The organism is Nostoc sp. CALU 546 (genome assembly GCF_048836525.1).
The window spans coordinates 14,117-129,459 of record NZ_JAWJTF010000001.1 but is presented as its reverse complement, the minus strand read 5'-3'; the positions used below and the strand labels follow the sequence as shown (position 1 = coordinate 129,459).

The 115,343-nt window shown below is 41.2% G+C and carries 107 protein-coding genes, 1 tRNA gene and 3 pseudogenes (1 of these 111 cut by a window edge); 45 read left to right on the top strand and 66 right to left on the bottom strand.

The window, feature by feature from the left end:
* Positions 1 to 222, bottom strand: the start of a protein-coding gene (locus RRG12_RS00615; protein ID WP_069071550.1) for a hypothetical protein. It extends 441 nt beyond the left edge of the window; only the first 222 of its 663 coding nucleotides appear in the window; it begins with the start codon at positions 220 to 222; its stop codon lies off the left edge, out of view.
* Positions 223 to 793: 571 nt separating this feature from the next.
* Complete coding sequence (locus RRG12_RS00610; protein ID WP_420757980.1) at positions 794 to 1,621, bottom strand: ABC transporter permease; 828 nt, start codon at positions 1,619 to 1,621, stop codon at positions 794 to 796.
* Between the two features lie 648 nt (positions 1,622 to 2,269).
* Between RRG12_RS00610 and RRG12_RS00605 the strand changes: the two genes are divergently transcribed.
* Positions 2,270 to 2,809, top strand: coding sequence for a DUF3172 domain-containing protein (locus tag RRG12_RS00605; RefSeq protein WP_069071548.1), 540 nt, complete (start codon positions 2,270 to 2,272; stop codon positions 2,807 to 2,809).
* 163 nt (positions 2,810 to 2,972) lie between these two features.
* Here RRG12_RS00605 and RRG12_RS00600 read toward each other — a convergent pair whose 3' ends face one another.
* From RRG12_RS00600 to RRG12_RS00560, 9 genes are all read right to left on the bottom strand, one after another.
* On the bottom strand, positions 2,973 to 3,794 hold the full coding sequence (locus RRG12_RS00600; RefSeq protein WP_069071547.1) for an AMIN domain-containing protein: 822 nt from the start codon (positions 3,792 to 3,794) through the stop codon (positions 2,973 to 2,975).
* Positions 3,795 to 3,884: 90 nt separating this feature from the next.
* Complete coding sequence (locus RRG12_RS00595) at positions 3,885 to 4,364, bottom strand: hypothetical protein (RefSeq protein WP_069071546.1); 480 nt, start codon at positions 4,362 to 4,364, stop codon at positions 3,885 to 3,887.
* A gap of 90 nt (positions 4,365 to 4,454) precedes the next feature.
* Positions 4,455 to 6,662 (bottom strand): cation:proton antiporter, encoded by a 2,208-nt coding sequence (locus tag RRG12_RS00590; protein ID WP_420757979.1) that lies wholly within the window; start codon positions 6,660 to 6,662, stop codon positions 4,455 to 4,457.
* Positions 6,663 to 6,988: 326 nt separating this feature from the next.
* Positions 6,989 to 8,278, bottom strand: a complete 1,290-nt coding sequence (locus RRG12_RS00585; protein ID WP_069071544.1) for a cation:proton antiporter — start codon at positions 8,276 to 8,278, stop codon at positions 6,989 to 6,991.
* 544 nt (positions 8,279 to 8,822) lie between these two features.
* Positions 8,823 to 9,257, bottom strand: coding sequence for a hypothetical protein (locus tag RRG12_RS00580; protein ID WP_420757978.1), 435 nt, complete (start codon positions 9,255 to 9,257; stop codon positions 8,823 to 8,825).
* A gap of 178 nt (positions 9,258 to 9,435) precedes the next feature.
* On the bottom strand, positions 9,436 to 10,203 hold the full coding sequence (locus RRG12_RS00575; RefSeq protein ID WP_420757977.1) for a GDSL-type esterase/lipase family protein: 768 nt from the start codon (positions 10,201 to 10,203) through the stop codon (positions 9,436 to 9,438).
* A 71-nt stretch (positions 10,204 to 10,274) separates the two neighbouring features.
* Positions 10,275 to 10,694, bottom strand: a complete 420-nt coding sequence (locus RRG12_RS00570; protein WP_420757976.1) for a DUF2358 domain-containing protein — start codon at positions 10,692 to 10,694, stop codon at positions 10,275 to 10,277.
* 12 nt (positions 10,695 to 10,706) lie between these two features.
* A complete protein-coding gene (locus RRG12_RS00565) occupies positions 10,707 to 11,861 on the bottom strand; it encodes a glycoside hydrolase family 10 protein (protein ID WP_420757975.1) in 1,155 nt (384 codons plus the stop codon).
* A gap of 33 nt (positions 11,862 to 11,894) precedes the next feature.
* On the bottom strand, positions 11,895 to 12,713 hold the full coding sequence (locus RRG12_RS00560; RefSeq protein WP_420757974.1) for a DUF1206 domain-containing protein: 819 nt from the start codon (positions 12,711 to 12,713) through the stop codon (positions 11,895 to 11,897).
* Positions 12,714 to 12,920: 207 nt separating this feature from the next.
* Between RRG12_RS00560 and RRG12_RS00555 the strand changes: the two genes are divergently transcribed.
* Entirely contained in the window at positions 12,921 to 13,793 is an 873-nt protein-coding gene (locus RRG12_RS00555) for an alpha/beta fold hydrolase (protein WP_420757973.1), read from the top strand.
* 283 nt (positions 13,794 to 14,076) lie between these two features.
* Positions 14,077 to 14,532: a pentapeptide repeat-containing protein gene (locus RRG12_RS00550; protein ID WP_420757972.1), complete on the top strand. Its 456-nt coding sequence runs from the start codon at positions 14,077 to 14,079 to the stop codon at positions 14,530 to 14,532.
* Positions 14,533 to 15,042: 510 nt separating this feature from the next.
* Here RRG12_RS00550 and metK read toward each other — a convergent pair.
* Positions 15,043 to 16,317, bottom strand: coding sequence for a methionine adenosyltransferase (gene metK, locus RRG12_RS00545; RefSeq protein WP_069071537.1), 1,275 nt, complete (start codon positions 16,315 to 16,317; stop codon positions 15,043 to 15,045).
* Between the two features lie 263 nt (positions 16,318 to 16,580).
* Entirely contained in the window at positions 16,581 to 17,585 is a 1,005-nt protein-coding gene (locus RRG12_RS00540; RefSeq protein ID WP_012409283.1) for a phosphoribulokinase, read from the bottom strand.
* A gap of 1,207 nt (positions 17,586 to 18,792) precedes the next feature.
* On the opposite strand from RRG12_RS00540, the gene petH reads away from it, so the two are divergent.
* The 7 genes and pseudogenes from petH to RRG12_RS00505 all read left to right on the top strand — a co-directional run bounded on the left by petH (position 18,793) and on the right by RRG12_RS00505 (position 26,819).
* Positions 18,793 to 20,139, top strand: coding sequence for a ferredoxin--NADP reductase (gene petH / locus RRG12_RS00535; RefSeq protein ID WP_069071536.1), 1,347 nt, complete (start codon positions 18,793 to 18,795; stop codon positions 20,137 to 20,139).
* 278 nt (positions 20,140 to 20,417) lie between these two features.
* Positions 20,418 to 21,704 carry a homoserine dehydrogenase gene (locus tag RRG12_RS00530; RefSeq protein ID WP_420758043.1) on the top strand — a complete coding sequence of 429 codons (1,287 nt, stop codon included), beginning with the start codon at positions 20,418 to 20,420 and terminating at the stop codon, positions 21,702 to 21,704.
* Between the two features lie 141 nt (positions 21,705 to 21,845).
* Entirely contained in the window at positions 21,846 to 22,568 is a 723-nt protein-coding gene (locus RRG12_RS00525) for a Uma2 family endonuclease (protein WP_420757971.1), read from the top strand.
* A 250-nt stretch (positions 22,569 to 22,818) separates the two neighbouring features.
* Complete coding sequence (locus RRG12_RS00520) at positions 22,819 to 23,925, top strand: DUF262 domain-containing protein (protein ID WP_420757970.1); 1,107 nt, start codon at positions 22,819 to 22,821, stop codon at positions 23,923 to 23,925.
* Entirely contained in the window at positions 23,922 to 25,043 is a 1,122-nt protein-coding gene (locus tag RRG12_RS00515; protein WP_420757969.1) for an AAA family ATPase, read from the top strand. The genes RRG12_RS00520 and RRG12_RS00515 overlap by 4 nt, the downstream gene beginning before the upstream one ends.
* A gap of 3 nt (positions 25,044 to 25,046) precedes the next feature.
* Complete coding sequence (locus tag RRG12_RS00510) at positions 25,047 to 26,036, top strand: hypothetical protein (protein WP_420757968.1); 990 nt, start codon at positions 25,047 to 25,049, stop codon at positions 26,034 to 26,036.
* A gap of 81 nt (positions 26,037 to 26,117) precedes the next feature.
* Positions 26,118 to 26,819: pseudogene (locus tag RRG12_RS00505) on the top strand (Uma2 family endonuclease).
* 88 nt (positions 26,820 to 26,907) lie between these two features.
* On the opposite strand, the gene RRG12_RS00500 reads toward RRG12_RS00505, so the two are convergent.
* The 7 genes from RRG12_RS00500 to RRG12_RS00470 all read right to left on the bottom strand — a co-directional run bounded on the left by RRG12_RS00500 (position 26,908) and on the right by RRG12_RS00470 (position 32,853).
* Positions 26,908 to 27,510 carry a hypothetical protein gene (locus tag RRG12_RS00500; protein ID WP_420757967.1) on the bottom strand — a complete coding sequence of 201 codons (603 nt, stop codon included), beginning with the start codon at positions 27,508 to 27,510 and terminating at the stop codon, positions 26,908 to 26,910.
* Between the two features lie 45 nt (positions 27,511 to 27,555).
* Positions 27,556 to 28,581, bottom strand: coding sequence for a glucokinase (locus RRG12_RS00495; protein WP_420757966.1), 1,026 nt, complete (start codon positions 28,579 to 28,581; stop codon positions 27,556 to 27,558).
* Positions 28,582 to 28,665: 84 nt separating this feature from the next.
* Positions 28,666 to 29,313: a histidine phosphatase family protein gene (locus RRG12_RS00490; protein ID WP_069071524.1), complete on the bottom strand. Its 648-nt coding sequence runs from the start codon at positions 29,311 to 29,313 to the stop codon at positions 28,666 to 28,668.
* A 242-nt stretch (positions 29,314 to 29,555) separates the two neighbouring features.
* Positions 29,556 to 30,695: an endonuclease NucS domain-containing protein gene (locus tag RRG12_RS00485; protein WP_420757965.1), complete on the bottom strand. Its 1,140-nt coding sequence runs from the start codon at positions 30,693 to 30,695 to the stop codon at positions 29,556 to 29,558.
* Between the two features lie 80 nt (positions 30,696 to 30,775).
* Positions 30,776 to 31,339, bottom strand: a complete 564-nt coding sequence (locus RRG12_RS00480; RefSeq protein ID WP_420757964.1) for a Uma2 family endonuclease — start codon at positions 31,337 to 31,339, stop codon at positions 30,776 to 30,778.
* Positions 31,340 to 31,440: 101 nt separating this feature from the next.
* The gene (locus tag RRG12_RS00475; protein ID WP_420757963.1) at positions 31,441 to 31,686 is read right to left on the bottom strand and encodes a type II toxin-antitoxin system Phd/YefM family antitoxin; all 246 of its coding nucleotides are present in this window, start codon (positions 31,684 to 31,686) and stop codon (positions 31,441 to 31,443) included.
* A 435-nt stretch (positions 31,687 to 32,121) separates the two neighbouring features.
* On the bottom strand, positions 32,122 to 32,853 hold the full coding sequence (locus RRG12_RS00470) for an ABC transporter ATP-binding protein (protein WP_420757962.1): 732 nt from the start codon (positions 32,851 to 32,853) through the stop codon (positions 32,122 to 32,124).
* 241 nt (positions 32,854 to 33,094) lie between these two features.
* Between RRG12_RS00470 and RRG12_RS00465 the strand changes: the two genes are divergently transcribed.
* Positions 33,095 to 34,276 (top strand): class I SAM-dependent methyltransferase, encoded by a 1,182-nt coding sequence (locus RRG12_RS00465; RefSeq protein ID WP_069071519.1) that lies wholly within the window; start codon positions 33,095 to 33,097, stop codon positions 34,274 to 34,276.
* A 287-nt stretch (positions 34,277 to 34,563) separates the two neighbouring features.
* Here the strand turns inward: RRG12_RS00465 and bioB are convergent, their stop codons facing one another.
* The gene (gene bioB, locus RRG12_RS00460) at positions 34,564 to 35,571 is read right to left on the bottom strand and encodes a biotin synthase BioB (RefSeq protein ID WP_420758042.1); all 1,008 of its coding nucleotides are present in this window, start codon (positions 35,569 to 35,571) and stop codon (positions 34,564 to 34,566) included.
* Positions 35,572 to 36,006: 435 nt separating this feature from the next.
* Positions 36,007 to 36,330 (bottom strand): ArsR/SmtB family transcription factor, encoded by a 324-nt coding sequence (locus RRG12_RS00455; RefSeq protein ID WP_069071518.1) that lies wholly within the window; start codon positions 36,328 to 36,330, stop codon positions 36,007 to 36,009.
* A gap of 123 nt (positions 36,331 to 36,453) precedes the next feature.
* Here RRG12_RS00455 and RRG12_RS00450 point away from each other — a divergent pair, with 123 nt between their 5' ends.
* Positions 36,454 to 37,263: a metallophosphoesterase family protein gene (locus RRG12_RS00450; RefSeq protein WP_420757961.1), complete on the top strand. Its 810-nt coding sequence runs from the start codon at positions 36,454 to 36,456 to the stop codon at positions 37,261 to 37,263.
* Positions 37,264 to 37,309: 46 nt separating this feature from the next.
* On the opposite strand, the gene RRG12_RS00445 is transcribed toward RRG12_RS00450, so the two are convergent.
* The 8 genes from RRG12_RS00445 to RRG12_RS00410 form a co-directional block, all read right to left on the bottom strand.
* The gene (locus RRG12_RS00445) at positions 37,310 to 37,582 is read right to left on the bottom strand and encodes a type II toxin-antitoxin system VapC family toxin (protein ID WP_420757960.1); all 273 of its coding nucleotides are present in this window, start codon (positions 37,580 to 37,582) and stop codon (positions 37,310 to 37,312) included.
* A gap of 118 nt (positions 37,583 to 37,700) precedes the next feature.
* Positions 37,701 to 37,985, bottom strand: a complete 285-nt coding sequence (locus tag RRG12_RS00440) for a hypothetical protein (protein WP_069071515.1) — start codon at positions 37,983 to 37,985, stop codon at positions 37,701 to 37,703.
* Positions 37,986 to 38,070: 85 nt separating this feature from the next.
* Positions 38,071 to 39,303, bottom strand: a complete 1,233-nt coding sequence (locus RRG12_RS00435; RefSeq protein WP_420757959.1) for an aspartate aminotransferase — start codon at positions 39,301 to 39,303, stop codon at positions 38,071 to 38,073.
* Complete coding sequence (locus RRG12_RS00430; protein WP_420757958.1) at positions 39,300 to 40,490, bottom strand: iron-containing alcohol dehydrogenase family protein; 1,191 nt, start codon at positions 40,488 to 40,490, stop codon at positions 39,300 to 39,302. The genes RRG12_RS00435 and RRG12_RS00430 overlap by 4 nt, the downstream gene beginning before the upstream one ends.
* A 720-nt stretch (positions 40,491 to 41,210) precedes the next feature.
* Positions 41,211 to 41,732, bottom strand: coding sequence for a Ycf51 family protein (locus RRG12_RS00425; protein ID WP_069071512.1), 522 nt, complete (start codon positions 41,730 to 41,732; stop codon positions 41,211 to 41,213).
* Positions 41,733 to 42,072: 340 nt separating this feature from the next.
* A complete protein-coding gene (locus tag RRG12_RS00420) occupies positions 42,073 to 42,462 on the bottom strand; it encodes a hypothetical protein (protein WP_069071511.1) in 390 nt (129 codons plus the stop codon).
* Between the two features lie 621 nt (positions 42,463 to 43,083).
* Entirely contained in the window at positions 43,084 to 44,466 is a 1,383-nt protein-coding gene (locus RRG12_RS00415; protein WP_420757957.1) for an O-antigen ligase family protein, read from the bottom strand.
* On the bottom strand, positions 44,448 to 45,290 hold the full coding sequence (locus RRG12_RS00410; protein ID WP_069071509.1) for a YaaW family protein: 843 nt from the start codon (positions 45,288 to 45,290) through the stop codon (positions 44,448 to 44,450). The genes RRG12_RS00415 and RRG12_RS00410 overlap by 19 nt, the downstream gene beginning before the upstream one ends.
* Positions 45,291 to 45,418: 128 nt before the next feature.
* Between RRG12_RS00410 and RRG12_RS00405 the strand changes: the two genes are divergently transcribed.
* The 4 genes from RRG12_RS00405 (at position 45,419) to RRG12_RS00390 (ending at position 49,592) form a co-directional block, all read left to right on the top strand.
* Entirely contained in the window at positions 45,419 to 46,483 is a 1,065-nt protein-coding gene (locus RRG12_RS00405) for an NAD(P)/FAD-dependent oxidoreductase (protein WP_420757956.1), read from the top strand.
* A 531-nt stretch (positions 46,484 to 47,014) separates the two neighbouring features.
* Positions 47,015 to 47,392, top strand: a complete 378-nt coding sequence (locus tag RRG12_RS00400) for a hypothetical protein (protein WP_176727050.1) — start codon at positions 47,015 to 47,017, stop codon at positions 47,390 to 47,392.
* A gap of 259 nt (positions 47,393 to 47,651) precedes the next feature.
* Complete coding sequence (locus RRG12_RS00395; RefSeq protein WP_420757955.1) at positions 47,652 to 48,512, top strand: SIMPL domain-containing protein; 861 nt, start codon at positions 47,652 to 47,654, stop codon at positions 48,510 to 48,512.
* A gap of 309 nt (positions 48,513 to 48,821) precedes the next feature.
* A complete protein-coding gene (locus RRG12_RS00390; protein ID WP_335153321.1) occupies positions 48,822 to 49,592 on the top strand; it encodes a lecithin retinol acyltransferase family protein in 771 nt (256 codons plus the stop codon).
* Positions 49,593 to 49,675: 83 nt separating this feature from the next.
* Here RRG12_RS00390 and RRG12_RS00385 read toward each other — a convergent pair whose 3' ends face one another.
* Both RRG12_RS00385 and RRG12_RS00380 read right to left on the bottom strand, forming a co-directional pair.
* Entirely contained in the window at positions 49,676 to 50,038 is a 363-nt protein-coding gene (locus RRG12_RS00385; protein ID WP_420757954.1) for a type II toxin-antitoxin system PemK/MazF family toxin, read from the bottom strand.
* Complete coding sequence (locus RRG12_RS00380) at positions 50,028 to 50,246, bottom strand: hypothetical protein (RefSeq protein ID WP_069071504.1); 219 nt, start codon at positions 50,244 to 50,246, stop codon at positions 50,028 to 50,030. The genes RRG12_RS00385 and RRG12_RS00380 overlap by 11 nt, the downstream gene beginning before the upstream one ends.
* Before the next feature lie 703 nt (positions 50,247 to 50,949).
* Between RRG12_RS00380 and RRG12_RS00375 the strand changes: the two genes are divergently transcribed.
* Both RRG12_RS00375 and RRG12_RS00370 read left to right on the top strand, forming a co-directional pair.
* Positions 50,950 to 51,351 carry a VOC family protein gene (locus RRG12_RS00375; protein ID WP_420757953.1) on the top strand — a complete coding sequence of 134 codons (402 nt, stop codon included), beginning with the start codon at positions 50,950 to 50,952 and terminating at the stop codon, positions 51,349 to 51,351.
* A gap of 271 nt (positions 51,352 to 51,622) precedes the next feature.
* Complete coding sequence (locus RRG12_RS00370; protein ID WP_069071502.1) at positions 51,623 to 52,528, top strand: bestrophin family protein; 906 nt, start codon at positions 51,623 to 51,625, stop codon at positions 52,526 to 52,528.
* A gap of 19 nt (positions 52,529 to 52,547) precedes the next feature.
* Here the strand turns inward: RRG12_RS00370 and RRG12_RS00365 are convergent, their stop codons facing one another.
* From RRG12_RS00365 to RRG12_RS00355, 3 genes are all read right to left on the bottom strand, one after another.
* On the bottom strand, positions 52,548 to 53,591 hold the full coding sequence (locus RRG12_RS00365; RefSeq protein WP_420757952.1) for an XcyI family restriction endonuclease: 1,044 nt from the start codon (positions 53,589 to 53,591) through the stop codon (positions 52,548 to 52,550).
* A 5-nt stretch (positions 53,592 to 53,596) separates the two neighbouring features.
* Entirely contained in the window at positions 53,597 to 55,045 is a 1,449-nt protein-coding gene (locus RRG12_RS00360) for a site-specific DNA-methyltransferase (RefSeq protein ID WP_420757951.1), read from the bottom strand.
* Positions 55,046 to 55,169: 124 nt separating this feature from the next.
* Positions 55,170 to 56,018, bottom strand: a complete 849-nt coding sequence (locus RRG12_RS00355) for a M28 family peptidase (RefSeq protein ID WP_420757950.1) — start codon at positions 56,016 to 56,018, stop codon at positions 55,170 to 55,172.
* 316 nt (positions 56,019 to 56,334) lie between these two features.
* Between RRG12_RS00355 and dnaK the strand changes: the two genes are divergently transcribed.
* Complete coding sequence (gene dnaK, locus RRG12_RS00350) at positions 56,335 to 58,431, top strand: molecular chaperone DnaK (protein ID WP_069071498.1); 2,097 nt, start codon at positions 56,335 to 56,337, stop codon at positions 58,429 to 58,431.
* Positions 58,432 to 58,658: 227 nt separating this feature from the next.
* Positions 58,659 to 59,657 carry a DnaJ C-terminal domain-containing protein gene (locus RRG12_RS00345; protein WP_420757949.1) on the top strand — a complete coding sequence of 333 codons (999 nt, stop codon included), beginning with the start codon at positions 58,659 to 58,661 and terminating at the stop codon, positions 59,655 to 59,657.
* Positions 59,658 to 59,885: 228 nt separating this feature from the next.
* Here the strand turns inward: RRG12_RS00345 and RRG12_RS00340 are convergent, their stop codons facing one another.
* A complete protein-coding gene (locus RRG12_RS00340) occupies positions 59,886 to 60,125 on the bottom strand; it encodes a type II toxin-antitoxin system RelE/ParE family toxin (RefSeq protein WP_420757948.1) in 240 nt (79 codons plus the stop codon).
* Positions 60,122 to 60,481, bottom strand: coding sequence for a type II toxin-antitoxin system Phd/YefM family antitoxin (locus RRG12_RS00335; protein WP_069071495.1), 360 nt, complete (start codon positions 60,479 to 60,481; stop codon positions 60,122 to 60,124). The genes RRG12_RS00340 and RRG12_RS00335 overlap by 4 nt, the downstream gene beginning before the upstream one ends.
* Before the next feature lie 158 nt (positions 60,482 to 60,639).
* Here RRG12_RS00335 and RRG12_RS00330 point away from each other — a divergent pair, with 158 nt between their 5' ends.
* Together RRG12_RS00330 and RRG12_RS00325 are read left to right on the top strand one after the other, a co-directional pair.
* Entirely contained in the window at positions 60,640 to 61,155 is a 516-nt protein-coding gene (locus RRG12_RS00330) for a J domain-containing protein (RefSeq protein WP_420758041.1), read from the top strand.
* A gap of 56 nt (positions 61,156 to 61,211) precedes the next feature.
* Entirely contained in the window at positions 61,212 to 61,484 is a 273-nt protein-coding gene (locus RRG12_RS00325; RefSeq protein ID WP_069071493.1) for a DUF3143 domain-containing protein, read from the top strand.
* A gap of 306 nt (positions 61,485 to 61,790) precedes the next feature.
* Here the strand turns inward: RRG12_RS00325 and RRG12_RS00320 are convergent.
* Positions 61,791 to 62,366 (bottom strand): annotated as a pseudogene (locus RRG12_RS00320) (N-acetylmuramoyl-L-alanine amidase family protein); the annotation flags it as partial.
* A gap of 233 nt (positions 62,367 to 62,599) precedes the next feature.
* On the opposite strand from RRG12_RS00320, the gene RRG12_RS00315 reads away from it, so the two are divergent.
* Both RRG12_RS00315 and RRG12_RS00310 read left to right on the top strand, forming a co-directional pair.
* Positions 62,600 to 62,872 carry a ribbon-helix-helix domain-containing protein gene (locus RRG12_RS00315; RefSeq protein ID WP_420757947.1) on the top strand — a complete coding sequence of 91 codons (273 nt, stop codon included), beginning with the start codon at positions 62,600 to 62,602 and terminating at the stop codon, positions 62,870 to 62,872.
* Positions 62,869 to 63,177, top strand: coding sequence for a type II toxin-antitoxin system RelE/ParE family toxin (locus RRG12_RS00310; protein WP_420757946.1), 309 nt, complete (start codon positions 62,869 to 62,871; stop codon positions 63,175 to 63,177). The genes RRG12_RS00315 and RRG12_RS00310 overlap by 4 nt, the downstream gene beginning before the upstream one ends.
* A 1-nt stretch (position 63,178) precedes the next feature.
* Here the strand turns inward: RRG12_RS00310 and RRG12_RS00305 are convergent, their stop codons facing one another.
* From RRG12_RS00305 to lysA, 3 genes are all read right to left on the bottom strand, one after another.
* On the bottom strand, positions 63,179 to 63,928 hold the full coding sequence (locus RRG12_RS00305) for an isoprenyl transferase (protein WP_069071491.1): 750 nt from the start codon (positions 63,926 to 63,928) through the stop codon (positions 63,179 to 63,181).
* Entirely contained in the window at positions 63,925 to 64,848 is a 924-nt protein-coding gene (cdaA, locus tag RRG12_RS00300) for a diadenylate cyclase CdaA (RefSeq protein WP_420757945.1), read from the bottom strand. Before cdaA ends, RRG12_RS00305 begins: the two co-directional genes overlap by 4 nt.
* Positions 64,849 to 64,953: 105 nt before the next feature.
* Positions 64,954 to 66,363, bottom strand: coding sequence for a diaminopimelate decarboxylase (gene lysA, locus RRG12_RS00295; protein ID WP_420757944.1), 1,410 nt, complete (start codon positions 66,361 to 66,363; stop codon positions 64,954 to 64,956).
* A gap of 92 nt (positions 66,364 to 66,455) precedes the next feature.
* Here lysA and rimI point away from each other — a divergent pair, with 92 nt between their 5' ends.
* Positions 66,456 to 67,007: a ribosomal protein S18-alanine N-acetyltransferase gene (gene rimI, locus RRG12_RS00290; protein WP_420757943.1), complete on the top strand. Its 552-nt coding sequence runs from the start codon at positions 66,456 to 66,458 to the stop codon at positions 67,005 to 67,007.
* Between the two features lie 446 nt (positions 67,008 to 67,453).
* Complete coding sequence (locus RRG12_RS00285) at positions 67,454 to 69,922, top strand: ATP-dependent Clp protease ATP-binding subunit (protein ID WP_069071487.1); 2,469 nt, start codon at positions 67,454 to 67,456, stop codon at positions 69,920 to 69,922.
* A gap of 95 nt (positions 69,923 to 70,017) precedes the next feature.
* Here RRG12_RS00285 and RRG12_RS00280 read toward each other — a convergent pair whose 3' ends face one another.
* Together RRG12_RS00280 and RRG12_RS00275 are read right to left on the bottom strand one after the other, a co-directional pair.
* Entirely contained in the window at positions 70,018 to 71,037 is a 1,020-nt protein-coding gene (locus RRG12_RS00280) for an ATP-binding protein (RefSeq protein ID WP_420757942.1), read from the bottom strand.
* A 3-nt stretch (positions 71,038 to 71,040) separates the two neighbouring features.
* Positions 71,041 to 71,406 (bottom strand): helix-turn-helix domain-containing protein, encoded by a 366-nt coding sequence (locus RRG12_RS00275; protein ID WP_420757941.1) that lies wholly within the window; start codon positions 71,404 to 71,406, stop codon positions 71,041 to 71,043.
* Between the two features lie 298 nt (positions 71,407 to 71,704).
* Here RRG12_RS00275 and RRG12_RS00270 point away from each other — a divergent pair, with 298 nt between their 5' ends.
* Positions 71,705 to 72,046 carry a DUF6972 family protein gene (locus RRG12_RS00270; protein WP_420758040.1) on the top strand — a complete coding sequence of 114 codons (342 nt, stop codon included), beginning with the start codon at positions 71,705 to 71,707 and terminating at the stop codon, positions 72,044 to 72,046.
* Positions 71,994 to 72,263 (top strand): hypothetical protein, encoded by a 270-nt coding sequence (locus RRG12_RS00265; RefSeq protein ID WP_420757940.1) that lies wholly within the window; start codon positions 71,994 to 71,996, stop codon positions 72,261 to 72,263. Before RRG12_RS00270 ends, RRG12_RS00265 begins: the two co-directional genes overlap by 53 nt.
* A gap of 134 nt (positions 72,264 to 72,397) precedes the next feature.
* On the opposite strand, the gene RRG12_RS00260 is transcribed toward RRG12_RS00265, so the two are convergent.
* The 4 genes from RRG12_RS00260 to RRG12_RS00245 form a co-directional block, all read right to left on the bottom strand.
* On the bottom strand, positions 72,398 to 72,964 hold the full coding sequence (locus RRG12_RS00260) for a hypothetical protein (protein WP_420757939.1): 567 nt from the start codon (positions 72,962 to 72,964) through the stop codon (positions 72,398 to 72,400).
* 325 nt (positions 72,965 to 73,289) lie between these two features.
* Complete coding sequence (locus tag RRG12_RS00255; RefSeq protein ID WP_420757938.1) at positions 73,290 to 75,221, bottom strand: DMT family transporter; 1,932 nt, start codon at positions 75,219 to 75,221, stop codon at positions 73,290 to 73,292.
* A gap of 119 nt (positions 75,222 to 75,340) precedes the next feature.
* A complete protein-coding gene (locus tag RRG12_RS00250; protein ID WP_420757937.1) occupies positions 75,341 to 76,648 on the bottom strand; it encodes a mannosyltransferase in 1,308 nt (435 codons plus the stop codon).
* Between the two features lie 275 nt (positions 76,649 to 76,923).
* On the bottom strand, positions 76,924 to 78,231 hold the full coding sequence (locus RRG12_RS00245; RefSeq protein WP_420757936.1) for a mannosyltransferase family protein: 1,308 nt from the start codon (positions 78,229 to 78,231) through the stop codon (positions 76,924 to 76,926).
* Between the two features lie 422 nt (positions 78,232 to 78,653).
* Between RRG12_RS00245 and dxr the strand changes: the two genes are divergently transcribed.
* Positions 78,654 to 79,850 carry a 1-deoxy-D-xylulose-5-phosphate reductoisomerase gene (gene dxr, locus RRG12_RS00240; protein ID WP_420757935.1) on the top strand — a complete coding sequence of 399 codons (1,197 nt, stop codon included), beginning with the start codon at positions 78,654 to 78,656 and terminating at the stop codon, positions 79,848 to 79,850.
* A 155-nt stretch (positions 79,851 to 80,005) separates the two neighbouring features.
* On the opposite strand, the gene RRG12_RS00235 is transcribed toward dxr, so the two are convergent.
* Positions 80,006 to 80,419 carry a hypothetical protein gene (locus tag RRG12_RS00235; RefSeq protein ID WP_069074030.1) on the bottom strand — a complete coding sequence of 138 codons (414 nt, stop codon included), beginning with the start codon at positions 80,417 to 80,419 and terminating at the stop codon, positions 80,006 to 80,008.
* Between the two features lie 341 nt (positions 80,420 to 80,760).
* Between RRG12_RS00235 and RRG12_RS00230 the strand changes: the two genes are divergently transcribed.
* The gene (locus tag RRG12_RS00230) at positions 80,761 to 80,958 is read left to right on the top strand and encodes a hypothetical protein (RefSeq protein WP_069074031.1); all 198 of its coding nucleotides are present in this window, start codon (positions 80,761 to 80,763) and stop codon (positions 80,956 to 80,958) included.
* 77 nt (positions 80,959 to 81,035) lie between these two features.
* Here the strand turns inward: RRG12_RS00230 and RRG12_RS00225 are convergent, their stop codons facing one another.
* Complete coding sequence (locus RRG12_RS00225) at positions 81,036 to 81,536, bottom strand: acyl-CoA thioesterase (protein WP_069074032.1); 501 nt, start codon at positions 81,534 to 81,536, stop codon at positions 81,036 to 81,038.
* A 116-nt stretch (positions 81,537 to 81,652) separates the two neighbouring features.
* Here RRG12_RS00225 and RRG12_RS00220 point away from each other — a divergent pair, with 116 nt between their 5' ends.
* On the top strand, positions 81,653 to 83,722 hold the full coding sequence (locus RRG12_RS00220; RefSeq protein WP_420757934.1) for a CHAT domain-containing protein: 2,070 nt from the start codon (positions 81,653 to 81,655) through the stop codon (positions 83,720 to 83,722).
* 238 nt (positions 83,723 to 83,960) lie between these two features.
* On the opposite strand, the gene RRG12_RS00215 is transcribed toward RRG12_RS00220, so the two are convergent.
* The 4 genes from RRG12_RS00215 to RRG12_RS00200 all read right to left on the bottom strand — a co-directional run bounded on the left by RRG12_RS00215 (position 83,961) and on the right by RRG12_RS00200 (position 89,890).
* On the bottom strand, positions 83,961 to 84,305 hold the full coding sequence (locus RRG12_RS00215) for a DUF1815 family protein (protein ID WP_069074034.1): 345 nt from the start codon (positions 84,303 to 84,305) through the stop codon (positions 83,961 to 83,963).
* Positions 84,306 to 85,716: 1,411 nt separating this feature from the next.
* Positions 85,717 to 85,944: a DUF2839 domain-containing protein gene (locus tag RRG12_RS00210; RefSeq protein ID WP_420757933.1), complete on the bottom strand. Its 228-nt coding sequence runs from the start codon at positions 85,942 to 85,944 to the stop codon at positions 85,717 to 85,719.
* Between the two features lie 53 nt (positions 85,945 to 85,997).
* Complete coding sequence (locus RRG12_RS00205) at positions 85,998 to 87,572, bottom strand: group II intron reverse transcriptase/maturase (RefSeq protein ID WP_420757932.1); 1,575 nt, start codon at positions 87,570 to 87,572, stop codon at positions 85,998 to 86,000.
* Between the two features lie 758 nt (positions 87,573 to 88,330).
* Complete coding sequence (locus tag RRG12_RS00200; RefSeq protein WP_420757931.1) at positions 88,331 to 89,890, bottom strand: helicase C-terminal domain-containing protein; 1,560 nt, start codon at positions 89,888 to 89,890, stop codon at positions 88,331 to 88,333.
* Between the two features lie 173 nt (positions 89,891 to 90,063).
* On the opposite strand from RRG12_RS00200, the gene RRG12_RS00195 reads away from it, so the two are divergent.
* Positions 90,064 to 91,026, top strand: a complete 963-nt coding sequence (locus tag RRG12_RS00195) for a M48 family metallopeptidase (protein WP_420757930.1) — start codon at positions 90,064 to 90,066, stop codon at positions 91,024 to 91,026.
* Positions 91,027 to 91,308: 282 nt separating this feature from the next.
* On the opposite strand, the pseudogene RRG12_RS00190 reads toward RRG12_RS00195, so the two are convergent.
* A pseudogene (locus tag RRG12_RS00190) lies at positions 91,309 to 91,761 on the bottom strand (type II CAAX prenyl endopeptidase Rce1 family protein); the annotation flags it as partial.
* Between the two features lie 374 nt (positions 91,762 to 92,135).
* Positions 92,136 to 92,573 carry an AbrB family transcriptional regulator gene (locus tag RRG12_RS00185; protein ID WP_069074038.1) on the bottom strand — a complete coding sequence of 146 codons (438 nt, stop codon included), beginning with the start codon at positions 92,571 to 92,573 and terminating at the stop codon, positions 92,136 to 92,138.
* A gap of 147 nt (positions 92,574 to 92,720) precedes the next feature.
* Here RRG12_RS00185 and RRG12_RS00180 point away from each other — a divergent pair, with 147 nt between their 5' ends.
* Complete coding sequence (locus RRG12_RS00180; protein ID WP_176727181.1) at positions 92,721 to 92,897, top strand: hypothetical protein; 177 nt, start codon at positions 92,721 to 92,723, stop codon at positions 92,895 to 92,897.
* A 1,146-nt stretch (positions 92,898 to 94,043) separates the two neighbouring features.
* Complete coding sequence (locus RRG12_RS00175) at positions 94,044 to 95,051, top strand: succinate dehydrogenase/fumarate reductase iron-sulfur subunit (protein ID WP_176727183.1); 1,008 nt, start codon at positions 94,044 to 94,046, stop codon at positions 95,049 to 95,051.
* A gap of 42 nt (positions 95,052 to 95,093) precedes the next feature.
* Here RRG12_RS00175 and RRG12_RS00170 read toward each other — a convergent pair whose 3' ends face one another.
* The 4 genes from RRG12_RS00170 to psbX form a co-directional block, all read right to left on the bottom strand.
* Entirely contained in the window at positions 95,094 to 95,618 is a 525-nt protein-coding gene (locus RRG12_RS00170) for a TolB family protein (protein WP_069074040.1), read from the bottom strand.
* A gap of 84 nt (positions 95,619 to 95,702) precedes the next feature.
* Positions 95,703 to 96,263 carry a TolB family protein gene (locus RRG12_RS00165; RefSeq protein WP_420757929.1) on the bottom strand — a complete coding sequence of 187 codons (561 nt, stop codon included), beginning with the start codon at positions 96,261 to 96,263 and terminating at the stop codon, positions 95,703 to 95,705.
* Between the two features lie 47 nt (positions 96,264 to 96,310).
* Positions 96,311 to 97,228 carry a Ycf66 family protein gene (locus RRG12_RS00160; RefSeq protein ID WP_420757928.1) on the bottom strand — a complete coding sequence of 306 codons (918 nt, stop codon included), beginning with the start codon at positions 97,226 to 97,228 and terminating at the stop codon, positions 96,311 to 96,313.
* A 248-nt stretch (positions 97,229 to 97,476) separates the two neighbouring features.
* On the bottom strand, positions 97,477 to 97,596 hold the full coding sequence (psbX, locus tag RRG12_RS00155) for a photosystem II reaction center X protein (protein WP_094330563.1): 120 nt from the start codon (positions 97,594 to 97,596) through the stop codon (positions 97,477 to 97,479).
* Between the two features lie 402 nt (positions 97,597 to 97,998).
* Here psbX and RRG12_RS00150 point away from each other — a divergent pair, with 402 nt between their 5' ends.
* On the top strand, positions 97,999 to 98,292 hold the full coding sequence (locus RRG12_RS00150) for a YggT family protein (RefSeq protein ID WP_069074044.1): 294 nt from the start codon (positions 97,999 to 98,001) through the stop codon (positions 98,290 to 98,292).
* 78 nt (positions 98,293 to 98,370) lie between these two features.
* On the opposite strand, the gene accC is transcribed toward RRG12_RS00150, so the two are convergent.
* Positions 98,371 to 99,714 (bottom strand): acetyl-CoA carboxylase biotin carboxylase subunit, encoded by a 1,344-nt coding sequence (accC, locus tag RRG12_RS00145; protein ID WP_069074045.1) that lies wholly within the window; start codon positions 99,712 to 99,714, stop codon positions 98,371 to 98,373.
* A gap of 389 nt (positions 99,715 to 100,103) precedes the next feature.
* On the opposite strand from accC, the gene RRG12_RS00140 reads away from it, so the two are divergent.
* The 7 genes from RRG12_RS00140 to RRG12_RS00110 all read left to right on the top strand — a co-directional run bounded on the left by RRG12_RS00140 (position 100,104) and on the right by RRG12_RS00110 (position 106,220).
* Positions 100,104 to 100,184 (top strand) — tRNA-Leu (locus tag RRG12_RS00140).
* A gap of 438 nt (positions 100,185 to 100,622) precedes the next feature.
* Positions 100,623 to 101,252, top strand: coding sequence for a chorismate lyase (locus tag RRG12_RS00135; RefSeq protein ID WP_069074046.1), 630 nt, complete (start codon positions 100,623 to 100,625; stop codon positions 101,250 to 101,252).
* Positions 101,253 to 101,691: 439 nt separating this feature from the next.
* Positions 101,692 to 103,437 (top strand): DUF3352 domain-containing protein, encoded by a 1,746-nt coding sequence (locus tag RRG12_RS00130; protein ID WP_069074048.1) that lies wholly within the window; start codon positions 101,692 to 101,694, stop codon positions 103,435 to 103,437.
* Between the two features lie 256 nt (positions 103,438 to 103,693).
* Positions 103,694 to 104,755, top strand: a complete 1,062-nt coding sequence (gene ccsB, locus RRG12_RS00125) for a c-type cytochrome biogenesis protein CcsB (RefSeq protein ID WP_069074049.1) — start codon at positions 103,694 to 103,696, stop codon at positions 104,753 to 104,755.
* 222 nt (positions 104,756 to 104,977) lie between these two features.
* Positions 104,978 to 105,286, top strand: a complete 309-nt coding sequence (locus RRG12_RS00120) for a KGK domain-containing protein (protein ID WP_322638021.1) — start codon at positions 104,978 to 104,980, stop codon at positions 105,284 to 105,286.
* 236 nt (positions 105,287 to 105,522) lie between these two features.
* Positions 105,523 to 105,801 (top strand): DUF2281 domain-containing protein, encoded by a 279-nt coding sequence (locus tag RRG12_RS00115; RefSeq protein WP_420757927.1) that lies wholly within the window; start codon positions 105,523 to 105,525, stop codon positions 105,799 to 105,801.
* Positions 105,798 to 106,220, top strand: coding sequence for a type II toxin-antitoxin system VapC family toxin (locus tag RRG12_RS00110; protein ID WP_420757926.1), 423 nt, complete (start codon positions 105,798 to 105,800; stop codon positions 106,218 to 106,220). Before RRG12_RS00115 ends, RRG12_RS00110 begins: the two co-directional genes overlap by 4 nt.
* A 634-nt stretch (positions 106,221 to 106,854) precedes the next feature.
* Here the strand turns inward: RRG12_RS00110 and RRG12_RS00105 are convergent.
* The 3 genes from RRG12_RS00105 to RRG12_RS00095 form a co-directional block, all read right to left on the bottom strand.
* Positions 106,855 to 107,934 (bottom strand): tetratricopeptide repeat protein, encoded by a 1,080-nt coding sequence (locus RRG12_RS00105; protein WP_420757925.1) that lies wholly within the window; start codon positions 107,932 to 107,934, stop codon positions 106,855 to 106,857.
* A 280-nt stretch (positions 107,935 to 108,214) separates the two neighbouring features.
* Entirely contained in the window at positions 108,215 to 110,152 is a 1,938-nt protein-coding gene (locus tag RRG12_RS00100) for a CHAT domain-containing protein (protein WP_420757924.1), read from the bottom strand.
* Position 110,153: 1 nt separating this feature from the next.
* Positions 110,154 to 110,480: a hypothetical protein gene (locus RRG12_RS00095; RefSeq protein WP_420757923.1), complete on the bottom strand. Its 327-nt coding sequence runs from the start codon at positions 110,478 to 110,480 to the stop codon at positions 110,154 to 110,156.
* A gap of 203 nt (positions 110,481 to 110,683) precedes the next feature.
* Between RRG12_RS00095 and RRG12_RS00090 the strand changes: the two genes are divergently transcribed.
* On the top strand, positions 110,684 to 111,268 hold the full coding sequence (locus tag RRG12_RS00090; protein ID WP_420757922.1) for an Npun_F5749 family FMN-dependent PPOX-type flavoprotein: 585 nt from the start codon (positions 110,684 to 110,686) through the stop codon (positions 111,266 to 111,268).
* A gap of 95 nt (positions 111,269 to 111,363) precedes the next feature.
* On the opposite strand, the gene cysE is transcribed toward RRG12_RS00090, so the two are convergent.
* From cysE to RRG12_RS00075, 3 genes are all read right to left on the bottom strand, one after another.
* On the bottom strand, positions 111,364 to 112,128 hold the full coding sequence (gene cysE, locus RRG12_RS00085; RefSeq protein ID WP_420757921.1) for a serine O-acetyltransferase: 765 nt from the start codon (positions 112,126 to 112,128) through the stop codon (positions 111,364 to 111,366).
* Between the two features lie 145 nt (positions 112,129 to 112,273).
* Complete coding sequence (locus RRG12_RS00080; RefSeq protein ID WP_420757920.1) at positions 112,274 to 112,765, bottom strand: hypothetical protein; 492 nt, start codon at positions 112,763 to 112,765, stop codon at positions 112,274 to 112,276.
* A gap of 289 nt (positions 112,766 to 113,054) precedes the next feature.
* Positions 113,055 to 113,975 (bottom strand): AraC family transcriptional regulator, encoded by a 921-nt coding sequence (locus RRG12_RS00075; RefSeq protein ID WP_420757919.1) that lies wholly within the window; start codon positions 113,973 to 113,975, stop codon positions 113,055 to 113,057.
* Positions 113,976 to 114,113: 138 nt separating this feature from the next.
* Here RRG12_RS00075 and RRG12_RS00070 point away from each other — a divergent pair, with 138 nt between their 5' ends.
* Positions 114,114 to 114,320, top strand: coding sequence for a hypothetical protein (locus RRG12_RS00070; RefSeq protein WP_420757918.1), 207 nt, complete (start codon positions 114,114 to 114,116; stop codon positions 114,318 to 114,320).
* 48 nt (positions 114,321 to 114,368) lie between these two features.
* Complete coding sequence (locus RRG12_RS00065; protein ID WP_322676152.1) at positions 114,369 to 115,115, top strand: SDR family oxidoreductase; 747 nt, start codon at positions 114,369 to 114,371, stop codon at positions 115,113 to 115,115.
* Positions 115,116 to 115,343: the final 228 nt, after the last annotated feature.

Here is a 115,343-nt window from a genome sequence, read left to right as displayed (position 1 = left end):
TATTAAATTGTTAGCTCTATCTGGGACACCATATTCTATTCTTTCTCCTGGTAGAATATCTGGCCCAAGGGTTCTTGGTTCTCTCGTTTTGAATATGTCTTCATTCACAGTCGTCACGATGGGTTCTACAAAAATGACGGCTCTTGCTGGTGTCCAAGATAAAAGACTAATTCCTGCTGCTCCTAAAACAGATAAGGCTATTTTGGTTGCAATTGTAGTCATATTTGTGTCCTTTTCATATTGGTTAAGAGAATGCTATACCGCATGGGTTAAATCAAACAGCAAAAACTCACTTTTCAACTGCTATCTATCTGCTAGATAAATAGTGGTTAATGTGTGCTTGCTCACTGAGTTGATATCTACTCATAGGTTGATTTATAAAGCAATTCTTGTAATGCTTTATCACGATAACTAGTAATTTCACGCAATCTTTATAAAAAATCTAAATTAGAACTGATGCGTTGACATATTAGACAATATGTGAATCATAAAATTATCTTTACTTCTATTGAAGAAGAATTCAGAATTCAGAATTCAGGAGTCAGAATTCAGGAGTCAGAATTCAGGAGTCAGAATAAAGACGCGACGCTCGTTCGCCCTTGGCGTCTCCCCTTGGGAGAAGACTCGCTAACGCTGCGCTATCGCGGCTTCGCTTACAGTCAGGGATTCAGACCGACGCAGAAATTGTTGCACCACCAAATTTTCTTGTTTTGTGGGAGTGCAAAAACGCCGATTATTCAGACGCAGTATTCGAGCGTCATTACGAATTACGAATTACGAATTACGAATTATTCTAATCCTGTTGGTGAGCGAATTTATAACCGCCCCAGAGAGAAAGAGCGATCGCAATTACCAGCAAAATCGGTATGCTGTACCAAGGAAACTGGGACAAGGGTAAATGAGCCGCTGCACGCAGTCCGATGCTGGCGTAGGTCAACGGTAACAGGTAAACTACAACCTTGAGGGCAGCTGGTAATGTCGCAGGGTCAAAGAAAGTCGCTCCTAAGAATGACATAGGGATAATTATAAAGTTGTTGTAGAGTCCAACTGATTCGAGCGATCGCACACTCAACCCCACAATCACCCCTAACCCAGCAAATACCGAACAATTCAGCACTACCAACAGTAGAAATAGTGGGTTGAGAAAATTCCAGTTTCCAGTCAACAGCAACGCTACCAAAATCACCGAACCGGAAGTCATCAACCCCCGCACGACTCCCGCCAGCATTTTACCTATGTGCAGCGCTAAAGGGTGTATAGGAGTTAACAACAATTCCTCGAAGGTTTTGCTAAATAGTCTGTCTCCACAAATTGAAAATGTCGTTCCACCAAAGCTAATCGTCATCGATGATAGCGCCACCATTCCCGGTAATATGAATTCCAAATAATTGTCATAATTACCACTAATCCCTGAGCCGGGTTTGATGGAACTACCCAAACCCAAGCCAAAAGCTAAAATATATATCAGTGGAGATATTAATCCTGATGCAGCAACTTGTACAATTCTCACACGTAAATCTAACCAATCTCCCCAGAAAATAGTCAGACTATCAGCTAAGAAGATTTGAAGTTGCGAAGTTTTGAACCTCTTGCCCGAAAGTAGCGCTCTTTGAGATGTCACGTGCTTTCAATTACTTATCAAAATTTCATTAAGTGTTAATTTACATTGTTTTACACATCAATTACTAGGGGTAACAAAAATATCTCATCCTAAAAATTGAAAAGTAACAACAAAAGCTAGATAATCTAAGCATTCTGACTGTTTTAATAGTGAAAATTGAATTAAGACCATCTGATAATCATCAAAAATGTGCTATCATAATCCATCAATACAAGAAGTTAAAAATTAATTAACAAGTCAAACAAAACTCATAACTAACAACAATTGGTTAACAATCAAACTAAATAAAAATACTAACCAATTATTCCAGATAGAAGCAACAAGACATAAAGTTGAACTTCTGTCCAGATATTATGTGAAGTCGGCAAGAATAAATTTAGCTATTTTAAAATAATGTAAAATTAATAATATTGGGAGGAAGCCCAAAGAGTGATATTTGGAATCTCCCACTGATTTAAAGTATTGAATACAGTGCTGGGAGGATATCAAGGCCACTAAGTTATCTAGATAAATTCATATTTTTCTCAGTTACCGTGAACGTAGCACAGAAAATCACAGACAATTGCATTAAAGACTAGGCATACTGAAAAGAGGGAGCAAACTTTAAACCACTCCCTGCCAAATAGGCGTGAAGGTGATTAAGCAACAATGAGACGTAAACCCACTGGTAGATCGACTACTACTTCTAAACCCTCTATTTTCCAATCCCCTATGTTTAACCTCTTCACCATCGCCATTATGGGAGGGGTGTTGATTTTGGGAATTGGGATTGGCATTGCTTTTAGTTCTACAACCACGTTGGCGCCATCAAATGTGGCTTCCCGTGAATTCATTGACACCAAAGCACCAAACCCTGAGATTTGTGTGCAGTACGGAGCCAGCGCGATGGTGATGGACGCTAGACTGTTCGTCACTCTCAACCCCTTCAATGTCTATGTTGCCCAGCCGAGTATGCGTCCTGGATGCGTAATCCGGCAAAATAACTGGGCGCTTTTAGAGCAACGTAAGCTGGTAACTAACGATCAGGTAAGAGATTGCAAAAATCGCTTGAATACCTTTGGTTTCACAGGTAACTTGGACAGTGACAAACCTGATATTAGGTGTATATATCAGAATGAAGCTGCTCAAAACTTCTTCACGGCTCAACCAGGAGCAGTTGGAACACCTCAAGAAACGGACAGATTTTAGATTTGGGCATTGGGTATGGGGCATTGGGCATTGGGCATTGGGCATTGAAAAGAGGCAGAGGGGCAGGGAGCAAAGGAGAAAGAGGTAATTTTTTATTCTCCCCCTTGCCCCCTGCACCCTGCTCCCCTGCTTCTTCCTTGTCCCCCTCAGTTCCCCCTGCTTCCTATCTATTTTTAGGAAGGGGTTGACCAAACTCGATCACCTGGACATCGGGAACATTGGGGACTGTTGGAACTGGAAATTCCGACATACCGAAAGGAGGAATGCTATTCAAATTACCGGGTTGATTTGGGAAAGAAGGAGGGGGAAGAATCAAACCAGGTTGTTGAGAGGATGTATTCGGAGTTAGGGGAGGTACGGTTACAAAAGGCTGTCCTAAATTATTAGTAATTGTTGAGGGCAGTTCATTGGATGGAGGGGGTACTGTCAGTAAGGGTGGTTGTGCGTTAGTAGTACTTATCGGTAGGTTAGTAGGAAGTTGAGGTAGTTTCTTGGGTGAAGGTGGGGAGTTTGCTGGTTTCACTACAGCAGTTTTACCAGAAATAACTGGACGTAATACCCAGCGAGTGGAGTTTTTTGGGGAAACGGGTTGCAGTTGTACTTGTTTGGGATTAAAAGCTGTGCCCGATGCTAAATCTAGGACAATGCGGGTGTCGTTCTCATTCAATTGAGAAACGCGAATGCTTTTTATTGATCCAGAATAATTTTGTTGCGTGGTAACGTTACCCAACTTAGTATTTGGTAAATCTACAACAAGGCGAGGAGGTTGGGCTAAGTAGAAATAACGGGGAGTTGTGCCTGCCGAGAGGGTGATTTCGAGTTGCTGTGTTTTGGTAGAAAAACGCCATTTATTTAGCTTTGCCACTGGTGTAGCAGCTGTAGTGAAAGTTTCGAGGGCGATCGCTGCACAAAAGCCTAATAGACTGATGCTAAATAGCTGCTTGCGCCATTGGCAAAATTGCCTAGTCTTTAGTCCCTGATCCATTCTTTTTATCTGCTCCATAAAGCCCATACAATGCGCTCACATTGCTGTTTACTTCGCCCTTCCAATAACTATCCCCACTCCCCAATTCAATTAGCTGTTTTGGGGCACAGCGGTAAATTTCAGAGTTTTGGGAATGCCATTTATAGTTAATTGACCTGTCATATTACCTTTATCTACCAATTGCATTTGAATGGTGACTGAGTTCAGAGGATCATTTTGGGGGTAAGGAATATTACAAAGGATTGATTTGCCAACTTTCCCAGATAGATTTAATTGTTGGTTTTTCAAAATGCCTGCCAGAGAGTGCTTTTCATCAGTATTGGCGCTAGCGTTTGCCGATAAGACAGAGGCATTTAAGTAAATACCCGACTGTTGAATGTTTAACGTCAGGGTATCCGATTTTTCACAGTTAGGCAAATTCTCAGCCAGCGTTAGACGATACCTGCCGTTAACTAGAGGAGGAGCCTTGAGATTGTTTTCTCCATAAATGGTTACAGTTTTAAACAACAGTAGCACTGAACTTATTGCTACTCCGTAAAAAGCTAAAGATTTGAAGTTGAAATGATTCATGTGTTGGAGTGGGGAGTGGGGGAGCAGAGGAGCAAGGGAGAAGAGTTTTCCCTTCTGCCTCTTTTCAAGCCCTCTCTTGTGCCGACTGGGTTACCACAGCGCTGGCTCCTCTTGATTACTAACTTCAGGAAGCATGGAAGTTAGATGAGCGGTGACTTGACTGTAGCGGCGGGTAATTAGCAGGGAGGAACGGCATTGGATGGCTAGTTGATCTGTATATCTTCCCAAGGTTTGACGCTCAATGCCCCAAGTGCGGCTGGTGCCAGCAATTGTCAGGTCTACACTTTTTGAGGCTTCGATTAAGGCTTGGATTGGCTCTGGGGACTGGACAATTTTGATTTCAATGCGATCGCGTACACTTTTCGGTAATTGCTCGATCATCGTGTCGAGTTCGTAACTCAATTTATCTTTGAGGCGATTTTCGGGTAAAACGTGTAAAACCTGCAACATACAAGTTTCATGATTGATGAGCAGTCTGAGCGCAAGTATAAGCGCCAAATCATCATGGATATTTGCAGAATAGGGGACTAACAAACTTTCTAAGCGATCGCTTCCCCGGTCTACAAATACTGCCACATCAACTGGTGCAGTGGTGAGAATTTGACCGACTTTTCCACCTAAACGATTGCTACTAAAGGCTGGACGATGCCATCCCACGAGAATTAAATCAACTTGGTCTAGTGCGGCAATTTGTGATGTTTCCCGTGCGACATTGCTAGATGTGCGAACGATGGGATGCACATAAGAGCGTGTTTCTAGCGGTTCGAGAGTATTTATCAATTCATCTAGTTGTTGGCGACGCTGGGCGATTAATCGGTCTGCTTCATCTGGGGTACTTTCAAAGGCATAATCTTCTTCAAATTCAATCAGGCTAAGAGGGTTAACAATGGCGGGATGTCGGTAGTTAAGAGCGATGCTGACTGCCAACTGTACCAGCCCTTTTTGGGTACTCGGATTAGCCACTGGCACTAAAATTCGGTAGGGATGAAGATAACTTACACTTCCAGCGGTGACATATGTATCTATATCGTCATCGTCTGTTTCTGCTTCCAACTCCGGTTCCATGACATCTAACCTGATCAGCTTCTTCGGGTATGTCCATTCCAGCAGTGGCGAGGTCATGAATGTAGTTACCAATGCCATAATTACCAGCATGGTAAATATTAAGGGGGAAATTACCCCTAACTCTAGACCAATGTTTAGCACTATTAGTTCAGTTAAGCCGCGAGTATTCATTAACCAACCGAGTGCCGAGGCTTCTCGTTTACTAATGCCACTGACACGAGCTGCTACATAAGTGCCAAAATATTTGCCTGCGATCGCCACTCCTAAAACCAACGCACACAACAGCCACAATTTTGGACGGTTGAGCAAGCCAATATCCGTCCGTAAGCCACTGTAGGCAAAAAATATTGGCAGCAAGAATATCAGGACAAAATCTTCGGTTTTTACTGCCAATTCCCGCACTAAATCTTCATTTTTGGGCATGGCTACTCCCAGTAAAAATGCCCCAAAAATTAAGTGAATACCAATTAGTTCGGTGATTAGTGCCGACGCAACCACGCCCATATAAATCCCAGCTAGCCACAATTGGCTGAGGCGTCCCGCACGAAGGTAGTGTTTGACAAGACCTTGGAGAAACCAACGTCCCAGCGTCAACATCAAGCCGATGTAAATTATGCTGGCGATAATTGTGGGTATAGCACCAGCAAAGTTACCAGTCCGAGCAACTGCGATCGCTACTGCTAAGAGACACCAAGCTGTCACATCATCCACCGCTGCACAAGTTAACGCTAAGGTTCCTAAACGCGTTCCTTGTAAATTGTTTTCAGTAATAATTCGCGCCAACACTGGAAAAGCAGTAATTGACATTACCGCCCCCAAAAACAACGCGAAGGCAGTGAAGGATACGCTTGCATTGGAAACTAGGGGATAAATTATTACTGCTAGCAATGTTCCTAGAGAAAACGGCACCAAAATACTCACATGAGAAGTCAAAACAGCCACGTCTAGCTGACTATTGAGGTATTTAGGATTTAGTTCTAACCCAATCAGAAACATGAAAAATATTAGTCCCACCTGAGACAAAACATTTAGGAAAGGAAAAGTCTCTGGTGGAAACAAGGTAACTGCTACGTGGGGAGCAATTAAACCAAATAAAGATGGGCCGAGCATAATTCCGGCGACAATCTCACCAATTACCAGCGGTTGCTTAATAGAACGGAATGCTAATCCTACTAGCCTTGAAAGTCCAATAACAATCAGCACCTCAACCAGAACGAGAATAACTATGTGCATGGTTTCCTCACAATTAACTATCTGGTTTCTATCAGATGATTCTTTAAAAGACTGGAAAATGTCAAGTTCGTTAGATCAAACCAAGAGTAATTTGTGTTTTGTTGTTATGTCAATTGCTGTTACGATGCAGTAGTAGGCAGGAAACAAGAATTATGATGATTTTCGCAGCTAAATCTCTAATTATCGGCATTAAAAAAATTAAGTAATAGTTAGTCAGTTTGTAGTAGCGCTTAAACGCAACTACAAACAAAATAGCGGTGATAATGAAGTTGAAAGCAGATAATTTTACCCAAATACTAGGTAACTAATTTTATATTTGAATCTGCTTAAGCGGAAGATTTATCATAGCTTGTATTATGTAACAAAAAAGCAACGAGCGGTGATGCCATCAGGGTAGTAATGACTGCCATAATCACCATAATCGTGAATAAAGTGGGGGTAATTATCCCTTGCTCCAGACCAATATTGAGGATGATTAATTCCATCAAACCACGAGCATTCATCAGAGCGCCGATAGTTGCTGATTCCCGCCAATTTTCGCCAGCCAATTTTGCAGCCAACATACAAGCAATGCCTTTACCGAGAATTGCGATCGCAATAATTAAGAACGTAATTCCCCACAAAGTCGGTGTATTTACCAGTCCAATTTGAGTGTTCAATCCAGAGAAAACGAAAAATATCGGTAACAGAAAAGAAGTAGTGATAAACTCTGTATATTGGCGAATTTGTTGGGCAAATTCCCCGCGTGGTGTCACCGCTCCCAGCACAAAAGCACCAAATATTGCATAGATGCCTGTGACATCGGTAAACCACGCACAAAACATCAAAATTATTAACATCAAGGTCAGAGTTTGTCTGTTCACACCTGCATCACGTTTTGTCATGCGTGTGAATGCTCTCAGTAGAGGTTGTCCGACAAAAATTGCAAATAGCACGTAGCAAATGCCACCACCAATTGCTAATATGGCAATACTCAGAGAATTTTTCACGCTAGCAAGGACGATCGCTAGCAAACACCAAGCAACTGCATCATCTACTGATGCTGCACCTAAAGCCAAAGTCCCAAACCGGGTTTGTGCAAGACCGCGTTCGTAAAGAATGCGAGCTAACATCGGAAAAGCCGTAATTGTCATCGACGCACCTAGATACAATGCGGCTGACCAAGCTGTAACTTTTGGTTGAAAGAAATTGCCATTGTGATAAAACCAAAAAGATGCGATCGCTCCTAAAATAAAAGGAGTGATAATTCCAGCCGCAGATAGCAAGCTTGCACTTTTGATATGATGTTTTAAGAGTTTGGTGTTGAACTCTAAACCAATCAAAAACATATAAATTGCCAACCCAATTTGGCTGATAGCATATAAAATCGACATCGATGGATTGGGTATCTTGTCTCCTAAAGCTGTGATGATGGGAAGCTTAGGAAACAGCCATTGCTGAAAATCTGGTGCAATCAATCCTAAAAGAGATGGCCCTAGCATTACACCTGCAATCATTTCGCAAACAACATCAGTTTGACCAAGATAGCGGCGTCCTAAAATCGTAACAATGCGACAAGTGACTAAAATAACAGTGAGTTGCAGAAATAGCTGAATAACCAGATCAAAATTTGACATTGCACCTCTTTAATTTGCGTCTCTGCATTGAACAATCTCTCTAGACTCCAAAACTTGTCCTTTTTTTCTCATTAATACATCAACAAAAGTCCCAATTTTGGAACAGAAGATAGCTGTTTTTAATTTGATGAGATACAAGAAGCAATGCGTTGCTTTGGTTTCCAAAGTTGTAGTAATTGTCATGTTGTTTTTAAGAACACACACAACTGTACGTCAATACAACATATTGCATCCAAACTAAAACCGCCATATATGATTTTTTATGATTTGTTAAATTGCGATTTATAAACTTTTTCATCTATTTGAACCACAATCTGATGCAATACTGCTCGGATAAGTATTTTGAACTCGGAATTGGGTTTTGGGAAAAGGTTAAAGGGTAAAGGTTAAAGGTTTTTTCTTTCCCCTTTCCCCTTACCCTTTTCCCCAAAACCCGACAGGTATTGCAATCTGATGTAGAGACGCACATATATATGTCCCTACACTATGGGTTACCTGAAATTGCTATAATTTATGATTAAATTAGTTTCGAGTATCTAATTTATTACAACCATTCTCCACCCCGGAAACGCCAATGGGGGAAGATAATTCGCATTAAGCTTTGGGAAGTAATAAACACTGTTAACCACACGATGCTATAGTGCAGTAAAAAAGCTCCTGGCGACAGTTCCTCTTTCGGTAAAGGTATTGGTAAAAAGCCAAGCAGCTTGACTCCACAAAACACAAATACTAATTCCCATATACCAGCTAAGAGTTGATAAACTGCGGGCCAATCTCTATCCCAGCGTGATTTTTGCAGATAGTCATAAAGCACATCCCAACCTATGCCAAAGATGGCGACATAAGCAAGTATCCAAAAATAAACCGAGTTAGCACCAGGGCCAATCCAACCCATTACAAAAGGCAAAGATACAAGTACACCTACAGTTGCAAGTAATAATAATCGAGTTTGCCAGCGACCAAATAAAGTTGGTGTCATAGGAGTGCTGAGTTGGGAGTTGGGAGTTGGGAGTAATAAAAAAGAGAGAAGTTGGAGTTTTTATAAATGGATGTTAGATTGGCTTTCATTAAAAATTTCGGAAGATTGTGGTGCTTTTGCCATGATGGCAAATATGAGAATCTGGACTAGCCTCAAAGCACCAACACATCTATTATTATTAGGATGGTTTCAGGTGATAATCAAATTGAGAATGGTGAACTGCGTTGGCAAAACCCACTTTTCGAGTAGCGTCTCGTAGAGAAGGCATGGCATCCCAATTTATTACATCCTCTAACAAAGCTTGATAACCTATTGTATTGGGATGAAGTCCATCTTCACTCAAGCGTTTGAGCCGCCAAGTTTCACCACGTTCCATCCATTGCTCAAAAATATCTAAATAGGGAATCTGCCGTTTTGTACAAGCAATTCGAGTTGCTTCTTTGTAACGGTACTGGTCGGCATGATTATAGTAAAAACAATCTAAAAATGGCATCTTGGCTTCATTCACTGGCACCATGCCCACAAATAACACAGGACAGAGTTGCTGTGCTAAATCTAGCAGAGAAGCAATTTCCTTTTCAAACAATGTAAAATCTGTGTAACTTCGACCATCGGGACGCGCCAACCGCGCTGAGTCATTCACGCCTACTGATAAAATAATCAAGTCGGGAACACGATTTCGCAGTTCACCCCGGTGGCGAAATTCAACTTCTAGCCTTTGTGCTACTTGTTGCGTGCGATCGCCTCTTACCCCTAAATTATAAAGAATATGACCATCACTATCCGGCAACATCCACCACCGCCGTAGTTGCTCAATCCAGCCTCCTTTTTCCGGATCACCGAATCCATAAATTAAGCTGTCCCCCAGTGCGACAATCTTCATAGGCTGAAAGTGATTTGGTGGTGCGGACAGCTGCATTGAGGAAGAAGCTAGAAATGTGTGCATTTAACAACTATATTTTATATTTTTACAAGATTCTATACATTTCTATACCATAAATGGCTATCCTATAGGTTTTATCCCCTTTGCCAAAACTGCCGTAAAATCTCCCCTGGTTTTCTATCCCAAGTGTCTACATGCTCATATATCAAATTGTCTTGGTTGAATTTATACGTTGAGTACCCATTAAAAAGCAAACCAGCTTTCCAAGGAACCCGCAACACTCCCCGCACTGTCCACTTTGCTAAAATCGTGTCTTCGGCTGACTGATAAACCTCATGGACATCAAAGTAAATTTGGGTAAAAAATAGCCGAGCGTGAAATCGCAAAGTCCAAAATATAATCCGATAGTTAAATTTGTATTTGAATGTATTCACCGGATCTTTAAAATAGATATCCTGTGTATAAATTTGATATGAAATATCTTTTTCAAAAAGTGTCGGTAAATCCTCTTTTAAAGTCTTAATTACATGTTCCACCGAAAATTGAGATTCCACGCGCCTTTTCCCTTAAAAAATCTTTTTTAACACCCTTTGCAACCCTGGCCAAATAGAAGATGTTTTCTTGTGACTCACACCACCCGCACTCAAATCTGACAGAGTGGGAAATGATGCAGATTTAGCATAAGGCCCATTTCGCAAAACTTTAGCTAGGGTATTATTATTTTCGCGCAAACCCTCGTAAAAAAAGAATACCTCTCCTTGAATGCCAAGTTGGCGATTGTATTCAATTGCCTGCACCAGATATTCTGGACTAATGCAGTAAGAGCCAAGCTTCATCAATATTCCCGGTGCTAACTTCGGCAGTGTCGCATCTGTGAACTGCTGGTTTACTAGTTTATCAGCGATCGCAGAATAACTCCTAAAGTCACGACGATAAATCTGCGGCTGAATCATATCAACTATTCCCCGTTTCAGCCATGCGGGTGAGTCTTGCAGATATTCCTGGAATGCCCAATCATAGATATTAGGTGCGATCGCTACTAGCAAGTTAGGATTCACTGCTTTCACTTCCTGGTAGAGACGCGCCAAGAAGTTAGTCAGAATATCTGCACGCCACTGTAACCATTGCCTATCCTTGGGATTTTGTGGCGGATTGCAATTAAATTGTTGGCGATAGCGGGTGACAGTTCCCTTATCATAGCCACCTTCAGAGGGTAATGCAGGAAAGTGATCGTCACCTTGAACACCATCGACATCGTAATTATTCGTAACTTCTAGCACCAAGTTCAATAAAAATTCCTGCACTTGAGGGTCGAGTGCATTCAACCACTCAAAGCCATTTTTCTTCAGTAAGTTACCATTACAATCACGCGCAGACCATTCCGGTTTTTTCTGTAAAAGTAAACCACCATTCAAATTGTAAGAACTGGCAAAGCCATATTCAAACCAAGGAATAACTTTCAACCCAACTCGCCGCGCCTCAATCACTATCTCTTCTAAGGGGTCACGACCTACAGATAGCGGGTCAATTTCGACTCCAAAAGTCTGCCGCATTGTTTGACTAGGATACAAAGTTACTGCCTTGTTCCAAACAACTGGAAACACCACATTAAATCCCGTCTCAGCCAGGAAATCCATCGCCTTGGCAATGCGTTCTTTTGACCTGAGAACTTTACTATCAGTAGTGGTCAGCCAGATACCACGAGTTTCGATTATTGCCATTTCTATAAATTAAAATTCTCGCTACTGCACCATCTAAACATTGACTACCCGACGATACCGCGCTTGTATTATTGTGTAAATTCCATAGGCAACCAAACCTAACGCCACAATACCCAAAAGCCATGCTCCATTCGGCTGTTGCGCTAGCGTCTGTAATACTTCATCCAAACCTTCGGCAGTAGCGGCGTTCGACTGTCTTGCTGCTTCGATTAAAAACCAACCGATAATACAAAATACTATACCCCGTGCCGCTAAACCAAATCTGGCAATCCTCATTACCCATTGGGCTTCTGTGTTGCTTAACTCAGTTAAATTGAGTTCTTTACGAAATTTGCCACTAAAAGCTTGATAAAACTGATAGAAACCTAGAGCAATTACAAATGCCCCCGCAGTTCCAACTAACCATTGACCAAAGGGTTGAGAAAGCAAACGTGCTGTCGAATCTTCAGTAGAATCACTACTATTTTTAGCGCTGCCTGTACCCATAACGATTTTCACAGCACTTAAGGCTAAACTTGCATAAATCAAGCCATTAACTGCGTAACCAATTCGCACTGCCAAACCTTTGGCATCATTACCTTTATTTTCTGGGTCTTTAATCGCCTGTACAAAACGCCAGATTACGTATCCAATCAAGCCAATTGCAACTAAAGCCAGCAAAAATTTACCAAATGGCTGGTTGACAATTGTTTGGAGAGCGCCTTGAGTATCAGTTGTTTTACCACCCGTGCCAAAAGCCACCTGTGCCGCCAGTAGTCCAACTATACCGTAAACGACTCCCTTGGAAACATAGCCAAATCGTCCCAGTCGCTCAACCCATAATGAAGCATGGTTTGTCAACTGTTTTTTCATGGTAGTTGGGGAAAATTATTATATCTACTTTTACCAAATTTTACCCATGATTCACATCTATCTCAAGACAAATTATCTAATATTTTTGCCAAAAATCACTATCGTAATACTGTCTTTTAATAGATGTCAGACTGCTAAACATAATATTAAACTTATTAATTGTAATATTATCATTTAGTGTCTTTTAATGCTGAATTTGGATTAATCATGTCTCTAATAGAAAGTTCTTGGAAACACGAATATATAACTAGCAATGGGGTAAAACTACACTACATTACCCAAGGTGAAGGCCCTTTAATGTTGATGCTGCACGGATTTCCTGAATTTTGGTACTCTTGGCGGCATCAAATACCAGAGTTTGCCCAAGATTTTAAAGTCGTCGCCATTGATTTACGTGGCTACAACGATAGTGATAAACCAAATGAGCAATCAGCTTATGTAATGGATGATTTTATCAAAGATGTTCAGGGAGTAATTAAAGGATTAGGATACCAAAAATGTGTTTTAGTTGGACATGATTGGGGTGGTGCGATCGCTTGGAATTTTGCATACACTCACCCCGAAATGGTAGAGCAATTAATTATTCTTAACCTGCCTCATCCTGCCAAATTTAGTCAAGGCTTACGCACTCTCCAACAGTTGCAGCGTAGTTACTACATCTTCCTCTTCCAACTACCGTGGATACCAGAAGTATTCTTACAATCTTCAGACTACCAAGCAATTGAAACAATTTTTAAAGGTACAGCAGTTAACAAGAGTGCTTTTACTAAAGCGGATATTGACGCATATAAAGATGCTGCTGCCAAACGCGGTGCCATTACAGCAATGTTGAACTACTACCGCAATGTTTTTCAACAGAGAATTCTAAATCCAAACTGGGGTGTTTTGGAAGTACCAACACTGATGATTTGGGGAGAAAATGACACCGCACTTGGCAAGGAACTAACCTACGACACCGCAGCCTATGTCAGGGATTTTCAAATTAAGTACATTCCCAATTGTGGTCATTGGGTACAGCAAGAACAGCCTGAATTGGTTAATCAGTATATGCGAGAATTTCTATCTGAAGACTTAAGCTAAATTATATAATTTGTCGAGTATAAATACTTATCAAATCAGCTTTATGACGAATTGTACAAGCTTTTAAAAAGATTTAATAGTGATTTAATACTGGCAATTTTTGCCGAATTATCGGCTAAAAATCACCAAAATCAGAATCAATGGCATTTGTGACATTATTTTTATTCTTGTTTCATATCACAACTAAGTTATCAGGAGATAGATTGACCTTACGAAATTTAGTGAGATAATAGAATTGTGAGGGACAGAACGGACGCAACTTGATTATTTAAGGGGGAAAATTATGAAACTCCAGCTATTAGCGGCCATGGCCTTAGCAACTCCCCTATTTTTCACTAGCTCGGTTAGAGCCGAGAATCCGCAGGACTTACAAAAGCTGCTTTCAACTGGGGAATGTATCCAGTGTGATCTATCAGGAGCTAACCTCAGTGGCGCTCATCTAATTGGTGCTGACTTGAGAGGCTCGAAGCTCCAAGGAGCCAACCTTGTAGGAGCTAACCTCGAAGGTGCTGATTTAACTGGTGCAAACTTGGCAGGTGCTAATCTAACATCCGCTTATGTAACCAATGTGAATTTAAAGCAAACAAATCTTAACGGAGTAAATTTTACTCGCGCTACGATTCACGATTCTAATGTATATAAAGCATCAATGAATGATCTCAATCTCACTGATGCCGAAATATTTAACACTGGAATCGGTGTTGGTGGAGAAGATGCCGAAATTCCCGATTGGGACTAGGTTCAACTAAGTTGGCAGGTTAAAATAAACACAACATAGGTTTTGGCGGGTTTTAAATCTGAGTAACTGGTTTTTTGCCGGCATTAATCCCTAAAATCTGCCTCTACAAAAATATTAAGATAAATGAAACCCCTCTGCCTTGTAATCATTTTCTTATGACGAAGGCGGAGGGGGTTTCTTATTGGAATTTAAGATTGAGTCGATATCCACTTAAAAAAGTACAATATATTCTGAAAAGCTCTCCTAAAACTCAATACAGTTCAGTTAAGGCTAAAAACTAAAACTGGCGTAGCGACTGTCTTAAAAGTCAAGCGATCGTTGTATCTTAGAAGAAGTGGTAGATTGTCCTAAAACTAGCTTTCAGGATTCTTGTTGGAAGAATTGGCTTTTTGAAAGACTCGAAACGCGAATGAATATTCAGGCGAATAGCAAAAATGAGGGTATGCATAACTTATCAAGTTGCCTATACCCTCACGTAGATAAACTCAGTTTTTGCAGTAGCGTATAAGTCTAGGTTAGTGCCTGAGCAACTGCTGCCGAAAGTGACTCATTTGCTGCTTGCTTCAACAATTCGGCTTTATCGGTCTGTTCCCAAGGCAAGTCTAAATCAGCCCGCCCAAAATGACCGTAAGCCGCGACGTCCTGATAAAAACGTCCGCCTCGTTCACTTGGTAAGTTGCGTAAGTTGAAGGTATGGATAATCCCCGCCGGACGCAGTTCAAAGTGCTGATTGATTAATTCTAGTAAGATTTCTTCATCCACTTTGCCAGTGCCAAAGGTATCAACTAGGATACTTGTTGGTCGCGCTACGCCAATCGCATAAGATAGCTGGATTTCAACTTTTTCTGCCAACCCGGCGGCGACAATATTTTTCGCCACATAACGAGCTGCATAAGCAGCAGAACGGTCTACTTTCGTGGGGTCTTTGCCGGAAAAAGCGCCGCCACCATGTCGTGAATAACCACCGTAGGTATCAACGATTATTTTCCGTCCTGTCAGACCAGAATCTCCCTGAGGGCCACCAACGACAAATTTGCCGGTGGGGTTGACTAAAAAACGTGTTTCCTGATTAGGTTTAACGTCAATGTCGCCAAAAACAGGTTCAACCACTGCTGACCAGAGGTCTTGTTTAATTTTGGCTTGTACAGCCGCCTCATCCGTTATTTCCCCAATACTGGCTGTATGCTGGGTTGAAATCAGGATAGTATCAATACCTACGGGGCGTCCGTCTTCGTAGACTACAGTTACTTGGGTTTTGCCGTCAGGACGCAGGTATGACAATTCACCTGTTTTGCGGACTGCTGCCAATCGGCGAGCAATGCGGTGAGCAAGACTGATGGGTAAGGGCATCAGTTCTGGTGTTTCGTTGCTGGCAAAGCCAAACATTATACCTTGATCGCCCGCACCAATTTTATCGAATAGTTCATCACTATCTTGCTGACGGGTTTCTTGGGCGGTGTTAACGCCTTGGGCAATATCGGGTGATTGTTCGTCTAAAGCTAGCAAAACACTGGTGCTGTTAGCAGAAAAGCCATTGTCGGCATTGGTATAACCAATTTCGGCAATTTTTTTGCGGGCGAGATTGACGAAATTTACGTTGGCTTTGGTGGTTATTTCACCAGTGATTAGCACTAAACCAGTATTAACTACTACTTCAGCGGCAACACGGCTGCTGGGGTCTTGTGTCAGTAGGGCATCCAGAATGGTATCAGAAATCTGATCGCAGATTTTATCTGGATGACCTTCGGTGACTGACTCGGAGGTAAATAAATATCGACGAGACAAAGGAAATTCCTCCTAACTTGAGTTTTTTAGCTGACTAAATGTGGTATCTAGATCAACTAGCTAATTTATGAAATGATAACAATATTTATACTTCACTAGTTAGTATCTGATTGATATTGATAAAAACCGCTAATTATAAGGTAAGTATCTGTAAATAAGATAAATGTATGCTAATTATTTTCTGGGAAAAATGTATTTAATAACACAAAAAAATGGGGACACCCGGAAGCGCCCCCACAAGCTTTGACACAAACACTGCTGCTTTAAACCTGAACCGCTAACTTTGCTTCTGTAGCTGTCAACCGTTCATAGGCAGCACGCATCTTCAAACCTGTAAGCACTTGGAAGAAACCAGTACCATTGTTGGAACCTGGATACTCACGGTGCTGGAGTAACAAGTGAGTCAATTCACCCTGATATTTTGTGGATGTATTGCTGAGATGGGTTTCGATGTAAATTACTTCTTCCAAGTTATCAAATTGACCATCTACTTCTAGTACTGAGACATAGCGTCCGTAGTAAACATCAGATCCGTAGTATAGTTGCATACCAGGATAAGAACAGGTCAATTTGCGTCCACAGGGAGTCCAATTAATTGTTGACCCTTCATCAAATAGGTAGGTTGGATCAAAGCCTTCCTTACCTTCCCGCTGGAGCATACGTACCCTTAAGACTCTACGCTCCGTATCGTTTTTGATCAAGTTCGTAGGTAACACTTGGAGAACCACATCGGCAAATTCTCTTTGTGGTTCGATAAACTTTTCAAAGTCAGGTTTGCGGGAATTGATTTGCGCTAAAACATCTTCGTAGCGATGACCGCGTTCAGCCATATCTCGCTGGATTTTCCAGGCAATTTTGACCTCATCGCTAATGTCAAAATAAACACTGAAGTCGATTAGCGAGCGCACCCGCTCATCATATAAAGGATGCAGCCCTTCAACAACTATAATGTGATTCGGCTCTACCCGCTCTGGCGGGTCAATCAAGCCAGTTTCATGGTTGTAAATCGGCTTATCAATCGCTTGACCACTTTTGAGCGTTTTAATTTGCTCATACATCAGATCAAAATTGTTCGCCCTGGGGTCTAGTGCCGTTATCCCGGTTTCTTTGCGCTGTTTGCGATCCAGGGAGTGATAATCATCTAAACAGATGACTGTCATTAAGTCTTCACCAAACAAATCTATCAAACGACGCAAAAACGTAGATTTACCGCACCCAGAGTCTCCGGCTACTCCAATCAGTACCACGCGTTCAGGCTTACTTGTCATAAATCTCCTCTAAAATACTAAAGTTGTGTCAATATTTTTTCACACAGCAGATTCTGAAGCTAGGAGTTTACCCCTTTGGTTTATCCTGCGTTCTTGCTACCTAGCACATCTATAAGACACCAAGCGGGTAGGCAACAAAGTAATTAAGTTGCTACTCGTCGGACTAGCCTGAATGTTGGTGCCGGTAAGTATTTAATCCTAGTGGTATATTTGATTTTAACAGAAGGGGGTATCCCATACAAGATTGCTGTCAAGAAGAATTAGCGTGGATCATCAATCATTTTTTTGTTGATTTAGTTGTTAATTTAAAAATGGGGATCAACGCCGCTCATGAGTGTTGCACTTTTCTCATTCTGCTACTTGTGACTCTATATAATCAAGTCTATAAGGTATAATTTGCTGTTGTAGCGAATTTTTTGACTTTCCTAAATTGTAATTCCCGTTCGACAATGCTTAAGATATTCAAAGCAAAAATCTATCCAAGGAATGAGCCAACAACTTGCATTGGTCAAATTATTCGCTGTAAATTTATGGATATGCTCAAATAGAAGCGTTGGCGTTATGGCAAAGCACTGAATAAAGGTTGACAGATTTTTCACATCAAGTGAAACTAATTACATCTGCTTAAATTACGATTCTCTCTGTCGTTATGTTTGTAGCTGAATTTGTCCCAGTTATGTAATTTTGAAAGACAAGCCACAAATATGGCTAACAATATTTTCGGAGGGCAGTAGATTTTGAGAAACAAAATCAATCGGCAGAAAACTTTCCGGGATTGATATTCTCTAATTTAATACATTGAAGTAGACAAGCAAAATGGCAATTTTTAGAGGTACACTGAGCGGTAGCTTCCACCAATCAAAGTAGTCCTCCAATCAATATCTGCTACTGTCAGTTGCTTGTTGGGTAGTAAGGCAAAAAGCTATATCCCTGTTCTGGGTGGTAGTTAACAAAAAAAAGATTAAATTGACTCATTATTAACATTCTCCCAATAACTTATCCTTTACCTTAGAAGGTGAACAGGTGTGTTTTTTGCTGTGCCTGCATGTCTTTGGTGAGTGTACTTAGCAAGGCATTAATTTAATGATGCCTTTTTCTCAGAGAGCCAGTTTTGTGAAACGAAAATCCGGTAAACTAAAGCTGGCATGGGATGAGAATAGTTTTTTTTTGAAAAACGGTTAAGTAAATTATCGGAGTGGTAGAACGAATGTACAATCAAGGTGCTGTTGAGGGTGCTGCCAACACAGAATTAGGTAGCCGCATCTTCCTTTATGAAGTGGTGGGTTTGCGTCAGAGCGAAGAAACTGATCAAACTAACTACCCAATTCGGAAAAGTGGCAGTGTGTTCATCAGAGTGCCTTACAACCGCATGAATCAAGAAATGCGACGTATCACTCGTCTAGGCGGCACAATTGTTAGCATCCACCCTGCAACTGCGCTACAGCCAGTTAATGGTAAAGCCTCATTTGAAAATGCTACAAGCGAAGTCAGCGAGTTAGCGACATCTGGGGAAACTGCTGACAGTGAAGGGAATGGTAAAGCCACACCTGTAAAAGCTGATAGTGAAGTCAAAGGCTTCGCTAAAACACCAGCTGAAGAACAGCTCAAGAACAAGGACAAGAAAGGCAACACCATGACTCAAGCGAAAGCCAAAAAAGACCACGGTGACGTTCCTGTTAACACTTACCGGCCCAATGCTCCGTTTATTGGTAAGGTAGTATCTAATGAACCACTAGTCAAAGAAGGTGGTATTGGTATTGTTCAACACCTCAAATTTGACATTTCCGCAGGTGATTTGAAATATATAGAAGGTCAAAGTATTGGGATTATTCCCCCAGGATTAGACAAGAACGGCAAGCCGGAAAAACTTAGACTCTATTCCATCGCTTCAACTCGTCATGGCGATGATGTGGATGATAAGACAGTATCACTGTGCGTCCGCCAGTTGGAGTACAAGCACCCAGAAACAGGCGAAACAGTGTATGGTGTTTGCTCTACCCACCTGTGTTTCCTCAAGCCAGGGGAAGAGGTAAAAATTACGGGGCCTGTGGGTAAGGAAATGTTGTTACCCAATGATCCTGATGCTAATGTCATCATGATGGCAACCGGAACAGGTATTGCTCCCATGCGAGCTTATCTGTGGCGTCAGTTTAAAGATGCAGAAAGAGCAGCCAACCCAGATTACCAATTTAAAGGATTCTCTTGGCTAATATTTGGTGTGCCGACAACTCCAAACCTTTTATATAAGGAAGAACTGGAAGAAATTCAACAAAAATATCCTGAGAACTTCCGCCTCACTCCTGCCATCAGTCGGGAACAAAAAAATCCCCAAGGCGGTAGAATGTATATCCAAGACCGCGTAGCAGAACATGCTGATGAATTGTGGCAATTGATTAAAAATGAAAAAACCCACACCTACATCTGCGGTTTGCGAGGTATGGAAGAAGGTATTGATGCAGCCTTAACAACTGCTGCTGCGAAAGAAGGCGTAACCTGGAGTGATTACCAGAAGCAACTCAAGAAAGCTCATCGCTGGCACGTAGAAACCTATTAAGTTAGTCATTAGTCATTGGCCATTAGTCATTAGTTTTAGACAAAGGACGAAGGACAAAGGACAAATGACAAAGGAAGCAGGATAATCAGTAGGTAGGGCAAACGCTCTACCTACAATTGTTTTGTTATGAATATTGTAAATAGCTGAAGCAAGAGTTCTCAGTTCTGAAGAGTAGAGTACTAAATAATACTTGTTACTACTCAGCACTCAGCACTCAGCACGGGCTAAACGCCCCGCTACCGCTAACAGCACTAAAAAATAAATTGGGTGCAAAATTTGTGGGTGTGAAACTAGGAATACTGGGATTAGGCACCGTGGGAACGGGAACAGTGCAGTTGTTGCAAGATAGCGCTGGGCGTCACCCATTGTTGCAAGAGATAGAAATTTATCGGGTGGGAGTGCGATCGCTAGATAAACCCCGTGCAGTAGAATTGTCTACGGAAGTATTAACCACAGATTTAGATTCTATTGTCAACGACCCAGCGGTAGATATAGTTGTCGAGGTGATGGGCGGACTGGAGCCGGCGCGATCGCTAATTCTCAAAGCTTTAAGTAATGGTAAGCATGTAGTCACCGCCAATAAAGCAGCGATCGCCCGCTTTGGGGCGGAAATTTTCACAACTGCCAATCAAGCAGGCGTATACGTCATGCTAGAAGCCGCTGTGGGTGGTGGGATTCCGGTGATTCAACCCTTAAAGCAGTCTTTAAGTGTTAACCGCATTCACACTGTAACGGGCATCGTTAACGGTACAACGAACTACATCCTGACGCGGATGCAAACAGAAGGTAGCAACTTCAGCGATGTTTTAGCTGACGCGCAACGTTTGGGTTATGCTGAGGCTGACCCTACAGCTGATGTTGATGGCTTAGACGCAGGTGATAAAATTGCGATCCTCGCATCATTAGGCTTTGGTGGACGCATCAACTTACAAGATGTTTATACTGAGGGGATTCGGCAAGTGAGCAAAACAGATATTGCTTACGCCGAAAAATTGGGATTTGTGATTAAATTGTTAGCGATCGCTAAACGTGATACTCCCTCATCTCCCCTTTCCGTCAGAGTTCATCCTACCCTAGTGCCCAAAGCCCATCCTTTGGCTAGCATCAACGGCGTTTACAACGCCATTCTTGTTGAAGGAGAACCAATTGGACAGGTGATGTTTTTTGGCCCTGGTGCTGGTGCTGGTGCAACCGCCAGTGCTGTAACATCAGATATTTTAAATTTAGTTGCTGTCCTCAAAACCAATACAGCAGTTGCAAATCCCTTATTAGCTTGTGGACATCAGGAATACTGTCAAATTGCGCCGATGGCAGAACTGATAACTCGGTTTTACGCGCGTTTCCTCACCAATGACCAACCTGGAGTTATCGGTAAATTGGGAACTTGCTTTGGCAATTATGGCGTTAGCTTAGAGTCAATTGTCCAAACTGGCTTTCAAGGGGAACTTGCAGAGATTGTGGTTGTTACCCATGATGTGCGAGAAGGCAATTTTAGGCAAGCTTTGGCAGAAATTCGGGATTTGTCAGCGATTGAAAGCATTCCCAGCTTACTGCGTGTACTTTGAGATTAGTCGGGAGTGAAGCTCGTCAACTTGCTTTGCTCCAATTTTTAATTACCCCAAAGGATTCTTAGCTGCGAGTAAAACTTGGTTAAGTACGCAAGCTAAACTAAAAAATAAACTTCACCCCAGCGCGAGGCTAGACCTATGACCTCTGCAACCGATCCATCCACCGCCCTCACTCCTTTCCCCGATCATACGCAGCTACCAGAGTCTAATGGTACTTTCGTGAAAAATTGGCAAGAGCATCCCCAAAGCATTTTACTCACTGACTCGATTACACCTATCCTTAAACAATTACATCCTGAAGGTCAATATTGTATAGGTCAGGACTTAGGTATTTACTGGCGGTTGACAGATCCGCCAGAACGAGGCGCAGAAGCACCAGATTGGTTTTATGTAGGAAATGTACCGCCTTTGCTCGATGGACAAACGCGGAGGTCTTATGTACTGTGGCGAGAATTTATTGCCCCCTTGATTGCCTTGGAATTTGTTTCTGGGGATGGTAGTGAAGAACGAGATAAAACCCCTTGGCAGGGCAAATTTTGGATTTATGAGCAAGTAATTCATCCGGCTTTTTATGGCATTTATGAAATGAATAAAGCCAGTGTAGAAGTTTATGAATTAATTGGTGGACAATATCAGTTATTAGCAGCAAATGAACGCGGACATTATCCGATTACCCGCTTGGGAGTTGAGTTAGGTATTTGGCAAGGAGAATATCAAAACGCTCAATTGCCCTGGTTACGCTGGTGGGATTTGCAGGGTAATTTGTTGTTGACTGGTGAGGAGAGAGCCGAACAGGAAAGACAAAGAGCCGATCGTTTGACTGCTCAATTGCGATCGCTCGGTATTGAACCAGAAGTTTAAGTATTTGATTTAAGGGTGCGATCGCTCTGATGTTACCGGAGGCGATCGCGCCAATTTTGGATTTGCCTGGGGAAAGTAAACAAGTAATAGACTAGGTATGTAGAGACGCGAAATTTCGCGTCTCCATTATTTAGGGAAATAGTAGGATTGAAATACACCAGTTAAAAAGTCCCATTTGCTGATGTAGTAACACCAAGCATTACTAATAACTGAGTGAACAAACAAGTGTAAATACTAAGGAGTAGGCGCTGTGACAAATTTGAGTAACTACAACGCAGAATTAGCTGATGATGAAGAACAAGAAGAAAAAGTTACATTTCAGTATGACCCTGAGAAAATCAATATTGTTACAAGGGAGCCAACTATTGAGCAATTACTCAGAAGAATTAACGAAGATGCGCTTGATTTAGCACCTGAATTTCAACGACAAGCAAATATATGGACTCTAGAAGCAAAAGGTAAATTAATTGAATCTATTCTAATTAGAATTCCATTGCCTGCTTTTTATATTGATGCTACAAATGAAGATGAATGGGTAGTTGTAGATGGCTTACAAAGATTGTCTGCACTCAAGCATTTTGTTATTGATAAAAGCCTTAAACTAGTTGGATTAGAATACCTGAAAGAGCTTAATAATAAAAACTATGACGAATTAGAGCGCAGATATCAACGTCGCATATTAGAAACTCAAGTTACAGTATATTTAATTGAAAAAGGTACACCTTTGGCAGTCAAGTATAATATCTTCAAACGTATCAATACGGGAGGTGTACCTCTTTCAAATCAAGAACTGCGACATGCTTTAAATCCTGGAAAAGCCACAAAAATATTGGCTGTCCTAGCTTCTTTACCAGAGTTTAAACGTGTTGTTAATCTTACCGAATCGAAGAAGAAGAGAATGGATGATAGAGAGTTTGTACTAGGATTTATCGCTTTTTACCTAATTTCTTATAAGGAATATCAAGATGAAACTAGAGATTCTTTTTTAAGTAAAGCTTTATCTAAAATAAATAGTCTTGCTCAGGAAGAAACACAAAATTTAGAAGCAGCTTTTAAAAAAGCGATGCTCGCAGCATTTGATATTTTCAATGATAATGCTTTTCGAAAAATTTCTAACAAAAATAAAAGAAAATTCCCTATTAATAAATCTTTGTTTGAAGTCTGGTCTGTAAATCTTGCAAGGCTCGATATTCAAAATATTGAAATATTAAAAGAGAGGAAAAAACAATTAATAGATACTTTCATTAAATATGTAGATAACGATACAGAATTTTTAGTATCAATATCTCAAGCAGCAAATAAAATAGAGCATAGATTTGAAACAGTTGAGAAAATCGTCCAAGAAGTATTATTATGATTAATTCTCTAAAAGTTACCAATTATAAAGCTTTTGAAAATCAGTTAATTGAATTTAAGCCACTAACTTTACTTTCTGGTTTAAATAGTACGGGAAAATCTTCCATACTACAATCGCTACTTTTGCTTCGCCAATCTTATCAACAAGAATTATTGCCAAATATCGGGTTAGCATTGAATGGTGAATTAGTACGCATTGGTACTGCTCAAGATACATTTTGTGAAAGAGCTAAAGAGGATTATCTAGGTTTTGAAATTACTTGGAATGAGGGAAAAAAAGGGATTTGGCGTTTTAGCTATGATCCAATTAAGACAGGTGCAGATGTTTTAAATAATTTAGATTCTAAATTACCAATTGAGAATGTCTATAAATTAAGTCCTTTCAATAGAAGATTTCACTATCTACAGGCTGAACGTCTCGGGCCACGAACATCTTATGAGATGTCAGATTATCAAGCAAGGCGACTAGGACAGTTAGGTAGTAAGGGTGAATATACTGCACATTTTTTAGCAATTAATCAAGATAAAGATGTTCTTCAAACTAAACTAAGACATCCGATGGCAAAATCTAACACTCTTAGTAGCCAGGTTGAAGGATGGATGAGAGAAGTTAGTCCTGGTACAAGGATTAAAATTAACTCAAATTCAGATATCGGTTTGATGAGTTTACAATATTTTTATGGGGATAGTAACCCCTATCGTACTACTAATGTCGGATTTGGAATTAGCTACACATTACCGATTATCGTAGCAGTTTTATCATCTTCTCCGGGTACACTAATTATAATTGAAAATCCAGAGGCACATTTACATCCTAAAGGGCAAGTCAAGATGGGTGAATTATTATCGCTTGCAGCTAGTTGTGGAATTCAAATAGTAATAGAAACTCATAGTGATCATGTTTTAAATGGTATTCGTCTTGCTGTTCATGGGGGAAAAATTAAGCCCTATGATGTTCAGTTACATTATTTTCAGCGAAAAGAAAAAGAAGGGCAAACTGTTACTGAAGTAGTATCTCCACATATTGATCGGAATGGCAGAATTGATAAATGGCCTGATGGTTTTTTCGATGAATGGGAAAAAAGTTTAGATGTTTTACTTGAGCCTGCGGGAGAGTAAAAGGTGGATTTTGACTTAATATTAAATGAGTTATCTCTGCGAAATCCGGCTCTAAATGAACAAGTGGCACAGCAAAGAATGTCGGAGTTAATTAAGACAATACAAGCAGTCAAAGCTCAACAAGTAAAGGTAAGTCTTCGCACAAAAGAGAATTTTCATACAACAATACTTGCACCTAACTATCCTCTTCGCCGCTGGCTTAATGATAATGACGCGGATCAAGTTGAACGACTTTTTATCAAAACTCTTGTAACTAAAGCACCTTTTTCAACTGATATTGCAAATTCAGAGATCCAAGATATTGAAAATAATACTAGCTTATCTGAATTTTTTCATCAAGGAGAAATGGCTATTGGGCTTGGTATTGCTTATGTACTTAATACGATCACAATTAATACGATTGCAATCAGCTTGCTCTCTCAGGAATGCTGGGATTGTAACCATGTAAAACTTGAATTTCGATGCTTGGATGAGTATGGAGAGATAATCAGCGAAATTGTAGAAATCATCCATGCTAGCCGTAGCAGCCATGTACAAGAACACGCTAGTCTGATTCAACAACACCAAGAGCGCATTTATCAAAATGTTAGCGATGGGTTAGAAGTTTGGAATCGCAGAGAGGAATTATTTCCTAACCTAGAATTCTGCGATGTTGTGAGAAAGCAGTTAGAAGATATCCGTACTGGACAGTTGGAATTACAGCCTGTTGTAAGCATATTATTTGAGCTTCACAAATGCTGTAAAGACTGGAATAATGGCTATTTCAATCTCGACGGGTATCCTGTTGAAGAATCGGGGGAAAGTAAACCAACGCTTGATAAATATTTTAAAGAAAGAACTTTTCGTTGTCCTGATGGTAAAGATCGCTTATTTGAACGACACGTTAAATTGAGGTTCTGCAACTGGCGAATCCATTTTTTAGCAGAACAACCAGGAATAGTGATTATTGGCTATATTGGTCGCCATCTTCCTACAGTGAAGTATAGAACTTAACATAAATATTCTGATCCGCCCTTCTCCCTTCTTCCACTGCTAAACTAAAAAACAACCCTTACATCCTGCAAAGGTAGCCTTATGACCTCTGCAACCGATCCATCCACCGCCCTCACACCGTTCCCAGACCATACACAACTTCCTGAGTCTGATGGTACATTTGTGAAAAACTTTCAGGAACATCCCCAAAGCATTCTCCTAACGGACTCGATTAAACCGATATTGCAAAAACGTCATCCTGATGGGCAATACTGTATTGGTCAAAATAGCGGTATTTACTGGCGCATCACTGACCCCCCAGAAAAAGGCGCAGAAGCTCCCGACTGGTTTTATGTAGGGAATGTACCACCTACTTTGGATGGGCAAACGCGCAGGTCTTATGTATTATGGCGAGAGTTTATTGCCCCATTGATTGCATTGGAATTTGTTTCTGGGGATGGTAGTCAGGAGTGAGATAAAACTCCGTGGAAGGGTAAATTTTGGATTTATGAACAGGTGATTCGTCCTCCCTTCTACGGCATTTATGAAGTGAATAAAGCCAGTGTAGAAGTTTATGAATTAATTGGTGGACAATATCAGTTATTGACAGCAAATGAACGCGGACATTATCCCATTCATCCTTTAGGAGTTGAGTTAGGGATTTGGCAGGGACAATATTATAATATGGAATTACCTTGGCTACGCTGGTGGGATTTGCAGGGTAATTTGTTGTTGACTAGTGAGGAAAGAGCCGATCGCTTGACTACTCAATTGCGATCGCTCGGCGTTGAACCAGAAGCCTAATATTTTTGGATTGTGGCATACACACAAAAAGCACTATCTGAGCCACACAATTGATTGCAAGGCTGATATAGCAGAGGTTTTAGTTATTTCATTTTTTCAAAACTACATGGAAGGAATTTAAATACCCAGTAATGGTTTTAGCTAATGTCTTCTGCTGTTTTTTTGTAGTTATTGCCATTACTTGATATAATCTCCCTTCAGCAACATACATTCTACTTTTAGTGATTTTCCCTCCAGAATTGATGTACTCAATTTCTTTGCCAGGATGATTATTGGAACTACGAATGTTTCGTTGACTAATTAAATTACTTTTCGTAGTCTTTAAAGCCATATCCCGTGCATTATTAAGTACAGCTTGGGGGTCAGCCATTTCACCGTAACTATAAGGAAAATCATTGTAAGCAACTATGTATGCTACTTGCTGTTTTGGTGGTTCAGCGACAAATATTTCTAAGTTAATTTCCCCCATATAAGTTTTTTGAGATTGGGTATTTCTGTTGGGGCTTCCCGGCATCAAAATACTAAAGCGTCCATCTGGAGGGGTGTATAACTTCCATTGTGGCTGCACGGGTTTAGTGACGGTTGCTTTGACAACAGCCACCGGGGGTTTGGGTTGACGCGCTTCCACGAGAATAGAACCACCACAGACAAAGGTGGCGGCGATTAATGGCAACAGACTTTTCATTGTCATATTTTTTGCCTTTTGAGATGCTGATCTCACTGATGATGCCAGCTGTTATAACCTAGCAGCACATAAAGCAGCACCTATTAGCCCCACTTGCGGATTGAGAATAATATACACGGGTATCTCTTCAAGGAGGCGGCGCATCCTGCCTTTTTGAGTGAAGTTTAATAAGAAACCGCTGTTTTCAATTAATGGTAAGATTTTGGGTGCAATTCCACCAGCGATGTATAAGCCACCATAAGGTAAGAGTTTCAGGGCGAGATTGCCGGCTTCTGCACCATAAGCGTCTATAAATAATTGCAAGGTTTGTTCACAGAGGCGATCGCGTTTTTGTAGTGCAGCTGTACCAATAGCAGCACCAGGATCGACACTTTTCTCTTCTTGTCCCGCTTCTTGTTCCCAAGTTCTCACAACTTGGGCAATATCTGGAGATTCGGCGGCAAATTTGCGATCGCGCAGAAATTGGTAAATTGCCACAATCCCCATTCCAGAAACCACGCGTTCCACAGAAATGCGCTGGATATCATGTTTACCCAGCAGGTATTTCAACAGTTGAAACTCAATCTCGTTCCGAGGGGCAAAGTCAGCGTGTCCACCTTCTGAGGGAAAGACTTGATAGTAGTTTCCCTGTTTAATTAAAAATCCTTGTCCTAAGCCAGTACCAGCACCAATAATTCCAATCGGGGCTTCTGGTTGAGATTTGCCAACTTGCAACGTCAGTAAGTCTTGTTTTTGTAAACCTAAAATGCCATAGCCAACTGCGGCGAAGTCGTTAATCAAAGAAATTTGGGGGATACCCAATTCTTGTTGTAGACGTTCAGTATCCAGGAACCAGACTAAATTGGTTAGTTTGGCAGTATTTTTGACAATAGGCCCTGCGATCGCAAAACAGGCCTTTTCTGGTGTGGGTGTATTAGCTTTGACCAAAAACTGCTGCACTATGGGCACTAAATCGGGAAAATCAGCACTGTGGTAACTTTCCTGATAAATAGTATGTAAAACTGGTGAATCTGATGTTTCAACCAATCGCAGAATAGTTTTCGTACCGCCGATGTCTCCTGCTAGTAACAATGTCATAGAACTTATTCGCGGATTAATTACTTTATTTGTAGGATATACCCAACCTAGCAGAAGCTATGAACACAAATCCCTATTAGAGGTTTAAGCAAATCGAATAACTTCTTCTATGTGGGTTAAATGGGAAGTATCTCCCGTGAGTTCTAATAACCATTCTGGTTCCTGGCGTACCACTTTTACCAAGGAACATAAAGAAGCTTTAACTTCTGTTTTGGCAATTTCCCCTACTAGTCCCATTGCTCCGCCCAACACAGATGCGCCATGTGCCACTAGCAGGATATCCTGTGGGAAGAACTCAGTAGCTAAACATCTGGCAGTTTGCCCAGAACGTTCTCGGACTTTTTCGTGAGTTTCAGGATATTTGGCGGCGATGCGCGATGTATAGCTAGTGTCAATTCTGGGGAATAATTTTGCTAAGGCTGGAGTTGAGAGTCTTTCGGGTTCTTCCGTCATCCAAACTGGGTTTAGCCATTCACTCAAACCTGTTTCGAGTTTGATCGGCAATTTGAGCATTTCTGCAACTGCGTTTGCTGTTTGTACGGTTCGCAGGAAAGGAGAAGCGAAAATATGACCAATGTTTTCTTTTTTCAAACGTTGAGCTAACTGCTGTGCCTGCACCATACCATCATCAGATAATGGCGGATCATAGCGTCGTTCAGCGGTGAGAAACCAATCGGGGTTTACGAAATCGAGGCGGTTAGCGTGTCTTGCTATCCAGACTATTTGACTCATAGGTTTAATTATTCCAATGAATAGAATTCGCCGCTAAACAAATATATAGATATCTGCAAGGAGGGCTGCAAATATTAATATATGACAAAAATTGTAATAATATTTAATAATATAAATGATTAGGAAAAGTTATAAATGCTGTCAACGTAGTTTTACTCAAAGCCTTTTTAGCCAAGCATCTAAAACAACATCGACTATAATAATCTGCTGAAATGTTTAAGATTGTGATAGTGATACTTTGCTTATAGCCTTTTTAGCCATTTTTCTAAAGCTACATCAACTAATCCATTTAGAGAATCATAGCGATCAAATTTATATGTATTAAGTCTTCCACCCCCGATAACAAGAGTAAATTCATTTGCATCAATTTCTAGTAATTGCCTCTCCTCATATGTTAAAGGCTCTGAGTTATTAAGTTTCCTAGTTATTCTGTTTCTATCTTTAGAATGTTGGATCATGTCTTTATATCCTTTATGTTCCTTAGAACCTTTATTTGCTACTATTTCATTCATTATTTTTACTCTATTTGAAAGTGTCTTTTTGGATAAATTCATCTTTGCACCAATTCCACTTGGTACATATCCCTCTAACAAAGCATTGTCTTGCCAATCTGTCCAAATTCTTGCTCTACTTATGCGATCGCTACTATTATTTTTTAAACCTAACCATAAAAATATAATTGGTATTCCTTTACTATCAAAGTAAAATTCCGCGCAGAATTTACTTGTTTTACTGTTACCATTTCCATATCTAAAACTAACAGCAGAAGATATTTCTTCCATCCGTTTATCAAAGCTAAGAACCTTTTGACGAATTTTTAATATTCCTTCTTGTTGTTCAGAAGAGCATTTAGCTAGACGGTTGATCAGTCCTTTAGAAGGTAGAGGTATATCTTCATTTCTCTCTCTGTTCTGATGAGGAATTTCTATTTTTGAAACCTTCTCATTATCTAAATCTAAATTTCTTATCTGCAAATAATAGTTAAACTCATCTGCTAATACGGCAAATTCAAAAAAATCAATAGACAAATGATGATATTTTTTATCTATAAAATTATCTCTATGAAAATTAGGCTTAATTGCTATTAAGCTAATAGGTTGTTGATAGTCTATTTCGTCTTCTAAAGGTTTTACTTCCTGCAAAGTGTCATAATATCGAGTTAGCTGCTGAACAATATATCTATCTTCAGCATTTTTCAATTCCAGTACTACTAACTGTTTATTTTCTCTCAATGCTAAAATATCACAAATTTGACCATTAACATAATATTGTCGTTTTAGCGGAATTAACCCGAAAAGTTCCTTTAAATTAGCCCAAACAAAATCTTCTAAATCAGCTTCAGTCGCAAATTTCCAACTATTACCCGTTTTTATTAAATTCACGAAATCCATTATCTCGCTCTGACTTTAGTAAATTACTACCTTTAGTATTCCCAAAGCTAGAGAAGAATTTATACAATTGATTACAACTTCAACCATCCAAATAGTTGTCCTACGGTTAATTGAAAGCCGCTAACTAAATCGGGAACTGGTAATATTTCTTGTTCTTCTTGTAAAAGTTCTGGTTGCTGCTTTGGTGGATAAACTAAAACAGAGCGATCGCCTGGATCGATTAACCAACCTAAACGACTACCATATTTTAAACAATGCAAAATATTTCCGGTTACTTTAGTCTGGCTTTGTTCTGGCGAAAGAATCTCAATCGTCCAGTCTGGATAGGTATGAAAAACATTTGCCACCTCCCCACGTTCATCTAAGGGAATCCGTTCCCAAGCAAATACTGCTACATCAGGGACAATTGAGCGTCCGCCAAAAGTACACCTCAATTCTGGGAAAGCAAGGGCAATTTTTCGACTTTCACCTACTTCATTTATACCTGTGACTAACTTACCCTGTAATTTACTATGTTTTCCTTGAGGCATTGGCTTTTGAATAATTTGACTGTTGATGTATTCTGAGCTAGGCTTTGTTTCTGGTAGTTTCAAAAACTCTTCTAAAGTTAGGGGTTTAGTTGGTGATTTTACCATTTGCTTTTACTTCCTAATTTTTTACATACAACAATCATGTATCGTTTAAAATTTTAACTGGGTAAGCACGAATTGCATCATCGACAGTCACAATAGTAAGGTCATGCTGCAAAGCCCTCAAACTCACTTACAATATTCTCTGGCAGTGGTTCATCAAAATCATCGGGTACAATAAACTCTCCTGCACAGAGTCCGAATGGTCTAGAGAGATCAGGTGCTTTTACCGTCGGTTTAATTTCAGCAATTGGCTTTCCACCACGTATAATTACAAGAGTTTCCCCAGCTTCAACGCGCTGAAGGTAGCCTAATAAGTCACGTTTTATTTCATCGACACTAATCCAGTTCATAAGAAAATTATTGGATTATTACTCTAGTATAATCATCACCCTAAATAATCTTTTTTAACTCGCTCATCACTAATCAATTCTGATGCTGCGCCTGTTAAATAATTCATTTGCGAAACTCATCCCAAAGTTCAAAGAATCTATGAAATGCTTCTACCTCAGATTAAGTTGAATTGATGATGAATAAATACCAATTTATAGCATTACTCATGTGATAATTTTCGCGTAACCATTTATCAAAATTTTCTTCTAGATCGCAATTGAGTTGCTTTACTTTAGGGATATTGTGTTCAACAACTGCTATATTATAACCAAGTAGCAAAGCCTGTAGTGCAGTTAAAGATTTCCTGCCTAGATAAAGACCAGGATGCGAACGGACTGTGTTAAGGAAATATTCAAATGTTGAACTCTTAAATAATGTAAATATCAATATAATATTTACCCCAAATAAGCCTTTTTAACTCGCTCATCACTAATTAATTCTGATGCTGCACCAGTTAAAGTTATAGAACCAGCTTCTAAAACATAACCGCGATCGGCAATTTGTAGCGCCAGATTAGCGTTTTGTTCAACTAATAGAATAGTCACGCCTGTAGCCCGGAGATTTTCAATAATTGAGAAGATTTCCCGGACGATCGCAGGTGCTAAACCTAAGCTAGGCTCGTCTAAAAGTAAGAGTTGTGGTCTACTCATGACAGCACGTGCGATCGCTAACATTTGTTGTTCACCACCGCTGAGGGTTCCTGCTAGTTGATTGCGTCTTTGTGACAAGCGGGGAAATAGCTCAAATTGGCGCTGAATATCTGCTTTTATCTCAGCTTGATTGGAGCGAATATAAGCACCCAAAAGTAAGTTATCAAATACTGTTTGCCGCGTTAATACTCTGCGCCCTTCAGGACAATGGGCGATACCAAGTTGTACAACTTCGTGAGTTTGGCGGCGGGTAATATTATGTCCATTATAGATAATTACACCACTCTTAGGATTAACTACTTTAGATATGGCACGGAGCGTAGTAGTTTTACCAGCACCATTAGCACCAATTAAAGTAACTACCTCGCCTTTTTGAATAATTAAATTAATCTTTTTCAGAGCTTGGATGCCGCCATAATTAACATCAAGTTCTTGAATTTCTAAAATTGTATGGTTTGGACTACTATCGGATTTCATCAGCGGTTTATATCCAGAAATGTTGATTCAAAACCTAGTATACATAAATGTTGAATTATCGGATTTTTTTTAACATTCAACACTTTTGCTAAAGAAAATATTGTATTAGGATTTTATGCTCCTTATAAACGCGAATTTACTGATTTTGTTGTTGGATAATTAGCAGGAAATAAGCAATAGTAAACTTTGCCCTAATGATCCACTATCCGGTAAACTCAGAAATGCTGCGTTATTCCTCATCATGTCCGATTCCCAAACTGTTAGTGCTGCTGTTGCCAAACTCTACAATACCTACCCCTTTCCGCCCGAAGCCCTGTTGGATGAACCACCTCCAGGTTACAACTGGCGCTGGAATTGGCTAGCCGCTCATAACTTCTGCACAGGTCAAAAACCCCAAAGGCAGGATATTCGGATTTTAGATGCAGGTTGCGGTACTGGTGTGGGTACAGAGTACCTGGTTCACCTCAATCCTCAAGCTTCTGTGGTGGGAATTGACCTCAGTACAGGCGCTTTAGCTGTAGCAACAGAGCGTTGTCAGCGTTCAGGGGCTAACCGCGTTGAATTTCATCACCTCAGTTTGTTTGACGTGGAACAGTTACCAGGTGAGTTTGATTTAATTAACTGTGTTGGCGTTTTGCATCATACTCCCGATCCCATTCGCGGTATTCAAGCTTTGGCGAAGAAGTTAGCCCCAGGCGGGTTGATGCACATTTTTGTGTATGGGGAATTGGGGCGCTGGGAAATTCAACTCATGCAAAAAGCGATCGCACTTATTCAAGGTGACAAAAAAGGCGACTACCGCGATGGTGTCCAAGTCGGGCGAAAAATATTTGCTTCCTTACCAGAAAATAACCGAATTGTCAAATACGATAAACAACGTTGGTCATTAGAAAACAACAAGGATGAATACTTTGCTGATATGTACGTTCATCCCCAAGAAATTGACTACAACATTGAGACGCTGTTTGAATTAATTGATGCTTCGGGATTGGAATTTATTGGTTTCTCAAATCCGAGTTTCTGGGATTTAGAAAGACTTTTGGGTAAAGCACCAGAGTTAGTGGAACGGGCAAAAGAATTGAGCGATCGCCAGCTTTACCGCCTGATAGAATTATTAGACCCAGAAGTAACTCATTACGAGTTTTTCCTCGGTCGTCCTCCCTTAATCAAAGCTGACTGGTCAGACGATAACGCCCTACTAAGAGCGATTCCCGAACTTAATCCTTGCATTGAGGGATTTCCCAGTCAATGTTTCTTTAATTACGATTACCAGATTGTTAACTTATCTGTAGCAGAGTTTGAGTTTATGCAAAAGTGTGACAAAAATTCCACAATTGCAGAAATTTTGGCAGGTATAGAACTGGGATTAGATGGGGTAAGAACGCTCCTGCAACAGCAGCTAATTTTGTTGACACCTGCTTAGGAACTTCCAAGTAAAAAAAATCCAATTATTGATTGTGGGATGGCCGTTTCGACTATCCCACAAAAGATATTTATCAAGAAAAGCAGTTATTGCTAGAGGAAAACTGCCCTGGAGCTTCAGTAAAGCAATGCGTCTGGCAGACTACGCCAATGCACTAAGAACAAGGGTTTTAGTCCCCCATTTTCGTGTCAGCTTTGCACTGCGTAGGAGAGTTCAGGGCTGCCAAATCATCCGGGGTCGAATAATGAATGCGCCTTCTGCCTCCTGCCTCCTGCCTCCTGCCTCCTTCAAGCCACAACAGCCGGACTTGCTACCTTCTCTTGTCTTTGGGAAGGCGGACGCATTTCCAAACCAAGTAAATTCAGCATTTCTCGGTCAGTATCGTAATCTGGACAGGGAGTTGTTACCGTCAACATCTTATTGTCGTCACTGGAAAAGATAGAATTAGCTCCTGCCATAAAGCAGAAAGCTTGCTCAACTTGAGAAAGTCTCGCCCTACCGGCACTAAGACGCACATCGGAAGTTGGCATTAAAATCCTGGCTGTGGCAATCATCCGCACAATATCCCAAATGGGGACATCAGGCTGATTTTCTAAGGGTGTGCCTGGTACTTGTGAAAGAATATTAATTGGTACGGACTCTGGATGGGGATGTAAATTTGCCAGAGTTTGTAACATTCCAACACGGTCATCGACAGTTTCGCCTAAGCCCAGGATGCCGCCGGAACAGACAGTGACGTTTGTCTGACGGACATTCTCAATTGTGTTCAAGCGATCGCCATATGTCCTTGTGGTAATAATTGTGCTGTAATATTCCTGCGAGGTATCTAAGTTATGGTTGTAGGCGTAAAGTCCCGCTTCTTCCAATTTTTTGGCCTGATTTGCCGTCAACATACCTAGAGTGCAGCACACTTCTAAACCCATTGCGGTTACATCCTTGACCATATCCAGGACTTCCTCAAATTGTGAGTTATCCCGCACTTCTCGCCAAGCAGCACCCATGCAGATGCGACTAACACCAGTTTCTTTAGCTTTCTGGGCGATGTTAACCACCGTTTCTTTTTCGAGGAGTGCTTGCGCCTTTACCTCTGTTTTATAGCGGGAAGATTGGGCACAGTAGCTACAATCTTCTGGACAACCTCCCGTTTTAATCGATATGAGCTTACAAACTTGTATTTTTGTTGGGTCATGATATTGGCGATGCACGCTAGCAGCTTGATAAACAAGCTCTAGCAATGGCGTGTTGTATATCGCCCGAATCTCTAATTCCTGCCAATCGTAGCGTATTCCCACCACATCACTATCCTTCTTGTAAACTGGGTTAATCAAGAGCTGTCTTTTGCTTGAATTTCCTGCGGTACAGCGTTTGGGCAAAGCGATTTTATCGAAGTTATGCCCCGCACTGTGCTTTGTCACCCATTGGCTCTCAATCCTTCCGCTCTAGATATTAGACATCAGCTTATCAAGATTTTGGTTGAATGGCAGATTAAGAGTAAAAATACTCACTCTATCTTGTTGTAAGGATCGTGGATTTAATAACCTGTGTAGTCGCGTCACAAGCTTAAATTGTGAGCATATATGCTGACCATTAACCAAGCAACACAAATTTCACAAACCAAAATGATGACGCATCTTTTGAGCAATTTCTTCATGAAATTGAAGGTTAGACAGCAAAATTAATGTCACCTTTTCACTGGAGAAAATCAGTCCCAAACATAGATAAATTTATTCTTAATCGCAGCAGGAGCGGGCAGATAAAATTACCTGATTGTGGCGAAAATCTGCCAGATATTCCTCTAAAACACTAAATTGGGGCAAATTTAAACTGTAATAAATCCAGCGTCCTTCCTGACGGGAGTTAACTAAGCCAGCTTCCTTGAGGGTTTTCAGGTGAAAAGATAGCTTTGACTGATTTACCCCCAAGGCTTCACACAAATCACATACACATAATTCTCGCTGTCGTAGTAATTCCAGCACACTAATCCTGAGTGGATCAGAAAGGGCGTGAAAGCCAGCAGCAATCAAATGAGGAATGGTAGCTGAGGAAATGAGCATCAATTACAGTTTGATAAGGGTATGGTAACTCTATTGTGAACTAGAAACTATAGCTTTAGGTGCGTAGACGCGCAGGGGCTTGTCGTCAGACATCGTGCTTGAACAAGACTATTTTTTACTAAGATGTATATTATATCAATCTCTAATTTACCCATTCATGAGATACGGTATCTGACAGCAGCTTCTGGTGGTATTGGTGTTATTGAGAGATATTTACCAGTTTTACTAGCAGAAGTTGATTATTTACCTAATAATTTAGAGGCAATTACTGTTACTAGTGATCTACAAGGAATTGACCCGAAAAATCAACAACTTCTCGGTTATCTTGTTATAGAAGAATTAGAAAATTTGGCAGAGAACGGAAAAATCCCCTCACTAAAAAATACAGGCATTATATTAGCAGGTGATTTATATGCAGAGGTCAATAGACGTAGTGGAGTAGTGGGCGATATCCGAGAAATTTGGCAAGCTTTTAATCGACGATTTTGTTGGGTGGCTGGTGTTGCTGGAAATCACGATAGTTTGGGAAATACACAAGAAGAAATTCAGATTTTTAAACAAAATCGGAGTATTTACTATCTTGATGGTGATATCAGAAGAAATGGTGAGCTTAATCTTGCCGGAATTTCTGGTATTATCGGCAAAAAAAGCAAACCCTTCAGACGCTCTGAGAAAGAATTTATTAAAGCAATTCGGGAACTGATAAAGCAGTCACCAGATATTTTAATTTTACATGAAGGGCCGGATTACCCACAAGGTAATTTGGTTGGTAAAGAATCTATCCGCAAGGAGTTAGAAAAAATCAATCTAACTAATAATTTATTAGTTATCTGTGGTCATTCTTATTGGAAAATTCCGATGATCACTTTAGAAAATGGTATCCAAGTCATCAAAGCAGATAGCCGTGTTATCGTACTTCAGGCGAAGAAATAATATCAAGTCCCTATTAAGATATAAAATTGGGCGATCGCAGTTAACATCAGGGCATAATTCTTTTTACATCAGAATAGGCAAGTATTTTTTCATCTACACTCACCAAAGGAACATCATACATTCTTGCTGTTGAAACGATAATTCTATCGGCTGGATCTTTATGAAAATTTCCTGGAAGTGAGTACGAATCAATGGCAATTTGGGGAGTAATTGATAGAAGAATTACTCCCTCTTGTGCCAAAGCAATATCGAACCATTCTTGAATCGAACAGGGAAGAATTAACTTCTTTTGGGTAACAAGTCTGCTAATCTCTAACAAACTGATGGAGCAAACCCTAAACCATGAGGTCTTTCCCTATTTATTGCTTCACGGTGGAGAGGAGTCAACTTGGAATCATTGTGATTCCACCAAACCCAAATATGAGTATCAAGAACGATCACAAATCATTCACTTCCAAATTCTGATTCATTTCCCAATCATCAGGAGAAATAACAGGTTCATTTGGATCTGCCAAATAAGCATAGGGTTGCATTTTTACAAGAGGATTAATGGCAAATTTGCCTTGATTCTCAGAAGAATAGCTAATTTGCCCAAACTTTTCTTGAATACTTTCCCTCAAAATAGAAGAAGCTAATTCTTCAACAGACATTTCTTTTAAAGCAGCAGCTTTAATTAAAGATTCTTGAGTTTCTTGACTGATGTAAATATTAGTACCAATCATTTTTCACCCTATCTACTTTTTTACATGATATCAAGCATCATCAGCAAAAATTTTAGTCATATAATGTTGGGTTTCCTTCCTCTAATCAACTAACGAGATCGGCGATCGCTCCTGAAGCAGAGGCTACAGCTTCAGGTTGATAGCGGATGCCGGCTTGCTTGAAGCGATGTAAAACTTCACCCAAGCGATCGCAATCTGCAATCAAACTGATCCTTACATAACCCTCACCTGCAACCCCAAAGGCATTACCTGGAGTCAGAACAACACCAGTTTGTTGCAACACATTCAAGGCAAAATCTGTGGAACCCATACCAACGGGACATTTCACCCAAAGATACATTGTCGCCTTAGTTTTGGGAATCTCCCAACCCAACTCTCCTAATCCGTCAATGAGAAAATCGCGGCGGGTACGGTAGCGTTGTTGTACTTCGTGCAAATAGACATCTGGTAGTTGCAAAGCGGTTTCGGCGGCTTTTTGCAAGGCGGAAAAAATGCCGTAATCTAAGTTAGTTTTCAGTGTCCGTAAACCTTGAATTACATGGCGATTACCCACGACAAAACCAACGCGCCAACCAGCCATATTGTAGGTTTTAGATAAGGTGTGAAATTCCACACCAATTTCTTTCGCACCGGGAATTTCTAACAGGCTAGTGGGTTGATAACCATCAAAAGCTAACTCGGCGTAACACAAATCATGCACCAGCAAAATTTCATATTTGCGGGCGAAGGCGACGATTTCTTCAAAGAATTCGCGGGGGGCGGTGGCGGCGGTGGGATTGCTGGGATAGTTGAAATAGAGAATTTTAGCTTGTCGTGCAACTTCATCAGGAATGGCGGCTAAATCAATTAACCAGTCATTTTCGGGTTTCAGAATCAAGCTGTGGATTTTCCCACCAGCGATCGCTGGGCCCCGAAAATGTGCAGGATAAGCTGGGGAAGGAACCAGAACTAAATCGCCAGGGTTAACGTAAGCGATCGCTAAATGGGTTAATCCTTCTTTAGAACCAAGCAGTGGTAAGGCTTCACTATCAGGATCGAGAACCACACCATAACGGCGATGATACCAGTTGGTAATCGCACGGCGAAAACTAGCAGTCCCTTCAAAAGGCGGATAACCGTGATTTGCAGGATCTTGCAAGGCTGCGATCGCCGCTTCTACAACTGGTGCTGGCGTTGCACCATCGGGGTTTCCCATGCCCAAATCAATTAAATCCAACCCTTGTTCCCGTGCTTTAGCTTTCAGTTCATCTAAACGGGCAAATACATAAGGTGGTAGTTTTTGTATGCGTTCTGCTGGGACAATCCAATTTAAACTCATAAAACCTCGTCACTCATTCCCTTGGGCGAAACTCGATTCGTAGTGTCTCTACTATCTATAGGTGCAGTAGTAGAAACCATTGCCGCCATTAACTGTTCTGGCGCGACTTTAAACGGTAGTCGATGGATGTCAGAATTAGGAACTAGAGCAATTTCAGCGGCCGTTTGCAACTCGCCTAATGTAATATTGCCCAATCCCAAATCACTCAATTTTTGGGGTAGTCCAATTTCTGTGTAGAACTTTAACAACTGTTGTCGTGATGATGCTGCTAGTTGATTGCCTTGTAGCATTTCTTCTAAACGCAGTTGCACCAAAATTCCAAAAGCAACTTTTTCGCCATGAATACTGCCATGTCCTGAAATGTGCGTTAAACCATTATGCACGGCATGGGCGGCAACTGTGCGACACTGCGCCCCTCCAAGTCCGCCAACTACTCCAGCGAGTAAAACACTGGCGTCTACCACTTCTCGCCAAATTTCACTACCTGGTTCTTTCAGGGCGGTGACTGACTTTTGCAAAAGGATATCTCGCAAAACTCGTGCTTGTTGCACCGCAGCAATAATTAAAGTGTCTTGCAAGTGTCCACTACTAACTGAAGCTTCGTACCATTTAGCGATCGCATCACCAATTCCAGCTACTAAAGTCCGTTGTGGTGCAGTTTTAATCAAGTCATAATCGAGTATCAATAAATCGGGACAACGAGATAGCCCCACATCGTAGAGAAACGCCCCATCTTCGGAATAAACATTCGATAAGGCACTCCAAGCTGCACAAGTAGCCCCTGATGTCGGAATTGTCACCACAGGCAACTGTAACTGCTGCGCGAGTAATTTCGCTGTATCTAGGGCTTTGCCCCCACCAAAACCAATAATCACATCAGCTGTGTGTTCTTTTGCCGCCTTTTGTAAAGACTTCAGGCTAGCTTCACAGCAATCTGCACCATAAGTAGCTTGGACAGTTTGTAACTGTTGTCTTTCTAAAACTGGTTGCAAATTTTGTTGGCTAATGGCAAGAGTAGAATCACCTGTCACAACTAAGGGGCGACTTCCCAAACAGGCGATTTCTGCTGCGGCTGCTTGCAATACCCCAGAACCACGAATTACTTTTGCTGGGGCAACTGTGAGCGTCAATAATGAACTAGAGTTTTGAGTAGACAAAGAAGGTTGAGTAATAAAATTATTGTGCATATAATCTAGTTTGCCAAAACTTTGATATTTCTTAATCAAATAGACTAGTGATCAAGGATACTTGTTGCCAAGCGGGTTTTGGAATGGCTCCAACCTTACAGCCGACTCATCTGGATTTGAGCCAAGCAATGAAATAGACAAAGCCTATAGCCGACTGATTGAGTAGTTTGACGACGTTGCTTGAATCTATAATGCCCATTGACCTGAAATTCCGAACTATCAAAGTTTTGAATAACCGTATAACTAATTAACATTACCATTGTCAGATTCTCAAGAAAAGCAATTGAGAATCGATAATGTGTAGGCATTCATGGCGTTCATGCTATTTCATGCTATTTCATGCAATCCTTAGCTACAGATACATACTTAGGGGTGTGCAACTATACGCCCCTACAACTGATTCCCTTGCTGCAAAGACTTGTGAAAATGGCAACAATTGTAATTAGGACAACAACTGACAAATCACAACTGTCAGTACCCATTACCCGCACGCCGATTAACTTTTTATCACAGTGTAACCACTAAAGTGTGAATATCTTAATCTAAATATAACTATTAATGTATCAGTAAATACAAAATATATTTTGTCATCCTGATAACAGGTAAATAAATTTTGTTTTCTGGGATTGGGATTAGGGAAGAGGTGACAGTTGAGAGGTTATAGGGAATAATCTGTACCCTATAACCTGTACTCTATTCCCTTCTTTACTCCTCTGCCTCTTAAGCAGTAGGTTTTGGCAATTTGGCGAAATTGTCTGTGTAAATTTTGACTGTTACTGGAGAATTTTGATGAGAAACGAGCGATCGCTTGGCCTCACCCAAGTAAACTGGTACAGAAGTCCCTGGTTCCGGGTGGATAATGGTACGAGCGCGAACTGTCAACTTGTCGTCTTCCCGTGTACCTGAACGACCATAAGAAAACAAATTACTAGCTGCTTGACGTAAAGTTGCTTCTAATTGTGTGGGTGTAATTTGAGTTGATGTAGCAATCACTGCTTGGGTTGACCCATTGTCATAAACTAAAGTATACCTGGCTGCTCCTGGAATCACAGTCCGACTCAAGGGAACTATTGAGAGTGCAAATAAACCACCAGTCAGCACCAGCATAAAGCCAGTCGTACCCACCAGTCGAAAGCGGATGCCCCATTTGAGAATAAAAGCCAAAACTGTTAAGGCAGCAAATACCAAGGTAGCTATACCTGACCATTGGGTGTACTGAAGAAAGTTAGCTGTTGTGAGCATAAGGTTGGTTATGGATGCGTCTTTTTTTCGTTACCGACACACCCATTTTACCGGAGAGCTTACACCATAAGGGTTATCGTAACCATCGCTTGATGCGATTGTATTAGACAGGACTTACGCAAACAATAGCCAAAACCCTGATTTGACGGTAGGGGCAATTCATGAATTGCCCCTACTGCGTGTAGTTTTGCGTAAGTCTTATTAGAAAAAGTGAGAAATATTTTAGTGATCAACAACAAGACCGTGGAGGTTTCATAGCAACCACTGATTACAAATTACGTTAGCGAGTCCGTGAGCGTCATTAAAAATTACGAATTACGAATTACGAATTACGAATTATTTAGTATTGCCGACAAATAATAGATTTATTTCCATCATCTGAAGTTGAAACATATATCCTATATTCTGCCGAACATATTTCAAATGAATTACCTGTGGTGATTTGGATGTCATCGGCAAGCTCACAAGTGTGAAATTGTCCTTTTTCATCGAAAGATATATAACTTTTTCCTCGGCAGGGAAAATTAGATATCCCCGAAAGAGAACTGGAAACTTGTACAGTCATATTTTGCTTAAGTATACAAGTTAACAGTGAACCATTGGGATAATAAATTATATTTCCTGCTTCACACTCAATTGCTGCTTTAGCAGGTGGAGTAAAAGCAAAACTTATTGTAGATAATCCTAATGAAGAAGTTAAAAATACAAAGCCTTGTAAGGATAATTTCATGAATAAATTGCGGTTTTTTATGAAGCTAAATCTTTATTTAAATTATGTTTAACTGAGGAAAATAATAAATATACAAAAGGGCATCTACAAGAGATGCCCGTCATGCAGGAAAACCCCAAAGGGTTGTCCCTACACCTTCCCAACAATCAGCAACAGTGACTAATTAGGTATTAGTCACACTCACAGTCACAGACGTGAATATAGTAATCTTATTAACTTAAAACTCTAAATGTCCCCAGTGCATACACTGAAAACTAATCATTACTTATAGTAAGTTATTATGTCTGCTCAGGCATAGCCCGTGCTAGACATCGTTTGATCCTTTAATATTTAGATGAATTAACTTTTTATCGAACATAATTCAGGAGTCAGAATGGGCTAAACGCCCTGCTAACGATAACAGAATGAATTCTGTATGACTGGCGGTGCTTCGCAGCGTTAGCGACGCAGGAGCGTCTGAATAATCGGCGTTTTTGCACCCCCACGAATTGAAAATTTGGTGATGCAACAATTCCTGCGCCAGTCTGAATCCCCGACTGATTTATTCTGACTCCTGAATTCTGAATTCTGAATTCTTCTTCAAGATGTAAATACTTACTGTTCGTCATTTACTAACTAATTTTAACGAGATGCAAGCCTTTCTTGCTCATGACAATGATGTACTACTCCACAAATGGCAGCCAAAATTAACCATGAAAGCGCATTTAAACGAAAATCGAAGAGAGTTACATCTACCATATTCAATAAAATCCAGCCAACAAAAGCTAGAAGATAACTGAAAAATATTAATCTGTCCTTTGCATTTATATATTTTGAATTTTGCAGTAATTGAATACCTGTAATCAAAATCCAAGCGAGTAAACCACAAAATAAAAAAGCACTTGGAAAACCAGTTTCAGCAGATAACATCAAAAACAAGTTATGGGGATGACCCAAAGGAATCTGCATCTTTGCTTTGTAGAGGTCACTAAAACTGCGTAATCCCCAGCCAGTCCAAGGATGTTGTTGGGCTAAAGACCAGGCAAACTCCCACTGAGTTTTTCGCATTAAAGCGACTGGTCTATCTGGATACATATCATCATTTAACCTTGCCCAAAAGAATGCAGGAACTACCCGACGAAAAACTTGAGCGACTGGTAAGGGAGCAAAAGCTGCCAAAAGCACACTAGAAACGATCGCAGCAACACCACCCACAAGAATGCGCCAACCTTGGTAAAGTGCATAAGCTAAACAGGCAAAAATTGCGATCGCCCACCCATTACGCGAGTTGGTGAAAATCAAGGCAATAAAATTTGTAATCACCGCAATGGTTAGGAAGAGAAAGGGGAGTGGGGAGTGGGGACTGGGGAGTGAGGGAGAATTATTGAATAAGTCTCTCCTTTGTCTCTTCTCTATGCCCCATGCCCAATGCCCCATGCCCCATGCCCATTGTTCTAACCACAACCCTAAAGTAAGGATGAAAACTATTGCTAGATAAGCTGCGAAGGTGTTAGCGTGCAAGAAAAGTGAAGCGATGCGACCTGGCGGATTTCCTCCTGGTCTGATTGTCCAAGCTAAGACAATCCACAAAATCTCAAATTTCAAACTCCAGCCTAAAAATAACTGTCCCAAGCCGATAATTATCACTGGCATGGAACCGATCACCAAAATCCAAGCCATTTGCCGCAATTGGGCAAATGTTTGAATCAAAACGCTATGAGCCGCGAAAAGTAAAAAGAATGGTAATAAATTAAATAAGCCGAGGAAAGCTGCTGCTTTGTCTTGGGCAAACCCAGCACTCACGATCAGCAATACACTCAAAAGGGCAAATCCCCAGTTTAAGGGACGGCGACTAATTTTGCGGGCTTGTTTCAACCAAGTTATTAATGATACAAAACCTATAGTCACAGCCCCCAACAAGGGACTCAATGGGAAGATGAATAGTGCCCATAGAGAGTAGTTCCAAGAATATTGCCAACGAGATTTGAAATAGTCAAAAACCTTGTTCAAGCTGGCTCCCAACATTCTTCACGAGTGAGGCGAATTTGAGCTAAGGTGAAAATAGTAGGGATGATTCGACCATAGTTAGTGGCGATCGCTCTCCACCCTAAATCTGCAACAAACCAAGTCCACATCATTGGCCCAATTACGGCAAACATAGTGCGGGCTGCTCCATAACGAGCTGCACTTACTGTCATACCCCGTTGCGCCATTTGCATAGCTACATAGCTTTGAAATTGTTTTGTAGCTACTTCTGAGCCTTTAATCGCAGCTTGTTTTGCTACTTCATAAGTAGCAAAATGGATGGCAAATTGACGGGCAATTTGCTTCAGTACAAGTGGCTGGAGAAGAGAAGTAACCGCGATCGCACTACCACCTTTGAAAAGTAATCCCAAGGGGTCACGTTGCAATAAAAGTGGTAGCGGTTGTTTGAGTTCTGACTTGAGCAGCTGACGCTGTACTTGTACAGTCAATTTTTGCTTTTCCTGCTCCGGCAATTTTTTCCACACCTGTCCTAACAGATGTAAAAATACTTCTGCTTCTAAATCAATAGTTGCCAGCTGATTAGAATAGGGAATTTTTAGATACTTACATACTTGAACTAAAGCTTGTCGGTAAGTTACCTGGCCTGTGCGTCCCCGTAATACAGTCATCCCATCTGCCGCCAAAAAGCGAAAGCGACCTTCTAGTGCGTCTAACCAAGCTTTGCGGTCTTGGCTTTGCACTTCGATGGGTTCGGGTGTGTGTACATAGTCTAGGGGATTGAACTTACGACTAAATAGAATTGCCGTTAAGTCTTGCAATTCCTCTTCAGTCGCTAACTCTAGCGCCGCCCTCATTTCATCCAATTTCCCATCCTCCCTTCCGTGCAGCTTTCTGTACCTTATTCTACTATTAGCTATTTTGTCCTTTGTTATTCGTCCTTGGTCATTTGATAAATAATGACTAAGGACAAATAACAAAGGACTATGGACGAATGACTGATATTGCAGTAATTGGTGCTGGAATCGCCGGTTTAGTTTGCGCCCAGCAGTTAAGTCAAGCTGGATATTCGGTGGTAGTAGTGGAAAAGTCCCGTGGCTTGGGAGGAAGACTAGCTACACGGCGTTTGCATGGAACTTGCGCTGATCATGGGGCTTGTTATCTGAAGCCAAAAGGTGAATTATTTAGACGTTTTGTGGAGATATTGCGATCGCGCCATATCCTAGAAGTTTGGACGGAGGAGGTTTACGAACTCACAGCAGGTATTCCTTTATCTGAACCGAAAAACCGCAGTCCCCGATATGTTGCGCCTGGGGGAATGAGTGCAATCGCTAAATCCCTCGCCCCAGGTTTAGAAATATTACTGAATCAGCGTGTCATCGCTATTACCCCAACTCCCGAAAATGGTTGGCGTTTGACTCTCGAATCTAGTAACGAAGGATTATCTGCAAAAGCTTTAGTTATAGCTATTCCTGCACCTCAAGCTGTAATGCTGTTAGAACCTTTAGGCGAAACTGTACTTGATGCAGTCTTCCTTGATAACTTGCGTTCTGTAGAATTTTATCCCTCAATTAGTGCGATCGCTGGATATCCTCCCACATCCGAACCCCTCCCTCAGTGGAAAGCTTTAACTTTTGTGGATGATATCGATTTAGCCTGGATTGGCTTAGACAGTAGCAAGCGTTCCAACCCTCAGCAGCCACATTTTGTAGTTCAAAGTAGCGCTGATTTTGCCCAACGTCATCTAGAATCCCAAGATTTACAACCTGTCGGACAGATCATATTGCAACAAGCAGCTGAATCTCTGTCCCTCCCTTGGCTGAATACTCCCGAATGGATGCAAGTACATCGTTGGCGTTATGCCTTTCCTAGCCATCCTTGGCATGAAGCTTTTTTGTCTGCCGGAACTTCCCTACCTTTAGTTTGTTGTGGTGATTGGTGTGGTGGCAATCTTGTAGAAGGCGCGATGCTTTCTGGATTAGCTGCGGCTGATGAAATTAATCATCAGTTGCGTCATCTACCTTTAGATAATGTGAACTTTCTAAACGTTTTTGTCTGATCCCTTCATCTGTCGCTAGACTGATTTTGCACTCTAGCGAGTCGCTATTTTTATGACTTCCTAAATCAAAGTGCAACAAATAAGTTTTTTAGATGAAACAGCAAATTTTGCAGCAAACGTAAAATGTGATGTAAATTACCAACAAAGCTTAACTTCATTAAAAACTTGTTCCTAATTCAAGTTGTTTTATTGCCGTTAATCTTGATCCCCTAGCCTTCATGCTGCGTTTTATGTAGATTTCTGCCTTTTTGGCAGAAATTTGAAATAATTAGGATTATAAATATAAAATGTCGCAAACTTACCAGATATTGGACGCTGCTTTAATAATTTATGCTGTGAAGCAGTATAAATTTTAACTAAAATATGCAGAGGAAAATGTCTAATATTCTACTAAGATAAAAGGCTAGTTTCGGTGTCTATCACATCAATTAGTTGAATCAGTTTTAAATGATTATCATGACGACATTGCCATCTAAAAAAGTTGTTTTCTCCATCAATCATTGACTGGATTAAAAAAGGAGTTTAAGAATCATGAAAACGGTAGTTAATTTAACACAACAATCAATAGTAGGAGAAATTGAAAGCGTTTTAGATACATATCCATACCATCCATATCAAGAAGCCTTTGCGATTCCAGACTTACGCCAAGAGCTAATTGCTTTCGTCCTCAATCGTATTCCCTCCTTTTACACCGCGATGTCTGATAGACAAATTCCGTTAGCGGATGCTGAAGAAGGAAGCTTGGCTTATTACAAATTGCCTCGTAAACCTTTGGAACAGCAACTACATTTACAGAATTTGATTCACCAAGGCATTTGTTTAATCGTTCAAGAAAAGTCAGATTGGATTAGCCATCATGTTTGTGAAACAGTTCAACCAGCTTGTGAACCCTCTCACTGGTTTGGTTAGTTAATAGTTCGCAGTGAATTTTGAATTTTTGAGCTAATCCCACGAAGGCTGTTGGATTAGCTCAATATTTTTTAACGAACTTTGGGGGTTTAAGTCCTAGCCTTTGAAGGGCAGCGCGAATTGAAGCCTAAGCTAAATCCCTAGACGATCGCAGACTCGCTAACACAAAACGTAATTGCGTTAGCGCGTTCGCTTTTAGCGTCTCGTAGAAAGCGTCATTGCGAATTACTTTAAGTATCCTGCTCTTGAGGTGTAAACTTTGACAATTACCAGGTTCAAAGGACATTCCCAGGATATGAGAAAAATAACTGCTCTAATGTTGGTAAGTATTACTGTGACTGTCGGGGTGGGAGCATTAACACCCAAAGTCACTAATGCCCAATTATTTTATCCACCAGTAAGCGATCGCCATTCATTAATGGTAATCGGTCAAGGGGTAGTGAGAGTGCCAGCAGATACAGCCGATATTGAACTGGTATTCAGTAGCGGAGATAGCAATAATGAGTTAGAAACGCAACCATCAGCCATACCTGAAGCCCGTCGCTTGTCCTCACGGACTCTACTCTTAAATTACAAAACAGCAGCAGAATCTTTACCAAACACAAAATCGCTAACTAAAGCAACTCTCCAGCCTGTAGTTAATAGTCTAGTTGCCAAAGGAATTAGGGCTGATAAAATTCAAGTGCAGATTAACCCTAATTCCAGTGAAAATAACGCCAAAATATTGGTGAGACTGGAAAAACCAACACGCGATCGCGTCCAGGAAATTGTTGCTACAGCAAACAAGGCAACGAGCGAAGTTGAAAATCTTTCCGTCAAGAGCGTGGGCGTTGAGTACGCAGTCAATGACTGTCAAGCTTTGCAGAGTTCAGTTTATCAATCAGCGATGAAAGATGCTCAAAGCCGCGCTCAAGCTTTAGCAGGTGCTATGAATGTTAAACTTGATATTCCTTCTGTAGCCGAGCCATTTTACACATTATTATATCCCTCGTGTAGTTCTAAATCTGGAGTTCCTTTACCGTCTTTTGCTAGTTTTTTATTATCACCAGCTTATGATCCAGATGCGCCAGCAGAAGTAGAGATGAAAAAGGATATTTTTGTGACATATACAACGAAATAAGCATTTATATTAAGTGTGTCGCACTTTTATTTCGTCAAAATTAGGAGTGCGATCGCTTAACTATTTTCTTCTGAGCCGAATCAATAAGGATAGGTGCGATCGCGCTTCTTCTAAACTTCATATTTTTCTCTTTATATAACCCAAAATATACTTAGATAAAATTCTAGTTTTTCTAACTGTATATTTAAATATTTTGCTCTAACTTTATCGTAAATTTTTACGGCTTTTACTACTGACAAATAAATTGTTATCCTCATAATCTGTATCTAAAGGATTACAAATAATGTAGTCCAATAGAAGAGGTAAATCATGGCTAAAGGGGATCATATATACGTCAGTCTTTGGATTAATGGCAATCCTTTTACTCATCATGGAATTGATTGTGGAGATGGGACTGTCATTCATTATGATGGGCAAAGAATTTGTCTACTTTCTAAGACTGCGTTTGCCGAAGGAAAGACAATTCATATAAAAGAGTATGGAAAGTGTGATGCAGATGAAATTGTGGTTCAAAGGGCAAAAACCAGATTAGGTGAGGACAAATACTGGGCCACTTCTAACAACTGTGAGCATTTTGCCTATTATTGCAAAACAGGTAAGCATAAAAGTGAGCAAGTCAATAGGGTTGTAGCCGCTGGTGGAGGTGCAGTGGCTGGGGGTGCTGTTAGTTTTGGCACAAAGGTTGCAATTAAAGCAGCAGTGGAAACTGCAAAGAACTCTATAAACCCGATATCAAAAGTTTTAATAAATGTAGGAATTAAACAAGCTCCTACGGTTGCTGGTCGTGTTGCTGGTGGTATTGCGGGTGTAGGAGGTTTAGCAAGTGGTGTAGCGACTGATTTGGTAGTCGGTAAAGTTCTAGAAGATGATGAAAACTTATCTGAACATGAACGTGAAGCTAGGAAAAATGGTAGAGATGCAGGAAAAATAGGATCAATAGCTGGAGGACTGGCCGGAGGAGCTGCTGCTTTTATTGTAGGAGGAGGTGCTGCTATTGCTGTTGGCGTTGCTGCTCCTGCTGTATTAGGAATAGGGGCTGCTTTAGGAGCCTATCACTTCGGGAAAGAAAACAAAAAATAGTAAGGTAATTCAAGGTGCGTTAGATTATGTTGACGCACCCTATAGTTTTAATATGCACGTTAATAAATGAATTATACAAATCACTAATAATACTCAACTACAGCAGCAATAGCAGCAGCAATTTCCTCCATAATTTCACTCGAGCATCCTCCAATTTTACGGATAAATCTTTGTATATCCATACCGCGAAGTTGCAAAATATCTACAGCAGAAGTTTTTGTTAGACTATTTGCAATATCTGGTTCAATTTTAACGTGCCAAATATTGCCAGCATAATATTCTTTCCAGTCTGTGATTGGTGCAATCAACTTAATAGGTAGCTTGCCAACACCATCAGAACTTACTACTATAGCAGGACGGACTTTTTTAATTTCTGCTCCCACTGTCGGATCGAAATTAGCAAGCCAAATATCACCCCGTTTAGGAGATGTATATTTAATAATCAATCAAGTCTCCTGTCTGTAACTCCTGCCATTCTCTATCTTGCTCGTAATGTAATAACATTAACTCAGCCTGTGCTGCTAATATGCATCGCCGTTCTTCTAATGACAATTTCATAAACTCTCGACGGCTGATACTCTTAGCTTGTACAAGTGTTTCCGAAGCTTGTAGCTGTGGGTTTTCTCGCTGAGGAGTAGAATTTGAGATTTCCATACTTTCTCAGTAATTTTTATAAAAATTCCTAATTTATATTTATTTTACTGCACACCTATATAGGACTCATATTTGATTTTTTAAAAAAACTCAGTACACCTTTATTCCTTCTTCCCAGTCCCCAGTCCCCAATCCCCAGTTCCTTACCTCTACGAGTGATTCAGAAATCAAATCGGATTACTATAATATGCGTGTTCATAATCAAAATCAAATATTCACTTGAATTTAGACTAGATTTCTGATTTGAAACTCCAGTAATGAAAAAACTCCAGAAATGTTTGTGACAAATCTGGAGTCAGGAAAGATACGCATTTACCTATACCAAATTTTCACCCTGAGAAAATCTTACGTCATCAGGGTATACACTCAAATGCAGATAAAAGTGTTTGAAGATTCTCGTTTACCTCTGTACAGGACAAAAAATAGCCCCAGATTAACTGAGGCTGTTTTGCGAGAGTTGTTTGGCAGGAAGGGTACATCAATAAGTGATGCCCGTGTTAAATATAGATAATTCAGTATGCATCCTTATTCAGCCATGTTTTACCATATCAGGATGATTGGGAAAATTTTCATGGATTTTATTCCAAAAAGAAACTCCAGATGCCCTTAAGGCATTCTGGAGCAGTAACAGGTTTCTAACATCAATTAATTTTTACCTATGCGATCGCCCAATGTCGTTAGGGTATATACTCAAATGTGTTTTATGTCTACTCATCCGCAAATCGAACAACAAGTTACCTTTTTTTCTACCTCTAACCTGAATATATCTACAGAATTCTACGAACAAAAACTGGGCTTGGAGTTATGGCTTGACCAAGGAACCTGTCGAATTTATACTATTAGTGGCTCTGGATACTTAGGATTGTGTCAAGCAAGCGAAATATTGACTCCTCCAGCCGACAAGCAATCAAGTGTCATTTTTACCGTGGTAACACAGCAGGTAGATGAGTGGTTTGAATATCTCAAAGAACGTGGCATCGAATTTGAAAAACCACCTACACTAAACGAAAAGTACAACATTTATCACTGTTTTTTCCGTGATCCTGATGGTTATTTGATTGAAATTCAACGTTTCGAGACTAACGACAAAAAAAGACATAACTAAATAAGTTATGTCTAGATGTTTAATTTACAGGGCAGGGTTTATATAGGTTAGAAATTTTTGATTTACTAAGATACACAATGATATATGACCATCATCGATAAGTATGCACCTTTTCTTCTATAGATTTATCAAGGTGGAATGCGAGATTTATGCAGCCACGGCGAAATCTGTACATTTCTTTACAATTGCTGTCTAGGCGTCGCTTTTGACTTTTATATAATGTCTGACTAATTGCTATATAGTTCAATCAATATTTTATTAAGGTAACTAAATGATAGCCGAAAAAATTAAGTGGGTAAGTACAGCATTACAACCTAAAGGTTCAGTAATGAAAGCAGTTTTTAAACATATTTTATGGTGTGGATCTTTCGGATTTTTAATTTCTCTGCTTTACTATTTTAAAAAACCTGTATCCCAGCCTATTTTAGGAAGTGTTATTCCTAGTATTGTTTTAGGTTTGTTACTTGTATTTCGTACAAATACGGCTTATGAGCGATTTTGGGAAGGGAGAAAATGCTGGGGTTCTATAGTAAATAACGTCCGAAATCTAGCTCGGCAAATTTGGGTATCAGTTGATGAAATATCACTAGAAGATAAAGACAATAAAATTACGGCATTAAAGTTATTGGCAGCTTTTGCCGTAACAACTAAATTACATTTGCGAGGAGAAGCTGTCAATAAAGAGTTAGAAGACTTAATGCCATCTACTAAGTATATAAAACTGAAAATTATGAATAATCCCCCTATAGAGGTTGCTTTTTGGATAGGAGATTATTTGCAGGAACAGTATAATCGTAATTGCATTAATAGCTACCAGCTAACATCTATGCAAGAATTGTTGAATAATCTTGTAGATAACTTAGGTGCTTGCGAACGTATTTTAAAAACGCCTATGCCGCTTGCTTATGCTTTTCATTTGAAGCAATTGCTAATACTATATTGCTTTTTGCTACCATTTCAAATAGTAGAAGAACTCGGTTGGTGGACAGGTTTAATTTCTGCTTTGGTTGGATTTACTGTGTTTGGCATTGAAGCCATCGGTTTGGAGATAGAAAACCCCTTTGGTTATGACGCCAACGATTTACCATTAGATGCAATTTGCGAGACAATGAAACGCAATATTGACGATTTAATTACTTTGACGCCCAATGTGCGATCGCGTACAGAAAATATATGATTAAAGTAGACATTGCAAATTAATATAATATTGACAATACTTCTTGAATAAACTGGTCATATAGTATTGAGTCTTCGCTCAATACTTCTGTCAAGTTAAAATATGTGGATACTATTGGATCATTCTGAATACGGGTGTGTACTTCAGTAGTGATACAACTGGCAATTAAAATAGATTTAACCTTTGGGTTCCTCCGAAAAACTTCTTCAAAGGATTTTTTAGCAGCACCGTAACGTTCTAGTGCTCCCGCAGGATCAGTTCCTCCTTTTATCTCAATTACACCGACTGTTTTACCCTGATTATTTAAAAGTGAAATATCTGTCTCACTAGAAAAAAGTATAGAGGTTTGATTAGCCAACATTACACCGCGATAGTCCTCAATATTTCCTAGTTGTTCTTCAAGTCTGGCAGGATTATATACTTCAACTCTTGTACCCTGACGAGGAATAAAAGCAGCAAGAAGATTGCGTTCCTTAACCTCTTTGATAAGAAGTCGCTGTACAACTTTTTCTGCTTCTTCCCCAATAGCATTACGCCAAGAACCGTCTATTTGTGTCCCTGTTGAGGCTAGTAGTAGTCCATATAGTTCTTCCTCAGTCAAACTTTCTATAGAACTATCAATTATCAGCGATATATGTTCATTAAAAAGTCGAGAAAGAGCTAAGACTTTATCTTCTCCTAGAAAATATTTATTTTCTTGATCAAGTTCAATTCTCTTTACATCAATTGCTGCTAAATACTTAACGGCTTTCTGAGAAAGCGCCGCAATATTACGATAATAAGCTAACAATGAAGAGTGTTCTCGAATTAACCTAGGATGGCAAAATACCTGAATTAGCTGCAAATTAGGATGTTCATTGATGTAGGTAAATGCTTCTTCTCCAATACCCCATTCTGCCCAATTTGCCCAACTATATAAATGATTAACTGGTAACAAGGCATTAATTTTATTTGGCAAAGAGAGCGTTTTATATTCTTTAAGCTTGCGATAAAAGAAGGTTGAACGCAAGCGATAGTTTATACGATGCGCCTCAGTTAAGAGATTTGTTTCATCTAATGGCACAGTACTCACTTTTCCCAAATATAAACACATTTACGTAGTTCTGTGCGCCCATGATTTCCCATTTGCTGGCTACTATTTCCTTTACCTCTTCCTAATGTCCAAATATATCGCGTTTTCAGTCCAAAAGACTCTGCTATATCTGATAAAATTAGGTCTACAGGAACTTCTTCTCCAGCATACCTGACGTTATCATTTACCATTGCGACTATACCACCAGATTTAAGAATACGAGCTAATTCATAAATTACAAAGCACATTTCGTAAAAGTAGTTACCTACCATTCTGACAATATTATCATTATTTAATTTACCTTGTTTTTTGTAATTTTCTAGTACTATTAGTACTTCTTGTAAAGCAGCCTGGTTTTTAAAGGTAGAATCTATTTTTAAGAAATCCTGATGTCTATTTCTAATAGTATAAAATTGTTCTAAGTAATTACATTTGCCACGGTTTTCTACAGTGCATGATAGCATTTGCTGACGTAAAGACTTTACTTTTTCTTCACTACATCCCAAAAATGCAAGTTCAAGAGCATACGTGCGAGTGTAATCATATCTATTAACATAGGGTGGAGACGTAATGACAAAATCAACACTATTCTCTTGGATAGTTGGAAGAATTTCTAAACAAGAACCTTCATAAAGTTTAGGTTTTGTCTTTTCGACAATACTAGATTTAGTCGTTGCCAATTCTAACAGTAAATTCTCACTAAATAAATTTAGTTGGACAAGACTACTATTTAAATCTGATATAATTTGCTTTAGTTTTCGATTAATTGCATCTTCAAAAGATAAAATTTCTCCTTTATTAAATTTACCATTTCCCTTTGAGCGACCTGAACGATTATCCCAGCGCAGATATTGTCCATCTTTTCTAGTGTAGCTAATATCCTCCAAAATACAAAATGCAGCATATATAAATATAGTATTTATATCTTTATTTGGAATAATATTTTTACAATAAGATATGTAAGCAATTAGTTGTTCTTCATTTATCGAAGAAAATGCTCCACGGGTTATTGCTAAATGATTAAATACGGAAAATTGATCGTAATAGTCCTGAAAATTGATTTGTTTGAACTTTGTAATTTCTAAATTTAATAATTCTACATCTATTTTCTGAGCGATAATTCGAGCTTGTGTAGCAAAAAGCCCAACAGGTAAAAGTTCAATTCCCGTAGTTTGCCACCCCAATGCACTTGCAGCAAACAGAGATGAGCCAACTCCTGAAAATGGATCTATCAGTACACCTGGTTTTGGCTTAAATGTTTGAAGAAGATAGGTAACTAGACGTTCTGAAAATCCTTCTCTATACTTGAACCAAGAAGAAAATGGAGTTTGTTTATTACCCTGATAACTAACTAAGGTTCTATCTAAATAAGAATTATGAATAATCTTTAATTTAAATTTTTCGTAAAGCTCATTTCTTTGATTTGAAGAGGATATAAGTTGCATCAAATTACTTAGGTATTAAACTTTTGTTGATAAATATATTAATACTTGTTAGCTGTTTTATAGTTTTTATTTATCCTCAATAAATATAATTATTATTTCTCAGTTCATCATTCTATTAACTTTTTTATAGACTCCGAATCGCAATTTCTAATCCTTCGCATACACCACGAAGAAAATCTAAATCCAAAGTAGCGATCGCATCACTAGCTTTGTGATAATGTGGATTCCGCAAGAATGCCGTATCTGTCACCATCATTGCCGGATAACCCAAATCCCAGAAAGGTGCATGATCACTAAGTCTGGTTTGGGGAACTATTAAACCTCGATTCGGCACGGGTAGCCATTGACTCGGTACGCCAGCTTTGCGAATATTACGGCTCATACCAATTAAGTCAGGCAATGTCCGCAAATTCCCAATTAAAGCAATAAAATCGCCTCTGTCTGGGTAGAAGCGTTCCAGAGGAGGGGGGTAACTTTGGGAGCCAGGTGTAGAATCCTTATAACCCAGCATTTCTAAGGAAATCATCAAGCGTAGCTGTTGCTTTTGTTGATGCAACAAGGCTGCGTAGTCAGTGCTACCCAGTAAGCCATATTCTTCCATATCGAAAGCAACCAGCCTTAAGGGATATCTGACAGGTTGAGCAGCAAACTTTCTAGCTAACTCCAGCAACACCGCCACACCTGTAGCATTATCATCCGCCGCTGGTGTTCCCGGAACGCCATCATAGTGAGCGCCAATTAAAATTGGTAACAAATCCTTTTTTTGCCCTCTAGTTTGGGAGGGTAAATTTAATATCAAGTTATTACAAGCTTTACCTCTGACTTCAAAGGTGTGGATTTCCACACTCCCCCATTGGGAAAATTGCTGGCGGATGTATTCTTGGACAAAAAAATGCCCAGCCGTTGCCATGTAAGGATCGCGTTCTCGCGCGATCGCACTCAAGGAATTTTCTAATCGCTCTGTTAAATTCAAATCTTTTAACTAGTGGCAATATTAGAGTTTTTAGGCACTCAAAAGAGCAGAGCAAGCATTAATAAGGTGCATTTACCCAACTTGCAGATACCGTAAACAGAAGTAGGCGGATAACAAGAATTGAGGCTGCTTGGGCACACCAACCATCTCAATGCTATCCTAGTCTTGCAACTATCTCCTCTAGCTGCACTTCTTAGCTCACTGCCTTAATGATAACTATCATACCATTGAGGTGTTTCATCCTGTAGCACAAAGCTAAAGGTAGTTCCGCCCAATCATAATAAATGTATAAGACACTTTAGGAGAAGAGTAACGCATGGGCAAGGTAGTCGGCATCGACTTGGGTACAACCAACTCAGTAGTCGCCGTTATGGAGGGTGGCAAGCCGGTGGTGATTGCCAATGCAGAAGGAATGCGAACAACCCCCTCCGTAGTTGGCTTCAGCAAAGATGGTGAAAGAGTTGTTGGGCAAATGGCACGGCGACAAACCGTCCTCAATCCACAAAACACCTTTTTCGCAGTTAAACGTTTCATTGGGCGGAAGTATGGCGAACTTAATCCAGATTCTAAGCGTGTACCCTACACCATCCGCAAAGACGAAGTAGGTAATATTAAAATTGCCTGTCCCCGCCTCAAGAAAGATTTCGCCCCAGAAGAAATTTCGGCAATGGTGCTGAAGAAATTGGCAGACGATGCTAGCCGCTATTTGGGTGAACCCGTGACTGGGGCAGTAATTACAGTACCCGCCTATTTTAACGATTCTCAACGGCAAGCAACCCGTGATGCTGGCAGAATTGCTGGCTTAGAGGTGTTGCGAATTCTTAATGAACCGACTGCTGCATCTTTGGCTTATGGATTAGATCGGGGTGACACGGAAACCATTTTAGTCTTTGACTTGGGTGGTGGAACCTTTGACGTGTCAATTTTAGAAGTAGGCGATGGGATATTTGAAGTCAAGGCTACCAGTGGAGATACGCAACTAGGTGGTAACGACTTTGACAAAATAATAGTCGATTGGCTAGCAGAGCAATTTCTGGAAACAGAAGAGGTAGACTTAAGACGCGATCGCCAAGCTTTACAACGTTTGATGGAAGCTGCGGAAAAAGCCAAAATTGAGCTTTCTGCTGTTAGCGTCACCGATATTAACTTACCCTTTATTACTGCCACTGAAGATGGCCCCAAACATCTGGAAACTCGTCTAACGCGTTCCCAGTTTGAAGGTTTATGTGGTGATTTGGTGGGGCGCTTACGGATACCAGTGAAACGGGCGCTCAAAGATGCCGGACTCTCGCCTAGAGACATTGAAGAAGTTGTTTTAGTTGGCGGTTCTACACGAATGCCAATGGTGAAGCAGCTAGTGCGGGACTTGATTGGTACGGAACCCAACGAAAACGTTAACCCCGATGAAGTCGTGGGAGTGGGTGCAGCAATTCAAGCAGGAATTCTCGCCGGCGAACTCAAAGATGTGCTGCTTTTAGATGTCACACCCCTTTCTATGGGACTGGAAACCATCGGCGGCGTAATGAAAAAACTTATTCCCCGCAACACCACCATCCCAGTCCGGCGCTCTGACATTTTTTCTACGTCTGAAAATAACCAAAACACTGTGGAAATTCACGTAGTCCAAGGCGAACGGGAAATGGCAGCAAACAATAAGTCTTTAGGACGTTTCAAGCTGTATGGTATCCCGCCAGCGCCACGAGGAATTCCCCAAGTTCAGGTGTCATTTGATATTGATGCTAACGGTATTTTACAGGTAACAGCCTTAGATAGAACCACTGGGCGAGAACAGAGTATCACCATTCAAGGCGCTTCCACCTTGAATGAGTCGGAAGTGAATCGGATGATTCAAGATGCTCAAAAATACGCTGATGTCGATCGCGAACGCAAAGAAAGAGTAGAAAAACGGACTCGTTCTGAAGCCTTGATTTTCCAAGCAGAACGGCAACTTAGAGAAGTAGCTTTAGAATTTGGTATGCAATTTGCCCGCAGCCGCCGCCAAAGAATTGATAATATTTGTCGAGACTTAAAAGAGAGTCTTAAGGAAAATAGCGATCGCGGTATTGATCAAGCCTACGCCGATTTACAAGATGCTCTCTATGAGCTAAATCGGGAAGTCCGCCAGACTTATGCTGAAGATGAAGATGACGACTTGTTTGGTACCATCCGTGACATCTTTACTGGCGGTGATAAGGAACGAGAACGCGAATTTCCCAGAGATACATATCGGGAACGCGACTCATACAGTCAGGACTATGGCAGAGATTACGGCAAAGATTACGGCAAAGATTACGGCAGAGACTATAACCGAGACAGTCGTTCTCCCTCTTATGAAAGCCGTCCTCCACGCAGCAAATCCCGTCCTAGCTACCAAGATAACTGGGATGATGAAGAAGACAGTGATTGGTTGTAATTAGAAGGCAGGAGGCAGAAGGCAGGAGGCAGGAGGTAAAAGCTGCTCAGGAAAATGATTTCACTGGCTAGCATTTTATGTTTAATTATGTCTACCTAATTAGTACTTCTGATAAGAGTTAAGAGTAGAAGTTAAAAATTAAATCTTTCAACTCCTAACTCTTAACTCCTAACTCATGATTAATCCAAAATCTAAAATCTAAAATCTAAAATTTAAATAACTGAACTATGCAAAATTTGCCGAACTTTCGCGATTACTACGAGATTTTAGGAGTGTCTAAAGATGCCTCTGGCGAGGAAATTAAAAAGGTTTATCGGCGGTTAGCAAGGCAATATCACCCCGATCTAAATCCGGGTAACAAAGAATCTGAGGAAAAATTTAAGGATATTGGCGAGGCTTATGAAGTCCTTTCGGACTCAGCCAAGCGATCGCAGTACGACCAGTTTAGCCGCTACTGGAAGCAAAAAGGCTTTGCGGGCAATAAACAGACGCCAAAGGCTAAAACTTGGCAGAGTAACGCTAGCGATCGCAATGGCAATCAGGACGTAGATCCCAGCCAATTCTCCGATTTTGAAAGCTTTATTAATCAAGTTATCGGCGTCAAAAATAAGAGTGGGGCCAGTAATTCTAGTAATGGTAACAATAGCGATCCCTTTCGTTCCCCCAGAACAAAAGTTGCCTATACCGTTAATACCCCCCCACCTCGCACAACCCGCCGGGATATAGAAGCCAGATTAACACTCCCATTAGAAAAAGCTTATCAAGGTGGTAATGAACGCATTCGCTTAGAAGATGGGCGATCGCTAGAGGTTAATATGCCTCCAGGTATGGTATCAGGTCAAACCATTCGTTTGCGGAATCAAGGCGTTGGTGGTGGCGATCTCTATTTAAAAATTACCGTTGAGCCTCATCCGTTATTTAAACTAGAAGGTGCAAATATCCTCTGCCAAGTACCAGTTACTCCCAGCGAGGCAGTTTTAGGAGGACAGGTAGAAGCACCTACTCTTGATGGCCCTGTAAAAATGACTACCCCTCCCGGAGTTAGGTCTGGTCAAAAATTTCGACTAGGTAATAAAGGCTATCCCAGTGATGATGGTAAACGTGGGGATCAATTAGTAGAAATTCAAATAGTTACACCGAAAAATATTAGTCAAGAAGAACGGGAACTTTACGAAAAGTTACGGCAAATTGAAACCTTTAAACCCCGTGCTGATTTAATCCGTTAGGGATAATACAGTAGAATTCAGAATTCAGAATTCAGGAGTCAGAATTCTGAATTAAAACAGGCTCTATACCTAGTTTTTAGACTTAGTTTCTGTACTTTACTAACTTGAAATCATCTGTATATAAAGCCATTGACCAAAATAATGACTAATTCGTAATTATTTTGGACTTCAGTCTTCATCTTGAAAAATAGTTTCTATATCTTGTGAGCCATGCAAGATACGTACAATTTATATACCTTCGTCTATTGGACGATAAAAAATTAAATAATTTTTCACTGGGAAACTTCGCAAAAAAGGAGCCAACTCACCTCGTAGTCTGCCCATTTGGGGAAATTTAGCCAGTTTCGGAAAATTTTCTCGCAGAGTATCAAAAAGTGTGTCAGCAGCTTTTAAGTTATTTGGCGCGAGATATTCCCATATATCCTCAATATCTCGCGCTGCTTGAGTAGAAATCCGAAATCGATTCATAGAGAATCGCTATCAGCAGAATTTTGCTGTACTCGCCCTTTAATATTGGCAAAAAAAGCTGAAATTGACTCCTCATTATATTCAGTATAATGACCGCTTTCAAGTTGCTTAATACCAATGTCAATCTGACTGCGTAACGCTTCTAGCTTAAATTTTTGCAGTTCTTCTTCAAGGCGCTGAAGTTGATCTATCATCTGTTGAAACGCTTGTGCTTCATGTACCACAACCTCAGCTTTACCATTCACAGTTAGTACAAGCGGGGACTTTGTAGCCTTGATCCGTTCTACGTAATCCTTGGCATTGCGCTTGAAGTCGGTAAGAGTTTGAATATTTTCGAGATTAATTTTGATGTGCATCGCATCTAATTAAATGCTTTATAAAATATTTTATCAGATGCTAGACCTGTTGTGTCTTCTTCTGTCTTCTTCTGTCTTCTCGAATTCACAAAGGATTTAAAATATAAAAAATATCTTTGAGCAAAGTGACTCAAACAGCCGTGAATCACAACGGGGCAATGCCACAAAGCAGTGAACCAACTTATTACTCCCTGCTAGGACTGCATCCCTGGGCATCGGTAATCGATATTCGTCGCGCTTATCGGCAACTGAGCAAACTCTATCATCCTGATACTACAGACTTGCCGACTGCGATCGCCACTCTCAAATTCCAGCAAATCAACGAAGCCTACGCCACCCTTAGCCATCCAGAACGTCGGTTAAGCTATGATCTAAAAATTGGCTATTCCCGCTTTGGAGTGATTCAACCACCCCCTGATTTGAATCATCCCGTCTCACGTTCCTATGATTTTTCAAAATCAGCATACCTTGATGCGAGCGATCGCCCCTTATCATCTGGCGAAATCTTTGCCTTATTTATGCTGGTGTTAACATTTGTAGGTTGTCTATTATTAGCAGTTGCCATTGCCTTAACTCGTGGTGAGGCTGCTATCCATTCCCATTTGCTACAACCATCTGCGTTTGTACAACAGCAGATTACTTATATGTCGCAACTAACTACTCATCTGAAATAATTAAAAATTAAAAAATTCCCTAATCCAAAATCCAAAATCCAAAATCTAAAATTCCTATGCCTCTTCTTCCCTCCGATACTCCCCTATATAATCATCCCCTGCCACAAATTGAGCAGTGGCTAAAAGACCAAGGCTGTCAACAAGATGACACACAGAGACATTGCTGGCACGTGCAGCGGCCTAGCTGGAAAGCTGAACTATGGCTCGACGTTGAGCAAATCGTAGTGCGATATGTCCAATCTGGGGAAAATGGGCAAGATATCCAACGTTCATTCAAGTATTCTCTGAGTCGGGATGATGTAGAACAAGCGGTGTTTTCTGGGCCATAAGGAATTGCTAAGTACGATCCTTTCCAATTAACTTTGTAAGAAGAATTCAGAACTCAGGAGTCAGAATGGGCTAAACCTTAGCTATCCGCTAACAGTATGAATTGTGTACGAGTGGGTGATAGCTTGCGGAGTGTGAGTCCACCTTAGCGAGTATTTTCGAGTCGCGTCTGAATATTGGTTAAAAGCAAGTGGAATGGTGGGCGAAAAAAATTAAAATATTCTCACCTTAAAACTCTATTCCTTTATGGTTAGACTAATTCTGAATTCTGAATTCTGACTTCCGACTTCTGATTTATTTGCATCGAGCTATTTAGATCGCATAGTGATTGCACCCTGAAACCACTCAACAACACCATCTGCCAAGACTCGCGCTAATTTTTTTTGTTCATCGGCGTTGGCTATCCATTCAAATTCTTCGGGGTTGGTCATAAAACCCAGTTCCATTACCACTGATGGTGCTGTAGAGGGACGAGTTAGCGCCAAGTTATTCCAAAATACCCCCATTGATGAACGTCCTAGCTGGTTAACTAGATAATTGTGGAGAAAAACGGCTAGGCTATGGGCTTGGGAATGATACCAAAAGGTTCTAATGCCCTTGATATTCTCTGCATCTCCGTCATCGGGTACTGCTGTGTAATGTATAGTGAGAGCGATCGCTGGTTGTTGTTGCTCGATCATGTCCTGGCGAGTAGACAAAGCTATTTCTCTGTCATCTTCTCGCGTCATCACTACTAACGCGCCTCTTAAGACCAGTTCATCACGCAGCAACTTAGATACTGTCAAGCTGACATCTTTAGCTAAATATCCTGTTGGCCCAGCCGCGCCAGTTTCTTGCCCTCCATGTCCTGGGTTAACTAAAATCTTGATACCAGATAAGGGTTGTAATTGTACCTGTGCAAAAGCTGGTGAAGAAATAAATATGGAACTGATCGCTAAACCTAAAATTGGTTTCACTGATATAGACTCCTATTTGACATCCTCCCCAGCCTCAAGGCGTGGGGATTCCAAAAATCACTTCTTGGATCTTTCTGCTTCATAGCAACTGCCATCAGACAAAAACGCCCATCCAAAGCGATCGCTTACAATTAAAGTTACTCCTACTTTGACAAAAACCCATGCAAATCGTTCTGCCACCTGAAGTAGAAGCCCTAGTTCAACGCCAAATCACTACCGGTAAGTATCAGAACGCGATCGCAGTTATTCTTGCAGGCGTAAAACTCCTGGAACAGCAAGAAGATATCTATCAAGGACGACTACAAGACTTGCAACAAGAAGCGCGTATTGGGTGGGAAGCGTCCGAGCGGGGCGAAGTTGTTGATGGTTCGGCTGCAATGGATCAAATTCGTGCCAATGTGCGCTCGCGCTATGGTGTTTCAGACAAAGCATGACCTCACAATTTCGCCTTACCAAACCTGCAATTCAAGACATTGAGCAGATAGCAGATTACATTGCTAGACAATCTGGCTTGGCTCAGTCTGAGGGTTTTCTGAGTAAGCTGAACGCGAAATTTGCCAAAATTGCTCAGTTCCCTGGTCTAGGACGACAGCGTGATGAAATTTTACTTGGTATCCGTAGCCTCTCAATAGACAATTACCTCATACTCTATATGCCCATAGGGCAAGATGTGGAGATTTTTCGTGTTGTTAGTGGCTATCGAGATATAAAAGCCCTATTTCACGACTCTGATTCTTGATTTACACTTTCCCAAACCGCCGCTCCCGTTGCTGGTAGGCACATAAAGCGCGATGAAACTCAGCCCGATCAAAATCTGGCCAGAGAGCATCGGTAATATAAATTTCTCCATAGGCCATTTGCCAGAGAAGAAAATTTGAGAGGCGCATTTCTCCACTGGTACGAATTAACAAATCTGGGTCACTAATTCCTGCTGTGTACAAGTGGCTTTCAAACACCTGTTCATTAATTTCATTGGGTTGTAGCAGACCTTGCTGGACTTGTTTTGCGATCGCCTGACAAGCTTGTAAAATTTCCTGCCGTCCACCATAATTAGTTGCTACCGAAAACCGGATACCGCGATTATCCTTAGTTTCTTCCATTGAACGGGAAATTTCTTGTTGGAGCGATCGCGGCAAGTCTTGCAAATTTCCGACAAACTTAATTTGAACATTCTCTTCGACCATTTCCCGCAATTCTTGCCGCAAAACTCTTTGAAAAAGAGTCATCAAAAAATCCACTTCTTCCTGCGGTCTTTTCCAGTTCTCCGTTGAAAAAGCATAAGCTGTTAGCGCCTGAATTCCCCAATCCTGACAACAGCGAAGTAAATCTTTAAGAGCATCTACTCCTCGCTTATGACCCATAATCCGGGGTAGACCCTGACGTTTAGCCCATCGACCATTGCCATCCATAATCACCGCAACGTGCTGCGGCAATAGTTCTCGTTTTAAGTCAGTAGGCAAATCTTGCAGTTTAGTTTGTTGTGCTGTCATTTTTTATCTCGAGAAGCGGTCGATGGTAATCCGAGTAAACGTGAGACGAGTGCTAGTGTCTTCCCACCTGTCCGACGAACAAAACTCAACAGACCAGGAGCAACTGCTTCCCGATCGACGTTTGGGGACAAAAGAGCCTCTAATGACTCTTTCAGCTTTCTAATCGTCAGCGGTCTATTTAGGGTTCCCCGTTCCGCTAAGGAAATAGAACCCGTTTCTTCAGATACAACGACACAAATGCAATTTTCGACCCGCTCAGTAATTCCCATTGCCGCCCGATGGCGTGTTCCCAACTGGCGCGAGGCTGTGCGTCCCGAAAGTGGTAAAATTATACCCGATGACACTATCCGTGATCCACGAATCAGTGTCGCCCCATCGTGTAACAAAGTTTTCGGCTGGAAAATTGTCTGGATCAGTTCTTTAGAAACTTCCGCATTTAGCTTTACTCCTGGCACAGAAAAGTCTCGCTCATCAATTGGCCCTGTGGTTTCCACAATTAGTAAAGCTCCAATGCGGTTTTTTGACAATTCTTTAACAGCCTCAACAATTTCATCAATTACACTATCAGATTTAGGGATTGCCAGCCGATCGGGTTGAAATAGCTGGCGGAATTCGCCACGCCCCAATTGCTCCAAAAACCGCCGAAACTCTGACTGTAGAGCAACAGCCATCGCCACAGCACAACCAATTACCAATTTTTCTAATACAAAACTTAGCAGAGGTAGTCCTAATCTGCCACTTAGTGCCGAGGCTAGCATTAAGATAATGAATCCCCGCACCATCCACAGTGTCCGGCGCTCACTAATGATAACTAGTATCATGTAAGTCAGCGCCAACACCAACACAATATCCAGAGTCCCAAGTAGCAAGGACTGTGACCATCCTAGGTTTGTCAGCCATTGCTTCCACCAATCTCTCATGACATCTGGATTACACTTTTGCCTCTAATTTACGGTTGGTCATTAGTCATTTGTCGTCCTTTGTCATTTGCAAATGACTAATGACCAATGACTAATGACAAATGACTATTTCTTTAATCTTTCTGGTAGGCGATCTTGTCGAATTAAGTCTTGATAAGTTTCACGTTGCAAAATTAAATTTGCTTCGCCATTCGCCACAACAACAGCTGCCGATCGGGGCAAGCGATTGTAGTTAGATGCCATACTGTAATTGTACGCACCAGTTCCCATAACTACGAGAATATCCCCTGGTTCAGTCTTTGGGAGTAGAGCGTTATGAATCAGAATATCTCCTGATTCACAATGTTTGCCAGCAATTGTGACTGTTTCGGTTAAGGGAGAAGACATTTTATTAGCAACGACTGCCCGATAAACTGATTGGTAAGTAATCGGGCGAGGATTATCAGACATTCCTCCGTCGATCGCTACGTAGGTACGAATTTCTGGGATAACTTTGGATGAACCAATAGTATAGGCAGTGACGCAAGCTGTGGCAATCAGCGATCGCCCCGGTTCACACAGTAATTTTGGCAAAGGTAAATTTTCGGCTGCACAAGCTTCTTGAATTACCTCACAAATCGGCTTCACCCACTCTTCAATGCTGGGGGGATCGTCTGATTCTATATACTTAATCCCTAAACCACCACCGACATTTAATTCTGTAAAATTTAACCCATACTTGGCCGCATCACGTAACCACTGTACCATCAGAGCCGCTAAATCTCGATGCGGTTGGCGCTCAAAAATTTGGGAACCGATATGAGCATGTAACCCCACGCAGTTAAGGAAAGACTGTTTACTGACAAAAGTAAATAATTCCTCTAACTCATTCGGATCAAAGCCAAATTTACTATCTAGTTGCCCAGTGCGAATATATTCATGTGTGTGACATTCAATACCCGGAGTCAAGCGCAACAAGAAACGAGGCTGTACGGAGGGTGAATTTGCTGTCTCAACAATTTCTACCAAAGTGCGTAACTCGTGCCAGTTATCCACCACAATAGTGCAACCTACTTCTGTGGCAAAAATCAGTTCTTCACGAGATTTATTGTTGCTATGAAGATAGATTTTCTCAGGATTGACACCTGCTTGCAGCGCAGTGTAGAGTTCACCACCTGATGCGACATCAATTCCTAAACCTTCTGAAGCCGCGATCGCGCAAACTGCTAAACAATTCCAAGCTTTTGAGGCGTACAATACTTGAGATTCGCCCTTGTAGTATTGCTTGAAAGTATCTCGGTATTGCTGACAAGCCGAACGCAGGGTTTCTTCATCTAAAATATATAAAGGTGAACCAAATTGTTCAACTAGGGTTGTGACATCACACCCACCAATTTCCAGGAGGTCATGATTATGAACTCTGGCAGTCAAGGGTAAAAGTTCTTGATTGGGCGATGGATTTGTGTTGGTGTCGTGCCTTTGAGGTAAATATTGACTTCCAGAATGTTGAACCCCAGTGGGGTGAGTCGATACCATAACTATAAAAATTTTCCTTGTTCAATTTACGGGCTGTGAGTTCATCTCCCAATTCCCAGTTTACAAAGGGTTTGTAACGTTATTCAATAAATGTGATCTCATTAGACTTAGAAATTAAATTACTGACAGCAGAGCATCTGAGTGCATTGTTGGAACTGGATCAAGCCTGTTTTGGTGGTTTATGGACAATGGAGGGCTACCAACGAGAGTTGGACAGCCCCAATAGCGATCTGCTGGGTTTATTTTCCCCTGTCTCTAATTCGATGCTGCTGGGAATGGGTTGCTTTTGGTCAATTTTAGACGAAGCCCACATTACAATTTTGGCGGTTCATCCCCAATATCACCGTCAAGGTTTAGGACAGGCTTTATTATATGCACTCATTAAGACAGCTTGCGATCGCAAAATGGAGCGAGCTACCCTCGAAGTCCGAGCTTCCAACTTGGGAGCCATATCTTTATATCAAAAATTTGGCTTCAAAACAGCTGGGCGGCGTCGGCGTTACTACCAAGATAACGATGAGGACGCGCTCATTCTTTGGCTTCCAGATTTACAACACCCCAAATTTAAAGCGACTTTAGACCAGTGGCATTCCATGATTAGCGATCGCCTGGACAAATCCTCTTGGCACTTGATTTTTAAATAATTCGTAATTAATTACGAATTATTTAAGTGTTGGGAATTATTAATTTTGAATTATCGGAGTTTGGATCGGCTTCAGCAAAAAAATGCACTTTGCTGCGCCAATATTTATATAAATATTTTATCTATTTTGGCAATTGCATAAGAAAACACTATGCAAATTATTTTTGCTTGATATTAAAAAATATATATGTTATACATAAATGTTTGGGATTAAGTAAATCAACTCTCAATGTAAGCAGTGAACTGTTTGTAGTAAATCTCAAAAACGCTGGTGAACTAAAGCTCCTCAGTACACTAGCCACATAAAAGTAGTCAAGAGTTAACAATTAGCCCATCAACCCAAGTCATAGCTTCAGGATGTCTATAATCTGTTATACAGGCATCCAAAAGCTTTGCCTGTGCTAAAATCAGCATACCGGCACGACCGCAGGTGATGGGAAAAATGCCATGTTTGAACGCTTCACAGAAAAAGCCATTAAGGTAATCATGCTGGCCCAAGAAGAGGCCCGCCGTTTAGGTCACAACTTTGTTGGAACCGAGCAGATCCTCCTGGGTCTGATTGGCGAAGGCACTGGTGTGGCTGCCAAGGTGCTGAAATCAATGGGCGTCAATCTTAAAGATGCCCGAATTGAAGTTGAAAAAATTATAGGACGGGGATCAGGCTTTGTTGCCGTGGAAATTCCGTTTACGCCACGGGCAAAGCGAGTTTTAGAACTCTCCTTGGAAGAAGCACGCCAACTGGGGCATAACTACATTGGCACCGAGCATCTGCTGTTGGGCCTAATCCGCGAAGGGGAAGGCGTCGCAGCCAGGGTGCTAGAAAACCTCGGTGTGGATCTATCTAAGGTAAGAACCCAAGTCATCCGCATGTTGGGAGAAACTGCTGAAGTTTCACCAGGTGGTTCATCCGGGCGCACAAAAACCCCGACTCTGGATGAATTTGGCTCAAACCTGACCCAGATGGCGATAGACAATAAGCTCGATCCAGTGGTGGGACGCGCCAAGGAAATTGAGCGGGTAATCCAGATATTGGGTCGCCGAACAAAAAATAACCCAGTGCTGATTGGGGAACCAGGGGTTGGTAAAACTGCGATCGCTGAAGGTTTAGCTTCACGCATTGCCACCAAAGATGTCCCTGACATCCTCGAAGATAAACGCGTCGTCACATTGGATATTGGTTTGCTCGTAGCAGGAACCAAGTACCGGGGTGAATTTGAAGAACGCTTGAAAAAAATCATGGATGAAATCCGCTCTGCGGGCAATGTCATTCTCGTGATTGATGAGGTACACACCTTAATTGGTGCGGGTGCAGCCGAAGGTGCTATTGACGCAGCGAATATCCTCAAGCCAGCTTTGGCCAGAGGTGAGTTGCAGTGCATCGGAGCTACAACCCTAGATGAATACCGGAAGCACATTGAGCGAGATGCAGCCCTAGAGCGGCGTTTCCAACCAGTAATGGTTGGTGAACCTACAGTTGATGAAACAATTGAAATTTTATATGGTCTGCGCGAACGCTACGAGCAACACCATAAACTGAAAATCTCCGACGAAGCATTGGTTGCGGCGGCGAAGTTATCAGACCGTTACATTAGCGATCGCTTCCTCCCAGATAAAGCCATCGACTTAGTTGATGAAGCTGGTTCTAGAGTGCGCTTGATTAACTCCCAACTGCCACCCGCAGCCAAAGAGTTAGACAAAGAACTGCGTCAGATATTAAAAGAAAAAGATGACGCGGTGCGTTCTCAAGACTTTGACAAAGCTGGAGAATTGCGCGATCGCGAAATGGAAATCAAAGCCGAAATCCGCGCGATCGCTCAAAGCAAGACCAATGCAACTGGCACAGAAGGTGAAGAACCTGTAGTTACAGAAGAAGACATTGCCCATATTGTCGCTTCTTGGACTGGAGTACCGGTGAACAAACTCACCGAATCTGAATCTGAAAAGCTGCTGCACATGGAAGATACCTTGCATCAGCGTTTAATTGGTCAAGATGAAGCTGTGAAAGCAGTTTCACGGGCAATTCGTCGCGCTCGTGTCGGTTTGAAAAATCCCAATCGACCCATAGCTAGCTTTGTCTTCTCTGGGCCTACTGGCGTAGGTAAAACCGAGTTGGCGAAATCCTTAGCTGCTTACTTCTTCGGTTCCGAAGAAGCGATGATCCGCTTAGATATGTCCGAATACATGGAGCGTCACACCGTCAGCAAGCTGATTGGTTCGCCTCCGGGTTATGTTGGTTATAACGAAGGTGGTCAGCTGACCGAAGCCGTGCGGCGGCGACCTTACACCGTGGTGTTGTTCGACGAAATCGAAAAAGCCCACCCCGATGTCTTCAACATGCTGCTGCAAATTTTGGAAGACGGCCGGTTAACTGATGCCAAAGGTCGCACGGTGGACTTCAAAAACACCTTGCTGATTTTAACTTCCAATATTGGTTCTAAGGTAATTGAAAAAGGCGGTAGCGGTATCGGCTTTGAATTCTCCGAAGATGCCAGCGAGTCAACTTACAACCGGATTCGCTCTTTGGTCAACGAAGAACTCAAACAGTACTTCCGTCCAGAGTTCCTCAACCGACTCGATGAAATTATCGTCTTCCGTCAGTTGAACAAGCCGGAAGTGACCCAAATCGCCGAAATTATGCTCAAGGAAGTATTTGGTCGTCTGACGGAAAAGGGTATCACCTTAGAAGTCACAGACCGCTTCAAGGATCGTTTGATCCAAGAAGGTTACAGTCCCAGCTACGGCGCAAGGCCATTACGTCGGGCAATTATGCGCCTGTTAGAAGATAGCCTAGCAGAAGAAATTCTGTCTGGTCGTATCAAAGATGGCGATACAGCCCTTGTTGATGTGGATGAAAATGGCATTGTCCAAGTTAGTTCTCAACAGCGTCGGGAATTGTTACCCCAAGGTGTTGAGTAAGATTTAGGGTTTGGGATTTAAATCTCAAATAAAAAATTAGAAAACGGTAGAGTATTTATTGCTCTACCGTTTTTTTGTGTTATTTGATAATTTGTTTATTGAACTTTACGCCAAGCCGAAGTAACAGTTTTAGTTCCTGGTACTAGTTCAATCAGACCTTGCTCTCTAAGTCTATTAAAAGCCGCTTTGATAGTACTTTCAGAATCTACACTGGCGATTTGTCGTGCAATTTTGTTAGTTATATTTTCATGATCATTTAAGTATTCCATAATTGTTGATTCAATGGAAGCAAGGGGTTCATGTCGAATATAGACAATTACTGAGTTTTCTTGTTCAAGAATAAGAGGAACCTTAAGTCTTAAACGAGTCATCGCATCAAAAGCTGTGTTTAAACCCTCACCTACGTCTTTATTGGGTGCTTCAGGAAATCTGTTAATAAGGCGTACTATTACACCATTCCTTGCAAATTGTTCTTTCAAAATGTTATTTATTGTGATATGTCCAGGTAATCTACCGGGACTTTCAACTTCTACACGATTATCAAAGATGCGAATTTGCACGTCTTTTAAAATGCTATAGTCCCTATGAAGCACTGCATTAGTAATAATTTCATGTAAAACCTCATCAGGATATTCGATATGTTGTAACTTTCCTGCTTCCAATTTTGGGATTTCTTCAACTATATTCTTTGTCTTCTTTACTGCCTCAATAATTTGATCATACAAGCAGCCTTCAATGGTTATCGGATCAAAAGCCAGATTCTCCCTCCGACCTTCTTCATCAACAGTCTTGTATCTATAGACCTTAACTCCGCATCTTTTCGGTAGTAAAGCTTGTGGTTCCTCAGAGAAAAGAAGAACACCAGCAACAGTTGGCTTTCCATTAATAATCAACTGTTGTTTTTTTAACCACTGTTCTGGCTCCGCTGACGGTATAACGCGAAGCATAAAATTAAGAATAGGAAGAGAATTTGTAATAACTTCGATATCAGCCTTGACTGTAGATGTCTCAAAAGAATCTATACCCTTGTCAAGCCTGAGCCGTGCAAGTTTTTCTTCTGTATCTTGTGGTAGATTTTGCGCTCCAAGTCGCAAATATGGAATAGGCCTGTCCAAAGCTTAAACGATTTCTCGGTTTTTGTTAATCTCTACTTGAAGAACCAACCCAATACAACCATCACAGGACAAGAAAGTATAGCTATAGTACTGACCTAGTGGGAATAGTTCCTGAAAAACTTGCAAATGAGCATTTGCATCTTCTTGATCAGCAAAACCACGCCAAATACGTTGATTTTTCCCATCAATTTTAGTTTCATCAATTCCAATATAAACTTCACCACCACTAGCATTTGCAAATGCAGATATAGAGCGAGTTAGTTTTGCTGGTTTTATGTCTATTGATTTCAAGTCTAAAAAATGGCTTTCCTCAAATGATAGAATTTGACTAACCTGCTCATAATTAATCTTTTCAACTTTAATTGACATAATAAATTTTCTGTTAACACTTTAGTATTAAGTAATAATTATAGTAGAATTCAGTAGTTGCTATGTTGAATTGAACGGCGGCGAAACTTTAAAAAACAGCACCATTAATTTTAATTACAAAAGGTTGAGTAAAATTTAGAACCGGGGATTAAATCTCAAATATAAAATTACAAAACGGTACAATATTTATTGGTCTAATGTTTTTTGTATAAAAAATCTGGGTTTGCAATCGTTATATTTTCATCGTAAATTGCGGAATTTAGCTGTTTTCAATGTAAGTACAAAAACTTAACCCTTAATCATAAGTGGAATTAATCGTCAAATTAGCCTCGATGTTAGACAAGTTGCCAAGCACATAGCAGGTACACCTCAAAGTCAAAGACTTCTCAAACGAGGAGTTGCCGCTCATGTATTTAACAATGAACCTACTATGAATATAGTTACTCAAGCCATAATAGAAAATGGGCAGTTCACTGGAATAATTCGAGGATATAACCGTTATGGGATGTTTTTTAATGAACCAATAGGTTATGGAATCAGTCCAGATGGTAGTCGTATTCTACTTTACTATGGGGAGATAAAAATCAATGCAGACGACCAATACCACGTCATCCCCCGCACAAGACCGAGTGAAGAATAACTGGGAATTTACAGAAGTATGGATAGATCCAATGTTATCCCCTCCATATATTCTTTTATTGCTTTGTGATAGTGAAAATAACTGTCAAGTTTATGATCCGGCGCAGAGTTATAAAGTTGTATTTTCTAGTAATGACTATAATACAGCCAAGTTATGGTTACTAGAAGATGAGTATGAACTAATTGAAGGTAGGCTTTTAGCTGCGGAGTTAGTCTGATTTATTAGAGAGTTATGAGAAAAATTTAACTAAGTAAAATTCAACAAATATTCATCTTACTTTGTGTTGGTTTGCTCTATTAAACCAACTTATAATTAGTACACACTATGAACCAAGGAGCAAAGACGTGTAGCTTAATTCATCAGATAAAAACAGAAAATTCCTTTTATTTTACCTTTCTCAACAGAAAAATTTAAACCTCCAGGGCTGGGTTCTTCAACTATGTAATTTAAATTGGTAACTTTACCATCTTGAAATATTTCAGTTTTTCCATAGGTTCTAATCACTTTTGATTGTCTGTCACCTACTTTTACTCCATCTATGGTGGAATATTTAGAGCTAGTTGCTTTGATTTGATAAACAGTAAAGTTACCTGGTTTAGCACCTTCATCTAAATCAACTGTGATACCTGCATATTTCAGAGTACGAACTTTACCAATAGCTGCTATAAAGCCATTTTCTACTTTTACAGCTTTACCTAAAATTTTTCTGACTTGTGCCTCGGACATAGAAAGTTTCACTCCACCTATTCCTAGACGTTCAATAGTTATTCCTGTTGATTGATTATTAGTATTCTGAGAAATTTGATAGTTAGTAGTGGTAGCAGTTACTTGATTATGGGTGTAACTAATCAAGGGAAGAACAAAAATAGCGATGCCTACGGCGGGCTGCGCCAACGCCAACGAAATTTCTCTTAACATAATTGCATACTCGACTATTTTATAGTTACTAAGCTGTCACATCAGCCTGTGTATCAGTTTTATCACATGCTTTCTAGCATGTCTTTATCTCCAATCAATCGACTGATTCAGAATCAAACCTGAAGTGTCTTTAAAATGGGAAAATATAAATAATCATTGGGAGGAATCAATCGTCATGACTGTGATAGTTGCTAAGTGGACGATTGACGAATATCACCGAATGATTGACGCTGGCATTTTGAGCGATCGCAAAGTTGAACCACTTCAGGGAAAAATTAATTATTAAGTGCAAGTTTACGGAAAATTGGTGCTACTTGTTATAGAGCTACGAGCCTTCATTCGTTATTTGAACAGTGGATTGGCTAGATTGGGCTAGATAGATACCCGCTAAAACTACAGCAAAGGTTGCCCAGTCAAATAAACCTACCTGTTCTGAAAAAATGAACCACGCAAAAATGGAAGCTAGGACTGGTTCTAGGAGAAGTGTGACGGCGACAACGCCTGAAGAGATTCTGCTGAGGCTATAAGCCAAAAGCCCCTGACCTAACACTTGGCAAAAGAGGGCTTGGAAAATTATGAAAAACCAACCTGTCCAGGAATAGGGCAACAGTCTATCTTCCAGAAATGGGAGGACGGGTAATAGAAACATTGTTGTTACTCCACAGCGCCACAGCATAATAGTTGCAGTGCTAAATCTGGTTCGGAGTTTTTCTATCAGCAGCATACACGTAGCCATGAAAACCGCAGTTAGTAACGCCAAGGCATCACCCAGTATTTGGTCATTTGCAAATTGCACCTTATTAAGTTCAAAAGCGATCGCTCCCCCCAAGGCTATAACCAGACCAATCACGAATCTGTGATCGAAGCGGCGACCGAATAACAGATACCCGGCTAAAGCAACGAATAAGGAGTTTAAATTAGACAGTAAAGCCACGTTGGCCACGCTAGTTTGACTCAGCGACCAAGCCCACAAGAGGAGGTAGGTTCCAGCAGAGGTTCCCATTGCCAACAATAGCCACACTTCTTGTCCGGTGAAAGGCTTCTGTTCTATAGATTGGCTATCGGACTGTTGGTAGCGGAAAGCCTCAAGTCCATTCCACAGCGCAAAGACGACTGTTGCAATCCAACTGCGATGAAATACTACAGCATTTGCACCAATTTCTTGTTGACACAATTTGGTTAGAGATGGCGCTAAAGATATGGGAATTAGAGCAAACAATAATGAGGCCGTTCCTAATAAAGCTGGTGTTTCGGAGAATTGTTGCTTTAGTAATGACAGTTTGAACGTCATACTTTTAATGAAAGTGTTAACTATATTTTTGACTGATTCCTGGAATGGGAAATGAATAGCAGCTTGGCTAGATACGGCTAAGTATAAACCTATTAAAACGACAGCGAAACCTATCCAATTTGAAAAAGTTAATTTTTCCGAAAATATTATAAGAGCGAAAATGCCGCTAAATACTGGCTCTAACAAATGCACTAAGGAGACAACCACAGAAGAAAACTTGGCAAGGCTATAGGTCAAAAGCCCATGACCCAAGACTTGGCAAATCAGGGCTAGGGAAGTGACCCAAAGCCAACCACTGACTGTAGAAGGAAAAATCTGATCTTGAGTAAACAAAAGTATGGGGAAAATGACTAAAGCTGCGATCGCACAGATCCACAACTGGATTGTGTCAGGAGAAAATTTTGTTCGTAATTTTTCTACAATCAGTAGGTATGCACCCAAGAAAATCGCCGAAACGATCGCAGCAAACCCTCCTTGAACTTCGTCTGTAGCGATTTGCAACTCCTCAAATTCAATAGCGATCGCTCCCCCAAGGGCGATGACCATACCAATGAGGAATTGCCTCTCAAAACCCTGACGAAATAATAGCCACGCCCCTAAGCTGGTAAATATGGGGGCGAGATTGTGCAACACACTAGAAATCGTGACGCTGGTTTGAGTCAGCGACCAACCCAAACAGACTAAAGTAGCTGCCCAAAGAATACCAGCACCTAGCAATAGCCATAGATCCTGACTGGTGTAGGGCTGTTGTTCTACAGGTTGAACTAAGGAAAATCGCTGCCGTATTGCCTTGTATCCATTCCAGAACAAGAAGACCACACTAGCAAGCCAAAAGCGATTAAATACAGTAGCATTGGGGCTGAGTTCAGTTTCGCTTAATTTCATAAAAATAGAGCCAAAAGATATAGCACCTACACCTACAAATAATGAAGCGATCGCTATCTTCGTTTGATTGGATACATTCATTAGGAAATTTAAATTCAATTTTTTACCAATAAATAATCAACTAGTATTTAAGCAGTCAAATTCTAGGCGAAGTTAAAGTATTTATGCTGTTATGAATTAAATTAACTATTTTTTACCTTTTAACCCAGCCATTGATCTTTTCCATAATTAATCCATTGTTGCACAAGAGCGATCGCGGATACAAGAATCACAAATGATAGGCTTTTATATTTTCTTTTTCCTGGAAAACAACAATACAAATAACCTAAAGCTAGAAAAAAGAAAGGTACTGCAAATATATATCTGCCTAAACTCGCTAGGCGATTTTGTGTAAAAAATACGATTAAAGCATTTATTACTGAAAAATATATGCAGAACCAAAATAGATAATTCTTTTGTAAGCTATTGGTAAATGTAGAGGTAATTATTTCCTTTTTTCTACCTCGCCAATAATTCAATACATACGCTAATACTAAGACGGGCGGGTATATTATTAAAATATCCCAAATAAATCTTTTTGGAATAAATACCAATAATTTATTATTTTTAGACTTACAATATATTAGGATAAAAGAAATTATTAGAATCAGAATTGGTAGATATAAACCTAATAAATCAAACAAGGGAGATTTAGGTAAAAATAGTAAGTCTAAATTTAATCCTAATGTTTTACCCCATTGTTTTTGATCGTGGAATGGCGCGAAAAAATTTCCTCTTGATTGGAGACATGAAAATCCATAAATAGAATATCCAAATATCGCTGAAATGGATATTGTAATCGTTTGGAAAAGATGACTTTTACTTAGTTGTTTTGTTAACAAAAATATTGTTATTAATGAGAAGAAGCAGGCGAAAATAATCTGAATTAATACTGGACGAGTTAAAGCCATTAAAATACTAATAACCAATAACTGTATTAATTTGATTTTTTCATTTAATCTATTTTCAGGTAAAAGCAGCCATATAAAAAAAATCCCCAGTAGAGAAAACAAGCTTTCTGTATAGCCTATAACGCGGAAAATTGCCATAGGGTTAACGGTGTAAGCAAGGGTAATTGTTAATGCCAAAAGTTGATTTTTTAAAGCCTTTTTAAATACCCAAAATACTAAAGGAGTAGATATGCAAAAAATTGCTGTAGCTGTAATTTTAAAATAATTTGCATATTGTTCTAGATTTTGGGGATGAAATAGGTGAGTAATTATAAAACCCCAAAGAGGATAAAAAGCAGTACAAGTATTTTGCAAAGCCATATTTGCATAAAGTCCTATATCCCAGTAGTAACTTTTATGTGGTAATGCGGGGGGATTTACACGGGGTAACTGAGTGGGAGAAAAGAACTTATAAAAAGTATCTGGGAAAATTAGCATCCCCACAATAGCGCAAACAATAAAAGCACTATAAATAATTATATAAGGCGTCAAATCTTTAGGGAAACTTACTTTTTTCATTGGCTATTTTATCTTTATTTGAATTAATATATCCTTGAATAAACTAATTAATTAAAACCTCTAAAGTAAATAGGTAAGCATAAATTCAACTAGATTATGTAATGCAAAATTAATGAAATTCATTCTTAGTAAACTGCTCCAGCACTTTTACAAGGTCTAGAGCAGCTTACTACAAACCGACTGGGAAAATTTATCGTTGGGATAAAGCAGAATGGAAGAGAGTTTTTACCTAGTTCATCTTTCTTTACGTTGTTAGGTTTTATTGTGCCTACCTACTAACCAACCCAGCGCTCTTGGGCAAATCCTACAGCTATTTTGGCTAGTAGTGTCACAAAAACGCCTAGTATTAAATATCCCTGGCGAGGATGGCGAGATAGCAGCACACCAATGGCTATATTTAAAGGCACAATACCATAGGCGAGACGGCTCAAGGAAATAGTGCCTCCAGAGGCTAGCAGCAAACCAATACCACAAAAGCCATAAATAACTGTAACTGGGGTCAGTTGCGTGCGTAAGCGCCACAACACATAGCCACCACCTAAGACCATAGTTAGGTTGAGCAAGTTATTAATCCACTGTTCGCTTGCCAGAATCAACAAAAATAAGATTAAAGCATAAAAGCCATAGAATAATTTCACAGAACGAAAATGTTGACGGAAATGCCATAAAAGATAGCCACTGGCAACAATCACGCCACAAAGCAAGAGATACCAGGGGTCTTGAATCCCACCAGAGGAGTTTTGAACCCAACCAAATTGCCAATTTTTTCTGCCAACTGCAATTTGCATGAGCATATTTAACCAACCCTGCCAATCAAACCCAAAGGAAGGCCGCCATCCCCTTTGTGCTTCGATAAAAGCTAGAGGGTTGCCAAAATAAATCGCACAATACAAGCTGAATAAAAGTATGCCAATAGCAGTCGTAAAACTAGCTATATAAGCAATGGGTGGTCGGCGTTCTTTCCACGATGCGATCGCCAATGCTGGAATTAGTGCCATACCTGTGGGACGTGTTGCTGTCGCCATCGCCCCCCAAAGGGCAATCCAGCCATACTGTTTTTGATCAAATGCCCGCAAAGTCGCCGTACTCAAAAACAAATACAGCCCCTCTGTGTAAATCACCCCCGTAAACATAGACGATGGATACAAAGAAACCACAGCAGTCACCCATTGCGCTGCATTGATGTCATAATGCTCCTTAACCCAAAAGTACAAACAGTAAAGCGCTGCGAAAAATGCTAAATTGTTGACTAATATACCTGCTAATTCAAACGGTAAGCCCAACTTCATCAAAACCCAGATACTTAAGGGAAATAGGGGAAAGAAAGCAAGATTGTGTTGCTTGCCGTCATTTACAAATTCATAGCCAGAAGTAGCGATCGCTCGATAATGCATAGTATCCCAGGCATCAAAAACACCCCAGCCAAAACGGGGCAAAAATTCTTCTGCTGGTAACGGTAGTTTTGGTGCAACCAGCAACATAACAGTCAAGATGAATATTCGGCTGGCAAACCATATTGCTGCTGGAAATAGGAAATCATTTTTCCATAAAGCTTTTTTTATAACTATCTGAACTTTGACCATAAGGTTGAGTGCTTCAACAAACTCCTTTATATATTCTTTTACCTATGGCTGTAACACAGCGATTTATGAGTAACATCTTGCATATTAAATCCTCCATCAAAATAATTAACAAACTGTACAGATTAAAAATTACTTAAAAGTGTTCCCTACTTGGTTGATTTTGTCAATTTTGTCGGAATTTATCTTTAAAAGTATAGTATTTATAAATACAAATTTTGTCTATATATATGAGAATTTGTCATTTGTTATTTGTCAAGAGTCATTAGTTAGTTAGTGATTTTCTCCCCTGTCCCCTTTGTCCCCCTTTTCCCTCATCTCCCCACTCCCTCTCTTGGAGTCAGTGTATCGAATATAGTGATTGCTGTTATTAAAGAGTCCCCAGCAATTTATAGTGGGAGTTGTCTGTAAATCCTTAAGCAATTGTGAAAGCGATTACTCTTGTTGGTTCCACTGGTTCTATTGGTACTCAGACTTTAGATATTGTCACTCAGTACCCAGATCAGTTTCGGATTGTGGGATTGGCGGCTGGGAGCAATGTCGAAATGTTGGCTGCTCAAATTCGGCAGTTTCGACCGGAAATAGCAGCCATTTGCTCAGAAGCTAAATTACCAGCACTCAAAGAAGCACTCATTGACCTCGATCCCCAACCGATTCTATTGGCAGGTGACGCCGGAGTGATAGAAGTTGCCCGTTACGGGGATTCCCAAACCGTTGTCACTGGTATCGTTGGCTGTGCTGGTTTACTACCCACGATCGCAGCTATTGAAGCTGGTAAAGATATTGCCTTAGCGAACAAAGAAACCCTGATTGCTGGGGCCCCTGTGGTTCTACCCCTAGTCGAAAAACACGGTGTAAAATTACTCCCAGCCGATTCCGAACATTCCGCAATCTTTCAATGCCTCCAAGGTGTTCCCAAAGATGGCTTGCGGAAAATTTTGCTCACTGCATCTGGTGGGGCTTTCCGCGACTGGGATGTAGAAAAGTTAGCAGATGTAACCGTTGCTGACGCTCTCAAGCATCCTAATTGGTCGATGGGGCGTAAAATCACAGTAGACTCTGCTACTTTGATGAATAAAGGACTGGAAGTAATTGAGGCTCACTTCCTGTTTGGATTGGATTATGACAATATCGAAATTGTCATTCATCCCCAGAGTATTATTCACTCGCTGATTGAACTGCAAGATACTTCCGTTTTAGCCCAACTCGGTTGGCCGGATATGCGCTTACCTTTGCTGTATGCTCTATCTTGGCCCGATCGCATCTATACCAACTGGCAACGACTAGATTTAGTCAAAGCTGGAAATTTAACCTTCCGTGAACCAGATCACCAAAAGTATCCTTGTATGCAGTTAGCTTATGCTGTGGGTAAAGCTGGTGGTTCCATGCCTGCTGTATTAAATGCCGCCAATGAGCAAGCTGTAGCTTTATTTTTAGATGAAAAAATTCGCTTTTTAGATATTCCCCGGTGTATCGAATGGGTGTGCGATCGCCATCAAAATGATAACCGTACAAATCCCTCTTTAGATGACATTTTGGCAGCAGATAAATGGGCAAGACAAGAAGTTTTAATAGCGACTGAAAAGTTAGAAACTCACTCGCGGATAATTTCTCTGCGATAAAAACCTTTAATTGCAGATACCCAAAAGGCAGATTTTCTGGCTCTTGACCAATTCTTGTTTAGCCTTCAGCATTAGCCTGAAGGCTAACGACTAAATTCCTTTTTGTTCATTCTCTACCATGCTTTACTAGACTCTTTATCTGAGATAGTAATTGATTAACTAGAGACATTTGTCTTTGGCTTTTCTAATAAGAAAATAATTCCTAAAACCGGAAAAATTAAAGCTATTAAGTTCATCACTTTAAGTCCTTTTGAATCTATTCCCAATGATCCTAATAAAGATGTCTGGATGATTGAATGAATATTACCAAATATATACCAACTATAGATTCCAAGTGTAATCCATTTTGCCCACATCTTTTCTTGAAATATTCCAACTATTGCGGCAACCACAACTAAAGCAGTGATCGTCACAAAAAATATTGATGTAAAAGATATTTCATTACCAGCAGCATTATTTTTAAATATCATAATCCAAATTATTGCATTGACTGCACAACTTAAGGCAACTAAACCTAAATATGCGATGCTGTACAGTTTTGCAACTTTCGTATAAATTTTTGTTACCATACACTTTATTCTCAGCCTTTTGATTTTCAAAAATCAAATAGCGTTAATGTATCCTTCCAAAATATAACTTTTGCATACTGTAATCTTTTATACAAAATACTAAGAGGATATTTTTGAATAATTCTGCCAAATTGCCAAATAAGTTGCCTCTTCTCTGAATCATAGTCTCATTTTCAGGTAATATAGCATTGCTACTGTTAGATAAAAAATCTTAGCTTTAGTATCTATTTAAAACTAGGTTTAATAGCTTTAGCACTAGTAATTTTTACTTAAAATAAAAATTTACCTTTTCTGAATAAACCCACTATCAGACAAGGGCGATTATTAAGGAATTAATATATATGATTGCTATGCTGATTGTAGCTTGGATTGTCTTCATAATAGTATGGAAGTTGCTGAAAGCAACCGTGAGCAATGCATTGACTCTTGCGGCAATCCTTATTTTATTAAATATTAGTTTTGGTATTACTCCACAAGATATTTGGCAATACATAACCCAGTTTGCTCAAAATCTGTCGCAGATCCAAATTGGCAAGTAAAAAGAAATACTTCACTTTTGCTAATAAAAGGTGAAGTATAAATCCAATGTTCCTGTAATATTTACAGCCTTTGTAGTTCAATTATTATTTAATACTGAAATTTTAGCCAATGCATCCTTAACACTCGCTGGTAACTGACGCATAATCTTACCTCTTTCGCGATCTAAAGCGACTAAAGTCACTTTGGCGGTGACGTACAATTGTTGTCCATCAGCGGAGACAATGGCATAATCCCAATTGATTCGGACACCAGTCACCTCAGCCATCCGCGTTTTTACTACTACTGCCATACCCAATTGAATTGAACGGTGATAGCGCACCGACAGTTCTACAACTGGTAAATCGCAACCGATAACGACTAAATCAGCAAATTCAATCCCTATAGATCGCAAGCATTCAATCCGTGCTTCTTCCATCCAAGCTAGATAAGAACCGTGCCAGACAATGCCTGCATAGTCAGTGTGATGGGGTTGAACTCTCACAGGATATTCAAACCAATTCCCAAATTCATGATTTGATGGATTGTCAAGAGCGCTGGTTGGCGGTAGTTTTGGTTGAGTGGGTTTTTCTTCTGACATCTTCAAATTTCTCAGTACCTATAAATTTTCCAAATTATTGAATAGCATAAAAATTAATTGTGTTGCTGCACTTATTAATTTAATATTTACCTTCCGAGTATAGGGAGTGTTTTGTTATGCAGCCTAATCTCCAGTATGTGAGTGTTGTTACTTTGACTCTACTTAGTTTACTAGGTTTTGGGATGGTATATCCAGACAATAACCAGGTAAGCAAAAATGCGAGGTTGAGGTACGAATCTGGAGAAAAAGCTCAAGCTTTACCCACGAGTAATCAGATATCAGAAATTGCCAGACTCAATGAACAAGCTATCAAAGAATCTCGTCAAGGTCAATCGCAAGAAGCATTGCAGAGATTACAAAAAGCATTAGCTATCAGCAGAGAACTTGGAGAGCGCTCTTGGGAAGCGGTAACATTCAACAACATCGGCAGAATCTACCAAGGTCAAACAAAGTATCCAGAGGCACTTCAATCTTATCAACAAGCCATATTAATTAACAAAGAACTTGGGGATCTGGTTCGACTTGGTAAAACCTACAGTAACATCGGTTACTTATTCGATATTCAAAACAAACCGGAGTTAGCAATTTTTTTCTACAAGCATTGCTTGATTAATCGTGAGAAGGCTCGCTTGAATCCATCAGCACTGAGTGCGCCACAACCAGATGCTTACAGCATAACTGTGAGCCAGACATATCGCATTTTAGGTGAACGATTACTTAAACAGGAACGTGTTGCTGAAGCGCAAAGGACAATGGATTTACTCAAAGTCGAAGAACTAGAAGAATATCTCCAGAATGTGCCAGGTAATCAACGTACTGTCAAAGCTATTAATATAGCGGCAACAGAAAAACCGATTAAACAAAAGTTGGATCAAAGTGTGGATAATGCTGTTGTACTGGGTAAGGAACTGACAAAACTACGGAAAATTCCCCCCAAAGAGCGATCGCTAGAACAGAAAAAACGCATAGAGCAATTAGTCCTAAATCAACAGCAACTCCTGGATGAATTTAACGAATTTATTAATAGTCCTTCAGTAAAAGCACAGGCAGAGCAAATTAGCCTTACAGCTAGACGGCAAAATTTGGAATTGGAGAGTTTCAACCAACTTCGGGATAATTTGGCGCGATTACCTCAAAAATCAGCACTACTCTACCCACTGATCTTAAAAGATAGTTTGGAATTGGTATTGGTAACTCCTGAATCCCCACCAATTCATCGCACCGTTGCTGTAAAGCGCGAAAACCTCCACAAAACAATTGGTGCTTTCCGCCAAGCTTTAATCAATCCCAGTCGAAATATCAAAGCACCTGCACGCCAATTATATGACTGGCTAATTAAACCGATAGAGAAAGACCTAGAGCTATCAGGTACGCAAACTCTGATTTACGCTCCAGACGATCGGTTACGCTACATTCCGTTAACTGCTTTATATGATGGCAAACAATGGCTAGTGCAGCGCTTCAGTGTAAATCACATTACATCCGCCAGTCTGACTAACTTAAATACCCCACAACAATCAACTTTGCGGGTTTTAGCAGGTGCTTTTACTAAAGGTAATTATCAAATCAAAGTTGGTAATCGACAAGTTGCTTTTGCTGGCTTACCCTTTGCAACGCGGGAGGTGGAAAGTCTAGCAGCTGCGGTTCCTGAAACTACGAAGCTTTTAGACGATGCCTTTACTCCTAGAGTCGCTGTACCCCAAATGGATGACTACACAATTGTCCATTTAGCGACTCATGCAGCCTTTGTGGTTGGTAAACCAGAAGATTCGTTTATTTTATTTGGGAATGGCGATCGCGTTAATTTTAGAAATGTCGCCACTTGGTCACTCCCGAATGTAGATTTGGTAGTGTTGAGCGCCTGTGAAACCGGCTTGGGAGGCAAGTTAGGTAATGGTGAGGAAATTTTGGGCTTTGGCTATCAAATGCAACAAACCGGCGCTAGAGCCGCGATCGCCTCTTTGTGGTCTGTGGATGATGGTGGTACACAAGCACTGATGAGTGCTTTTTATGGTGTTCTCTCGACTAATAAGTTTAGTAAAACTGAAGCTTTACGACAAGCTCAAGTCTCATTAATTACTGGAGACTGGAAGACAATAAGTCACAATGCACCCTTAGCAGCGGTTAGTAACTTTAGTCATCCCTACTATTGGGCACCCTTTATTTTGATTGGCAATGGACTTTAGGTGTTTATAGTTCCTCACCTGTGCCAAAGGTTGATTTTTCCTTTTAACACCTTACAGCTAAAGGCTAAAAACCCGGTTCGTAAGGTTTAGACGTACACAAAAATCTGCGATGGGCTAACTAGGAGCCAATCACTTAATGGTAATGAAGAATAAGTCAGAGCGATCGCTAATTAAGCCACCATTACCGATTAACAGTTACCAATAATCAATTTTTAATTTGCCATCGACCTTTGGAACCTTAATACTTCTTGGCAAGAGTTTTAGAGCCTGTATCAGTTTGCATAGATTGCTTGACAAGATTAGCCAGTTCGTCTAGTTGGCTAATTGCTTCCGCGCCTTCTAGCTTCATTAGTTCGCGGTCATCCCGCATTTCTGTCCAAGTAATCCCATAATCGGACACTAAAAACCGAATTAGATGGTTATCACCCAAGCTAACCATAAATGAGGCACTATTCATTTGGTCGCCACAGGTGTAGCAGGACGCAGGATACCCGCGCCGCTCTAAAACAACCGCCAAGGCTTGGAGGTTCATTACCAAGTCTTGGACGAATTGTCGATGTTGATGTGCTAGTCTCAGAAACACTTTTGTCCTCCAGACACCACAGTCGTTTGAGTTTCTTTTATATTTTCTTTAGATTTTCTCATCCACTGGTATTGTAAACTATTCAATACAATTACTAGACAGATGATATTGAGTCGTTAATTGACTACCTTGTTTAGGGTAGTGTATCGGGGTTTTGAGGGCCGTATCAAACTATTCAGTTTGCAAATACAAAATCTCGGACAGAATTGCTAAATTTAACCATATCTTTATACACTTCTGTCAGGGTAGATTCTTGCAAGAAACGATCCGCTTTAAGAGTAACTTAAATCTAGCACTAGTCAACTACAGAAAAGCTACATATTTCGTCTTTATTGTCTACGTGCAGCCCAATTGACTGTTAGTAAAGCCCATAACGTAGTTTTGCATCGTTATAGTTGGTCTTGCTTAGATATTTGATCTCTTCTCTTTCTTACGTAGATTTTAGTAAGGACAAATGATTAGATATACCAAATTCGTTCCTCCTGTATATATAAAGTCGAGCAAATGATAATGCAAATTGGAGATTAAGTACTTAAAACTATATAAATGTTCTAACTTGTACAATAGATACGTAGCTAATATACAAGCTTTAGTGTAGACTCCACGATGGATGAACTCAACACTGACAATACCTAAACTCAGCAGAGTGATGTTGCCATTTAGGCAATATTTATAACTATTTTGGTATTATCCTCAAAAAGTCTTACTAAGCAAAGGATTATAATTTGTAAAGATTCTTATCTTAATTTATTTTTGCCAAATTTGACGCAATATATAATATATTTTGATTGCTTATTCAATTTGAATAATTGTTTAATATTATAGCCGTAGCCACATAGGTTAGGACATTTTGAAAACCCCAAGGCTAGGAATAGTAATACTTTTACAGAAAGGCAGAGGGCAGAGGGCAGAGGGCAGAAGGAAAGAAGTATTAATAAAAACTAAAGTTGCTGGGTTATTGCCCAGTTTAAACAAAGAATTGTATCGATAGCGCAGCGTTAGCGAGTCTTCTCCCAAGGGGAGACGCCAAGGGCGAACGAGCGTCGCGGAAAGTGCCGCGAGATACAAAGCGTCCAAGATCAATCCCACATTTTTAAACGTGGGTTCCTTCTGCCTTCTGCCTTCGTACTTCTGCCTTCTGAACTCCTGCCTCCTGCTATAAAACTAGATGAACTAATTCGTAATTCTTGGCGAAAGAACCATACTAAATTATCAAATTAGCGGTTTTTATCTGTTTGGGTATAAATCTTCAACTAATTCAATTGCAAATTATTTGAAAAATCCCACCCCTTTAACCCGGATTTCTCACTCATAGTATGGGTAGGTGTGGGAGGTTTGTTGCTTTTTTCTATCTCCCCACACTCCTTGAATTTCTCACTTGTGAGAAATCCAGGTTTAAGGGGTGAGAGTATTAGTAGACTACTTGCCACCAACCAAAAGCTGGGCCGATAAAACGGATAGTTGCCCATCCTACAACCATAAGACCAATGCCTATCCAGGCACCACGAGTAGTCCAAGTGACAAATTGTTCGCCTTGAGTTTTTGTGATCGGAACCCAAGACAAGATGCGAGTATCTTGACCGTATGTTTCTCCCAGTGTGCTTTTGGTTGAGTCGATGGGGGATATTATTCCCCGCACCTCTCAGTTAGATCCGTGCGTACCCGTTTCCGTGTACACGGCTCCCGATGTTCTTAGCTTGCGCTTTTGCTCATGTGTTTGTAATCGTGACAACTCTCGTGAATTGCCTCTAGATTATTTTCCTTCCAGTTGGTGTGATTTCCGTCGATGTGATGCAGGTGAACCTTTTCTTCACCGATGAATTTCAGACCACAGGAAGCACATCTATGGTTTTGCTTCTTAAGAGCTTTAGAGGTTGCTCCATCATAGAGCTTACTGTTACGTTTGCTCCAATAGGTTATGTCTCCGTCGTAAGGTGATTTAGTTCCTTTGACAGGGATGTGTTTGTTTTCGGAGTAGGAAACTTTTGGAAACGCTTTATCTATCAGTTTTTTGCTAGAGTAGCGTGTTTGTTTTGCTTCCTTGTTGAACACCGTGTAAGCTCTGTGACTCATAAACCAAAGTGATAGCTTTGACCCGTCCATCTTGCAGAACTTATGGTAATTTCTCCAGCCTCTAACTACCGACGCTAATTTCTCAGCCTTTGTGGTAGCACCATAGTTCGAGTTGTTGACGATGTGTTTTACTTTCTTACGGAACGCTTTGAAGTTATCCACTGAGGGATTGCATCTAAACTTTCCGTTTTTCTGGACTTTGAAGTGCCAGCCAAGGAAATCAAACCCATCTGTCGCAGCGGTAATTTTGGTCTTCTTTTGGCTTACATTCATTCCGCGTTTGCGGAGGAACTCGCTGATTCTTTCAAGTATCTCTGTCGCATCATCTTCGGGTCGGAGTATGATAACCATGTCATCCGCGTATCGGACTGATGGTTCGGTGATATCACTGGCTGAGGTTTTGTCAGTGATTCTCTGTCCTTTATTCTCGTGGTATCTGTGTATACTCTCAATCCCATTGAGCGCGATGTTAGCTAGCAAAGGACTGACCACTCCCCCTTGAGGTGTCCCCTGTTCAGGGAATTCTGGGTTGACTCCAGCCTTAAGGCATCGGAAGATACCGAGTTTTAGTCCTTTGGGGGCGATGAGTTCGTCCATTATTGCTGAGTGATTAATCCTGTCGAAGCACTTTTCAATATCGAGTTCGATTACTCGTTTTTCTATTCCGTTGGAACCAGAGCTAAGGTTTAGGAAGATGTACTTTTGTGCATCGTGGGCGGAGCGCCCAGTCCTGAACCCATAACTCCTGGCGTGGAAAGTGGCTTCGTGTGCTGGTTCGAGTACGTACTTTGCTAGGCATTGCCAAGCTCTATCCGCGATGGTGGGTATCTTAAGCATTCTGATAGTCCCGTCCTTTTTGGGGATAGGGATTTCTCTTAGTCCTTGATGTTTCCAATTTCCGCTGTTCACTCTTAGTAATTCTTCAAGGTTGAAGCGTTCCTCGAATGAGAGGGATTTCTTCCCATCAATACCAGCCGTCTTTTTACCAGCATTTAGCTGAGATACTTGTCTTATTGCAAGAAATCGAGCCGAGGTGGATTTTAGAATGAGCTTTTGGAGTGACCGCGCTTTCCGCTTGTCTCCAACTTGAACAGCTTTAAATACGCGCTTTTGAAGGCGGAAAAGATTTCGGCGGAATTTCTTCCACGGTAGGGCTTTCCAAGATTCACTAGTTTTGTAACTGTGTCTAATCATTTTCTCTTCTCTAGTTTGTATTCTCTGAACACCTCAGTCCAATTACGGACTGTCCTATCCGAACTGTGGGGATTCCTCCGCTCGTCTGGACTACCTGAGATTCGACCGTCTCAAGACCCACAATTCGTTTTTCTTCGTTCCCTCGGAGAGATTGATTGTTCCGTTAGATGTAGCCAATTCAACTACTGGATTCCCTGGACTCTTGCCGTTACTCGACGCGTGTTCGGCGGGAATAAACTCCAGTGAGGTCAGGGATTTTGTGTTGCGCCCTGCCTGCAAATAAGTCGTTTTTCTAGGCTCTGTTTCATCGTAGGAACTCCCTGTTAGCGCCAGTGTCAACCCGCAACGGTCGTCTGATTGCGCCCTGTTCCCAGCTTCACTCTACAAGAACCGAGCTTGTTCGGTGTGGGCAGATAAGGAGTCAATTCTGAGTCTGAATGGCAAGACTTGCACTTGCATCTGACCGAGAGTTCAGCCCTTAGTGACAGTAATCTGCTGTCAGGCTGGTTTAGTTATGTACGGACTGGTTACCGTGATTCACTAAACAACGAATCGCACACGACGCTTTGCTTCACCCATAATCAGCAACTCAAATTCTATTTAGGTTCTAATTTATTTTGCCAGGAATCATGGCTACAGAAAGGCGATAAATTACATCACCTTCTATAAGCTGATAATAGTGCTTGCTTTTAGGCGATCGCACTTTGGTTGACAAAATTTAAATTGGAAATGGGGCATTGGGCATTGATAACTGAACTTTAGGCGGAATTTTCCTCATCTGTATTGGAAAACAGACTGGGATCAAGATAGTTAATGCGTGCTAAAGGACTTAAGGCAGCGAGAATTTGAGCGCCGTAGCTACGGTTAACTACACGACTATCAAGCAAAGCTACGATCCCTTGACTTTCTCGGACTGGAGCGATCGCTCTTTGTAATTCATTCAAAGCAGCGGGCAACAAATATAAACGAAACCAATCTTGATGCGATCGCTTATAAAGAGCTACCCTACCAGCTACCAGGGGATTTTCCAAAGATGGTAGGGGCAAAGTAGCAATGATTAATAGATGGGGTGCTGGCAAGACTCGTTGATGTTCTCGCCAAAATTCCCAACCACTAATTAAAATACCATTCTCATCCAAACAAGTTTTTTCTACTTGCACCCGTGAACCAAACTCTGAAGCCAGAATTGTCGCCACTTGAGCCTTTAGTGGTACATCCCCAACCAAAACAGCCGTCAATCCTGGTGCTGTCGCACTTAGACAAACTAGTGTGCGGACTTTGTGGATAAATTCCGCTTGAAATTCTGGTGTGTTGGGTAGGGGCAACTTATAGGGTACATACAGTTGAATTGCTTCCGCTTGACTCTCCGAAGAGAACTTTAGACAAGTTAAATCATCCAAACCAAGGCGCTGGCGGAAAAGAGGAGCCTCAGTTTCCGGTTCGATAGCGCTGCCAATTAAAACTACTGGTTGTCGCTGCCAAATAGGCGAGAGTATTTCCCCTAATTCCATTGGGGCGTAGTGTAAAGAAAATAAACCTTGTCGATGGGCAATAGTCGCCCAGAAGAGAGGAGGGGGAGATGAGGGGGAAAGATTTTCGTTAAGGGTTTGAAATTGTTGCCAGAAATTTTTCCAAGGTTCTGGCAATGCTTCTAATGACTCTAAAGCAGAATAGAGACGACTCAAAATTTCTATTTCTGGCTGGGAAATTAGATAGCACTGATATGGATTTGCAGGATGCTGAAAAAGTTCGTGTGTCAGTTCAATCCGTGCTTCGCGAATTGCCTCAGCTTGGTTTGGGCAAGCCAGCATGAGTTGATCCCAATCATCGGGTTGAATATCTTGGGTAAGCTGATCACGCACCCAATCTTCGAGATCATCTACCCCATCAATAATTGTAGGAATGCCTTGGGGAAAGCGATCGCCACCAGCAAATTGTCCTGTTAACCAAGCTTCTGGGGAGGTCAGCAGTAGCCCTTGAAACTCAGCACCAGGCCAAGCGTCACCTGTTCTAATCGATTTATTAGCTGGTAGCCACTGCTGTAGCCGGGGAATTTCCACCCGCAGCAGAAGTTGCTGCACCGCTTCTTGAGCAACAATAATTACAGGGCCATGCCACATTAGAGCTGATGCTACGAAACTAGTACGATACCGCCCTTGATAGCCACAAACCGCCCCGACTTGAATTAGGGCGCTACGTCCCAGGCGCAAGGCGCGTGCTACCAACCGTGCCATCGTCAAATGATGGGGCCAGGAAGGGAACCCCGCTTGCGATCGCAAAAAGTTATGTAGTGACAAATGAACTTCTGCCTCAATCACACGCTTTTAATTCCATACAAAGTGATTTTTACTTCCAATTGCCCCATTTCTATTATCTTGTCATTTGTCATTTGTTCTTTGTCCTTTGTTCTTTGCCATTGATCCAAAACTAATGACTAATGACCAATGACCAATGACCAATGACTAATGACCAATCACCAATACCCTGAATTATGCCAACTTACACAGGAATTTCCAGCGAAGCCTTCAGGCATCCACTAGATCGCCAAGCCGAGCAAGCTTTACGAAATTTACCGGGATTTGATTTAATTGCTCGTAAATTTGTGGAATTTATCTACGAACGCCCTCAATTAGTCTATCTAATGGGTAACACCATCCAAGTCGGGCCGCGTCAATATTCCACTATTTACCAAATGTTTCGGGAATGCGTCCGAGATTTGGACATTTACCCAGAACCTACACTGTTTGTCTCGCAAGATCCCCAACCAAATAGCTATGCGCTGGGGCAAGAAAATCCTTACATAGTCGTAAATACAGGGATACTAGACTTACTAGATGAAGCCGAGATTCGGGTGGTGTTAGCCCATGAACTGGGGCATATTAAATGTGGTCATACTATTTTAATTCAAATGGCGATGTGGGCGATGAGTGCTGCTTCCGCCTTGGGTGAATTGACCTTCGGCCTCGGTAATCTTGTCACACAAGGCTTAATTTATGCTTTTTTTGAGTGGCGGCGCAAAGCCGAGTTATCGTCAGATCGTGCCGCACTACTAGTTGTGGATGACTTGAATCCTGTAATGTTAACGATGATGAAACTCTCTGGCGGTAGTCACAAATATGCCAATGAGTGTAGTTTACAAGAGTTTATCAAGCAGTCAGAAAATTATCAGGCACTTGATGATGATGGACTGAATCAGGTATATAAATTCTTGATGTACAATGGCGCTCAGGGTACAATGTTGACTCATCCTTTCCCTGTTGAACGCTTGCATTACTTACGGGCGTGGGCAGTATCCGAAGAATACCAGCAAATTCGCCGAGGAAATTATCAGCGATCGCCTGCTTCCGGAGCAGTTAATGTTCCAGCAGAATCTTCCGAAAATCAGACAGAAACTTTACGCCGTCAAATTGAAGAACTACAACGAGAAATCGACAGAATCAGAAGGAATCAGTAGTTTTTAGTCCTAAAGGTGGATTTAGACCCCCGACTTCTTTGAGAAGTCGGGGATCTGGGTAGTTCACAAATACTTAGAAAATAACCAGATAATTACTCCAGTTCCCAATATACAAATAATTCCCGCCAAACCAGCTAGGGGTTTTTTATTCTTACCTGTAAACCAATCAGAGACTTTACCTGTGTAATTAATTAATTCTGCTGTATCTAGGGTAGCGATCGCCCATACCCATCCCGCGTGCAATCCCCAAGCTAAACCCAAGTTACCGCGATCGGCAAAGCGTGCCAATACCAGCACCATTCCCATCAGCCACAATCCAGGGAGTTGGGGTGCTGTTTCGCTTTGCTCCCAAACCAAATGTAGCAAAGCAAAAATCAAGCTAGAAATTGCTGCTGCTACCAAAATTGGGTAATCCTGTGCTAATTCAGTGAACAGGAAACCGCGAAAAACTAACTCTTCTATCCCACCGACTAAGAACGCTATCAAGAAAATCGGTAGCAAGATGGGTAGTAGTAACTTGAAATTCGTCTTTTCAAAAGAACACCAGCCTAACCAGAATTGCCCACTAAATACAATAGCTAGACTCAGCACTCCCAAACCAAAACCTAGTGCTAAAGAACCAAGAGTTGAAAGATTGCTAACAAAACCGTAATCTGAAAAAGATTTATTAGTAAGCAAAACAACTCCCCAAAGAATCAGGGGAGCTAATAGGTAAAGTGACACCAATAACGGCATCTTTTGCTCTGGCTGTAAAGGTTTAGGAGGTTGCCAATTAAGCAATATTGCTGATACTGCTGCTACTGGCAACCAGCTAACTATCCAGCAAACAAAAAATGCCATCACTATAACTAGTGCTGGCGCATTTTCCATAAATGCCAGTAAGGCATTGACCGAAGGCTCAAAGAAAGTTATCAAAATAAACACGATAGACTCCTTGCATTATAGATTTCTTGCTGATTAATCAAGACTCTACTAAACTTGGTGACTTCTGCAAGGAGTCTAATCGTATTTTTGAACTGGGACAAAATTCTCTCAATAGAGCTACCAGTTTGCTATTAGGGTAAGGAGAAGTTATCATCATCTGAAACTTATCCCTACCATCAGCAAATTTACTCTTCGTCTTCCAAATCTTCGTCTGATTCGTCAGAGTCTATATCTTGTGAGGTCAGTTTTTTATCAGTTTCACCGAGTTGAATTAAGTGAATATGTTTGTATCCCAGTCTAATTTCAAACTCATCTCCAGGCTTTAAACCCATTGCTTTGGTATATGTAGCACCAATCACAATCTGACCATTTTGATGGACACTAACCCGATAGGTCGGTTCACGACCACGGCCATCTTTAGGTGCTTCTGGACTTAGAGGAATTCCTCTAGCAGATAGCAAAGCGTCATAAAAATCGGTGAGATTGACACGAACCTGGTTATTCTTAGTAACAGTGTAATAGCCGCACTGTTTAGCTCTTTCTCGGCGTGGTAAAGTGGAAAGTTCTTTTACTTTCGCAAGTAGTGCTTTTCCGGTTAATGGCGCGGTTGCAGTTTCAGTCATTATGCTCAAATTTTCCTTACTCTCTCCAAACTGATAAACGATGTAGTCTTATGCCAGCATTTAGCTTTTTAGCATTTGCATAGAGCTACTTAAGACCCTAGTGTAAAGGGTGAATTCCTGCCGATAGGAGCCAAAAGAACTTCTATTATGGTTGTCCACAACCAACTAGAGGCTATAGTTGCCACAGACATTTATTTTGGTGATGTTACGGCACTTTTAACCATTATTCGCCATCAGAAAGAAAACTATTTTCTCCTTTGGCGCTACTGTAGCGGTGTAACTTTCAGCCACCTTTACAAATTGGTCAGGTTCTACTGCAAATAAGTCGTAGACCTAAGAAATTGCAGGTTTTTCACTTTCAGTGCTTGTCTTTATTGCCAATGAGCAAGTAGAGTTTTCTCCACTCGTCCTCTCAAGCTTTAGACAGCATAGTATTTCAATAGAGTCCTACGGGCATAAGCCCTTTTGTCCTGCCAGTAGAGACGCGAATTTTCTTGTCTCTACATTACGAATCAACAAAGCAGTAGTAGCCGCGCTGATACGGCTATTAATTCTGGTTTTGTCACTTCGTAATTTTATATTAAATACTAGCATGGACTAATAATAGCAAAATAGTTGTTTAATTTTGAATTAAAGTTGCTGGTAAATTTTTATTTAAATTCCTGGACTTGAAAGTTGAAAAAAGCAGTGGAGATTTTACTAACCCTTTATTGCAAGCGTGAGTATTGGCATCTGGCTTTTATAAAAATTTATATAATTGAGACGAGCAGTTTTGACCAATGAGTTAAATCCAAGATTTTCTTGATTGAGAGTCAGCCAAAAAGCAAAAAGTCTCGCGTGTACGGGTTTTCCAGTGCTCTAACTTTTCTTTGAAAGTGGTGAGGATTTGTCTTCTGATTATTATCCGAAGGTCAAAAGCGATCAGAGGATTTTGCACGTCTGTCTATGGGAATAATAAGTCTCTTAACAGATGCCTAGGGCTTGATTGTCAGTACTATATGTTGAACATGGGCTTTTACACTTCTATATAATCAAAAAATTCCGTCAAGGGTTACCGAAGCCAGAATTTTCCAACCGAGACTGCTAGACTCAAGCTGACATAAAGATGTGTTGCTAACCTGACATGTATTTAATTTGGATATGATCGCAAGTTCAGAGATGAACCTAAGTCCCTCTATCCGCAAACCCTCTTTCCTTTACATTGCTAAACAGATAAATTTAATGGAAAGCTGCAATTACATTTTTGGCGTTTTATCTTAGAATTTGACAAAAATCTTGTCTACAGGGCTGCTACAACTAAAATTTTAATGGTTATCCTTAAACTAGAATCAGTCACTCTTTAATCGTCAGTATATTAACACCAGGGTTTGAATTAAGGCAAAAAGAGTATAGCTCACTTTTCGCAATTACCTACCTTGACTGATGATTTTCGAGCCTGGTGAAGCAATTTTAAAATTTTGGTTAGTGGTAATGAAAGTTATTTTTAAGGTAATTCGACAGCAACAAAATTCCTCTCCTGTTGTGCAAACCTACCTTGTGGAGGCAGAACCAGGTAATACAATCTTGGATTGCCTCAATCATATTAAGTGGGAGCAAGATGGAACTTTAGCATTTCGCAAAAATTGCCGCAATACCATTTGTGGTAGCTGTGCTATACGAATTAATGGACGTTCGGCTTTAGCTTGTAAGGAAAATGTTGGCAGTGAACTTGCCAGATTACAACAAATACCATCATCAGAAAGTAAAGTAAATGCCATTGGCGAAATCACGATCGCTCCTCTCGGTAATATGCCCGTGATTAAAGATTTGGTTGTAGATATGAGCAGCTTTTGGAATAATCTAGAGGCAGTTGCTCCTTATGTGAGTACGGCAGCACGACAAGTACCAGAAAGAGAGTTTTTGCAAACACCACAAGAGCGATCGCGCCTCGATCAAACTGGTAACTGTATTATGTGCGGTGCTTGTTACTCTGAATGCAACGCCCGTGAAGTCAATCCAGACTTTGTAGGGCCTCATGCCCTTGCCAAAGCTTACCGGATGGTAGGAGACTCCCGCGATAGCGATACCGAAAATCGTTTAGAAAGTTACAACGAAGGTACTAAAGGTGTATGGGGTTGTACCCGTTGTTTATATTGCGATTCAGTTTGTCCAATGGAAGTTGCACCATTAGAACAAATCACCAAAATTAAACAAGAAATTCTCACTCACAAACAAGCCAGCGACAGCCGCTCAATTCGCCACCGAAAAGTATTGATAGATTTGGTTAAAGAAGGTGGTTGGATTGATGAACGTCAATTTGGTTTACAAGTGGTCGGTAATTATTTTCGGGATTTAAAAGGATTACTCAGCCTTGCACCCCTAGGTTTGCGGATGTTATGTCGAGGTAAATTCCCCCTATCATTTGAAGCCTCTGAAGGGACGCAACAAGTGCGATCGCTCATTGAATCTGTGCAACAAGAATTAGGGAATAGGGAATAGGGAATTTTCTTTCACCACTCCCTACTCCCCATTCCCCATTCTTCAACGCGGTTCTTGAGGTATATTCAACGGCCGTCCAAAACGGTCATATACTAAAACATCCCACTGCCCATTGTTACTAGATTCAAAAGCAATCCTACTACCGTCAGCGCTAATTGTAGGGTTGCGGACTTCCGCTTGCAGGTTAGAAGTCATATTTCGTGATTGGCGTGTCTCCCGGTCGTAGAGAAAAATAGCCGATCGCCCCTGACGACTAGCCGCAAACACAACATAACGACCATCTTGTGAAACACTAGGATGATTTGCGATCGCATCAAGGGAGTTTAAACCTGGTAAATCAACCAAATCGCGAGTTACCGTATCAAACATATAAACATCTTGGCTACCCCGTCGGTCAGTAATAAAAACAATGTATCTCCCAGAAATCTGGGGGTTTAATTCCGACGCTAAACTATTGAGACTCCGACCCCCCGGATCAAAGGGATAACTCAAAAGACGAGGGTAACCAAAACACCCAGTCAGTAAACTGGAGCATAAAAATATAGGTATAAAAAAAACACGTTTCATATAATTTTAGTCATTAGTCATTAGTCAATAGTCTCACAACTCCTGACTCCTAACTCCTGACTCCTAACTCCTAACTCCTAACTCCTACGGGGGTGGACTTACAGTTGCACCATTGGGAATATCTAACTCAATATTTGGCCCCCGATCTAAGACTTCAATATCCCACTGACCACGGCTGGCGCTTTCAAAAACAATATAACGTCCATCTGGGCTAATATTTGGTTTTCTGACCCAGCCGCGATAGGTTGGTGTAACGATTTGCGACTGTTGCGTAGCGCGATCGTAAAGCGCCACCACTGGTCTACCTTGGTCACTAGTAAGATAAGCAATATAACGCCCGGTGTAGCTCAAGCTAGGACTTTCGGCAATTGTCTCCGCTCGGTTGATCCCCGGTGTGCGAATAAAAAATTGCCTCTCCAAATCGTACATTAGTAGCTGCTGATTACCATTCCGATTCGATACAAACGCTAAAAAGCGCCCATTTCCGCTCAAAACAGGTTGCTCCTCGGTGTAGCGACTGTTGAGGGAAGTAGGCCCTATGGGAACATCGTTAGAACCACAAGATACAAGCAAACTTGTTAAACCAAAAACTAGGCTCCAATGAATTGGTCTTTGGAGCCAAAATGTAGGCGTAAATTTTTCCACCTCAATTGTTTTCCGTTGCCTCTAAACCTACTTCCACACCAAACCTTTTAAATATCGTCATCAAAATCGCTCGAATTATCTGGCCCTTCATTTGGCTTTTCAATCGGGCTGTATGGCACATAATCAGTTGGGATCGCATCGTCATCTTCGCGCGGTCTTCGAGGAGTTGAGTCACTGGTGGGACGACGCCTTCTCGGTCTGGGAGCAACATCATCTTCACGACTTTCGGGACGCTGGGGCCCATTATTACTGCGGCGAGAAGGTTTTCTGACCTCTCCACCGGAAGTTTCCCAATCATCAACTTGCCTAGACGAAGAACCCCAATTTTCTTCTTCAGAGGTTTCAGAAGGGCGATTCACAGGACGCCCAGAAGTACGCCGCCGTGTTCTATCCGTTGGAGCCTGTCTTTCACTACTGCTGCCGTTACGGCGTTCTGAACGACGGGGGGGTTGCTCCTGGTAGTAGTCATCACGAGTTGAAATCTCATCCCTGCTACCCCGAATCCGGGCACGCACGGGGCGTTCCTCCTCGTCTTCATAAGGCAATGGATCTAAGTCTGCATCCATTTCCGCTTGATACTTTCTGCGATCGTTATACGAATAGTTTCTGCTTACCTCCCGCTCGTCATCCACAATCGGAGTGTTGCGCTTTGCTTGCTGGGTAGCTATACTCCGCAGGCGAATACTTTCAACTGCAAAAAATACAGTTGTGCCAACTAAAAGCAGTTGCCCAAATTGTAGAATCGGGTCTAGCCGCCATCCTTGAAAGACGAGAATGAAGCCGCAGAGCAAGCCGACTGCGGCAAAAAATATGTCTTGATCCCGTGACAATTCTGGACGCACAGTGCGGAGAAAATACAGTGCTGCCCCAGCCACAGCCAGGAAAATTCCTAGAATACTGGCTGAGTTTGCTCCAAAATTTACCTGAGCCAGAAAACTGGCTGAGTTCAGCCCAAAATTTATCATTGCTGTTTTCCCGATATCAAATCTATGTTAGCGAGTCACAATTAAAATCACTACTCTAATTAGGAACGATATATTGAAGCTTCAAAGCTTCTGACAAAGAAGCTCTGAAGCTATTCACCGAAAAGTAAAAACACCTATGTCTATCATCTACAATTGCGGCCAGTTGCAGAAAATGCTGCTTTTGGTGCAATAAATGTAGATAGCTGACAGACAATCGATTGTGAGAGTTAAATTAACTCTCATAAGCATTATGAACGCTGAATTTTATCTTTTTGGCTAATGAAAATTAGACCAACTGTAACGGGTATCACAACAATTGCAGTACCCCAAGCCAAACTCCAAAGAAAATTTGCTAAAGAAGGCGTCATACTTCTCAACCTTTTTTTACACACTTCATCCTAATTTTAATAGTGTATTACTTTCTTGAGAAGCCTCTGGGCGTTAACTGCCAAACTTAATAACCCTTCTTGATAGTCATTGATTTAACTGCGTGAGTGTGTTTCCTTTTGTATTCCAGAAGGAAGTGACAGCATTTGGTTAAAATAATGATGAGAGTGCTTTACAAAGCTTCAAATTTTTTAGCGATGTCTACGATGGGCTTTTCGGCGTCGCAAAGTGCTATGAGCCAGTACAGTCCTCCCCTTTTAGGAGAGTTAGGACTAAGGGTTTTCCCACATATAGACTGGCGTTAGCGATGCAGGAGCGTCACCCGAAGGACTTGCCGTTGCCTAAATTTTTCTTTCTTTACAGACAGATAGTACCTTAAAACGATGACTGGTGTTGACCTGACTGCTTGGATTCTTGGCCCTGTGTTAGGGGTAATGACATTTTTGTTTATATTCCGGATCATTCTCACTTGGTATCCGCAAGTGGATCTGAATCGTTTGCCCTTTAATTTGATAGCTTGGCCGACTGAACCATTTTTAATCCCGTTGCGAAAGCTAGTGCAACCTATAGGCGGGGTAGACATTACACCTATTATTTGGGTTGGGATTTTCAGCCTACTGCGAGAAATTCTGCTAGGTCAACAAGGATTACTGACTATGCTATCTCGTGTAAATTAGGGTACAGGTTACAGGGTAAAGGTTACAGGTTATAACCCTGTCCCCTGTAACCTATAACCTTTTTCCTTCCCTACTCTCCTAACCGTTCATTTCCTGCACAAAATTTGTATAGACATTACCCTGCAAAAACTGTGGAGTTTCCATAATTTTTTGATGAAACCCGATGGTAGTAGGAAGTCCAGTAATGGCACATTCCCGAAGTGCGCGTTTCATGCGGTTAATAGCAGTGGGTCGATCTGGTGCCCAAACAATTAACTTGCCGATCAAGGAATCGTAGTAGGGCGGGATTTGGTAATCTGTGTAAACGTGGGAATCAATCCGAACACCAGGTCCTCCGGGGGGGAGATAGCCGCTGATTCTTCCAGGAGATGGGCGAAAATCATGATCTGGATCTTCAGCGTTGATCCGGCATTCGATCGCATGACCTCGTAATACTACTTGTTCTTGGGTAAGCTTGAGTCTTTCCCCTTGGGCAATGCGGATTTGTTCTGCAACTAAGTCTATCCCAGTAATCATCTCTGTTACAGGGTGTTCTACTTGAATTCGGGTATTCATTTCCATAAAGTAGAATTTCCCCGATCTATCCAAAAGAAACTCGATAGTACCCGCCCCACTGTAGTTAATGAATTGGGCAGCTTTGACAGCAGCTTGTCCCATTTTCTCGCGCAGGTCTTGGTCGAGAGCCGGACTTGGTGCTTCTTCTAGTAGCTTTTGATTCCGGCGTTGAATAGAGCAATCACGTTCACCCAAGTGGATAACATTGCCGTAGTTATCCGCCAAAATTTGAAATTCGATGTGCCGGGGACGTTCAATAAATTTTTCGATATAAACGCCGGAATTCCCAAAAGCTGCTCCTGCTTCCCCTTGAGCCGCCAAGAAAAGTTTGACAAATTCATCTTCAGAACGAACTAGGCGCATACCCCGTCCGCCGCCACCTGCTGTAGCTTTGATCATTACTGGATAGCCAATATCTTTGGCAAATCCTAATCCTTCTTGCTCGGATTCTACCAACCCCTCACTACCTGGTACTGTCGGGACTCCAGCTTTTTGCATGGTTTCTTTGGCAGTGGATTTATCCCCCATCAGCTTGATAGCTTCTGGAGTCGGGCCGATAAAAGCAATATGATGGTCGGCACAGATTTCCGCAAACCGGGCATTTTCTGCCAAAAAACCATAGCCTGGATGAATAGCAGTAGCATTGCGCGTCAGTGCAGCAGCAATAATATTCGGAATATTCAAATAACTTTTACTGCTAGCAGGTTCGCCAATGCAAACTGCTTCATCAGCAAGTTGGACGTGGAGAGCATTACGGTCAACGGTGGAGTGAACCGCAACTGTTGCAATCCCCATTTCTTCACAGGCGCGGAGAATGCGAAGGGCGATTTCTCCCCGATTGGCAATTAATATTTTGTCAAACTTCATTTTTTAGTTTCGATATCATTACCAGTAGATTGACATTTTCTCTGATCCAACTTGAAACAACGCTTCCGCATTATTTCAAATTATGACAGGAGATTCGCCACCCTGATTCTAAGCAAACTTGAGATTGCAGGCTTGCTGGCTCTACAGGTCTTACTACACTAACAACATTGCTGCTGTAAGTCTTGGCTAGCCTAGTAAGCTGGGCTTTTGCGTAGGCATACCCCGCCGAACACAGCAGCTCTACCCCCTTTAATATCACTTGTGCAGCTGCTAGATTTCTGTCAGTCTGATACCGCCTTGAGAAAATTTATATTTTTGAGCAACTGAATTTAGATATCACCTTACTATAATTATTTTCTTATGCTATAGTCTATCTTTAGAGAAACCATGCGGATGTGGCGGAATTGGTATACGCGCACGCTTGAGGTGCGTGTGGCTTTGCCTTGCGAGTTCGAGTCTCGCCATCCGCATTTTCGCTTGTTTAATTATAGGGTCGATAGTCAAGGGTCAAAAAACCTTAGACTATTGACCCTTAAATATTTCTCTTATTTCTAATACTTCCTCAACGAAAATCGGCGGGAATCCCATACCTTTGAGGGGTGGGAGGGATAGCCGCCCGCCTCCAAAGTCATTAGTCATTGGTCATTGGTGCTAATTACTAATGACCAATGACTAATGACTCGAAATCCCCCGGCTTCAAGCCGGGGGATGAGTTAAGGCAACTTTACTGTGTAAATGAGTTTGTAGTAGTGACTTTAGTACTTGTATAAAGCACTGAAGTGCTTGCTACGTAATAGAATTTGACAAAACGAAAAAATCTTTCCCTATTCCCCAGCAAGCAAATTTGCCTTGTCAAATTACTAGTTTTTTATGCTTTTATAGAAATAAGTGAAGTTTTGTAAAAAGCATTGACTATTACTTTTACGCCGACAAACAACCTAGCACTACCGCCAGCTTGGCATCGCCTCACTCCGATTTGGCAAGGAGGGGAGGAGATAATTCAACAAAGTTTACCTCACACTCAACTAGCGCCTGCTTGGCAGCTAATGCTTTTGGGTGATGGCTCCCCAACACGTCACTTGGAATTGCTCACAGGTGAGCCTGTAGAAGTAGATGTTATTGATATGTCATTGATTGGCATGGACTTGGATGCTGCTCCTGAGTTAATCCAAGCTGTCCCAGGGCCGCGATTACGGCGACAAGTATGGCTACGTACTGCTTCTGGTCAGCGATTAGCGTATGCTACCTCGTGGTGGGAAGCTAGTCATGTAGATGAGTATTTACAAAACCGCTCATTACCAATTTGGGCAAGTTTAGCTCGTCTTCGCACAGAGTTATATCGGGATGTTCGAGGAATTTATTATGGTGACTCATCAGCGCTACAGTCAGGTTTTGATGTAACTGGGCCTTTTTGGGGTCGCCACTATTTGTTTTGGCATCATGGACAGCCATTAACATTAATTTATGAAGTTTTTTCGCCTTATTTAACCAAATATTTGGGGCCTATGCAATTGAGTACTATTAATACTGAGGCATAGGATTAATTTCAACAACATATCTAAATTTGTAAGATTGGTAGTCGATACAAAATCTTGCATACTGAATTTAGCTTGGTTAGATAAAGTTAATACCACAGGTGGAAGCTCAGTAAATAGAAGGTAATGTGGCTTGCTGATGACTTGCAGCAATGCCCAAGTTAGTTATATCCTCGAAGTGCTTAAAATGACGGATGTGAACTTTCCGAGACTTTCTGATAGAAGCAACTGTCTCAAGGAAGTTTCCTGCGAAATTCAACAAAGCGTGTTAAAAAAGGTAACTAACTGCGAAAATGCTGCTTTTGAAACATTCGAGAAGGTTGATTACGCAGTTTAAAATAGAAAAATTTATGCAGTTAACTGCCCTAAATAAGGAGAAGCTTTTTGGTTGACTTAACCAATCAAGCAAGTAATGAGTTTGCAATATGAGGTATAGGTTTCAATGGCACTGCCTGTTGTGTCTGTTCCAATGAAAAAAAATAAGAAACCGTCTTTGGTGCTGACGCTTTCGGCTGCTGGGTTATTGATTGGTGCGGGAAGTGCAGCATACTGGTTTACCCAAAGACAACCATCTTCCAGGAATTTGCTAGTAGGTGCAAATATTATTCCTGGTGATGCTCTGTTTGCGGTTTCTCTGACAACAGATCCCCAACAGTGGCAGAAATTGCGGGAGTTTGGGACAAAAGACACCCAAGTAGAATTGGACAAAAATTTAGTTCAGTTACGCGATCGCTTTCTGACTAATAATGGTTACGATTTCCAAAAAGATATTGCTCCTTGGGTAGGCAATGACATTGCGATCGCAATTCTTGCCCCAGCAGCGGGGAATAAACCTGCACCCAAACCAGTTACCACCAATGAAAATGCTGCTATTGAGCAGCAGTCGATGGTAATGGTATTGCCAGTGAAAAACCCAGAAATCGCCAAAAGCATTTTGGCACAACCCAAAACCCTTAAACAAGGTAAATGGATTGACCGTACTTATCAAGGGTTTGCCATTAAACAAAGTGAGGGACAATCAGGGCAAAACTTCTCGGCTGCATTACTAGATGGGCGTTTTTTAGTGATAACTGATAGTCCCAAAGCCACAGAAAGAGCTATCGACGCCTACAAAAATAAAACATCCCTAGCCACAACAGGGGGATTTGCTGAGAATTTTCCGAAAATCGCCAACTACCAACCCTTTGCCCAGTTTTACGTAAATGTGCCAGCCGCAGCCAAAATAGCCGCTGCTTCTCCAAACCGTCCTTTACCTGCTCAAGTTTTGGCTCAACTGCAAAATAACCAAGGTTTAGCGGGGACAATGATCTTAGAGCCAGAAGGAATCCGCTTAAAGGGCGTTTCTTGGTTAAACCCTAATAGTCAACGACTGCTGGCGGTGGAAAACAAAGCTGGGAAAATGCAAAGCCGCGTACCAGCAGAAACTTTAATGATGCTTTCGGGGGGCAATTTACAGCGGTTGTGGGGAAACTACATTTTAACGTCTCAGAGAAATCCCCTTTCACCGATCGCACCAGAACAGATTAGAGGTGGGATAAAATCGCTTACCGATCTCGATTTAGATAAGGATTTGCTCAGTTGGATGAAAGGCGAGTTTTCCTTATCACTGATTCCTACTACTCCAAAACAAGGTTCACCAGATGATTTTCGTGTGGGTTTGCTGTTCATGGTACAGACAAATAATCGCAAATCGGCTGAAACATCCATCACTCAGCTGGATGAAGTGATGAAAAATCAATACCAGTTCCAAGTGCAACCTGGGAAAGTCGGAGGTCAATCCGTTGTTAATTGGGTATCACCTTATGGTACGTTAACGGCCACCCACGGCTGGTTAGATGAAGATATCGCTTTCTTAGTAGTGGGCGCTCCCATCACTGATAAAATCGTTCCCAAACCCAACAACACACTAGCTAGCACAATCCCCTTCCAAGAAACAGTTCCTACAGAACCCAATCCGACAAATGGTCAATTTTTCCTGGATGTGGAACGAACTGTGAAAAATTTCCCTTTACCAACTCTAATTCCCAATCAACAAACTTTGCTAGCTGCAACGCGCTCAATTGGGATGACATCTGCTGTCAGCGACAGTCGCAGTAACCGCTACGACATTTTTATCGCGCTCAAAAAAGTTAGTAACACCACTACATTGCCTACTCCAGAAAGCAGTAAGAGTAACTCTGTTAAATAGGGTACTGGGGATTGGGTACTGGGGATTGGGTACTAGGGAAGAAATTCTTTTAAGATTGGTTGGGATCTAAATCCACATACTTATCTTTTCTAATCCCCAGTCCCTAGTCCCCAGTCCCTAATCCCCAGTCCCCAATCCCCAATTCCCAATCCCCAATTCCCAATTTCCCATTTCCCCTGTCTCATTACCCTCTAAACATATAGGATCAGAACAGTCAGAAATCCATATTTTAAATTATCCACGGAGAGAACACTTTATGAATCTGGTTGTACTCCAGAACTGGCTGGACAATGCGTCTTTTGCCATATTATTCCTAACAATGCTCGTGTATTGGGGAGGAGCGGCTTTTCCAAATCTGCCTTATCTAGCCGCTTTGGGGACAGCTGGAATGGCGATCGCAAATTTGAGTATTGCGACTCTATTAGGGGCACGATGGATCGAAGCTGGTTACTTTCCCCTAAGTAATCTCTATGAATCCCTGTTTTTCTTAACTTGGGGAATTACCGCCGTCCATCTAATTGCTGAAAATAGTAGCCGTAGCCGCTTAGTAGGGGTTGCAACAGCTCCGGTGGCAATGGCTATTACTGCTTTTGCTACTATGACACTACCATCGCAGATGCAAGCGTCAGAACCCCTAGTACCTGCCTTGAAGTCAAATTGGCTGATGATGCACGTCAGCGTCATGATGTTGAGTTATTCTGCTTTGATGGTGGGTTCATTATTAGCGATCGCTTTTTTGATTGTCACTCGCGGTCAAAATATCCAACTACAAGGAAGTTCTGTTGGTGCTGGTGGTTATCGCAGCAACGGTTACCGCTTGCACAAAGCGTCTGAAGTAATTTCTCAATCACCAGCCCCCGCTGTCGAAAATAACGGCTTTGCCCGTTTTGAAACTAGTAGCAACGGCAACGGTAACGGTAACACAGCTGTTTTGAATTTAGTGACTACCCCTGAATCTCAAGCCGTAGCATCTGCTGAACCTCTTTCACCCCAGCGCCTTAGCCTTGCCGAAACCCTCGACAACATCAGCTATCGCATCATCGGACTAGGATTTCCCCTGCTGACAATTGGCATCATTGCCGGTGGCGTTTGGGCTAACGAAGCCTGGGGTTCCTACTGGAGTTGGGACCCGAAAGAAACTTGGGCATTAATCACCTGGTTAGTATTCGCCGCCTACCTTCACGCCAGAATTACTCGCGGTTGGCAAGGGCGTCGTCCCGCAATTTTAGCCTCCGCCGGCTTGCTTGTGGTTTGGGTTTGCTATCTCGGTGTAAATCTTTTGGGTAAAGGTTTGCATTCTTACGGTTGGTTTTTCTAAGAACCGTTTAAATAAAACTACCCCACCCGCGTTGCCGCGCACCCTCCCCTTGATAAGGGGAGGATTGGGGAGGGGTAACGCGAGAATTATAGGCTAATTTACCGGATATCAAATTATTACTAAATTTTTATTTAACCAGTAGTAAATCTATAAAATCATCATTTTATTTCGGATGAACTGTTATATCTCTGGAAAATATAGATTTATTGACAGGAGATTTTTATGGAAGATGGATTTGAGATACTAAACCATGATGAAGTTGTGTCTATAGAACCAGACACTTTTAATAAGTTAAATATTGCCAAAACTTTTAAAGTCCGTGATTTGATTACAGCAATTAAGGAATATGTTGGAGCAGAAGAAACAGACGAAGTAAATTTGTATACCCAAGGATTAAATTGTGAAGTTTTGCAATTTAGTACTTTGGGATGGAAAAAAGGAAAAGTTAGACTTGCTTTAGAATTTTGTCCTGATGAATCTGAGTCACCACTTGATGAAATTTTTCAAAAACTCAAACAAGTGGAAAATTAATATCAAATGAGCAAAAGAACCCTGACTTCTTAAAGAAGTCGGGGTTCTGGACACCGCGACACATTGAGATTTGTTGTAAAGTCCAAACATTTAAATATTTTCATCGTTAGTGATCGCTCGGCATAGATCCTGATTTAATCTAAAATGGAGTTCAAAGACTCATCAACGAATATCAAAGCCTCATTACAGCAATTTTCTTATAATGTAATCATATCTCATCTAGCAGAGGTAAAACTATGACTATTGAACAAACAGTTCTACAAACATTTCGAGAATTGCCACCAGATAAACAGCAAGAAGTTTTAGATTTTATTCAATTTCTCCAATATAAATTATCAGTTAAAAAACCATTTTCTCTATCTGAACATCAAAAAACTTCAAGAGAAAGTAAAGATATTACTGATTTTTGGTCAGCTTTACAAGACTTTAGACAAAGGGTTGATTTAGAAAGTATTGATGATGACACTTTTGAAAATCTCCGGGATAAGTCACCAGGAAGAGAAGTTAATTTATGAGTTTAAATTATTTACTAGATACTAATATTTTGTCGGAGGCTAAACGACCTCATCCCAACGAGAAAGTAATGGAAAAGCTAAGATTATATAGACAAGAAACAGCCACAGCTATCCTAGTTATCCATGAAATGTTATATGGTTGTTTCCGTCTTCCTATTTCTAAAAAACGTCAAGATATAGAGGATTATATCAACAACGTAATTTTAGCAGAAATCCCTTTATTTGATTACGAGCTAAAATCTGCACAATATCATGCTCAGGAAAGAGCTAGATTATCAAAAATTGGTAAAAATCCTGGATTTATTGATGGGCAAATTGCGAGTATTGCAGTTATAAATAACTTGATTTTAGTAACGAATAATGTAGCAGATTTTAAAGATTTTGATGGTATAAACATAGAAAAATGGTTCATTAATTAAGATACCGCATTGTTTATTCAATTTGTTATGCGTATTGCTTTGGTTTGGACATCACCAATGCGTTCAGTTATTTTCAAAGACTGATTGTAGAGTGCGTAAGCGTAGCCCGTCGTAGACATCGCTCGGCATACATCCTGATTTAATCTAAAATTGCCTAATCACGAAGACGCGATAAATCGCCGTCTCTACAAAGGAATGATTATTGTAGAGACGGCGATTTATCGCGTCTCTTGCCTTAACCGAACAGTATTGCGAGGTTCACGAATGAAGCTCCGAGGTTCATCAACGAAGCTCTGAGGTTCATTAATGGAGTTCAAAGACTCATCCACGAGTATAAAAGACTCATTCACGAGTATAAAAGACTCGTCCATGAGTATAAAAGACTCATTCACGAGTATCAAAGGCTCGTCCACGAGTATAAAAGACTCATTCACGAGTATAAAAGACTCATTCACGAGTATAAAAGACTCGTCCGCGAGTATCAAAGACTCGTCCACGAGTATCAAAGACTCTCGCGCGAGTATTAAAGACTCATTACAGCAATTTTCATTTATTTAGAAAACACTCTCGCGTTCTTCTTTGCGCCTTTGCGTGAGACAAAAAATCTTTCCGTCCTGTAATTACGAATTACGAATTACGAATTACGAATTATCCTATCAAGACTTGCACTTACACTTTCAGCATCCGGTGACTTCAATCGCTGCAAAATCTCTAAAGCTGGTTGCAAATAGGATATCGCTTTAGTGTATTCACCCTGCTGTTCTGCCAAATGTCCTAACAACCACAGAGTCATTGCCTTGCCTTGGACATTTCCAATGCGTTCATTTATTTCCAAAGATTGATTGAAAAGTGCGATCGCTTTATCCACTTCCCCTTTGTTGGCGTAGATACTTGCCAGTCGGTGCAACGTCGCTACTTTGCCTTTGACATAACCAATGCGTTGAGTTATTTCCAAAGACTGATTATAGAGTTTGATTGCTTGCTCCAATTCCCCTTTGTTGGCGTAGATACCTGCCAGACAGTGCAACGTGGCGGCTTTACCTTGGACATATCCAATGCGTTTATTTATTTCCAAAGACTGATTATAGAGTTTGATTGCTTGCTCCACTTCCCCTTTGCTGGCGTAGATAATCCCCATCTGGTGCAACGTTGCCGCTTTGCCTTGGACATATCCAATCCGTTCTTTTATTTCCAAAGATTTATTGAAAAGTGCGATCGCTTCTTCCACTTCCCCTTTGTTGGCGTAGATAATTCCTAGATTGTTCAACGTCGCCGCTTTGCCTTGGACATCACCAATGCGTTCTTTTATTGACAAAGACTGATTGTAGAATGCGATCGCTTCATCCACATCTCCTTTGTTGGCGTAGATCACTCCCAGACAGTGCAACGTCGCCGCTTTGCCTTGGACATCACCAATGCGTTCTTTTATTGACAAAGACTGATTGTAGAGTGCGATCGCTTCATCCACTTCCCCTTTCTTGGCGTAGATAATTCCCAGTTGCTGCAACGTCGCCGCTTTGCCTTGGAGATTATCAGTACGTTCGTATAGTTCTAAAGACTGATTGTAGAGTGCGATCGCTTGGTCAATTTCCCGTGTGTTGGCTTTCAGCATCCCAAAATGATGATAAATTGATACTAATTCTTCTTCGTCTTCTGTGGGACAAAGATTTAAAGTTTGTTGGTAATAGTTTAATGCCTGATCAACCTCACCCATTTGGTGTTCACAATAAGCAATTTCTTTGAGAACACTATGGTTTTTAGTAATTTATAAGGGTGCTTTCATGAGAAGATCGTTTAAACAGGTAGGGTAATTAACCTGTTTAAAAACCCAATGTTGCCTAACGGCAGTCTGAACCTTGACAATTGAATCTATGCGGTTCTACTGCATTGTTCTAGTTCCTCCTAGCAGTAGGTAAAAGATTCATAGGGGCTAGACGAATCAGAATTTTGAAACAAATCGTTTCAAGTTAAACAGAACTTGCACGGCAGTTGCTTCAAGTCGGCATAGCCGCCCAACGCACTGCCTCAGCAATGCAACTAGGGTAGGGCATACCCAAAGTTAACGCTTGGGGAGAGTCCCACCTCTGGGCTAGGTAACGCAAGGAACTTAGTTTAAGTGGTCTCGTTGAACCAAGAATCCCCGTCGATTTATTGCGGGGAGTGTCAACTAACCATTCCAACAGCCGAGGATTTCCATCTGCTGCTTTTTTGGCACGTTTCGGCAAATCTGGCTGAAATTGCCAACTGCCATTAAACGAATCCAGACGATTATACTTTTTAATTAAATCTGCCCCACCCAAAGCCCCCAGAGGTTCGCGGTACAGACGATGATTCAGTTCCGACAACGTGAAATCGTAGCGACAGGTAATAATTACCTTGTGGGGAAGTTGGGAATTTTGCATCGCCTTCAGCAACGCCAGCAGTACATCCACAACTTGTGGTTGCAAGACATAAACCCCATTTCGTAATTCCAAATTAGCCTCAAAGTCATCCAGCACAAAGGCAAAGCGCTGTTCTTTGGAATTGAGTCCTTCAGTGAAAAACTTAGTGAGACGCTGCATCAACGGTAACTTGCCATTGAGAATTTCATGCCCCCGTTCCGAGGTACATTGTTCAGCAAGGGTTTTGAGCAGTTTGTCCTCATCCAGTTGCCGAAAGTTCACCAGCCTGTGATAGCCAACCATCCTTTCCAGAAGTCGCGCCGTCACAGTACTCTTACCCACACCCCCCAGTCCGTGAATTAGTACCCCTAATGAAGTGCGAATTGCTTTGAGACAACGTTGCAAAGTCCGCCGTCTCCCAACAAACTCAGAGGGTTTCGCCACCCGCACCAGTTGGGTATCGGGATCTAAAAATTGTTGGTATGCAGGTTCCGGCGCTGAGGGTGGCACATCTCCCAACACATCCACCAAGGCACCGGGACATTCTCCCTGGACATATAACCGTAACAAATGCCAGTCACGCACATTCTGTTTAAACAACTGCTGGTAAGTGCTAGCGAGTGCTTCAGCTAATTGATATCCGGCAGCCAATTTCCCGTAGAGGTGCGCGGCGGCGGCTGTAGCTGTCCGATCTTCCACCGGCCGCCCCCAACTTAAAACCGCCCTAGCACCTTGTTCAATAAGTGCCTCAGCCATTGAAGGGACAGCCCCTTTATCTGGTGCTTGTCCAGTCCGACACCCAGATAAAAACACCAACTTGGGAAAGCGAAACCGGAAAACTTCCGCCAGTTCTGCGGCTGTGGTTTCGTGGCGATCGCCAATTTCTGTCTCAGTGATAAAGTAAGGCGTGTAAGGTGCTTCATCTTTAATTGAGGCGTGTCCAGTGAGGTGAAACACATCAAAGTCATCAAGATAGCGACTCCACACCTTACCCAACTCGCTCACGCAACCGCTTTCTTCCACCCGCAAATCTACAGCAAAATCTCGCGTATCAGCCAGAATTCTCGCCTCTTCCTGTTCAAACTCTAACTTTGGTTGCACATCTTCCGGGTCGGTTGCCATAAACAATACTCGCAATTGTCGTGCTTCCACAGAAAACCCTTCCGTTTCTTTCTCAATCCAGCGCAGAGGTAACACCACTGGATTAACCCGCTTCACCAAAAAATTCTCACCATCATGCAGCACTTCCCAAGGTAAATGTGCCAATTTTTTATCAGTATCAATGGCAATTACTAACCCCTCACCGCGACAGTTAGCAATTCCCCGACTCAACCACCGTCCATCCCCATCCAACCAAAAAAATAACTGCTGCCCGATTCCTGGTAAATTGGGCAGCAGTTTATAGTAATCTCGCTCACCCTGCTGGAGGAAATCAGCGATTTCTGCTAATTGCAGGCGACGTGATTCATAGTGATTTTTTTGAGGTAGCCAATACCTGAGTTCAACAGTTTCCTGCGTACTTTTCCGAAGTTGAATGCGGATAGTTTGCACTTTATTTGTTGAGAGATTTGAGGATTTCCGTGATTTCCTCTATGGTAGCTTCTTCGAGTAAAATCCTGTTTCCAGTATCAGGGTCAAGAATTACCACATCAAATTGCTTACCTGGATGAGATTTATGCCATTCTTGATACCATTTGCGGATTTGTTCAGCTAAAGCAGCAGCACCGCCGACAATACCGATAATAGTAGCAATAGCTGCCAAAGTTCCCTCTCTTTGCGTCGGAACTTCATAGCTTCCCGATATTCCAGGAATTTCTAACAAAGCCTCGGCTGCTGCTGGTGCGCCTTCCCCTTCAATTCCAACTTGAATTTCTGCCATAGCTCATCTGCGAATTTATACAACATACTGTATATTCTGCGTTGAAATAAGGATAATACTCACCCAAAGACACAGAGACAGCAAAATTATTTACTTAGTGTTGTACCAATTGTCTAAAATAAGACAACAGACCCAAACCTAGAAACCCAGATTAAATCTGACTTTCTTCATTTTTAACTTTTAATTTTTAATTTTTAATTGATATGTCTCTTGCTCCTTGGCGAAGTGCGATCGCTCATGCACTCCATCGCAACCGTAGCCTTGTTTATGCCCGTTACCTGCAACTAGCAACGCTACAAGCGAACGGTCGCCCCGCCAATCGTACCCTAGTCTTTCGCGGCTTTTTAGAAGATACAAACCAGCTAAAATTTATCACCGATAACCGTAGCGCCAAAGCCGATCAGATACAGCAACAACCTTGGGCAGAAATTTGCTGGTATTTCCCCAATACACGAGAACAATTCCGCATCACTGGCTGCTTAAGCCTGGTAAACAGTGATGATTCTCACCAGAATTTACAGCCAGCCCGGATCGCAATGTGGCAAGAATTAAGTGATGCAGCGCGTTTACAGTTTGCTTGGCCCCATCCTGGTAAATCCAGAGTCGAAAGCCCAGAAGCTTTTGCACCAGCAGCACCCGATCCTGTGCAACCAGTACCTAATTTTTGTCTACTGCTACTCGAACCGGTGCAGGTAGATCACTTAGAATTACGCGGCGAACCACAAAATAGAAGGTTTTACCAGCGTGATGAAAATCAAGAGTGGTTTTGTGAAGAAATTAATCCTTAATTTTGTCAGTTAGGAGTTATGAAGTGAAAAGTTGCTTGGCATTGATAATTTTTATTCCTGACTCCTCACTTTTAACTCCTAACTCCTAACTTTATTTAAATACCCGCACCATCTAGAAACTGCTGTATTGCCTTATCTTTAAGGCTGCACACAGGAGCATCTTGGTATAAATCAGCTTGGTTAGAAGCTACACAACCTACTAACACAGGAGTTTTTTCTGAAGAATTGTTGCGCTGAAGAGTTTGTATTTGTTCTTCCAAAGCTTCAATCCGGTCTACTAAAGCACGAATTACTTGGGCTTCCGAATCTGGTAAGTTATTGTGTTCGAGAGGTGCAATCCGAACTCCAGAACGATATATAATTCGCCCAGGCACGCCTACTACAGTACAGTCTGAAGGCACATCTCTGAGAACAACAGACCCAGCGCCAATACGGACATTATTGCCAATTTGAATATTGCCCAGTACCTTCGCTCCAGCCCCGACTACGACATTTTCACCCACAGTAGGATGGCGCTTGCCACATTCTTTACCAGTACCTCCAAGGGTGACACCTTGATAAATGAGAGCATAGTCTCCCACGATCGCAGTTTCACCAATTACTACACCCATACCGTGGTCAATAAACACACTTTGCCCAATTGCTGCACCAGGGTGGATTTCAATTCCAGTCAAAAACCGAGCTAAGTGAGAAATCAGGCGTGGAATCAAAGGAAGACCAAGAGTATACAACCAGTGAGCCAGCCGATGAAATAGCAAGGCTTGCAAACCTGGGTAACAAAATAAAACTTCCAACCAGTTACGGGCAGCTGGGTCACGTTCAAATATGATACGAAAGTCAGCACGCAGTATAGATAGCACGAGATAGCACCCTCGGAAAGCACGACAAGCTACTCTCCTATATTATCCTTTCAAGCGTTACACCTAAAAATTGGGAATTGGGAATTAGGTATTAATCACTTGACTCCTAACTTCTAACTCCTAACTCCTAACTTCCCGATCCCCATTACTGCTGCTCCACCGTCAGAGTATAATCCCGCTTGACCCCAGGATTAAATGTACCTACCCAAATCCGATACGTGCCCCTTTTCCAGTTGCGATCGCTAACGCTAGCATCTTTACTTTTGCCAGTGTCATCACCACAACGAATTGTAGTGTTATCTGGGCCTTGGATCAGTAAAGTGGTGTCGGTGTTGTTGCTATCGACTTGGATTGTTAGCTGGGAAAAGTCATTTTCCAGAACCATAATATGATCTGGACTTGGATCGGCAAAACCAATACAGGCTTTTTGATCGCGATCGCGGTTACTTATGGCAGACAATGAGTAAGAACCACCTGTAAATCCCTGCAATGTTCCTTGTGCTTGATCAAAGTTGGTTGATAAATTGAAAGTACCAAAGTTTGCTGTCTCTGCTATTACGGGGGTAGCTGTGATGGCGGTAAGTAAAGCCAACAGCCAACCGCCGCAAAACTGAAGTCGGGGGCGACAGTATTTCATAGTAGCCCTCCAACAGGCTTTTAAATTAGTAGTTATATATACATATTCTAATGAAAAAATTCCAGTAAAATTTCAGTCGGGTGTGCCACAATCAAATGTGCCACAAGTAATGACTTTGAGGGCAGCCAGGTAATTGCTAGGTTGTATCTTGATCTAGGCAGCAGCTACAATTTTGCAACAAATGATTTAGATATAATTACCTCTTTTGGACTAGACAACTTCAGCCAGGTGTTTAGTTTATTACGCCAATATTGTGGTTGAACCTGAAAGATAACTGGGCAGTCTCCGATCAAGCTGTACGTAAACGTTCAATATCCTTAATTGGCGGCGCACCGAACATACGGGAATATTCACGGCTAAACTGTGAGGGGCTTTCATAACCCACCTGATAGGCAGCATTGACGGCATCGGAGTTTTCGGCAAGCATCAAGCGACGCGCTTCTAGTAGTCTTAATTGCTTTTGATATTGAAGCGGACTCATTGATGTTACTTCCTTAAAATGGTGATGGAAAGATGAAGGAGACATACTCGCTTGCCCAGCTAGCTCCTCAATCCGCATCGGTTTTGCAAAATCAGCCTTGATAAGTTTTATCACCTCGGCAATGCGCTGCATGTTGCTGCCGGATGTAGCAATCTGGCGGACAGCTTCTCCCTGTTCACCCATTAAAAGGCGATAATACATTTCGCGGATAATCATCGGCGCCAGTATGGGGATATCCTGTGGCGTATCTAAAAGCCGTGTCAGTCTTAGGGCACAATCGATCAACGGTGCATCAACGTTACTTACAAACAAGCCTCTGACAGAGTTTTCTTTCTTAGGCGTACCTGGTCTAATTTGGGCAATAATGTCACAGAGTTGCCGTGGGTCTAAATTCAGCTTGAATCCTAAATAGGGCTTTTCTGGCGTGGCCTCTATAACAAATCCACTGAGCGGCAAATCAACCGAGACAACAAGATATTGAGCCGCGCCATAACGATAGGTTTCCTCACCCAATAAAGCTTCTTTTTTACCCTGAACGACGATGCCAAGAATAGGTTCATAAACACACTGTAATGCGGTGGAAGTAGAAGATTCCCGCATAAATTCCAGTTTATTTATATCTGTTTTGTGGACACCGTTCCCCTTGCCGTTGGTGTGCCTCTCTAATAATGCTGCCAGTTCTTTACACTCATTGACAGCCGCGCCATGCTTCAGTATTTCAATCGCCATGCTGGCTTCCTGAGTGATTGAATCATTTTTCTTTGATGATTGTAGAACATCTTTGCCTACTCATAAAATCTTGTTTTGGAGAATTAGGCAATAAAACGAGAGGTTTGTGCATTTAAAACTCTTAATTACAGACATATTATGAACACATCGATTGAAGAAGAATTCAGAAGTCAGAATTCAGAAGTCAGAATAAATAAGTCGGGGATTCAGACCGGCGCAGGAATTGTTGCACCACCAAATTTTCTTGTTTTGTGGGGGTGCAAAAACGCCGATTATTCAGACGCTCCTGCGTCGCTAGCGCTACGAAGCACCGCCAGTCATACAGAATACCCAACTGAATTCTGACTCCTGACTCCTGAATTCTGTTCAATAAAACAGTCAAAGGATAAGGCAATGACGAAAGACAAGACAAACGTAGAAAACAAAGTTGTTATCATCACTGGAGCCAGTAGCGGAATTGGTGAAGCTACAGCCAAATTGCTAGCTAAAAATGGCGCAAAAGTTGTTTTAGGCGCACGACGCACGGAAAAACTGGAAAAAATTGTTGAGGATATCCACAAGGAAGGCGGCACAGCAGAATTCAAGGCGGTGGATGTTGCTAATCGTGAGGATATGAAAAAGTTCATTCACTTTGCTCTAGACAAGTTTGGCCGCGTTGATGTCATCTATAACAACGCAGGTGTTATGCCCCTTTCCCCGATGAACGCTCTGAAAGTCGAGGAGTGGGACACCATGATTAATGTGAATATCCACGGCGTCTTGAATGGCATTGCTGCGGGTTTGCCCATCATGGAAGCGCAAGGCGGCGGCCAGTTTATCAATACTGCTTCCATCGGCGCGCATGTGGTGGTGCCTACTGGTGCAGTTTATTGTGCGACAAAATATGCTGTTTGGGCCATATCCGAAGGGCTGCGTCAGGAATCGAAAAATATCCGCGTGACAACAATATCCCCTGGTGTCGTTGAGACTGAACTCGGCTCTGATATCACGGATGATTCTGCAAAAGGCGCTTTGAAAGAATTTCGCAAAATCGCACTGACTCCAGATGCGATCGCAAGAGCCGTCTTGTACGCCGTATCCCAGCCAGATGATGTCGATATCAATGAAGTAATTGTCCGCCCCACAGCAAGTGCATTCTAATTTTGAGAAGATAGCGGCGCTAGGGAAACTACTAGGAAATAGAGTCAAAGTAGGTAGTAGCGCTTACCTTGACTCTATTTTTTGTCATTCTCCAAATATTATGTAGGCGATCGCCTCATCACAGACACCCTAGAAAAACGGGCGTTGCTGAATCAAGGGATGATTCTTGTAGGGTGGCACTGGTGTCAACTTAAGCCAAAAATAGCGTACTGATTGGGTGTTGTTCAC

What these genes read in the sequence shown, in the direction of transcription:
- RRG12_RS00605 (WP_069071548.1), top strand. Translation starts at nt 2,270, where the DNA reads ATGAGACGTAAACCCACTGGTAGATCGACTACTACTTCTAAACCCTCT.
- RRG12_RS00600 (WP_069071547.1), bottom strand. Translation starts at nt 3,794, where the DNA reads ATGGATCAGGGACTAAAGACTAGGCAATTTTGCCAATGGCGCAAGCAG.
- RRG12_RS00595 (WP_069071546.1), bottom strand. Translation starts at nt 4,364, where the DNA reads ATGAATCATTTCAACTTCAAATCTTTAGCTTTTTACGGAGTAGCAATA.
- RRG12_RS00590 (WP_420757979.1), bottom strand. Translation starts at nt 6,662, where the DNA reads ATGCACATAGTTATTCTCGTTCTGGTTGAGGTGCTGATTGTTATTGGA.
- RRG12_RS00585 (WP_069071544.1), bottom strand. Translation starts at nt 8,278, where the DNA reads ATGTCAAATTTTGATCTGGTTATTCAGCTATTTCTGCAACTCACTGTT.
- RRG12_RS00580 (WP_420757978.1), bottom strand. Translation starts at nt 9,257, where the DNA reads ATGACACCAACTTTATTTGGTCGCTGGCAAACTCGATTATTATTACTT.
- RRG12_RS00575 (WP_420757977.1), bottom strand. Translation starts at nt 10,203, where the DNA reads ATGCACACATTTCTAGCTTCTTCCTCAATGCAGCTGTCCGCACCACCA.
- RRG12_RS00565 (WP_420757975.1), bottom strand. Translation starts at nt 11,861, where the DNA reads ATGGCAATAATCGAAACTCGTGGTATCTGGCTGACCACTACTGATAGT.
- RRG12_RS00560 (WP_420757974.1), bottom strand. Translation starts at nt 12,713, where the DNA reads ATGAAAAAACAGTTGACAAACCATGCTTCATTATGGGTTGAGCGACTG.
- RRG12_RS00555 (WP_420757973.1), top strand. Translation starts at nt 12,921, where the DNA reads ATGTCTCTAATAGAAAGTTCTTGGAAACACGAATATATAACTAGCAAT.
- RRG12_RS00550 (WP_420757972.1), top strand. Translation starts at nt 14,077, where the DNA reads ATGAAACTCCAGCTATTAGCGGCCATGGCCTTAGCAACTCCCCTATTT.
- RRG12_RS00540 (WP_012409283.1), bottom strand. Translation starts at nt 17,585, where the DNA reads ATGACAAGTAAGCCTGAACGCGTGGTACTGATTGGAGTAGCCGGAGAC.
- petH (WP_069071536.1), top strand. Translation starts at nt 18,793, where the DNA reads ATGTACAATCAAGGTGCTGTTGAGGGTGCTGCCAACACAGAATTAGGT.
- RRG12_RS00525 (WP_420757971.1), top strand. Translation starts at nt 21,846, where the DNA reads ATGACCTCTGCAACCGATCCATCCACCGCCCTCACTCCTTTCCCCGAT.
- RRG12_RS00515 (WP_420757969.1), top strand. Translation starts at nt 23,922, where the DNA reads ATGATTAATTCTCTAAAAGTTACCAATTATAAAGCTTTTGAAAATCAG.
- RRG12_RS00500 (WP_420757967.1), bottom strand. Translation starts at nt 27,510, where the DNA reads ATGACAATGAAAAGTCTGTTGCCATTAATCGCCGCCACCTTTGTCTGT.
- RRG12_RS00495 (WP_420757966.1), bottom strand. Translation starts at nt 28,581, where the DNA reads ATGACATTGTTACTAGCAGGAGACATCGGCGGTACGAAAACTATTCTG.
- RRG12_RS00490 (WP_069071524.1), bottom strand. Translation starts at nt 29,313, where the DNA reads ATGAGTCAAATAGTCTGGATAGCAAGACACGCTAACCGCCTCGATTTC.
- RRG12_RS00480 (WP_420757964.1), bottom strand. Translation starts at nt 31,339, where the DNA reads ATGGTAAAATCACCAACTAAACCCCTAACTTTAGAAGAGTTTTTGAAA.
- RRG12_RS00475 (WP_420757963.1), bottom strand. Translation starts at nt 31,686, where the DNA reads ATGAACTGGATTAGTGTCGATGAAATAAAACGTGACTTATTAGGCTAC.
- RRG12_RS00470 (WP_420757962.1), bottom strand. Translation starts at nt 32,853, where the DNA reads ATGAAATCCGATAGTAGTCCAAACCATACAATTTTAGAAATTCAAGAA.
- RRG12_RS00465 (WP_069071519.1), top strand. Translation starts at nt 33,095, where the DNA reads ATGTCCGATTCCCAAACTGTTAGTGCTGCTGTTGCCAAACTCTACAAT.
- RRG12_RS00455 (WP_069071518.1), bottom strand. Translation starts at nt 36,330, where the DNA reads ATGCTCATTTCCTCAGCTACCATTCCTCATTTGATTGCTGCTGGCTTT.
- RRG12_RS00450 (WP_420757961.1), top strand. Translation starts at nt 36,454, where the DNA reads ATGTATATTATATCAATCTCTAATTTACCCATTCATGAGATACGGTAT.
- RRG12_RS00440 (WP_069071515.1), bottom strand. Translation starts at nt 37,985, where the DNA reads ATGATTGGTACTAATATTTACATCAGTCAAGAAACTCAAGAATCTTTA.
- RRG12_RS00435 (WP_420757959.1), bottom strand. Translation starts at nt 39,303, where the DNA reads ATGAGTTTAAATTGGATTGTCCCAGCAGAACGCATACAAAAACTACCA.
- RRG12_RS00430 (WP_420757958.1), bottom strand. Translation starts at nt 40,490, where the DNA reads ATGCACAATAATTTTATTACTCAACCTTCTTTGTCTACTCAAAACTCT.
- RRG12_RS00425 (WP_069071512.1), bottom strand. Translation starts at nt 41,732, where the DNA reads ATGCTCACAACAGCTAACTTTCTTCAGTACACCCAATGGTCAGGTATA.
- RRG12_RS00420 (WP_069071511.1), bottom strand. Translation starts at nt 42,462, where the DNA reads ATGAAATTATCCTTACAAGGCTTTGTATTTTTAACTTCTTCATTAGGA.
- RRG12_RS00415 (WP_420757957.1), bottom strand. Translation starts at nt 44,466, where the DNA reads ATGTTGGGAGCCAGCTTGAACAAGGTTTTTGACTATTTCAAATCTCGT.
- RRG12_RS00405 (WP_420757956.1), top strand. Translation starts at nt 45,419, where the DNA reads ATGACTGATATTGCAGTAATTGGTGCTGGAATCGCCGGTTTAGTTTGC.
- RRG12_RS00400 (WP_176727050.1), top strand. Translation starts at nt 47,015, where the DNA reads ATGAAAACGGTAGTTAATTTAACACAACAATCAATAGTAGGAGAAATT.
- RRG12_RS00390 (WP_335153321.1), top strand. Translation starts at nt 48,822, where the DNA reads ATGGCTAAAGGGGATCATATATACGTCAGTCTTTGGATTAATGGCAAT.
- RRG12_RS00380 (WP_069071504.1), bottom strand. Translation starts at nt 50,246, where the DNA reads ATGGAAATCTCAAATTCTACTCCTCAGCGAGAAAACCCACAGCTACAA.
- RRG12_RS00375 (WP_420757953.1), top strand. Translation starts at nt 50,950, where the DNA reads ATGTCTACTCATCCGCAAATCGAACAACAAGTTACCTTTTTTTCTACC.
- RRG12_RS00370 (WP_069071502.1), top strand. Translation starts at nt 51,623, where the DNA reads ATGATAGCCGAAAAAATTAAGTGGGTAAGTACAGCATTACAACCTAAA.
- RRG12_RS00360 (WP_420757951.1), bottom strand. Translation starts at nt 55,045, where the DNA reads ATGCAACTTATATCCTCTTCAAATCAAAGAAATGAGCTTTACGAAAAA.
- dnaK (WP_069071498.1), top strand. Translation starts at nt 56,335, where the DNA reads ATGGGCAAGGTAGTCGGCATCGACTTGGGTACAACCAACTCAGTAGTC.
- RRG12_RS00345 (WP_420757949.1), top strand. Translation starts at nt 58,659, where the DNA reads ATGCAAAATTTGCCGAACTTTCGCGATTACTACGAGATTTTAGGAGTG.
- RRG12_RS00340 (WP_420757948.1), bottom strand. Translation starts at nt 60,125, where the DNA reads ATGAATCGATTTCGGATTTCTACTCAAGCAGCGCGAGATATTGAGGAT.
- RRG12_RS00335 (WP_069071495.1), bottom strand. Translation starts at nt 60,481, where the DNA reads ATGCACATCAAAATTAATCTCGAAAATATTCAAACTCTTACCGACTTC.
- RRG12_RS00330 (WP_420758041.1), top strand. Translation starts at nt 60,640, where the DNA reads ATGCCACAAAGCAGTGAACCAACTTATTACTCCCTGCTAGGACTGCAT.
- RRG12_RS00325 (WP_069071493.1), top strand. Translation starts at nt 61,212, where the DNA reads ATGCCTCTTCTTCCCTCCGATACTCCCCTATATAATCATCCCCTGCCA.
- RRG12_RS00315 (WP_420757947.1), top strand. Translation starts at nt 62,600, where the DNA reads ATGCAAATCGTTCTGCCACCTGAAGTAGAAGCCCTAGTTCAACGCCAA.
- RRG12_RS00310 (WP_420757946.1), top strand. Translation starts at nt 62,869, where the DNA reads ATGACCTCACAATTTCGCCTTACCAAACCTGCAATTCAAGACATTGAG.
- RRG12_RS00305 (WP_069071491.1), bottom strand. Translation starts at nt 63,928, where the DNA reads ATGACAGCACAACAAACTAAACTGCAAGATTTGCCTACTGACTTAAAA.
- cdaA (WP_420757945.1), bottom strand. Translation starts at nt 64,848, where the DNA reads ATGAGAGATTGGTGGAAGCAATGGCTGACAAACCTAGGATGGTCACAG.
- lysA (WP_420757944.1), bottom strand. Translation starts at nt 66,363, where the DNA reads ATGGTATCGACTCACCCCACTGGGGTTCAACATTCTGGAAGTCAATAT.
- RRG12_RS00285 (WP_069071487.1), top strand. Translation starts at nt 67,454, where the DNA reads ATGTTTGAACGCTTCACAGAAAAAGCCATTAAGGTAATCATGCTGGCC.
- RRG12_RS00275 (WP_420757941.1), bottom strand. Translation starts at nt 71,406, where the DNA reads ATGTCAATTAAAGTTGAAAAGATTAATTATGAGCAGGTTAGTCAAATT.
- RRG12_RS00265 (WP_420757940.1), top strand. Translation starts at nt 71,994, where the DNA reads ATGCAGACGACCAATACCACGTCATCCCCCGCACAAGACCGAGTGAAG.
- RRG12_RS00260 (WP_420757939.1), bottom strand. Translation starts at nt 72,964, where the DNA reads ATGTTAAGAGAAATTTCGTTGGCGTTGGCGCAGCCCGCCGTAGGCATC.
- RRG12_RS00255 (WP_420757938.1), bottom strand. Translation starts at nt 75,221, where the DNA reads ATGAATGTATCCAATCAAACGAAGATAGCGATCGCTTCATTATTTGTA.
- RRG12_RS00250 (WP_420757937.1), bottom strand. Translation starts at nt 76,648, where the DNA reads ATGAAAAAAGTAAGTTTCCCTAAAGATTTGACGCCTTATATAATTATT.
- RRG12_RS00245 (WP_420757936.1), bottom strand. Translation starts at nt 78,231, where the DNA reads ATGGTCAAAGTTCAGATAGTTATAAAAAAAGCTTTATGGAAAAATGAT.
- RRG12_RS00235 (WP_069074030.1), bottom strand. Translation starts at nt 80,419, where the DNA reads ATGGTAACAAAAATTTATACGAAAGTTGCAAAACTGTACAGCATCGCA.
- RRG12_RS00230 (WP_069074031.1), top strand. Translation starts at nt 80,761, where the DNA reads ATGATTGCTATGCTGATTGTAGCTTGGATTGTCTTCATAATAGTATGG.
- RRG12_RS00225 (WP_069074032.1), bottom strand. Translation starts at nt 81,536, where the DNA reads ATGTCAGAAGAAAAACCCACTCAACCAAAACTACCGCCAACCAGCGCT.
- RRG12_RS00220 (WP_420757934.1), top strand. Translation starts at nt 81,653, where the DNA reads ATGCAGCCTAATCTCCAGTATGTGAGTGTTGTTACTTTGACTCTACTT.
- RRG12_RS00205 (WP_420757932.1), bottom strand. Translation starts at nt 87,572, where the DNA reads ATGATTAGACACAGTTACAAAACTAGTGAATCTTGGAAAGCCCTACCG.
- RRG12_RS00195 (WP_420757930.1), top strand. Translation starts at nt 90,064, where the DNA reads ATGCCAACTTACACAGGAATTTCCAGCGAAGCCTTCAGGCATCCACTA.
- RRG12_RS00185 (WP_069074038.1), bottom strand. Translation starts at nt 92,573, where the DNA reads ATGACTGAAACTGCAACCGCGCCATTAACCGGAAAAGCACTACTTGCG.
- RRG12_RS00180 (WP_176727181.1), top strand. Translation starts at nt 92,721, where the DNA reads ATGGTTGTCCACAACCAACTAGAGGCTATAGTTGCCACAGACATTTAT.
- RRG12_RS00175 (WP_176727183.1), top strand. Translation starts at nt 94,044, where the DNA reads ATGAAAGTTATTTTTAAGGTAATTCGACAGCAACAAAATTCCTCTCCT.
- RRG12_RS00170 (WP_069074040.1), bottom strand. Translation starts at nt 95,618, where the DNA reads ATGAAACGTGTTTTTTTTATACCTATATTTTTATGCTCCAGTTTACTG.
- RRG12_RS00160 (WP_420757928.1), bottom strand. Translation starts at nt 97,228, where the DNA reads ATGATAAATTTTGGGCTGAACTCAGCCAGTTTTCTGGCTCAGGTAAAT.
- psbX (WP_094330563.1), bottom strand. Translation starts at nt 97,596, where the DNA reads ATGACGCCTTCTTTAGCAAATTTTCTTTGGAGTTTGGCTTGGGGTACT.
- RRG12_RS00150 (WP_069074044.1), top strand. Translation starts at nt 97,999, where the DNA reads ATGACTGGTGTTGACCTGACTGCTTGGATTCTTGGCCCTGTGTTAGGG.
- accC (WP_069074045.1), bottom strand. Translation starts at nt 99,714, where the DNA reads ATGAAGTTTGACAAAATATTAATTGCCAATCGGGGAGAAATCGCCCTT.
- RRG12_RS00130 (WP_069074048.1), top strand. Translation starts at nt 101,692, where the DNA reads ATGGCACTGCCTGTTGTGTCTGTTCCAATGAAAAAAAATAAGAAACCG.
- ccsB (WP_069074049.1), top strand. Translation starts at nt 103,694, where the DNA reads ATGAATCTGGTTGTACTCCAGAACTGGCTGGACAATGCGTCTTTTGCC.
- RRG12_RS00120 (WP_322638021.1), top strand. Translation starts at nt 104,978, where the DNA reads ATGGAAGATGGATTTGAGATACTAAACCATGATGAAGTTGTGTCTATA.
- RRG12_RS00115 (WP_420757927.1), top strand. Translation starts at nt 105,523, where the DNA reads ATGACTATTGAACAAACAGTTCTACAAACATTTCGAGAATTGCCACCA.
- RRG12_RS00110 (WP_420757926.1), top strand. Translation starts at nt 105,798, where the DNA reads ATGAGTTTAAATTATTTACTAGATACTAATATTTTGTCGGAGGCTAAA.
- RRG12_RS00105 (WP_420757925.1), bottom strand. Translation starts at nt 107,934, where the DNA reads ATGGGTGAGGTTGATCAGGCATTAAACTATTACCAACAAACTTTAAAT.
- RRG12_RS00095 (WP_420757923.1), bottom strand. Translation starts at nt 110,480, where the DNA reads ATGGCAGAAATTCAAGTTGGAATTGAAGGGGAAGGCGCACCAGCAGCA.
- RRG12_RS00090 (WP_420757922.1), top strand. Translation starts at nt 110,684, where the DNA reads ATGTCTCTTGCTCCTTGGCGAAGTGCGATCGCTCATGCACTCCATCGC.
- RRG12_RS00080 (WP_420757920.1), bottom strand. Translation starts at nt 112,765, where the DNA reads ATGAAATACTGTCGCCCCCGACTTCAGTTTTGCGGCGGTTGGCTGTTG.
- RRG12_RS00075 (WP_420757919.1), bottom strand. Translation starts at nt 113,975, where the DNA reads ATGGCGATTGAAATACTGAAGCATGGCGCGGCTGTCAATGAGTGTAAA.
- RRG12_RS00070 (WP_420757918.1), top strand. Translation starts at nt 114,114, where the DNA reads ATGAACACATCGATTGAAGAAGAATTCAGAAGTCAGAATTCAGAAGTC.
- RRG12_RS00065 (WP_322676152.1), top strand. Translation starts at nt 114,369, where the DNA reads ATGACGAAAGACAAGACAAACGTAGAAAACAAAGTTGTTATCATCACT.